Here is a 111,670-nt window from a genome sequence, read left to right on the forward strand (position 1 = left end):
AACTTCAGCGCCTCGTCGAGGCCGCCGCGCTTCTCCAGCGCCGCATTGAGCAGCACGCCCGCGGCGATGCGGGCCTCCACGCCGGGATCAGTGGCGAGTGGCGAGTGGTGAGTGGCGAGTGGTCGCTTGTCCCCACGCGGGCGCGACGAGGCCCCCGGTCGTGCGGCCCGTTGCCCGCCTCCCGCCTTTCCTCGCCACTGATCACTCGCCACTCGTCACTCCTGTCAGACCGACACCTGCGTCCCGAGCTCGACGACGCGGCCGGGCGGGATGCGGAAGAAGTCGGTGGGGTTGGCGGCGTTGCGCATCAGGAAGATGAACAGCCGGTCCTGCCACAGGGGCATGCCCTGCTGCGCCGAGGCCACCACCGAGCGGCGGCCGAGGAAGAAGCTGGTGGCCATGATGTCGAACTTCAGCCCCTGCTTGCGGCACAGGCCGAGCGCGCGCGGCACGTTGGGCGTCTCCATGAAGCCGTAGGAGATGGTCAGGCGCTTGAAGTCCTCGTTGATCGGCTCGATCACCACCCGCTCGCCCTCGCGCACGCGCGGCTGGTCGAGGGTGCGCACCGTCAGGATCACGTTCTTCTCGTGCAGCACCTTGTTGTGCTTGAGATTGTGCATCAGGGCGACCGGGGCGACGTCCGGATCCGAGGTCAGGAAGATGGCCGTGCCCGGGGCCCGGTGCGGCGGCCGCGCCCGCAGCATCTCGATCAGGTCGGTCAGCGGCAGGCTGTCCTTGCGGGTCTTGTCGGTGAGGATCTGGGTGCCGCGCACCCAGGTCCACATCAGCAGCAGCAGGCCGATGCCGAGCACCAGCGGGAACCACGCCCCCTGCGGGATCTTCAGCAGGTTCGAGGTCATGAACACCAGGTCGATGATGACGAACGGGGTCATGGCCAGGATGGCGACCGGCGTCTTCCACTTCCACAGGTGGCGGATGACGAACCAGGCCAGCAGGCTGTCGACGAACATCGCGCCCGTGACGGCGATGCCGTAGGCGGCGGCGAGGTTCGAGGAGGTCTGGAACAGGGCCAGCAGGAACAGCACCCCGACCAGCAGGGCCGAGTTGACCGCCGGGACATAGATCTGGCCGGCCTGGCTCTCGGAGGTGTTGCGGATGTCGAGGCGCGGCAGCAGGCCCAGCTGCACCGCCTGCTGGGTCACCGAGAAGGCGCCGGTGATCACGGCCTGCGAGGCGATCACCGTGGCCAGGGTGGCGAGGATCAGCACCGGCCAGTAGGCGATCTCGGGGATCATCTCCCAGAACGGATTGAGGCGGGTCTCGGGCTGGTCCAGCACCATGGCGCCCTGGCCGAAGTAGTTCAGCGTCAGGCAGGGCAGGACGATGAACAGCCAGCCGGCGCGGATCGGCGCCTTTCCGAAGTGGCCCATGTCGGCATAGAGGGCCTCGGCCCCGGTGACGGCGAGGAAGACGCTGCCGAGGATGACGAAGCCGAGGAAGCCGTTGTCGATCAGGAAGGCGATCCCGTACCAGGGCGACAGGGCCCGGAGGATCGAGAGATCGTCGAAGATGTGGTAGAGCCCCAGCGCCGCCAGGGTCAGGAACCACAGGGTGGTCAGGGGCCCGAACAGCCGGGCCATGCTGCCGGTGCCGCGGGCCTGGACGAGGAACAGGCCGATCAGGATCCCGGCCGCGATCGGCAGGATGAAGGGATCCACCGCCGGGCCGACGCCGGGCGCCTTGCCCAGTCCCTCGATGGCCGAGAGCACCGACACGGCCGGGGTGATGATGCCGTCGCCGTAGAACAGGGCCGCGCCGCAGACGCCGAGCAGGAAGATCACCGCCGAGCGTCGGCCGGTGGCGTGCTGGGCCAGGGCCATCAGCGCCAGGGTGCCGCCCTCGCCCTTGTTGTCGGCGCGCATCAGGAAGGTGACGTACTTGATCGTCACCACCAGGATCAGGGCCCAGAACACCAGCGAAACCACGCCCAGCACCGCCAGCTCGGCCGTGCCGCCGGAGCGGGAGTGGGCCAGGGCCTCGCGCATGGCGTAGAGGGGGCTGGTGCCGATATCGCCGAAGACGACGCCGATGGCGCCGATCATCAGCGCCCAGAAACCGCTGCGGCCGTGCCCGCCGTCGCCGGCGGCGGCGGGGTGGGGACGCTCGGGCGCGATCTCGGGACCGGCCCGCGGATCGGGTTGAGACGAGGCGGCGGCGCTGCTCTGGCCGTCGCGGGGGGGAGCCCCGACCATGCACTTCCTCCGGGCCCGGGGGAGGCAGGGGCCCAAAACAGCGGCGAGCCTTTAGGCGCTTTCCCCGGGCGCTTCAATCGCGCCCGCGCCGAATCCGTCGCCTCCGATTTGGCGGCGGCGCGCGGGACGCCTATGTTTCCGCATACATTATGTCCGACAGCCAGAGATTTCCCGTCGCCGCCCACGCCCTGGCCTATCTGGCCCACAAGGGCGCCTTTGCGCCTGCGGCGGCGGTGCCCAGCGCGGTGCTGGCGGCCTCGGTGCCGACCAATCCGGTGGTGATCCGCCGCGTCACCGCCATGCTGGCCCGCGCCGGGCTGATCGGCACCCGCGCCGGGGCCAGCGGCGGGGCCTGGCTGCTGCGCGACGCCGCCGACATCCGGCTCGACGAAGTGCTGCGCGCGGTCAACGGCTGCGCCCATCTGGGCTCGCCCCCGGCGGGGGCGGCCGGCTGCCCGGTCGGCCAGCACATCCCGCGTCAGGTGGCGAAGGCGCTGGTCGCCGCCGACGCCGCCGCCGCCGAGGCCCTGTCGCGCATCAGCGTCGCCGACCTGCTGGCGGACGATGCGGAGTCCCTGCGCGGGATCCCCCTGCCCCGACCGCTGCCTGTGGTCGCGTGAGCGCCGCGCCGCGCCGGCTGGCGCTGGTCACCGGGGCTTCGGCCGGGCTGGGGGCGGCCTTCGCCCGCGCCCTCGCCGCCCGCGGCCATGATCTGGTGCTGACCGCCCGCCGTCGCGAGCGCCTGACGGCCCTGGCGGCGGAGCTGGCCAGTCCGGCGGTCACCGTCCATGTGCTGCCGGCGGATCTCGGCGCGCCGGACGGGGTCGCCACCCTGCTGCACGGGCTGGAGGGGCGGGGCCTGTCGCCCGACCTGCTGGTCAACAACGCGGGCTACAGCCGCACCGCCGGGTTCCTCGAGTCCGACTGGCCGGCGCTGGCGGCCGAGCTGGAGGTGCTGGTGCAGGCGCCGCTGCGGCTGGCCCACGCCCTCGCCCCGGCCATGGTCCGGCGCGGCCACGGCCGCATCGTCAATGTCGCTTCGGTGGCGGGCCTGCTGCCGGCGACGGGCGGCGACACCCTCTACGGCCCGGCCAAGGGCTTTCTGATCCAGCAGAGCCGCGGCCTGCACCTGCAGCTGAAGGGGACCGGGGTCCACGTCAGCGCCCTGTGCCCCGGCTACACCCTGACTGAGTTCCACGACGCCAACGGCACCCGCGCGGCGGTCAGCACGGCCTATCCCCGCGCGATGTGGATGACGGCCGGGGCGGTGGTGGAGGCGGGGCTGTCCGGGGTCGAGGCCAACCGCCCCGTGGTGATCCCGGGCGCGCTCAACCGGGTCCTCGCCCTCGTCGCCCGCCTGACGCCGCCCGGCCTGGCCCTGCGCGCGGTGGCCGGCCATGCCCGCAAGCTGGATGTCGCCAATCCCTAGATGTGCGGATCCATTGCCGCGGCCGGCCGTCGCCGCCGCAGCATGTTGAGGCTCTCGACGAGGGCCGAGAAGGCCATGGCGGCGTAGATGTAGCCCTTGGGCACATGCACGCCGAAGCCGTCGGCGATCAGCACCATGCCGATCATCAGCAGGAAGCCGAGGGCCAGCATCACCACGCTCGGGTTCTTCGCGATGAAGTTGGCCAGGGGATCGGCGGCCAGCAGCATCACGGTGACCGCCACGATCACGGCGATGACCATGATCGGCAGGTGGGTGGTCATGCCGATCGCCGTCAGGATCGAGTCGATCGAGAACACCAGGTCCAGAAGGATGATCTGGACGATCGCGGCGCCGGCGTTGCTGATCACCACGCTCTTCTTGTCGAGCAGGTCGTGGCTGGGGGTCGGATCCACCGCGTGGTGGATCTCCTTGGTCGCCTTCCAGACGAGAAACAGGCCGCCGGCGATGAGGATCAGGTCCTTCCAGCTGAAGGCCGTCTCGAACGCCGGCGCGCCATGCTCGCCGATGGCCCCGGTGACGCCGAGATCGAAGACGGTTGCGGTCAGGCCGACCAGCCAGGCGATGATCGACAGCAGGGCGAGGCGCATGACCAGGGCCAGGCCGATGCCGATGCGGCGCACGCGCTGGCGCTGATGCTCCGGCAGCTTGTTCGACAGGATCGAGATGAAGATCAGGTTGTCCACCCCCAGCACCACCTCCATCACTACGAGGGTGACGAGGGCGGCCCAGGCGGCGGGGTCGGTGAGCAGGGCGGCGATGGCGTCCATGGCGGATCCGTAGGGCTGGGGGCTGTGCAGGTCGCGAAACGCGCGAGCGGCGATCAGGCGCCGTCGGCGGCGACGTCGACGACGACGGGATAGTGGTCCGAGATCACCTTGCCGCCGATCGTGTCGGTGAGAACAGCCGAGCGGATCGGCTGCAGGCCGGGGCCGGTGAAGATGTGGTCGATCGGCGCGAGCCCGGGGCCCCGGGTCGCATCGAAGCCGTTGAAGGTCCCCTCGGGGCCGAAGCGGACCGGGGCCGCCTGGCGGGCGTCGCTCAGCCCGGCGGCGATGAGGGTGCGGTAGGGATCGCTGTCCGGGCCGGTGTTCAGATCGCCCATGACGATCCGCAGGGCCGGTCGTCCGTCGACCACCGCGGCCGGCTGCGCGGCGATCCATGCGGCGCAGCGGGCGCGCGCCTCGACCCCGACGTGGTCGAAGTGGGCATTGCGCACATCCAGCACGGTCCGGCTGCGCCGGTCGCGCAGAACCACCCGGGTGACGGTGCGCGGCAGGGCGGCGTCCCAGCCCGGGGAGGGCCGGTCCGGGGTCGGCGAGCACCAGGCCGTCTCGCGCGCCAGCACCTCGAAGCGGTCGCGGCGCCAGAAGATCGTCGTGGTCTCGCCGGCGCCGGCCCCGTCGTCGCGCCCGACGCCGTAGTGGTCATGGCCGCCCCAGGCGGCGGCGAGGGTCGCCACCATGGGCGGCAGGGCCTCCTGCAGGCCGATGACGTCCGCGTCGAGGAAGGCGGTCTGGGCGGCCAGATGCGGGGCCCGCACCGGCCAGGGCGGGTCGTCCGCCGGATTGTCGTAGCGGATGTTGTAGCTGACGAGGCGGAAGGTCGGGGGCGCGTCGGCCACGGCCAGGGCGGGTGGCGGATCGCCCGCGGCGGCCGACAGGGCGATGCCGAGTGAGAGCGCGAGGGCGCACATGAGGGCGGGGGAGGGGCGCATGGGGGCTCCGGGACAGCGGCGGCCACCCCTTATCCTCCCCGTGCGACACTGCGTCGAGGCCGGGGCAGGCCCCGGGGGCCGGGCCGTGTTGCGGGGGGCGGGTACAAGTGCTATCAGGCGCCCGGCTTGCAAGGGCGGGGCTGAAAGGCCGCGCCCCCGGCGTGCTTTCTTCAAGCATAATCAAGCCTTTGGCTGGAGCGAGGGGACTCGCCCCCGGCCTCGTCGCAAACGCATTGGCGGAATGGATCAGGTGGCGGACGAGTTCAGGACGAGCGAAGTCGGCGAACGGTACGCCCGGGCGCTGTTCGATCTGGCGCTGGAGACCGGCGCCCTGGAGGCCGTCCGGGCCGACCTGACGTCGCTGGCGGCGGCGTACCGCGACAGCGCCGACCTGCGTCGTCTGCTGGCCTCGCCGCTGCTGGCCTCGGCCGACCAGGCCCGCGGCCTGACCGCGGTCGCCAAGGCGGCGAAGTTTCACGCCACCACCTGCAACTTCCTCGGCCTGATGGCCCAGGGCGGCCGCGCCCGGGACATCACTGCCGCGATCGCCGCCTTCAACGCCCTCTACGCCCGCCACACCGGCGTCGTCGCCGCCGAGGTGGTGTCCGCCGCGCCGCTGGCCCCCGCCCAGCTGAAGGCGGTCAAGGCCGGCCTGCGCGAGGCGCTGGGCAAGGACCCCGAGCTGACCGCCCGCGTCGACCCGTCCCTGCTGGGCGGGCTGAAGGTGAAGGTCGGTTCGCGGCTGTTCGACGCCTCGCTGAAGACCCGCCTCGACCAGATGAAGTTCGCCCTCAAGCGGGCCTGACCCGCACCCGACCCCGACTGCCGCGCGCCCCGGCGGCGCGACCCGAAGACGAAGAAACAGAGAGCCCGACATGGACATCCGCGCCGCTGAAATCTCGGCCATCCTGAAGTCGCAGATCGCCAACTTCGGCGTTGAGGCCGACGTCTCGGACGTCGGCACCGTGCTGTCGGTCGGCGACGGCATCGCCCGCATCCACGGTCTGGACAAGGTCCAGGCCGGCGAGATGATCGAATTCCCCAAGGCCGGGGTGAAGGGCATGGCCCTGAACCTCGAGCGCGACAACGTCGGCGCGGTGATCTTCGGCGCCGACGCCGCCATCGCCGAGGGCGATGAGGTCCGCCGTCTCGGCGAGATCGTGGACGTGCCGGTCGGCAAGGGCCTGCTGGGCCGCGTCGTCAACCCGCTGGGCGAGCCGATCGACGGCAAGGGCCCGATCCAGTTCACCGAGCGTCGCCGCGTCGACGTCAAGGCCCCGGGCATCATCCCCCGCAAGTCGGTGCACGAGCCGATGCAGACCGGCCTGAAGGCGATCGACACCCTGATCCCGATCGGCCGCGGCCAGCGCGAGCTGATCATCGGCGACCGTCAGGTCGGCAAGACCGCCGTGGCCGTCGACGCCATCCTGAACCAGAAGTCGGTCAACGCGACCGGCGACGAGTCGGCCAAGCTGTACTGCATCTACGTCGCCATCGGTCAGAAGCGCTCGACCGTGGCCCAGATCGTCAAGACCCTCGAGGAGTCGGGCGCGCTGGAATACACCATCGTCGTCGCCGCGACCGCCTCGGAGCCGGCCCCGCTGCAGTTCCTGGCCCCGTTCGCCGGCTGCGCCATGGGCGAGTGGTTCCGCGACAACGGCATGCACGGCCTGATCATCTATGACGACCTGTCGAAGCAGGCCGTGGCCTACCGCCAGATGTCGCTGCTGCTGCGCCGTCCGCCGGGCCGCGAAGCCTATCCGGGCGACGTCTTCTACCTGCACTCGCGCCTGCTGGAGCGCGCCGCCAAGCTGAACGGCGACTACGGCTCGGGCTCGCTGACCGCCCTGCCGATCATCGAGACCCAGGCCAACGACGTGTCGGCCTACATCCCGACCAACGTGATCTCGATCACCGACGGCCAGATCTTCCTCGAGTCCGACCTGTTCTACCAGGGCATCCGCCCGGCGGTGAACGTCGGCATCTCGGTGTCGCGCGTGGGCTCCTCGGCCCAGACCAAGGCGATGAAGAAGGTGGCCGGCACCATCAAGGGCGAGCTGGCCCAGTACCGGGAGATGGCGGCCTTCGCCAAGTTCGGCTCGGACCTGGACGCCACCACCCAGAAGCTGCTGGCCCGCGGCGAGCGCCTGACCGAGCTGCTGAAGCAGCCGCAGTACGCCCCGCTGGCGATGGAAGAGCAGGTCGTGTCGGTCTACGCCGGCACCCGCGGCTACCTCGACGCCATCCCGGTCTCGGCCGTCGGCCGCTTCGAGCGCGAGCTGCTGGCCCGTATCAAGTCCACCAAGGCCGCGCTGCTGGACGGCATCCGCGCCAAGAAGGACCTGACGCCGGAGCTGGAAGCCGAGCTCAAGGCCGTGCTCGACGACTTCGCCAAGACCTTCGCCTGATGATGTCTGTTCACCCCGTCATGGCCGGGCTTGTCCCGGCCACCCATAAGCCCGAGCGGTCGGCGTTCGTCCTCGACCGTCGGCGCGTATGGGTCCCCGGCACAGGGCCGGGGATGACGATCTTCATTTCTGACCTCGGAGCCTGACCCTTGGCCAGCCTCAAGGAAATGCGCAATCGGATCGGAAGCGTGAAAGCCACGCAGAAGATCACGAAGGCCATGCAGATGGTCGCCGCGGCCAAGCTGCGGCGGGCCCAGGACCAGGCCCTGGCCGCGCGCCCGTACGCCGAGCGCATGGCCGCGGTCATCGCCAACCTGGCCGCCGGCGTCTCGGGCGCCGACGCCCCGAAGCTGCTCGCCGGCACGGGCGCGGACAAGAAGCACCTGATCGTGGTGGCCACGGCGGACAAGGGTCTGGCCGGCGGCTTCTCGACCAACGTCGTCCGCGCCGCGCGCGAGCGCATCAACAGCCTGATCGCCAACGGCAAGGACGTCCGCATCGTCGCGGTCGGCCGCAAGTCGCGCGACCAGCTGAAGCGCTTCTACGGCGAGCGGGTGATCCACACCTTCGAGCTGAGCGCGCACAAGACCATCGGCCTGCACGCCGCCCAGCCGATCGCCGAGATGATCGCCGACGAGTTCGAGAGCGGGCGGGCGGATGTCGTCACCCTGTTCTACAGCCGCTTCAAGTCGGTCATCAGCCAGGTGCCGACGCCGAAGCAGCTGGCCCCGACCGCGGTCGAGGCGGACGCCGCCCCGATCGACCTGAACGGCGCGGTCTATGAGTATGAGCCCTCGGAAGAGGCCATCCTCGAGACCCTGCTGCCGCGCAACCTGACGACCCAGGTGCTGGCTGCCCTGTACGAGAACCAGGCTGGCTTCTTCGGCTCGCAGATGGCGGCGATGGACAACGCCACGCGCAACGCCGGCGAACTGATCAACGCCCTGACGCTGCAGTACAACCGCTCCCGCCAGGCCCAGATCACCAAGGAGCTGATCGAGATCATCTCCGGCGCCGAAGCCCTCTGATCCGACCTTACGCCCGACACGATTTTCCGAACGGAAGACCCCGATGACCGACACCGTCGCCCCGAAGAAGACCCCGACCCGCAAGCCCGCCGCCAGGAAGGCCGCGCCCGCCGCCGCCGCGAAGACGACCGCCCCGGCGGCCGCCGTCGCCAACGGCCGCATCGCCCAGGTCATCGGCGCCGTCGTCGACGTCGAGTTCGAGGGCCACCTGCCGGCCATCCTCAACGCGCTCGAGACCGAGAACGTCGACCAGCGCACCGGCCAGCCCTTCCGTCTGGTGCTCGAGGTCGCCCAGCACCTCGGCGAGAACATGGTCCGCACCATCGCCATGGACACCACCGAAGGCCTGGTGCGCGGCCAGCCGGTGACCGACACCGGCAAGTCGATCCTGGCGCCGGTCGGCCCGGGCACGCTCGGCCGCATCATGAACGTGGTCGGCGACCCGATCGACGAGGCCGGCCCGATCCAGACCTCGCTGTTCCGCCCGATCCACAAGGAAGCCCCGAGCTTCGAGGAGCAGTCGACCTCGGCCGAGATCCTCGTCACCGGCATCAAGGTCATCGACCTGATGTGCCCCTACACCAAGGGCGGCAAGATCGGCCTGTTCGGCGGCGCCGGCGTGGGCAAGACCGTGACCATGCAGGAGCTCATCAACAACATCGCCAAGGCCTACGGCGGCTACTCCGTGCTGGCCGGCGTCGGTGAGCGCACCCGTGAGGGCAACGACCTCTATCACGAGATGATCGAGTCCAACGTGAACGTGGACCCGGCCAAGAACAACGGCTCGACCGAGGGCTCCAAGTGCGCCCTGGTGTACGGCCAGATGAACGAGCCGCCGGGCGCCCGCGCCCGCGTCGCCCTGACCGGCCTGTCGATCGCGGAATACTTCCGTGACGAGGAAGGCAAGGACGTGCTGCTGTTCGTCGACAACATCTTCCGCTTCACCCAGGCCGGCTCGGAAGTGTCGGCGCTGCTGGGCCGCATCCCGTCGGCGGTGGGCTATCAGCCGACCCTGGCCACCGAGATGGGCAACCTGCAGGAGCGGATCACCTCGACCAAGAAGGGCTCGATCACCTCGGTGCAGGCCATCTACGTGCCCGCCGACGACCTGACCGACCCGGCCCCGGCCACCTCCTTCGCCCACCTCGACGCCACCACCGTGCTGTCGCGGGACATCGCCGCCCAGGCCATCTTCCCGGCCGTGGACCCGCTGGACTCGACCAGCCGGATCATGGACCCGCTGGTGATCGGCGAGGAGCACTACGCCGTGGCCCGCCGCGTGCAGGAGATCCTGCAGCAGTACAAGGCGCTGAAGGACATCATCGCCATCCTCGGCATGGATGAGCTGTCGGAAGACGACAAGCTGGTCGTGGCCCGCGCCCGCAAGATCCAGCGCTTCCTGTCGCAGCCCTTCTTCGTGGCCGAGCAGTTCACCAACCAGCCCGGCAAGTTCGTCGAGCTGAAGGACACCATCCGCTCGTTCAAGGCCATCTGCGACGGCGAGTACGACCACCTGCCGGAAGCGGCCTTCTACATGGTCGGCGCCATCGAGGAAGCGGTCGAGAAGGCCCAGAAGCTGGCCGAGGCGGCGTAAGTGGCCGGCAAGCTCTCCTTCTCCCTGGTCGCCCCGGAACGCGAGGTCTTCGCCGGCCTCGTGGACCAGGTCGACGCGCCCGGCGTCGAGGGCGACTTCGGCGTCCTGCCGGCCCATGCGCCCTTCATGACCGCCCTGCGCGAGGGCGCGGTCACCGTGTTCGACGGCGGCAAGCGCCGGGTGTTCGAGGTCAAGGGCGGTTTCGCCGACGTCAACGCCCAGGGGCTGACCATCCTGGCCGAGGAGGCGACCGAGGTCAGCGCGTAAGGCGCGGCTTCGGCGGACAGATCAGGGCGCGGGCTGCGGAAACGCGGTCCGCGCCTTTTCTGCGTTTGGGGATGGTCTTCAAGAGATCACAGCGAGCACAGCGGCGTGGCGGCGCTGTAGCGGCTTTGGCTTGATGGAGACGACTCTCCTCCCCCTCGCAGAGGGGGAGGGGGACCACGCGCAGCGTGGTGGAGGGGGCGAGGGACAGAGCGCGAGTTCAAGGGGCCGTCGCGCCGACCCAAAGCCCTCCCCCTCGAGGGGGGAGGGTTGGGGTGGGGGTGAACCTACGGCGCGTCAGGATGTGCACTGGAGGCGGGACCGCCTCAGGCGCACGATCCCGTACAGGCGGCGCACTCACCCCCATCCCCGGCCCTTCCCCCCTCGAGGGGGAAGGGAGAGATGAGCTTAGGCCCGACGCCGTCCGCCCTCAGGCCAGGGCCTTGAGGGCGTCCACCAGGTCGGTGCGTTCCCAGCTGAAGCCGCCGTCGGCGTCGGGGGCGCGGCCGAAGTGGCCGTAGGCGGTGGTGCGGGCGTAGATCGGCTTGTTGAGGCCCAGGTGCTTGCGGATGGCGCGCGGGGTGGCGCCGCCGATCAGCTTCGGCAGCTCGACCTCGAGCACCGCCTCGTCGATCTTGCCGGTGCCGTGCAGGTCGACGTGCACCGACTGGGGTTCCGCCACGCCGATAGCGTAGCTGAGCTGGATGGTGCAGCGGTCGGCGAGGCCGGCGGCGACGACGTTCTTGGCCAGGTAGCGGGCGGCGTAGGCGGCCGAGCGGTCGACCTTGGTCGGGTCCTTGCCGGAGAAGGCGCCGCCGCCATGCGGGGCGGCCCCGCCGTAGGTGTCGACGATGATCTTGCGGCCGGTCAGGCCGGAGTCGCCGTCCGGGCCGCCGATCTCGAACACGCCGGTCGGGTTGATGTGCCAGACGGTCTCGTCGGTGATGAAGCCCGGCGGCAGCACGCGCTCGACCACCGGCATGACCACCGCCGCGACCTGGCGCTGGGTCGCGCCCTTCGCGTGCTGGGTCGAGACCACGATCGAGGTGGCCCGCACCGGCCGGCCGTGCTCATAGGCCAGCGACACCTGGCTCTTGGCGTCCGGCTCGAGGATCGAGCCGCCGGCGTGGCGCAGGGCGGCGAGCTCCTTCAGGATGTTGTGGCTGTACTGCAGGGTGGCCGGCATCAGCTCCGGCGTCTCGTTCGAGGCGTAGCCGAACATGATGCCCTGGTCGCCGGCGCCCTCGTCCTTGGTCTCGGTGGCGTCGACGCCGACGGCGATGTCCGCTGACTGGCCGTGCAGGAAGTTGGAGAAGGCGAAGGTCTCCCAGTGGAAGCCGTCCTGCTCGTAGCCGATGTCCTTCACGGCGGCGCGGACGAGGCGCTCGATCTCGGCCTCCACGCCCGGGGCCCAGCCGTCATTCTCCCAGATGCCCTTGCCGCGGATCTCGCCGGCCAGCACCACCCGGTTGGTGGTGGTCAGGGTCTCGCACGCCACCCGCGCCTCGGGATCGCGGCCGAGGAAGAAGTCCACCACCGTGTCGGAGATGCGGTCGGCGACCTTGTCGGGGTGCCCCTCGGACACGCTCTCGGAGGTGAAGACGAAGGAGGAACGGCTCACGGATAGCTCCAGCGCTGCGATGGCGACCGCCATGTGTGGTCCGGACATATAAAGATATACTTATATGTTCAAGCGAGCAGGGGCGGCGCGGGCCCGATGAGGGGCGCCGGCAGGGTCGCGGGCAGGTGGCGGCCGGAGGCGGCGACCAGCGCCTGCACCACCGCCCGGGCCTGCGCCGGGGCGTCGCCGAGGGCGGCCAGGGCCTCGGCCCGGCGGCGCTGACGCTGCGTCTCGTCGAAGGCCGCGGCCGGATTCTTGGCGTAGCTGCGGAACAGGGGCCCGGCGACCACGGCGGCGATGTCGGCGGGGTCCAGCGGCAGGCCGAACAGGGCCGCGGCGGCGGTCAGGGCCCCGGCCGGATCGGCGAACAGGGTGTCGGCGTCGAGGCTGCGGCGCGGGCCGCCCGCCGCCAGCAGCCGGGCGTAGACGCGCATCTGGCCCAGCCACAGCCAGGCGGCGCGGCTGACCGGATCGGGGGCGGGCAGGGGGCCGGCCTCGGCGGTCAGGGGGCCGGCCAGCTCCTGCGTCACCGCCGTCACCCAGCCGCGATGGTTGTCGCTCCGCAGCACGGCGGCCAGATAGGCCTCCAGCGGGAAGTAGAGGCAGATCACCGGCGCCTGCGGCTGGCCGGCCAGCAGGGCCTCGGCGGCGAAGTTGACCGGCACATTGGCCTTGACCACCGTCGGCGCGGCGGGGGCATAGCGGCGGCCCAGGGTCAGGGCCGCCAGCCGCAGGGGCTCGATCTGGCCCGCCGCCGCCGCCACCGCCGCCTGGCGCAGGGCCAGCGGCTCGCGGATCACCAGCGGGGCGCTCGCCGCCCCCGGCGTCGGCCCCTCCAGACCGCGCGCCAGCAGGGTCGAGCCGCAGTGGGCCACGTGCAGGATCCAGGCGCAGGGGGTCGGGGCGTGGCCGGCGGTGGCCGCCGCCAGCGGGCCGAGCGGGACCGTCCGCGCCTCGCGGCTGCGCGGCTGGATGCGGCCGTCGCAGAAGATCGAGCGGGCGTAGGCGGCCCGGTCCATCGGCAGGAACACCGCCCGGTCCGCCTCGAAGGCGAACAGCAGGTGATCGGGCGAGCGCAGCAGGTCGGCGAGGGCGAGCGCGGGCGCGGGCGTTGGGGCGGCGGCCATGGGGCGATGTTGGCACGCCCGCGGCGCCGCCGCTATGGTGCCCGCCACGACCGGAGGACAGACGTTTGACCACCCTTCTGGCGCCGGCGCCGGACCGGCCCTGGGCGCAGCTCGAGGCCGCTCCGGGCGAGACGGTCGACGGGCTCGACGACGCGGCGCTGATGACGACCTATCGCGCCCACGGGGCCGTGCTGCTGCGCGGCTTCGACGTCGACCTCCCCGCCTTCGGGCGGCTGGTGCAGCGGCTGTGCAGCGGCTCGGTGTTCAACGAGAGCCCGGACCGGCAGCTGCTCGACCCGGCGGCCAACATCCAGTCGGTCAACGGCGGCGCCGACGCCTTTCCGCTGCACCCGGAGCTGTCGCGCGAGCCGTGGAAGCCGGACCTCTGCGCCTTCGGCTGTCTGCAGGCCCCGGTCGAGGGCGGCGAGACCACGGTCTGCGACGGCGTCGCCCTGGCCGCGGCCTTGCCGGCCGAGGTGCGCGCGGGCCTCGCCCGGGAGCGGCTGCTGTATGTCCAGCCGGCCACGCCGGAGGCGCTGCGCTTCTGGCTGGGGACGGAGACCCCCACGGACGCCCAGCTGGCCCGGCCGCCGGCGGGCTGTCCCTACCGCTTCGTGCGCGCCGGGGCGCGGATCATGCGCGCCTTCACCCGGCCGGCCCTGCACCGGCCGATGTTCCATGAGGGCCCGGCCTTCGGCAATTTCCTGCTGTTCGCGCGCGACTATCTGGGGCGGCAGGGCTTCCCCGCCCTGTCGACCGGCAAGCCCGTGCCGGAGGCCTGGCTGGACGCGGTGCGCGCCGCGGCCGAGCCCCTGACCGTGCCGGTGGCCTGGCGCCGCGGCGACCTGCTGCTGCTCGACAACACCCGCTTCATGCACGGCCGCCGCGCCATCGCCGACGTTCACGGCCGGCTGATCGCCTCCTTCTTCGGCTATCTGAGGGACGCCCTGCCGGACCCGGAAGAGCCCGCCGCCGCGCCCTGGCGCACCGGCCGCTTCATCCCGCCGCATCGGGCGGCCGCGGACGGCGGACGGAGCGCGCCGGACGTGTGAGGGGGGCGCTGATCTGCGCCGAGCTGGGCGCGCCCCCGTTCGCGCTCTTCTTCGATGGAGCGGGGCTCTCCCCCCGGGCGCGGGGTAAGCAGGGGCCAGGTCGCCTCACCATCGGCCCGTTCCGGGATGTTGAACCGCTGCAGCCTGCCCAAAGGCCCGGCTACGATCCGCGCTTTGGTGTGTTGGCGGTCCCGTCAGTCGGAAAATGTTCCCGGCGGTGCGAGTTCCAGCACCTGGGCGATTGGGCCCGACAGGGCCTCCCGTGTCGGGTTGGGTGCGCCCGTCGCGGTTTCGACAGCAGCGATCGCCACGGCAAGCCGGGCGTCCGCGGTCTTGACGGCATGGTGTTTCAGGACGTCAGTCTGCGCCCGGATGGACCGCAGGGCCTGATGCGGATCGCTGTCGAACTGCTTCAGGGATGACGCCAGAATGCGCATCGCCTGATCCCGCACCATGGCTGGTGTGGTTCGGGCCGAGACGTCGGATCGGCGCTTAAGCGGGCCTGAGTAGGCATCCGCGTTGAAGCGGCGCCGATCCGGGCCGATGTAACCCACCGCCTCGATCCAGTCCCGATTTCGGGTTGCGACCATCTCGATGCGCTTCAGCACATCTCCCGAGCTGAAGGGCTTGCGGACAAACTCGTGGACACCCGCATCTCGCGCGCCCGTGATGGCGCTCGCCGTCGCCTCTCCGGTCGCCATTATGATCGGAGCGCGCCGACACTCCAGATTGGACCGCCGCAGCCGACGCGTGAATGATTCTCCGCTCAACCGCGGTCCGGCGTGCTCCACAAAAATGAGGCCGGGTTCAAGGTCGAAGCAGACTTCCAGCGCCCGCTTCTCGTCGGGCTCGACCACGATCTCCTTGCCGCCCAGGCCACGCAGGAGGTCGACAATCAGCCGGGCAGAGGCGGCATTCGGATCAACGACGAGCGCCCTGCGCACCATTGCCGCGATCTTCGCCGCGCTCTTCAACGCACTTCCAGACGCCATATCCCTCCACCCCTGCCGCATCCCCCGACGGGCGGCGCGCAGATGTCCAAAAGCCGTCATTACGTCAAGGGGGCGGTGACGCTGCTCTTGGGGGTGTGACAGCGACGCATGAGGGGCTGACGAAGACTCAGCCAGGCGCGTCCATAAGGCGCTTCGATAAGAAGTATAAGTCGCCCTGATGATGGGCGGAATCATGGCAACCGAAGCACGCGGAGCGGGAAGGGGGCGATTTTCTGGCGCAGCCAGAATTAGAAACGACTAAATGTCTGACCTTTCGTGGCGCGACATCTTGCCTTTTGCTGGGCGGCTGGCGGCAAACTCGTGGCTCAACGTGTCAAAGCACGGTCTTCACGAAGTCTGGCAACGGCTGATTAACCGGCTCTCGCCTACGCGTAACGCTGTTTCGGAGAAGGCGAATATGTTTGGAAAGCCGAGCAGGGACTGCGCTGCCACTCTGGAGGCGCTGGAGCGTTCCCTCGCCGTCATCGAGTTCGACCCGAGCGGCAAAATCCTGCGGGCCAACGCCAACTTCTGCGAGGCCATGGGCTACCGGATCGAGGAGATCGTCGGACGGCGCCATCGCATGTTCGTCGATCCTCAGGAGGCTTCCGGCCCAGACTACGCCGATTTCTGGGCCAGGCTCGGCCGCGGGGAGTTCGATCGGCGGGAGTACAAACGGCTCGCAAAGGACGGTTCAGTCGTGTGGATCGAGGCGTCCTACAATCCCGTCCTCGGAACGCACGCACGGGTGAAGAAGGTCGTCAAGGTCGCGACCGTCCGGACAGCTGAAAAGGAACGCGAACTCGAAACCGCGGCGCGCATGGCGGCCATTGATCGGGTCCAGGCTGTCATCGAGTTCACGCCCGACGGCCGCATCCTCGGGGCGAATCATAACTTCCTCAGCGTCATGGGCTATCGGCTGGACGAGATCGTCGGCCAGCACCACAGCATGTTTGTCGAGCCCGAGTTCGTCAGGTCGGCCGAATATGGGGCTTTCTGGCAGAGACTGGCGGCCGGAGAGTTCTTTGCCGCCGAGTTCCAGCGGCGGGGCAAGGGTGGGAAGCTGGTCGAGATCCAGGCGTCCTACAATCCGATCTTCGACTCGGCGGGCAAGGTCGTAAAGGTCGTCAAGTTCGCGACCGAAACCGGCCGCATGCGGGCGGCGCGGCAAATCGCGGACGGCCTGTCGAAGCTCGCCTCCAAGGAGTTGACGGTCCGCATCGATGGCGAAATCGACCCCTCATTCGAGCAGGTCCGGAACGACTTCAACGCCGCCCTGACCACGCTTGAAACGACCCTTGCCGCGATCCGGTCGTCTGCAGGCCAGGTTGAGGGGGCGTCGGCGGAGATCGCCAGAGCCGCCGAGGACCTCGGTCGGCGTACCGAGCAGCAGGCCGCGAGCCTTGAGCAGAGCGCGGCCGCCCTCGATGAGATCACCGCCACGGTGCAACGCTCGGCTGAAGGGGCTTCCCAAGCGGCCAATGCGGCTTCCGAGGCCAGAAAGAAGGCCGAGGTCTCCGGGCAGGTCATGCGCAACGCCGTGGCTGCGATGTCGGAAATCCAGGCGTCGTCGGCGAAGATCGGCGACATCATCGGGGTGATCGACGAGATCGCCTTCCAGACCAACCTGCTGGCGCTCAATGCCGGGGTCGAGGCGGCTCGGGCGGGCGAGGCGGGTCGCGGCTTCGCCGTGGTGGCCTCCGAGGTGCGCGCGTTGGCCCAACGCTCGGCAGAGGCGGCCAAGGAGATCAAGACGCTCATCACCACGTCGGGTGATCAGGTGAAGAGAGGTTCGCATCTGGTCAGCGAGACCGGCGAGGCCCTGGGCGCAATCGTCGCCGCCATCGCCCACATCGATACGCTGGTGGGGGAGATCGCGGCGTCGACCAAGGAACAGGCCAGCGGCATGTCCGAGGTCAATGCCGCCGTGAATCAGATGGATCAGGTCACTCAGCAGAACGCAGCCATGGTGGAGCAGGCGACCGCCGCCGCCGCGAACCTGAGAATGGAGGCGGCCAACGTATCGAGCCTGGTGGCGCAGTTCGCGCTGCGGGAAGCCGCCGCCAGTATGCCGCGCGGGATGCCGGACGCCGCCAGCCCATCAGAAAGCCGCGCCGCGAATCCTGTCCATCGCGCACAGGCTCGCGTGGCCGCCTACGCCCAGGGCGGTGGTCGCTCGGCAGCCCCGCAGTGGGAAGAGTTCTGACCGGGTTCCACGTCAGAGGCTGTCGAAGCTGTCCTTCCACGCGCCCGGCGACGACGGCGAGCCTTTCAGGCGGCCCCGGCGAACATCTGAATTTTCCTGGAAAAATGGTGCCGCTTGCGTGACTCGAACACGCGACCCCCTCATTACGAATGAGGTGCTCTACCGGCTGAGCTAAAGCGGCCCGGTGGGAAGGCCGGTTCCCTACACCGGCGGGGCGGGCTTGCCAAGCGCGCCGCGCAGGGCGTCTCCCAGCGCGGTCCGCAGCGCCGCCGCGTCCGGGCGGGCGGCGACGGCGAGAACCTCGCCGGGCCAGACGGCGGCGACGGCGGGGGACAGGGCCACGGCCGGGGGCGGGGCGAGGCCGGCGGCCTGAAGCGCCTCGGCGGCGGCGCGGGCCCCGCGCGGCGAGTGCAGCAGGACGGCGGCGATGTCTCCTGCGGCGACGGCGGCGAGGGCGGCGTCCGGCGTGCGCGGCTGGGCGGCGTAGACGATCACAGGGCGGACCTCGACCCGGCCGGGGGCGAGGGCGAAGGCGAGGGCGGCCAGGTCGGCGGCGACCTCGCGCCCGCGCGGCCACAGCACCGGCCAGGGGGCGCGGTCGCCGGGGGCGGCGCGGACGAGGCGGGCGGCGAGGGCCCGGGCGTCGCCCCCGCCGGCGTCCTTGTCGGTTTCGTCGCCGGCGTCGACCTCTTCGAAGCCGGCGGCGCGGGCGGCGGCGGCGGTGGCGGCGCCGACGGCGAACAGCGGCCGGTCGCGGCGCGGGGTCAGGGCGGCGAGGGCGCGCACGGCGGCGGCGCTGGTCACGGCGAGGGCGGCCACGGGCTCCAGATCGAGCGCGGCCGGGACCGGGACGATCTCCAGCACCGGATCGATCAGGGGGTCATGGCCGAGGGCCTGAAGGGCGGCGGCGTCGGCCTCGGCCCCGGGCCGGCTGCGCGTCAGCCAGATCCGGCCGGGCCCGGCCATGTCAGACCGCGATCGCCTGGTCGCCGGCGGCGGCGCGCACCTGCTCGCCCAGCGCCGCGCCGAATGCGTCAGGGTCGGCGCCCGGGACGAGGTCCATGGTCCCCTGCCGGCGCCAGCGGGCCGAGCCGTCGGGGGCGAGGATCTCGGCGGTCAGGGTCAGGCGGCTGTCGGTCAGGACGGCGTGGGCCCCGACGGCGGTGCGGCAGGAGCCCTCCAGCGCCCGCATGGCGCCGCGCTCGGCGGCCACGGCGACGGCGGTGTCGGGGTGGTTCAGGGCTTGGGCCCAGTCGGCGCCGACGTCGCCCGCGCGGGTCTGCAGGGCCAGGGCGCCCTGGCCGGGGGCGGGCAGGAAGGCGTCGGTGTCGAGGCGTTCGCTGATCCGCGCGCTGAAGCCCAGCCGGTTGAGGCCGGACACGGCCAGCAGGATGGCGTCGAAGTCGCCGGCGTCGAGCCGGCCCAGCCGGGTGTCGACATTGCCGCGCAGCATCTCGACCGTCAGGTCCGGGCGCAGGGCCAGGGCCTGGGCCTGACGGCGCAGGCTGGCGGTGCCCAGCCGGGCGCCCTGCGGCAGGGCGTCGAAGCCGGCGGCGCCGCGGCTGAGGAAGGCGTCGCGCGGGTCCTCGCGCTGCGGGATGGCGGCGATGGCCAAGCCGGGCGGCATCTCGGCCGGCACGTCCTTCATCGAATGCACCGCCAGATCGACCTCGCCGGCCAGCAGGGCCGCCTCGATCTCCTTGGTGAACAGGGCCTTGCCCCCGACCTCGAGCAGGCGGCGGTCCTGGATGCGGTCGCCGGTGGTGACGATCTCGACCAGCGGGATCTCGTGGACGATGTCGGCCTCGGGCACGCCGAGGGCGCGGCCGATGGCGCGCTGCATCATGCCGGACTGGGCCAGGGCCAGACGGGAGCGGCGGGTTCCAAGGCGGAGAAGCGGCATGGGCGGCGGGAACCGGGCTGGAGCGGGAGGGGGTCGGGCGGGGGCCGCCGCGATTGCGCCGGACCGCGACGGGGGCTACCTGACGCCCCATGAGTTCGCACGCGGACTATCGCACGGCCGGGCCCGCGGCAACCACGGGCGACCTCGTCGTCCTGGGGATCGAGACGAGCTGCGACGAGACCGCCGCGGCGGTGGTGCGGCTCGACGCGGCCGGAGCGGCCACGGTGCTGTCCTCGGTGGTGCACAGCCAGACCGACGACCACGCCCCCTATGGCGGGGTGGTGCCCGAGATCGCGGCCCGCAGCCATGTGGAGACCATCGCCCCGACGGTGCAGCGGGCGCTGGCCGAGGCCGGGGTCGACTGGGACGGGCTGACCGGGGTGGCGGCCACCGCCGGACCGGGCCTGGTCGGCGGGGTCATGGTGGGGCTGAGCTTCGGCAAGGCGGCGGCGCTGGCGCGCGGCCTGCCGCTGATCGCGGTCAACCATCTTGAGGGCCATGCGGTGTCGGCGCGGCTGGGGGCCGAGGCGCCCTATCCGTTCCTGCTGCTGCTGGTGTCCGGCGGCCACTGCCAGCTGCTGGAGGTGCGCGGCGTGGGCGAGGTGGCGCGGCTGGGGGCGACCATCGACGACGCGGCCGGCGAGGCCTTCGACAAGATCGCCAAGGCGCTGGGCCTCGGCTACCCGGGCGGGCCGGCGCTGGAGCGGCTGGCGGCAAGCGGGGACGGGGCGCGCTTCGCCCTGCCGCGGGCGCGGGTGGGCGAGAAGGACTGCGACTTCTCCTTCTCGGGGCTGAAGACCGCCGCCTTCCGTCAGGCCCAGGCCTGCGAGACCGATCAGGACCGGGCCGATCTGGCCGAGGCGGTGCAGACCGCCATCGCCCGCCAGCTGGCCGAGCGCTCGGAACGCGCCATGCAGGCCTGGCCGCACGACAGCCGGCTGTTCGTGGTCGCCGGCGGGGTGGCCGCCAACCGCACGGTGCGGGCGCGGCTGGAAGAGGCCGCGGCGCGCCACGGCTTCCGCTTCGTCGCGCCGCCGCTGGCCTATTGCACCGACAACGCCGCCATGATCGCCCTGGCCGGGGCCGAGCGGCTGGCGCGCGGCGAGCGCTCGGACATCGACGCCGTCGCCCGCCCGCGCTGGCCACTGGACGAGGCCGCGGCGCTGGCCCGGCCCAGCTCGGGCGCGGGGCGCAAGGGGGCCAAGGCATGAGCCTCGCCGGGGAGGGACGATGAGCGACATTCAAGGCACGTGGCGGAGCGCCGGGGTGATCGGCGCCGGGGCCTGGGGCACGGCCCTGGCCCAGGTGTGCGCCGCCGCCGGGCTGGACGTGGTGCTGCAGGCGCGCGAGCCGGAGGTGGTGGAGTCGATCACGGCGCGGCGGGTCAATGACGCCTTCCTGCCCGACGTGCCGCTGAGCGCGCGCATCCGGCCGACCGGGGACCTGGCCGATCTGGCCGGGTGCGACCTGATCCTGGCGGTGCCGCCGGCGCAGCACCTGCGCGCCAGCCTGACCGCCTTCGCCCCTCACGCCCGCCCGGGTGCGCCGGTGGTGCTGTGCTCCAAGGGCATCGAGCGCGGCTCGCTGAAGCTGATGACCGAGGTGCTGGCCGAGACCCTGCCGGCGGCGCCGGCGGCGGTGCTGTCGGGGCCCAGCTTCGCCGGCGAGGTGGCGCGCGGCCTGCCCGGGGCCGTGACCCTGGCCTGCGCCGACGAGGCCCTGGGCCAGACCCTGATGGAGACCCTCTCGGCCCCCGGCTTCCGGCCCTATCTGGTCGACGACCTGATCGGGGCCGAGGCCGGCGGGGCGGTCAAGAATGTGCTGGCCATCGCCTGCGGCATCGTCGAGGGCCGGAAGCTGGGGCGCAGCGCCCATGCCGCCCTGATCACCCGCGGCTTCGCCGAGATGACCCGGCTGGGGGTGGCGCTGGGCGGCCGGGCCGAGACCATCGCCGGCCTGTGCGGCCTCGGCGATCTGGTGCTGACCTGCTCCAGCCCGCAGTCGCGCAACATGAGCCTGGGCCTGGCGCTGGGGCAGGGGCAGACGGTGGCCGAGGCCCTGGCCGGCAAGCGCTCGGTGGCCGAGGGCTACGAGAGCGCCCCGGCGGTGCGCGACCTGGCGGCGCGGCTGGGGGTCGACATGCCGATCTGCCAGATGGTGGCCGCGGTGCTGGCGGGCGAGACCACGGTCGACGCCGGCATCGAGGCCCTGCTCAACCGGCCGCTCAAGAGCGAGCGGGCATGAGCGAGGCGATCCCCGCCGACCGGCCGCGGGTGTGGAGCACCCCGGCCGGGGTGCGGCTGTGCGCCGAGACCGATCTGGCTGACCCCGGCGCGCGCGGCTTCGTGCTGCAGATCGGCGACAAGTGGTTCCACGGCTTCGTGGTGCGCAAGGACGGGGCGGTGGCCGGCTGGGTCGATCGCTGTCCGCACGCCGGCCTGCCGCTGGCCATGGAGCTGGACCGCTATCTGACCGCCGACGGGGCGCTGATCCTGTGCGGCTGGCACGGGGCGGCGTTCGAGCCGATCAGCGGGGCCTGCGTCGCCGGACCCTGCGCCGGCGGGCGGCTGACGCCCTGGCCGGTCGAGGTGCGCGACGGGGCGATCCGCACGGCCTGAAGCCGTCAGGGCAGGTCGGCGAGGAAGGCGAAGATGGCGGCGCGGGGCTCGGGCTCGTCCAGCATGGGGGCGTGGCCGACGCCGGGGACCTCGACATAGCCCATCTTCGGCGCAGCCCGGCGCATGCGCGCGGCGATGTCGGCGCTCAGCAGGTCCGAGGTGGCGCCGCGCACCAGCAGGGTCGGCCGCCCGCGGGCCAGCCGCCGGAAGAACGGCCACAGCTTCGGGACCAGCGCCTTTTTCCCGGCGGCGCGGATCGGCACGGCGATGTCCGGGTCATAGTCCAGCACCGGCGCTCCGTCCGGCCCCTCGCGGAAGGTGCGGCGGGCGAAGGCGTCCCACTGCGCCTGATCGTAGTGGGGGAAGGCGACGCCGTTGATCTCGCGCATGTAGGCGGCGGCGGCGGCCCAGTCCGGCGTGTCGACCGGCTTGCCGGAATAGGCGGCGATGCGCGCGAGGCCCTCGCGCGCCACCTCCGGGCCGATGTCGTTGAGGATGGCCGCGGCCACGGCGCGCGAGCGCACGGCGGTCAGGGCCATGGTGATCAGCCCGCCCATGGAGGTGCCGAGGAAGACGGCGCGCTCGATGCCGGTCTGCTGCATCAGGGCCAGCACGTCGCGGGCGTAGACCGGCGGCTGGTAGGTCATGGGGTCGGGGGCCCGGTCCGAGCGGCCGCGGCCGCGCACATCGACGGCCAGCACGCGCCGGCCGCTCTGGGCGATCAGGGGGGCGATGGCCTCGAAGTCGGCGCTGTTGCGGGTCAGGCCGTGGATGGCGATGACCGGCAGCCGCGCCGGGCCGGGCCCGGGGGCGTAGTCGCGGGCGTACAGGCTCAGGCCGTCCGGCGAGGTCCAGCTACGATCGGCGAAGGTCATGGGCGTCTCCGGGGGCGGGCCCCCATGGCGGGTGGCGGGCGAAAAGCCACAGTAATTCAGCAGGCGGGGAATTCCAGCGTGGCCGCGCCGGATACGCAAGCCCTTGCCAAAGCCTTCGCAAACGCGTCACAGTTCGCACCCGCAACATCATGCCGCCGGGAGCGGCCCAGGGGGATTGGACATGCGGGGATCGACACAGGCGGGCCGTAGTCTGGCACGCGCCGTGCCGTTGGGGGTGCTGGCGGCCATGATGACGGGGGTCGCTCATGCTGCGGCGCCCGCAGCCGCGCCGGCGCTGCTGGCCCATCAGGCGGCGCTGGAGCTGGACCCGGCCGCCTCGGCCTGGATCCTGACCTCGACCGCCCTGGTGCTGCTGATGACCGTGCCGGGGCTGGCGCTGTTCTACGGCGGCATGGTGCGCAAGAAGAATGTGCTGGCCACCCTCGCCCAGGCGCTGGCGGCGGCGCTGCTGGTGACCATCCTGTGGTTCGTGGCCGGCTATTCGCTGGCGTTCGGGACCAATGCCGACCCGGGCCTGAACCGCTTCATCGGCTCGTTCGATTCCCTGTTCCTCAACGGCGTGGGGGCCAACACCGCCTGGGCCGGGGCGCCGGGCCTGCCGGAGACCCTGTGGGTCGCCTACCAGCTGACCTTCGCCATCATCACCCCGGCCCTGATCGCCGGGGCCTTCGCCGAACGCATCAAGTTCTCGGGCTTCCTGCTGTTCATCGGCCTGTGGCACCTGATCGTCTATGCCCCGGTCTGCCACTGGGTGTGGTCGGGCGGCTTCCTCGGCGGCATGGGGGTGCTGGACTTCGCCGGCGGGGCGGTGGTGCACGTCAACTCCGGCGTGGCCGGTCTGGTGGCGGCCCTGTTCCTGGGGCGGCGCGTCGGCCTCGGCCGGGACAACATGGCCCCGCACAACCTGACCCTGACGATGATCGGCGCCTCGCTGCTGTGGGTCGGCTGGATCGGCTTCAACGCCGGCTCGGCCTGGGCCCCGGACGCCATCGCCGCCCAGGCCCTGCTGGGCACCATCGTCGCCACCGCCGGGGCGGGCGCCGCCTGGGCCGCCGCCGAATGGATCGAGCGGCGCAAGCCGACCCTGCTGGGCATGGTCTCGGGCGCGGTCTCCGGCCTGGTGGCGATCACCCCGGCGGCGGGCTTCGTCAACAGCCAGGGGGCCTTCTTCATCGGCGTCGCCGGCGGTCTGGTGTGCTGGTTCGCGGTGGTCTGGGTGAAGCGCTGGCTGCGCTATGACGACACCCTCGACGTGTTCGGCATCCACGGCGTCGGCGGTCTGGTCGGCGCCCTGCTGACCGGCGTCTTCGCCGACGCGGCGGTCAATGGCGTGGGCGAGGGCGCGACGGTCTGGAACCAGGCCCTCGGCCTCGTCGCCGTCATCGCCTGGTCGGGCGTCGCCACCTGGGGCATCCTGTGGATCTGCAAGCTGACGACGGGCCTGCGCGTGAGCGAGGAAGAGGAACGCCAGGGCCTCGACCTGACCCAGCACGGCGAGGCGGTCCACGACGCGTAGGGCGTAGTCCTCCCCCGCAGGGGGAGGGGGACCACGCGCAGCGTGGTGGAGGGGGGCTGTCCGCAACCGCGCCGTCTCTCCTCCCTCCGTCTCGCCGGCTCCGCCGGCGATCCACCTCCCCCTGTGGGGGAGGAATGCGAGGTCAAGGGCGGCGCAAGCGGTCGCCCCTCCACCGCCCGCCGGTCGCCCTGGCGACCGGGCCCCTCCACCGCTTCGCGGTCCCCCTCCCCACTCCGTGGGGAGGAAAAGCGCCTCTCCTCCCCATGCAATGGGGAGGTGGCCGGGCGCGAAGCGACCGGACGGAGGGGCCGGGCCCCCGCCGTCACCCCCCCAGCAGTTCGCGGGTGAAGACGTCGAGGTTCTGGCCCTCGAACAGGAAGCCGGGGATGCCGGCGCGGCGGGCGGCCTCGAGGTCGCTGGCGCGGTCGCCGATCAGGAAGGAGCGCGACAGGGCGATGTCGTGCTCGGCGGCGGCGCGCAGGATCATGCCGGGATTGGGCTTCCGGTCGGGGTGATCCGGGTGGTGATAAGCCGGGTTGCGGGCCTCGTCGTGGAACGGGCAGGCATAGACGGCGGCGATGCGCGCCCCGCGGGCGGCGAGGGTGCGCACCATCAGGGCGTTGAAGTCGTGCATGCGCTGTTCGCTGAACATCCCGCGGGCCACGCCGGACTGGTTGGTGACGACGATGGCGAGGAAGCCGGCCTTGTTCAGCCGCGCCACCGCCTCGGCCGCGCCGGGCACGAACACCAGATGCTCGTCGAGGTGCGGATAGCCGCAGTCCTCGATCAGGACTCCGTCCCGGTCCAGAAACACCGCCGGAAACCGGCCTTCGGTCGACTCAGTCACGCGCTACACCCCCGAGGCTCCGGGCATATGGGGCGGCGCGGATCGTTGCAACTCGCAACGCGAAGTGACGGCGAAGTGAAGGGCCCGGTTTGGCGCCGGTCGCCGCGATTTGCTAGACGCGCGGCTCATCCTCGGGGGCCCCTGCGCCCCGCCGTGCGGACCACCCTCCATGACCGCTGCCGCCTCTCCGGCCGTTCCCATGCTGCCCTTCATCGACCTGCAGGCCCAGCGTCGCCGCCTCGGCGGGGCGATCGAGGCTGCGGTGATGGCCGCCGTCGAGGGCGGCGCCTGGGTGATGGGCCCGCAGGTGCGCGAGTTCGAGGCGAGCCTCGCCGCCTTCGGCCGGGCGAAGCACGCCCTGGGCTGCGCCAACGGCACCGACGCCCTGATCCTGCCGCTGATCGCCTGGGGCCTCCGGCCCGGCGACGCGGTGTTCGTGCCCAGCTTCACCTTCACCGCCACCGCCGAGATCGTGCCCTGGCTGGGGGCGGCGCCGGTGTTCGTCGACATCGACCCGGTCACCTTCAACATGGATCCGGCGCGGCTCGAGGCGGCCATCGAGGGCGTCAAGGCCGAGGGCCGGCTGACCCCCAGGGTGGTCATCGCCGTCGACCTGTTCGGCCAGCCGGCCGACTATCCGGCGATCCGCGCCATCTGCGACCGCCACGGGCTGAAGCTGATCGCCGACTCGGCCCAGGGCTTCGGCTGCACCCTGAACGGCGAGCATCCGATCCGCTGGGCCGATGTGACCACCACCAGCTTCTTCCCGGCCAAGCCGCTGGGCTGCTACGGCGACGGCGGGGCGGTGCTGACCGACGACGCCGACCTGGCCCAGGAGATGGACTCCCTGCGGGTGCACGGGAAGGTCGTGGCCAAGGACCTGAAGGACGGGGCCAGCTTCGCCCACGATCCCAAGTACCTGGCCATGCGCATCGGCATGAACAGCCGGCTCGACACGATCCAGGCCGCGGTGCTGATCGAGAAGCTGAAGGTGTTCGGCGACGAGATCGCCTGGCGCAACCGCATCGCCGCCCGCTACAATGACCTGCTGGCGCCGCATGTGACGGCCGTGCCGGGCGTGATCGCCGGCGGCGTCTCGACCTGGGCCCAGTACACCATCACCCACCCCGAACGGGACCGGCTGGCGGCGCATCTGCGCGACCAGGGCGTGCCCACGGCGGTCTACTATCCGGTGCCCATGCACCTGCAGCCGGCCTATGCCCGCTTCCCGCAGGGGGCCGGCGGCCTGCCGGTCACCGAACGGGTCAAGGACGAGGTGCTGAGCCTGCCGATGCACGCCGATCTGGACGAGGCCACCCAGGACCGCATTGTCGCGGCGGTGGCCAGCTTCGCGGGAGCCGGGGCATGACCGTGGCGCAGCCGGGCCTGAAGATCGGCGTCGCCGGCGTCGGCGTGATGGGGCGCAACCACGCCCGCGTGCTGGCCGAGATGCGCGACGTGGAGCTGACCCACATCCTCGACGCCGACCCGGTGGTCGCCGAGGGGGTGGCGGGGCTGTATGGCGCCACGGGCGTCTCCAGCGTCGAGGCCTTCGTCGAGGCCGGGCTGGACGCGGCGATCGTGGCCACGCCGAACCGCACCCACGGCGACCTGGCCGTGGCCCTGCTGGAGCGGGGCGCGCATGTGCTGGTGGAGAAGCCGATCGCCGCGACGGTGGAGGACGCCCGCCGCATCATCGACGCCGCGAAGGCCAACGACCGGGTGCTGATGGTCGGCCAGGTCGAGCGCTTCAACCCGGCGATCGAGACGGTGCGCCGCGCCATCGCCGAGGAGAAGGTGATCTCCATCCAGATCACCCGCGTCGGCCCCTTCCCGCCGCGCATGGGCGAGGTCGGGGTGGTGATCGATCTGGCGGTGCACGATATCGACATCATCCGCCACCTGACCGGCTCGGAGATCGTCGAGGTGCAGCCGCAGCTGGCCCGCACCCGCGCCGAGCGCGAGGACACGGCGCTGCTGCAGTTCCGCACCGAGAGCGGGGTGATCGCCCACATCACCACCAACTGGGTGACGCCCTACAAGACCCGCACCCTGCAGGTGGCGACCGAGGGCAAGTTCGTGGTGGCCGACCTGATCACCCGCCAGGTGACGGAATACTTCGGCCAGCAGGCCGACGGCAGCTACCAGACCCGGGCGCTGAACAGCTGGCCGGCCGAGCCCCTGCGCAAGGAGCTGGAGGCCTTCGTCCACGCCATCCGCACCGGCGAGACCCCGGCGGTGACCGGCGAGGACGGCCTCAAGAACCTCGAGGTCGCCCTGCGCTGCCTGGGGGAGTGACGGCCCTATTGGGCCGCCCTTCCTGATTTTCGACGGCGCTACTGCGCCGTCCTTGTCCGGTTTTGACGGCCCTATTGGGCCGTCATGCCGCCGTCGATCTTGAACTCGGAGCCGGTGACGAACTTCGACTCGTCCGAGGCCAGATAGATCACCAGATAGGCCACGTCGTCCGGCTCGCCGATGCGCTTCAGCGGGATGCCGCGGGCCAGCTTTTCGTGGGCCAGGGCCTCGTCGCCGCCCGCCCTGGCCACGAACGGGTCGAGGATCGGCGTCTTGATGAACACCGGGTGCACCGAATTGGCGCGCACGGCGCCGCCGGCCTTGGCCCCCTCCAGCGCCACCGTCTTGGTGTAGAGCCAGACGGCCGCCTTGGTGGCGTTGTAGGCGCCCATGCCCGGGGCCGCCGACAGGCCGGCGATCGACGAGATGTTGATGATCGAGCCGGCCCCCGAGGCGCGCAGGTGCGGCATGGCGTGCTTGCAGCCCAGCATGACCGACTCGAGGTTGACCGCCTGGACCTTGCGCCAGTTCTCCAGCGTGTCCTGCTCGGCGAAGACCATCTCGCCGCCGATGCCGGCGTTGTTGACCAGCACCGACAGGCCGCCCATGGCGGCGACCGCCGCGGCCACGACGCGCTCCCAGTCGGCCTCGTCGGTGACGTCGTGGCGGAAGGCGAAGGCCTGGCCGGGATGGTCGGCGTTGATCGCCGCGGCCAGGGCCTCGGCGCCGGCGAGGTCGAGGTCGGTGACCGCCACCTTCGCCCCCTCGCGCGCCAGCATGCGCGCCATGGCCTGGCCCAGCCCGCCGGCGGCGCCGGTGATCAGCGCCGTCTTGCCCGCAACCCGTCCGCTCATGCCGTCGCTCCCGTCGTGTCGGCCGCGTCATCGATGAAGCGCGCCAGGGTCAGATCCTTGTCGGTCAGGCCGCCCGCATCGTGGGTGGTCAGCACGACGGTGACGCGGTTGTAGACGTTGGACCACTCCGGATGATGGTCCAGCTTGTCGGCCATCAGGGCGACCCGGGTCATGAAGCCGAAGGCGGCGTTGAAGTCGGCGAAGCGCAGCTCGCGCACGATGGCCGGCCGCGGATCGTCGGCGGCGCGCCAGCGGGGCAGGGCGGCCAGCACATCGGCTGGCGGCAGAACGGCGGCCATGGCCACTTCCTCCGTTGTTGATTGCAACGGGCCTATCGCGCGGGCCGGGCGCGGGCAAGCGCCCGGACGACGCGGCGGGGCATGGGGAGAGGGGCTGTGTCTCCTCCCCCATAGCGGAGCGTATGGGGGAGGAGAGAAAGGGTCGCTTCGGGGCCGGGAGGCGATCTGGCCGGGGACCATGATCGAACATCTGAACCGGCCGGATGGCGAGAGCCTCGCGTTCAGGCGTGTCGCCGGGGCTCGGCGGAACCTTGGCCGTGTCGCCGGCGTTGCGAGCGTGGCCGTGCGGCCGCGACGACCTGAGGAGGGTGAGATGGACAATCTGTGGCTCCGGCAACTGCCGTCCGGCGACCGCGCCCGGCTGTCGCGCGCCGCCGAGCTGCGCCCCTTCGCGCGGGGCGAGGTGCTGTGCGAGGCCGGCGAGAGCGCCGACGCCGTCTGGCTGCCGCTGGAGGGGGTGGTCGGACTGGCCGTGGTGCTGGACGACGGCCGCACCGTCGATAGCGCCCTGATCGGCCGCGAGGGGCTGGTCGGAGTGACCTGCGGCCCGATGAACGGGCGCGCCGCCAGCCGGGCGGTGGCCCGCGCCGACGGGGCGGCCGCCTGCATTCCGGCTGCGGCCTTCGGCGAGGCGCTGGAGCGGAGCGTGCGCCTGCGCGAGGCCCTGGCCCGGTTCACCGAGGGCCTGTTCGCCCAGGTGCAGCAGACCGCCGCCTGCAACGCCCAGCACAGTCTGGAGGCGCGGCTGGCGCGGCGGATTCTCGAGCTTCAGGACCGGGTCGAGGCCGACCGGCTGGAGCTGGCCCAGCACGATCTGGCGACCATGCTCGGGGTGCGCCGCTCCGGCGTCAGCGAGGCGGCCGCCCTGATCGAGCGACGTGGCCTGATCCGGCGCGGCCGGGGCTGGGTCGCCGTGGCTGACCGCAAGGGACTCGAGGGCCTGGCCTGCGGCTGCTACGCCATGCTGCGGCGGGTCGAGGGCGAGCTCGGCTTTGCCGCCTGAGGCGTGCTTCCGGCCCGCGGCGCTTGCGGCGGATCGCCGGGTGACGCGGGCCCCGCGAGCCGCTAGACCGGCCCCATGACCGAGGCCGCCTCCTCCTCCGCATCGGGCGCCACGTCGCCCTTCGGTTTCCGCGACGTCGACGCGACCGAGAAGGTCCGTCTGGTGCGCGGCGTGTTCGACAGCGTGGCCTCGCGCTACGACCTGATGAACGACCTGATGAGCGCGGGCGTGCACCGGCTGTGGAAGGACGCGGCGGCGGCCCGGCTGAACCCGCGGCCGGGCGAGACCATCCTCGACGTGGCCGGCGGCACCGGCGACATGGCGCGGCGCTACGCTCGCATGGCGCGCCGGGCGCAGGAGCGGCTGGGCGGCGCCGACGCCCGGGTCATCGTGCTGGACTACAACGCCGAGATGATCGCCGCCGGGGTCGAGAAGGGCGGCGAGCCGGAGATGGTCTGGACCGTCGGCGACGCCATGGCCCTGCCCCTGCCGGACGCCAGCGTCGACGCCTATTCGATCAGCTTCGGCATCCGCAATGTGCGCGACGTGCAGGCGGCGCTGGTCGAGGCGCGCCGGGTGCTGAAGCCGGGCGGTCGGTTCCTGTGCCTGGAGTTCTCGCGGCCGGTCGCGGCGCCCCTGCGCGCCGCCTATGACGCCTGGTCGTTCCACGCCATCCCGCGCATCGGCGACTGGGTCGCCGGCGATCGCGACAGCTACCAGTATCTGGTCGAGTCGATCCGGCGCTTCCCGGACCAGCAGACCTTCCGGGGCATGATCGAGCGGGCCGGCTTCCGCAGCGTGACGGTGACCAACCTGACCGGCGGCGTCGCGGCCCTGCACCACGGGTGGGCGATCTGATCCCGCCCCGCTTCCGCGTCGGCCCGCCGGAGTCGCCGCGCCCGCAGCCGGTGCGCGACCCGGTCGGGGCCAGCCTGCGCCTGATCGGCTGGGGCTGGGTGCTGCTGCGCCATGACGCCCTGGTGCCGCGCGAGCTGGAGCCGTGGCTGCCGGGCTGGGCCCGGGTCGTGGCCCGCATCCTGCGGCTGGCGGCCAGCCGCGCCGGCCGCGAGGGCCGTCCCGGCGAGCGCGTCGGCCGGGCCTTCGAGCATCTGGGGCCGGTGGCGGTGAAGCTGGGCCAGGTGCTGGCCACCCGCGCGGACATCTTCGGCCTGCAGTTCGCCCGCGACCTCGGCCGGCTCAAGGACAAGCTGCCGCCCTTCCCCACGGCCCTGGCCCGGGCCGAGGTCGAGCGTTCGGTCGGGCGGCCGGTCGAGGCCCTGTTCACCGACTTCGGCGACGCGGTCGGGGCCGCTTCGATCGCCCAGGCCCACCCGGCGCACCTGCCCGACGGGCGCAAGGTGGCGGTCAAGGTGCTGCGCCCGGGCGTCGAGCGGCGCGTGGCCCACGGCCTCGACGCCCTCAGGCTGGCGGCCGGGCTGGCCCAGCGGCTGGTCCCGCCGGCGCGGCGGCTGGAGCCGGAGGCCTTCGTCGAGACCCTGGCCCGCTCGCTGGAGCTGGAGCTGGACATGCGGCTGGAGGCGGCGGCCGCCTCGGAGCTGGGCCAGATCATGGACGACGGGGGGCACATGCGCGCCCCGACGGTGATCTGGGACGGGGTCGGCAAGCGGGTGCTGACCCTGACCTGGGCCGACGGCCTGCCGATGACCGACCCGGCCGCGGCGGAGCAGCCCGGGCTGGACAGGAACGCCCTGGCCGACAATGTCGTGCGCGCCTTCCTGACCCAGGCGCTGGACCACGGCGCGTTCCACGCCGACCTGCACGAGGGCAACCTGTTCTGCCGCGCCCCGGCCGAGCTGACGGCCATCGACTTCGGCATCGTCGGCCGGCTGGGCAAGGGCGAGCGGCGGTACTTGGCCGAGATCCTGTGGGGCTTCCTGACCCGCGACTATGACCGCATCGCCCGGGTGCATTTCGAGGCCGGCTATGTGCCGCCGCACCATTCGGTCGACGCCTTCGCCCAGGCCCTGCGTGCGGTCGGCGAGCCGGTCATCGGCAAACAGGCCAGCCAGGTGTCGATGGGCCGGCTGCTGGGCCAGCTGTTCGAGATCACCGACCTGTTCGACATGCACCTGCGGCCCGAGCTGATCCTGCTGCAGAAGACCATGGTCTCGGTCGAGGGGGTGGCCCGGCGGCTCAATCCCGACCACGACCTGTGGGCCGCGGCCAAGCCGGTGGTCGAGCGCTGGATCCGCCGCGAGCTTGGGCCCCAGGCGCAGGTGCGGGACGCGCTGGAGGAGACGGTGGAGACGCTGCGGGCCCTGTCGCGCCTGATCCAGTCGCCGCCGGTGTCCGAGCCGGTGGTGGCCGAGCTGCGCCTGCCGGTCTGGCTGCAGGCGTGGATCGCCGTCGTCACCCTGGCCAGCGCCGCCGCCCTTGTTCTGTCGCTTTGGGGCGCGATGGTCCCTGTCTGACCTTCCGCCGGAGACTGCCCCGTGACCCGTCTGACCGCCCGCTGCGCCCTCGTCCTCGGCCTTCTGGCCCTGCCGGCCGCCGCCCTCGCCCAGGCTGCGCCGCAGGAGCCGGCCGCCGCGGCGCGCCTGCCCGACGCTTTCAGCGACGAGACGCCGCCGGCGGTGCTCGAGGCCGAACAGGCCCGCATCGCCCGCGCCGAGACCGCGCTGCGCGCCCAGATCGCCGCCCTGCAGGCCGGGACCCCGGCCTATGACGGCATGACGCCGGGGCTCGCCGAGGCGGTGCGGCCGCAAGAGGCGCAGGTGGTGCAGATCATCGCCGGCCTCGGCGCCCTGCAGTCGATCCAGCACGCCGGCGTCGAGAACGGGGCCGAGCTGTTTCTCGTCACCTTTGCGGCGGCGCCGACCCAGTGGATCATCGGCCTCGACGAGGAGGGCCGCGTCGGCGCCCTGCTGTTCCGCCCGGCCGCGTGACCCGACCCCCTGACCCGGCCCCTTGGCGGCGGTGATTGCGTCCCGGCGCCGGGGCTGTAGAAGGGGGCCATGCAAGCGCCCCCGCCCCGCCTGATCGACCTGCGCCTCGGCGTGCTGCTGGCCATCATCGTGGTCGCGGCCCTGACCCGGCTGATCCCGCATCCGCCGAACTTCACCCCGATCGCGGCCATCGGCCTGTTCGGCGGGGCCTATCTGACGCGGCGCTGGATGGCCTTCGCGGCGCCGCTGGCGGCCCTGTTCCTCAGCGACCTGGTCCTCGGCCTGCACAGCGGCATGTGGGTGGTCTATGGGGCCATGGCGATCGCCGTCGGCCTCGGCTTCCTGCTGCGCGAGAACCGCTCCGCCGGGCGCGTGCTGGGCGCGACCCTCGCCGGCACCTTCAGCTTCTTCGTCCTGACCAATCTGGCGGTCTGGGCCTTCAGCGGCATGTATCCGCGCAGCCTCGAGGGGCTGGTCGCCTGCTATGTCGCGGCCCTGCCATTCCTGCAGAACTCGCTGGCCGGCGACCTGACCTTCGCGCTCGCCCTGTTCGGCGGCTTCCATCTGGCGCAGCAGCGCTTCGCCTGGCTGCGCGCCCCGGTTCCCGCCGCCGCCTGAGTCACGGCCGGGCCGGCTCAGGCCCCGGCGAACAGGGCCGCGCGGGCCGCGGGAATGTCGAACAGCTGCGCCGCGCGACCGGCGTCCAGCTCGTCCCCCGCGATCTCGCCGACGATCCGCCCGGCGCGCAGCAGCGCCACCCGGTCGGCATAGGCCCGGGCCAGCCGCAGGTCGTGCAGCACGGCGATGACGCCGCCGCCCTCGCCGGCGAAGCGGCGCGCGGCCTCCAGCGCCGTCAGCTGGTGCGCCGGGTCCAGCGAGGCGGTCGGCTCGTCCAGCAGCAGGAAGCGCGAGGCTCCGTCGGCGGGCGCATCCCACACCTGGGCCAGGGCGCGGGCCAGATGGGCGCGCTGGCGCTCGCCCCCCGACAGGGTGGTGACGTCGCGCTCGGCCAGATGGCCGATGTCGAAGCGGGCGAGGGCCTGGTCGATGATCCAGCCGTCGCGCGTCCCCTCAGCCCCGCCGTGAGGGGCGCGGCCCAGGGCCACGATCTCGTGCACGCGGAAGGGAAAGGCGATGTGCACGCTCTGCAGCATCAGGGCGCGGCGTCGGGCCAGGGCCTGAGGCGACAGGGCCGACAGCGGCGCCCCGTCCAGCCGCACCTGACCGCTGTCCGGCGCGATCAGGCCGGCGAGGGCGTGCAGCAGGGTCGACTTGCCGGCGCCGTTGGGGCCGACGATGGCCAGCACCTCGCCCGGTCGGGCGGTCAGGCTGACATGATCCAGCAACGGCCGCCGACCGCGGATGACCACCAGATCGCGAGCCTCAAGAACGGCGGTGCTCACGTCAGGCGCCTCATGCCAGGCTCCGGCGCTTGTCGCGCAGCAGCAGCCAGAAGAAGAACGGCCCGCCGATCAGGGCGGTGACGACGCCGAGCGGCAGCTCGGTCGGGGCGACCACGACCCGGGCGAGGGTGTCGGCGGCGACCAGCAGCCCGCCCCCCAGCAGGGCCGAGGCGGGCAGCAGCACGCGGTGGTCGGGGCCCAGCACCAGCCGCACCAGATGCGGGGCGACGAGGCCGACGAAGCCGATGATGCCGCAGGCGGCGGTGGCGGCGGCCACGGCGAGGGCGGCGAAGGCGGCGGTGGTCCGCGTCACCCGGGTCGGGTCGACGCCCAGCGCCCGCGCCTCGGTCTCGCCAAGGGCCATGGCGTTGAGCGCCGGGCCGAGGCGGACGAGGGCGGCCACGCTGAGACCGGTCAGGGCGAGGGTCGGCAGGGCCGTCAGCCAGGTGGCCGAGCCGGCGCTGCCGAGGGTCCAGAAGGCCAGCATGCGCAGCTGCTGCTCGTCGGACAGGAAGGTCAGCCAGCCGATGCCGGCCCCGGCGAGGGCGCCCGTGGCGACCCCGGTCAGCAGCATGGTCGAGAGCACCAGCCGGCCCTCGCTGCGGGCGGCCAGATAGACGATGGCGGTGGCGGCGAGGCCGCCGAGGAAGGCGGCGACGGGCAGGGCGGCGGCGCGGATCGCCGGCGACAGCTCGCCGAACAGCTGCGGCCCCAGCACGATCACGGCCACGGCGGCGAGGGCCGCGCCGGAGGAGACGCCGATCAGGCCCGGATCGGCCAGCGGGTTGCGGAACACGCCCTGCGCCGCCGCGCCGCTGACCGCGAGGGCGGCCCCGGCGGCGAAGGCCAGCATGACGCGCGGGGCGCGCACCTGTTCGAACACGGCCTGGGCCAGGGGGTCGGCCGCCACCGGCAGGCCCAGCCGCTTCAGCAGCAGGGCGCCGATCTCCAGCGGCGGGATGGCGACCGCCCCCTGGCCGAGGGCCAGGACCAGCACCACGAGCACGGCGAGGCCCAGCCCCGCCAGCACCCGGCGCACGCGCCGGCGATGGCGGGTGACGAGGACGCCGGTCTCGAGGGCGGCGCTGGTCACGCCGGCGTCCGGATCAGCTGCGCCAGCTCGCGGGCGGCCTGCGGGAGGCGCGGGCCGAAGCCGAGATGCAGCAGCGGGTCGACGCCGATGATGCGGCCCTCCCGGCCCGCCGGAGTCAGGGCGATCGCCGGAAGGGCCGCCACCCGCGCCGCCCCCCCGGCGGCGTCGAGGGCGTGGGACATCATGAGAATGACCTCGGGCGCGCCGGCGACGAGGGCCTCGGTCGAGATCGGCTTGTAGCCCTCATGGTCCGCCCCGGTATTGGCCCCGCCGGCGAGGCCGATGATGGCGTCGGCGGCGGTGTCGCGCCCGCCGGCCATCGGGCTGCCGGCCCCGGCGGTGAGCAGGAACAGGACGCGCGGCCGGCCCGGCAGGGCCGTGACCTCGGCTTGCGCCGCCGCCCAGTCGCGCTCCAGCGTGGCCACGGCGGCCTCGGCCTCGGTCTGGCGGCCGAAGGCCTCGCCGACCTGGCGCAGGTTGGCGGCGACGTCGGCGACGCCGCGCGCCGGCGGCACGGTGACGACGCGCACGCCCGCCTGTTCGATCTGGGTCAGGGCCGCGGCCGGGCCGGCGTCGCCGCCGGCGACCAGCGTGGTCGGGCCGAGGGACAGGATGCCTTCGGCGGCCAGCTGGCGGAAGTAGCCGACGTGGGGCAGGGCCTCCGCCGCCGCCGGGTAGCTGCTGGTGTCATCCACCGCGATCAGCTGCGGCCCGAGACCGAGGGCGTAGACGATTTCCGTGACGTCGCCGCTGACGGCGATGATCCGCTCCCCGGACGCCGCCTCGGGCCGGGGGCTGCAGGCGGCGGCGAGCAGGCCCGCCCCGGCCGACAGTAGAAGGCCCCGCCGGCCGATCACGCGAGCGTCTCCAGCTCGGCGCACAGGGCGCGCCAGGTTTCCAGCTCGGCCTGCTTCGGCTTGCGCTCGCCGAACACCATGGCGAAGTTCCGCCCCTCGGCGTCGAACAGCTCCAGCGAGGTGACCCAGCCGTCGCGGGTCGGCTTGCGCACGACCCAGCTGGCGGCGATGGCGTCCTCGCGCAGATGCAGGTTGAAGCCCTTGTCGAGCACGTTCAGCCACGGGCCCATGACCTTGATGGTCTCGACCGGGCCGGTGTGGATCTGGATGCAGCCGCGGTTGCCGACGAACACCATGATCGGCAGGGCGCGTTCGGCGGCCCGCTCCAGCAGGACGCGCATGGCGGTGTTCGAAACCGTCTGCGCGAAGGGCTCGCCGACGAGGCGGAAGGCCTGCTGCCGGCCGACGTGGAAGTCCTTGAGCAGGCCGAAGAAGTCGTGGGTGTCCTGCAGCGCCTCCCAGTTGGCGCGCAGGCCGGCGACGTCGATCTCGGCGTCGGGCCGGTCCACGGGGGCGTCAGGATAGGCGGTCGGGGTGAAGCCGTCGGTCTGGTCCGCCGCGGTGAAGGCGGCGACGAGCGCGTCCCAGGCGGCGAGGTCTGTGGTCTCGCGGGCGAACACCTTGTGCACCGCCTCGCCCTCGCCGTCGAAGACCTGCAGGCTGCGCCGCACGGCGCCGTCGGCGAGGGTGTCCTTGACGGCGAAGGCGTGCCGCCAGTGCTGCATGAACAGGCGCAGGTCGATGTCGTGGTTCAGCACCATGCCGGCGCCGGGAAAGATCTCGACGTGGTCGAAGCGGCCGACCTTCTCGTGAACGCAGGACTCGTTGCGGGTCAGCACCATGACCTCGCCCACGGCCGGCAGGCCGCGGACCAGGTCGGCGAGGTCGCCGTCCAGACGGACAGCGTCCTCGCCCACGCGGCTGGCGATCAGGGCCGCTTCCGACACGCCGAGCTGGCGGGCGGCGTCGCGAGCCCGCAGGCCGGGCTGGTCATGCCGCGCCCGGGCCCAGCGGGCGCGGAGGTCGGCGGCGGGATCGGAAACCACGTGAGCGAGGGTCATGGATATCTCTTGAGAACGAGTCTGCGACGTAGTCGCATTCTTAGATCGAAATACCTAGTAGCGGAACACCAGCGAGGCGCTGAAATTCCGGCCCGGCTGGGTCCAGGCGTCGAGCACGGTCGAGCTGGCGCCGAGGCCGCGCACGTCGCTCCACCAGGCGTAGGTCTCGTCGGTCAGGTTGAAGGCGCCGACGCGCAGGGTCGCCTGCCCGGTCAGGTCGATCCAGGCGGTGGCGTCCAGCACGGTGAAGGCGTCCGGGCGCCAGCAGGCCGCGCGGGTCCCGCCCGGGGTGCAGGTTCCGCCCACGTCGCGGGCGTCCTTCTGCGCCGAATGGGTGGCCGACAGCTGGCCGCCGAACCGGCCCGACGGGGCGCGGTAGCGCAGGCCGGCGACCAGCTTGGGCGGATCAACGCTGTCCAGCGGCAGGCTGACGCCGTTGCGCACCTGCTCGCCCTCGGCGCTCGACACGGCGGCGGTGAAACCGAGACCGCTGTCCCAGTCGGCGTCGATGCGGCCCTCGAAGCCGCGGATCTCGACCTCGGCGAGGTTCACATACTGGAAGCACAGGGCGAAGGTCCCGCAGGCGGTCGGGAAGGGCCGGCTGAGCATCACCTGCTCGATGAAGTTCTCGTACTCGCCCGAAAAGACCGTGGCGCTGCCGCGGACCCGGGCGCCGCCCAGCTGCAGGTCGCGCAGACGGACCCCGGCCTCCCAGGTCCGGCTGGTCTCCGGCTCGAGGTTCGGGTTGGAGACCGAGATGTAGCCCGAGGAGGGGTTGGAGAAGCCGTTGTTGACCTCCGACGGGGCCGGCGCGCGGAAGCCTTCGCCATAGTTGGCGAACAGGCCCAGCACCGGGGTGGCCCAGTACACCGCGCCGATGCGCGGGGTCAGGCGGCTGTCGCGGGTGGACTCGGTGGCCCCGACATAGAGGGCGTCCGCCTTCGGCTCGACCTCGAAGGCGTCGTAGCGCAGGGCTGGATAGAGGGTCAGGCGGCCGTCGAGCAGACGGATCTCGTCCTGGATGAAGACCCCCGCGAGGCGGTAGTCGGTGAGCGGGAAGGGCCGGCCGGGGAAGGTCTCGCCGAACGGCGGCACGGTCCCGTCGCGGATGCCCTCCTGGGTCGTCTCGGAGGCGTCGACCCCGATGGTGATGCGGTGGCGCACGCCCAGCGCGTCGAAGCCCAGGCGGGCCTGGCCGCTGAAGCCCACGACCTCGCTGTGGAAGGTGTTCAGCCGGGTGCGGTCGGCGGCGCCGTTGCGGTCCTCGGCGGCGAACTGCACCACCTCGGCGTCCTGGTGATAGACGGTCAGATGGGTCTCCTCGACCGGGCCCGAAGCCGGGCGCCACTGGTGGTCGAGGGCGAGGCGGGTGCGTTCGGTGGTGTCGCGGGCGTCGAGGTCGATCACCGCCGTGGTCGGCAACACCGCCGGGGCGGCGACCGGGGCGGCGCGGCCGCTGAACACCTCGGTGAGAACCTCGCGGTCCTGCTGTTCGGCGGTGAGGCGGAAGCGGTGGGCGGCGCTGGGCTGGAACACCAGCTTGCCCAGCCAGCTGTCGGCGCTGACCGCCTGCGGGTTGGCGGCGGTGCGGCGGGCGTCCTCCGACTCGTCGGTCCCTTGCGTCTCCTGCTCCGAGCCATCGCGGCCGGTCCAGGCCAGCATGGCCGACCAGGCGCCGGCGCGGCCGGCCAGGGTCAGGCCGGTGGAGGTGCTCTCGTCGGCCGAGGCGTAGCCGACCCGGGCGCGGGCCCCGATGGCCTGGTCGCCGCTCAACAGGTCGGCCGGGTCCTGGGTGATGAAGCTGACCGCGCCGGCGACGCCGTCGCTGCCGTACAGGGCCGAGGCCGGGCCGCGCAGGATCTCCACCGACTTCAGCAGGCCGAGGTCGACATAGTCGCCGCGGCCCACGGCCTGGGGCCCGAACAGGAAGGCGTCAGGCAGGCGCACCCCGTCGACCTGGATCAGCACCCGGTTGCCCTCGAGGCCGCGGATGTTGAAGCCGGCGTTGCCGTCGCGGCCGGTCGAGCCCGAGGCGGCGCCGAAGCGCGCCGGCGAGCTGCGCACCGAGACGCCCGGCTCGTAACGGACCAGATCCTTGATGTCGGTGAACAGCCCGTCCTCGATCTCCTGCTGCGTCGTCACGCTGACCGTCGCCGGCGCCTCGATCGGGTCCTGCGCGGTGCGGGTGGCGGTGACCACCACCTCGCGCACCGTGACCGGGTCCGACGCGGACGGGTCAACGCCCGGCTCGCCGGCGAAGGCCATGCCAGGCAGGGCGAGGGCGGGCAGGACGAGAGCGGACGCGGCGACGGCGCCGAGGCGGAGGTGACGCATGGGGATCCCCTGACTGACTGAGGTGGCCGCTTATATGCGAACGACTCGCAGAGTCAATCGCGATAAAGGGCCGGCGTCACCGTTCCGGGGCAGAGGGGCTCAGTAGGGGACGGGGTCGCTCTTGCGGGCCGCGGCGGCGGCGCGGCACCACCATTCGAACTCGTCGGCGAAGCGGGGGAAGCTCTTGTCCAGCGCCGCGCCGCCCTCGCCCTGCGGCTGGCCGTCGGCGTCGAGGGCGCCGGCGATGCCGCCGACGGTCACGGCGCTCGGGGCGGTGACCATGCCCATCTCGTTGAGGATGCCGCGCCAGGCGAGGTTGGCGCGGGCCCCGCCCAGCCGGCCGGCGGAGTAGCTGAGCACGCCGGCGGGTCGCCAGAACCACTCCTCGAGAAAGTGGTCGGTCAGGTTCTTCAGGCCCGGCTGGACGCCCCAGTTGTACTCCCCGACCACGAACAGGAAGCCGTCCGCGGTGCGCAGGGTTTCGGCCAGGGCCTCCATCGCCGGCGGGGCCTCGCCCGGGGCGTGCTCCTTGTACATGCGGTCGAGCATGGGCAGGCCGACCGCGCGGGCGTCGATCAGTTCGCTGTCATGGCCGCGCGCCCGCATCTGGCGGACGGTGTAGTCGGCCAGGCGGATGCCGAGGCGGTCGCGGCGGTAGGAGCCGTAGAAGACGGGCAGGCGCAGGGTCATGGCGGGTCTCCGGGACAGGGGAAGTCCGGAGACTAACGCACGGCGCGGGCGGTCAGTCGCGCGGCGTCTCCGGCCAGCGGTAGTCGACCTGGGCCCAGCGGCCGGCGGCGGTCAGCTCATTGCCGCGGCGCCAGTCGAAGAAGGTGGCGTTCTCCCAGTGGGAGCCCTGGCCCCAGCGGGTGCTGCAGCCGGTCGAGACCCAGGCCGGCTCCCAGTAGACGACCCCCACGCCGCCGGCGTCGATGACCAGCTGGGTGATGTCGGTCATGTAGCGCAGCTGGCCCTCCTCCGTGGCCGGATACTCCGGCAGCAGGGTGTCCTCGCCGAGCAGGTTCAGGGCGGCGTCGGCGCTGTCGGTGGTGAAGGGATAGGAGGTCTCGACCACGATCACCTCGGCCTCGTAGGCGGCGTCGAGGCGGCGCAGGGTGGCCTCCAGCCCGGCGAGATCCTGGCTCGACCACTTGCGGTAATAGCTGATGCCGATCAGGTCGAAGTCGGTCAGGCCGGCCTCGGCCGCCGCGGCGAACCAGGGCTCGACGTTCTCCGGCTGGGCGATGTGCAGCATGATGCGGGGGTTGATGGCGCTGGCCGCGCCGGCCTCGCGCACGGCCCGGATGCCGGCGTTGAGCAGGGCGGCGTTGCGGGCCCAGTCGATGCCGCCGCGGGTTTCCTTCCAGTCCAGCTCGCCCATGACCTCGAGATTGGTCTCGTTGCCGACCTGGACCATCTCGGGCATCAGCCCCTCGGCCTCGAGCTCGGCCAGCACGGCGCGGGTGTAGTCGTAGACGGCCTGCGACAGGGCCGGGACGTCGTCGCGGAGGTGACGCCAGGCCCTGGGCACGATCTGCTTGTCGCCGTCGGCCCACTCGTCGGAATAGTGGAAGTCGAGCAGCACCTGCATGCCCGCCGCCCGGGCCCGGCGGATCGTCGCCTTGACGTCGGGCAGGTCGGAGTAGTCCGTCCACTCCGCGTCGTGCCACAGCCGCACACGGACCAGATTGTGGCCCGTCTCTGCGAAGATCTCGTAGGGGTCGCGCGCCTGGCCGTTCAGCCGGTAGCCGGCCCCGCAGGCCTCCATCTCGTTCACGTAAGACAGGTCCGCGCCGAAGTAGAAGCGCGGGACCTCCTGCGCCTGGCCGGGGGTCGCGACGAGCAGGGCGGCGGTGAGGGCGGCGGCGGTCAGGGAACGGAGCATCGTCAGGTCTCGGCGGTGGACTGCAGGGTGAGGCGGCCGGGGCGCAGGCCCGGGGCCGTGGCGACCACGCGGATCGGGCCCGCATCGGTTGTGGTCTGGAGGATGGCCTGGCACAGGCCGTTGAAGGTCAGGCGCCGGCTGGCGCGGTCGGGCTCGTGGCTGGTCGGATCGCCGTTGCCGACGCCGAGGATGCGGCCGGGACCCTCGACCTCGAAGGTGACGGGGACGGCGGCGCGCGGGACCGGGCGGCCGCGGGCGTCGAACACCTCGACCTTGAGCATGGCCAGGTCGCGGCGATCGGCGGTCAGGCGGGTGCGGTCGGCGGTGAGGGCCAGCCGCGCCGCCGGCCCGGCGGTCTCGCGCCGCACCGGCGGCAGGGCGCGGCCGTTCAGCGTGCCGCGCGCCTCGATCACGCCGGGCTCCCAGACCACGTCCCAGGCCAGATGGCGGTTGCGCACCACGTCCTTCGCCCCGAGGGAGCGGCCGTTCAGGAACAGCTCGACCCGGTCGACATTGGCGTGGACCCAGACCGGGATAGTCTCGCCGGCGCGGTCCTCCCAGTTCCAGTGCGGGAACAGGTGCACCAGCGGCTCGGGCCGCCACCAGGCGCGGTAGTACCAGTAGTTGTCCTTGGGAAAGCCGCAGGAATCCATGGCGCCGAAGTAGGAGGCGACGCTGGGCCAGCGGTTGAACGGCGTCGGCTCGCCCCGGTAGTCGAAGCCGGTCCAGATGAAGCCGCCGGCGATGTAGGGGCGCTCGGCCGCGAGGGTCCACCAGGCCTCCGCGGTGGAGGCCCACCAGGGGTGCTCCGTGTCATAGGCCGGCACGATGTGGCGGGCGTCGTCGCGGATGTACTCGCCGCGGGTCTGCACCGTGCTGCCGGTCTCGCTGCCGTAGATCGGCTGGGTCGGGACCCGGGCGTGATAGCCCTCCATCAGATGGGTGCGGTAGTTGAAGCCCAGCAGGTCGACCACGGGGGAGACGCCGTCGCCGAAGCTCTGGTCCAGCGCCGCCGTGGTCGGCCGGGTCGGGTCAAGGCGGCGCACCAGACGCACCATGGTACGGGCGATGCGGGCCCCGCGGGCGTTGCCCTGGATGGCCTGCTCCTCGTTGCCGATCGACCAGGCGATGACCGAGGGGTGGTTGCGGTCGCGCCGCACCAGGGTCTCCAGCTCGGCGAGGGCCGCGCGGTCCGAGGACATGCGCCGGGTCTCGTCGATGACGAGGATGCCCATGGCGTCGCAGGCGTCGAGCAGCTCCGGCGTCGGCGGATTGTGGGAGGCCCGATAGGCGTTGCAGCCCATCTCCTTGAGCTGCTCCAGCCGCCAGACCTGCAGCCGGTCGGGGATGGCGGCGCCGACCCCGGCGTGGTCCTGGTGGCAGCAGGCCCCGAGCAGCTTCAGCGGCTGGCCGTTGAGGAAGAAGCCGCGGGCCGCGTCGAACACGGCGGTGCGCACCCCGAAGGGCTGTTCGTAGCGGTCCGTCAGCCGGTCGCCGACGCGCACCTCGGCCACCAGCCGGTAGAGGTGCGGCGCGGTGGTCGACCACAGGCGGGCGCGGTCCCAGGCGAGGGTGGCGGCGACCGTCGCCTCGCCCCAGCCGGGCAGGCGCGTCGCGACCTCGCCCGCGGCCACCGTGGCCCCGTCTGCGTCGATCACCGACAGGGCGACGCGGCCGTCAACGTCAGGGTCGGCCTGGTTGGCGAGGGTCACCTCGACCGGGGCGCGGGCTCCCTCGCCCTCGGGGGCGGCGCGCACCACCACCCCCCACTGCGGGATGTGCACCGGGTCGGTGGCTGTCAGCCAGACGTGGCGATAGAGGCCGGCGCCCTCGTAGAACCAGCCCTCGCCGAGGCTGGCGTCGACCCGCACGGTCAGGACGTTGGGGCCCGGCTGGGCGACATCGGTGATGTCGACGCGGAAGGGGGTGTAGCCGCCCTCGTGCTCGTGGACGATGAAGCCGTTGAGCAGCACCACCACGTCGCGGAAGGCGCCGTCGAACTCCAGCGACAGGCGGCGGCCGGCGAGGGCCTCGGGCAGGTCGAGGGTGCGGCGGTACCAGCCGACGCTGGTGGCCGGATGCTCGCGGCCCAGCGGCTTGAACCCGTGCGCCGCCTTGGGGTCGTCCTCGCCGGGGGGCGGGGGCGCCGGATTGGGCACGAACGGCAGGTCGATGGCCCAGTCGTGCGGCAGCTGCACGGCGGTCCAGCCGCTGTCGTCGAAGTCGGCGGCGGCGGCCGTCGCCACTCGCATCCCGGCCTTGGCGTAGGTGCGCTGGTCGGCGCCGAAGTCGAAGTCACGGGCCGGGTCCTGGGCGTGGCCGAGGGCGAAGCGCCAGCCGGCGTCGAGCCGGGCGCGCAGGCGCGGGGCGGGGCCCGCCGTCTCCGCCGCGACGGCGGCGGCGGGCAGGGCCGACAGGGCGGCCCCGGCGGCGGACAGGCGGAACAGGCCGCGGCGCGACGGCCTCATGAGCGGCGCTCCCGTCGGGCGTTCCCTGGCATCTTCGGCTCCCTGTGACGCGTCCCGGCGGTCGGCCGCCGGAGGCTGGCCGTCTGTCGCTGCGGCCCTGGGTCAAGGAGGCCCGCGCCGCCCCCGAGAGTCAAGCGCGCCCTTGCAATAGATAAAAGAGATTTCACTTATGAACCGTCCGTGGCGGGGCGTCCGGCTCAGTGGAAGTCCCGCGATCCGGGCAGGATGCGCAGGTTGCGCGGGTGCTGCGGCTTGACGAATTCGTCGGCTCCCGAGAGCTGGATCACCGGGGCGTGGGCCTCGGACAGGCGGGCCAGCTCGGCGGTGCGGTCCTCCAGCCGGTCGGCCATCAGGTGCACCACCCCTTCGGGACTCTTCTCCACCACCCCCTCGACCCCCAGCAGCCGGGCGGCCATGACCTCGCGGCGCCAGGCCTCGAAGGTGCGCACCCACAGGACCAGGTTGGTGACCCCGGTCTCGTCCTCGAGGGTGACGAAGATGGCGTTGCCGTTCCCGGGGCGCTGGCGCACCAGCACCACTCCGGCGGTGCGCACCCGGGCGCCGGAGCGGCGCGCCTCGACCTCGGCGCAGGTCAGCCGGCCCTCGGCCCGGAACAGGGGGCGCAGCAGGGCCATGGGGTGGGCCTTCAGCGACAGCCGGGTGGTCTGGTAGTCGGCCGCCACATGCTCGCCCAGCCCCATGCGCGGCAGCTCGGCGTCGGGCTCCTCGCCCAGCTCGCGGGCGCGGGCGGCGGCGAACAGCGGCAGGGGGTCGTCGTCGGGCAGGCGGCGCACCGCCCACAGGGCCTCGCGCCGGTCCAGCCCCAGCGAGCGGAAGGCGTCGGCGTCGGCCAGCTTGCGCAGGGCCGCCACCGGCAGCTGCGCGCGGCGCCTCAGGCCCTCGACCGAGCCGAACGGCGCCGCCCCGCGGGCCGCGACCAGGGCCTCGGCCCAGTCCTGACGGAAGCCGTCGATCTGGCGCAGGCCCAGCCGCAGGGCCGGGGCGGCGCCGGGGCCTTCCAGCGTATTGTCCCAGGCCGAGGCGCCGACATCGATCGGCCGCACCTCGACCCCGTGGTCGCGGGCGTCGCGGACGATCTGGGCCGGGGCGTAGAAGCCCATCGGCTGGCTGTTGAGCAGGGCGCAGGCGAAGGCCGCCGGGTGGCGACACTTGATGTAGCTGGAGACATAGACCAGCCGGGCGAAGCTGGCGGCGTGGCTCTCGGGGAAGCCATAGGAGCCGAAACCCTTGATCTGGTCGAAGCAGCGGCGGGCGAAGTCCGGGTCGTAGCCGCGGGCGATCATGCGCCCGACCATGCGGTCCTCGTAGGTGTGCAGGGCGCCGTCGCCGCGGAAGGTGCCCATGGCCTTGCGCAGGCCGTTGGCCTCCTTCTCGCTGAACTCGGCGGCGACCATGGCCACCTTCATGGCCTGCTCCTGGAACAGGGGCACGCCGAGGGTGCGCGACAGCACCTTCTTCAGCTCGTCCGGGTCGTGCGGCGGGCCGGGGGCGGCGTAGACGACGGGCTCCTTGCCGCCGCGCCGGCGCAGATAGGGGTGGACCATGTCGCCCTGGATCGGCCCGGGGCGGACGATCGCCACCTGGATCACCAGGTCGTAGAACTCGCGCGGGCGCAGCCGCGGCAGCATGTTGATCTGGGCCCGGCTCTCGACCTGGAAGACGCCCAGCGAGTCGCCCCGGCACAGCATGTCATAGACGTCGGGCTGCTCGGCCGGGACGGTATGCAGCTCAAGGTCGACGCCCTGGTGATCCCGCATCAGGTCCAGAGCCTTGCGGATGCAGGTCAGCATGCCGAGCGCGAGGATATCGACCTTCATCAGGCCGAGTTCGTCGATGTCGTCCTTGTCCCACTCGATGAAGGTGCGGTCCGGCATGGCGGCGTTGCCGATGGGGACCAGCTCGTCCAGCCGGCCGCGGGTCAGGATGAAGCCGCCGACGTGCTGTGACAGGTGGCGCGGAAAGCCGAGCAGGCGCGAGGCCATGTCGAGGGCGCGGCGGATCACCGGATTGGCCGGGTCCATGCCGGCCTGCTCGACCAGGCTGTCCGGCAGGGCCGAGCCCCAGCTGCCCCACTGGGTCGAGGCCAGCCGGGCGGTGACGTCCTCGGTCAGGCCCAGCGCCTTGCCGACCTCGCGGATGGCGCTGCGCGGGCGGTAGCGGATCACGGTGGCGGCGATGCCGGCCCGGTTGCGGCCGTAGCGGCCGTAGATGTACTGGATGATCTCCTCGCGCCGCTCGTGCTCGAAGTCGACGTCGATGTCCGGCGGCTCGTTGCGGTCGGCCGACAGGAAGCGCTCGAACAGCAGGTCGTGCGACGCCGGGTCGACGCTGGTGATGCCCAGCACGTAGCAGACCGCCGAATTGGCCGCCGAGCCGCGCCCCTGACACAGGATGCCGCGGTTGTCGGCTTCGCGCACGATGTCGTGGATGGTCAGGAAATAGGGCGCCAGCGCCCGCTCGCCGATGAAGGCCAGCTCCTTCTGCAGGATCGTCGCCACCTTGTCCGGAACCCCGTCCGGATAGCGACGCGCGGCGTGGCGCGCGACCAGGGTCTCCAGCCAGCCCTGCGGCGTCTGGCCGGGCGGGACCGGCTCGTCCGGATAGGCGTAGCGCAGCTCGCCCAGGTCGAAGCGGGCGCGGGCCAGCAGGCTCTGCGTCTCGGCCAGGGCGTCCGGCGCATCGGCGAACAGGCGCGCCATCTCCGCCGGGGCCTTGAGGTGGCGCTCGGCGTTGACCAGCAGCCGGCGGCCGGCGGTCTCGATCGTCACCCCCTCGCGGATGCAGGTCAGCACATCCTGCAGGTCGCGCTCGGCCGGGTCGTGATAGAGGGCGTCGTTCATGGCCAGCAGGGGCGCGCCGGTCGCCTGCGCCAGCCCGGCCAGCCGGTCGAGCCGGCGCCGGTCGTCGCCGCGGCGGTGCATGGCGGCGCCCAGCCAGACCGCCCCGGGCCGCACCGCCTGCAGCCGGTCGAGCGTGGCCTCCAGCCCCTCCGGTCGCCGCGGCGGCACAACGATCAGCAGCAGGTCGTCGGCGTGGGCCTCGAGATCGGCGAGGGTGAGATGGCACTCGCCCTTGCGGGCCCGGCGCGAGCCCAGGGTCAGCAGCCGCGTCAGCCGGCCCCAGCCGGCCCGGTCCTCGGCATAGGCCACGACGTCGGGTGTCTGGTCCGCGAACACCAGCCGCGCCCCGGTCAGCAGACGGAAGCGTTCGGCCCGCTGCTGCACCAGGGCGCTGAGGGCGGCGTCGTTGATCGGGTCCTCGCGCCAGGCGATCTCGCCCGGGCCGCCGCCGATCCGCAGCGCTTCGGGCGGGGTCCAGCCGTCGGCGCGCAGGGCCTTCAGCGCGCTCCAGGCGCGCACCACCCCGGCCACGGTGTTGCGGTCCGCCAGCCCCAGGCCGGTATGGCCGCGCAGCAGGGCGGTCAGCACCATCCGGCCCGGCGAGGAGGCCCCGCGCAGGAAGGAGAAGTGACTGGCCGCCACCAGCTCGGCATAGGCAGGGGGCTCAGGGGGAGGGGGCTGGCCGCCGTTCATGCGAACAGGCCGTGCACATACCAGCGCGGCGGCGGGGTGCCGCCATAGGCCCCGGCCCGGAACAGCCAGAAGCGGCGGCCCTCCTCGTCCTCGACGCGGTAGTAGTCGCGCGCCCGGGCCCGCGGCGTGCGCCACCACTCGGGGGCGATGCGCTCCGGCCCCTCGGCGCGGACGATGCGATGGGTCACCCGGCGCCAGCGGAAGGCGGCCGGCGGGCCGTCAGGGGCCAGGGCGGTGGCCTCGACCGGCTGGGGCGGGTCGAACAGCTGCAGCGGCCGGCCGGGCGGATTCTCGGGCGCGTCGTCCCCCTCTTCGTCCTCCGCGGCCGGGTCGGCCGCAGGGCCGGCGGGGGCCAGGGCCGGACGCAGCCGCACCGCCCGCTCGGGCAGATGGGCCGACACCGGCTCCAGCCGCAGCACCGCCCCGGGCCCCAGCCGGGCGCTGAGCCGGTCGACGAGGGCGGCGAGGGCGGCCGGGTCGGCGGCCGGCGCCTCGAGGCCCAGTCCGGCCTCGGCCTGGGTCGGCGCCAGCGGCGCGGTCGCCTCCGCCGCGAGGCTCAGCTGCTCGAAGCCGAAACCGGCCTCCAGCGGCGTGGCCAGGGCCGCCAGCCGCTCGCGGAACAGGCGCAGCAGGGCGGTCGGGTCGCGCCCGGGCCGGGCCGTGGCCAGCCGCACCGTGCGGGTCGCGCCGTCGACCCGGTAGAGGGTCAGGGCGACCCGCCGCGCCCCCTCGCCGCGGGCCTCCAGCGCCCGGGCCGCGTCGCCCAGCAGGTCGGCCAGCACCGCCAGCACCTGGTCCTCGCCGGTGATCGGTTCGGCCAGCACCCGGTCGACCCGCACCGGCGGCGGCGGCCGGTGCGGCGTCAGGCGCACGTCAATGCGGCCGGCCAGCTGGTCCAGGCGTACCGGCAGGCCGGGGCCGAAGCGGGCGGCGAGGGCGGCGCGCGGGCGCCGGTCGACGGCGCCGACGGTGGTCAGGCCGGCGCGGCGCAGGGCCTGCAGGTCGCGCGGGTCCAGCTCCAGCGCCGCCGCCGGCAGGGCGGCGACCGCGGCGGCGTCCCCGCCCGGGGCGACGATGCCGCCGGGGCCGAAGCGGGCCAGGGCGCGGGCGGTCTGCGGCGTGCGGGCCAGGGCGGTGCGCGCGGTCAGCCGCCAGCGCGCGCTGCGCGCGGCCACGGCGGCGACCAGCCCCGCCTCGCCGCCGAACAGATGGGCGCAGCCGGTCACGTCCAGCGCCAGGCCGTGCGGCGGGTCGAGGGCGACCATCGGGCTGAAGCGGCCGAAGTCGGCGAGGATCCGGTCGAGGGCGGCGGCGTCGCCGGCCGGGTCATGGTCGGCGACGCGCAGGCCGGGGGCGCGGGCCCGGGCGTCGGCCAGGGTCAGGCCGGGGGTCAGGCCCTGGGCCAGGGTCTCGGCGGTCACCGCCGCCAGCCGCAGGGCCCCGCCGACCCGGGCGACCAGCGCCTCGGGCGGGGTCTCCGGCGCCGTTTCAGGCGACGCGGCGACGCTCCGGGCCCCGCTCCGGACGACGGGCCAGGCCTGCCGGTCGGTCGGCAGGAAGGGAAACCAGACCGCCAGATGGCGTCGGGGCGACGAAGGCGCGCGCGGCACGATCCCACTCCATGATCCATTCCGCCGGGGCGACGCCGGCGCGGCTGCGAAACAGGGCCGCGCGGAAGGCGGGGCGGCCCGGGACCCGCTCGGCCAGCCCCAGCGGCGGGGGCGGGCCCGGGGTTGGCGGGGCGGTCGAGGGCGCGGGCCGGAGGCGCCAGCGGCTCTCGGCGGCGCTGGTCCCGTCGGGGGCGTCCGCCGCCAGCCCGGCCCGCACCAGCAGGCCGGCGCTTCCGCCCGCCGCCGCCGCCAGCGCCAGCCGTCGGCTGGCGGTCAGGCTGAAGGCGCGGCTGTCGCCCCAGGCCGTCATCAGCACCGCCCCGGCCGCGCCGCTGCGCAGCGCCTCCTCCCCGGCGGCGAGCAGGGCCTCGGGCCGGGGCGCCCGCACCAGCAGGACCTCGGCCGGGTCCAGCCCCCAGGCCTGCAGCCCGGGGCCGTACAAGGCCCCGATCTCGGCCTCGGCCCGGGTCTCCAGCACCCAGACCAGCGGCCCGGGCGTGTGTCCCCGCGCCAGACAGGCCAGCCCCAGGCCGAAGCCGGCCGCCGCCACCGCATGGCGCGGCTCGGCCGCCCGCACCTCGTGCAGGGCGTCGCGCCGCAGCCGGCCCAGCCGCGGGTCCAGCCCCGGCCAGGCCGGGCCGAAGCCGTCGCCGGGCGACTGCGCCCGCGGCTCCAGCCCCGCCAGCCGGGCGCGCAGTCCGGCCAGATCCGGGGCGGGGACCGGCGTCGGGGCGTCCGGGGCGGGGACGAGGAACGGGGCGGGGGCGGGCACAGCGGGTCCTTGTGTTCATCTTTTGTTCTCATATATGCCGCCGGGGAGACGGCGGGAGTCAAGCGGAGTCTCCGCCGCGGGCGCCGCGCACGTCCGCGGCTGACGTCGCCGGCGCCCCCGGTCGTGGACCTCCAGTCCCGGAGCAAGCTGTTGGAAGGGCCGGAGAAAGTGGAATCTTGACGGCGAAGTAATCCACCTGTCCGGCTTGTAACTGGCCTGCGGCGTCGGAGCCCGTCACCTGTCCCGCCCAGGAGAGGGAGACGCCTGATGCCGCCACGTTCGTCCACGAGGACCGTCCTGTTCGCCAGCGTGGCCGTCGTGGGCCTGCTGGCCGCCGCGGCAGGCCCCGCCCTGGCCCAGGAGGCGACCCCCGTCGCCGCGACCGACGCCGGCCAGGGCGTGCTGGTCTTCACCCCGGACTTCTTCGCCGCCCAGCAACCGAACACCGCCCTGGACATGGTCGAGCGCATCCCCGGCTTCTCGGTGGAGGACGGCGACGGCAGTCGCGGTTTCGAGGGCGCGGTCGGCAATGTGCTGGTCAACGGCGCCCGCCCGGCCTCCAAGAACGACAGCGGCTCGGCGGTGCTGAACCGCACCCTGGCCCGTCAGGTCGAGCGCATCGAGCTGATCCGCGGCGGCGCCCCGGGCATCGACATGCAGGGCTATGCGGTGGTGGTGAACGTCGTCCTCCGGGACGAGGCCAGCCGCCAGCATGTGCTCGAGGTCACCCCCTTCCTGTTCGAGGGCGAGGCCCGGGACATGGTGGCGGCGCGCTACCAGTTCACGGCGCGCAACGGCGAGCGCAGCTGGGGCGTGACCCTGTCCGACGGGGTCAGCACCAGCGACGCCAATGGCGCGGGCGTCTCGACCCGGCGCAATGCCGCGGGCGCGGTGCTGCGCCGGGAAGCCGTCTGGAACGACGAGTACGGCGGCGGAACCTCGGTGCGCGGCAACTACGCCGGGCCGCTGCTGGGCGGGCGCATCGACCTGACCGCCCGCCTCGGCGTCAACGACTACCACGAGGAGACCCGGCTGACCGGGGACGACGTCCTGCGCGCCAGCCGCTTCGACTGGGAGGGCGACTCCGGCGAGATCGGCGCCGTCTACACCCGGGACCTGCGGCCGGGCCTGACCAGCGAGACCCGCTTCATCCACGAGTTCGGGACGTCCGAGAGCGTCGCCATCGGGACCAGCCGCGTGGCGGGGGTGGCGGGCCCGGAGCAGCGCTTTGCCGCCACGGACGAGTCCGGCGAGACCATCCTGCGCTCGCTGCTGCAGATCGAGCGCAGCCCGACCCTCAGCTACGAGACCGGGGCCGAGGTCGCCTACAACATGCTGGAGGTCGACCAGGCCTTCACCGTCGGCGGGGTGGCGGTGCCCCTGCCGTCGGACCAGATCAAGGTCGAGGAAACCCGCGGCGAGGTGTTCGCCCGCGCCACCTGGCGGCCGCGCACGGACCTGACGCTGGAGGGCGGGCTGCGGCTGGAAGCCTCGACCATCCGCCAGTCTGGCGACGCCGACGCCGAGAAGACCCTCTACTACGCCAAGCCCCGGGTGCTGGCGACCTGGACGCCCATGGCCCGCACCCAGGTGCGGCTGCGGCTGGAGCGCGAGGTCGGCCAGCTGGACTTCGACGACTTCGCCGCCTCGGCCGAGCTGGAGGACGACACCGTGTTCGGCGGCAATGTCGACCTCGAGCCGGAGCAGCGCTGGGTGGCCGAGCTGGCGCTGGAGCGGCGCTTCCTCGAGGACGGCATCGTCGCCATCACCCTGCGGCGGGACGAGATCCGTGACGTCATCGACGGCCTGCCGCTGGACGGCGGCCTGTCGGCGGTGGGCAACATCGGCGACGGGACCCTCGACCAGCTGACCGTCAACCTGGTCGTGCCGCTGGACCGGATCGGCTTCAGCGGCGGCCAGTTCGGCTTCCGCAACACCTGGAACCACTCGGAGGTCACCGACCCGACCACGGGGGAGATCCGGCCGATCTCGGGCCTGCGCCGCAGCCAGGCGGTGATCTCGGTGCAGCAGGACATCGAGCGCTGGCGGCTGCAGTGGGGCGCCGCCTGGATCCCGCTGCTGGGCAACACCTCGTACGACCCGGACCAGACCTCGGGCTTCCGCGGCCGCGACTATGTCGAGCTGTGGGCCGAGTACAAGCCGGCGGCGGCCTGGGCGATCCGGGCCCAGCTGAACCTGTGGGACGACTTCGTCACCTTCCGCGAGGTCTATGCCGACCGCACCTCGCGCCGGATCGACTTCGTCGAGACCCGCGAGATCGACCCGCGCACCTTCGTGCAGGTGCGGGTGCGTCGGACCTTCTGACGGCGGAGGGGGGGGGAGGCAGGGGCTGCGTCAACCCGGAGAACCGCAGCCCCGCCCGGACGCCGCCCGGACCGGGGTCGGGGCGGCGTGGCGGTCAGCCCTCTACAGGGCGTTCATGACAGGCGCGCCACAGCCGGGTGAGACCGGCCGGGCGCGCCCGCTTCCAGATGTAGCGACCTCAGATGTAGCGACGGAGCGAGCGGGCCAGCTCGGAGCCGCCGTCCTTGCCCTTGCGGGCCTGCGGTTGATAGGCGACCCGCGCGTGCTCGACGCAGTAGACGCCCTCGGCGGCGCGCCGGCCGCAGAAGCTGAAGCCGTCCGAGCCCGGGTCGCCGATCGGCCACTTGCACATGTGGGCGCCGAGGGTCAGCACCGTGGCGGTGCCGGGCAGGTCGGGCGCGACCACCGGGGTCGGCTGGACCGGGGCCGCCACGCGCGGCTGGGCCGCCTCGATGCGACGGGGCGCGCTGGGCTGGACCGTCGGCTGGGGCCGCGGGCGCGGGGCGCGGAAGGTGGTGCGGACCGGCTGCGACGGGGCCGCGCGGCCCGACAGGCCGAGGCGGTGCACCTTGCCGATCACGGCGTTGCGCGTCACGCCGCCGCCGAGCGCCTTGGCGATCTGGCTCGCCGACTGCCCTTCGAGCCAGAGCTTCTTCAGCGCTCCGACCCGCTCCTCGGTCCATCCTTGAGACATGCCGCCCTCCGCCGCAGGGATTCAAGATATTGATGTTCTCGGACGGCGCCGCCGCCCTGAGCCACAACTAATCGTAAACCAGACGTAAACGGGCGCAACATGTGGCGCCAGTCCTGTCCACAGAAACCAGATGTAGACGGCGCTTTGGCGGGCGCCGGCTCGGACCGCCCCCCGGCGCCTTGCGCCCCCGCCCTTGCGCCCGCGCGCGCCAGGGCGCATCTGCGCGGCCATGACCGACCTCGCCTCGCTCAAGGATCAGGGCCCGCCGCAGCCGCGGACCTACACCGGCGTCAACTGGATCGGGGTGCGCACCCTGTACCTGCGCGAGGTGCGGCGCTTCTGGAAGGTCGGGGCCCAGACCGTCGCCGCGCCGGTCGTGACGACCCTGCTCTACATGATGGTCTTCGTGGTCGCCCTGCAGGGGGCGCGGCCGCCGCTGCACGGCACGCCCTTCGCCGAGTTCGTGGCCCCCGGCCTGATCATGATGGCCATGCTCAACAACGCCTTCGCCAACGCCTCGTCCAGCCTGATCCAGGCCAAGATCATGGGCACGGCGACCGACTTTCTGACGCCGCCGCTGAGCCCGCTGGAGCTGGCCGTCGGCTTCTCGCTGGGCGCCGCCACGCGCGGGCTGGTGGTCGGGCTGGTGACGGCGGTGTGCGTGCTGCCCTTCGCCCGGCTGGGCGTCGCCAATGTGGCGGCCCTCGTCTACTTCGCCGTCATCGCCTCGCTGCTGATGGGGCTGATCGGCGTGGTGGCCGGCCTGTGGTCGGAGAAGTTCGACCACCTGGCGGCGGTGCAGAACTTCGTGGTCATGCCCATGACCTTCCTGTCCGGGGCCTTCTACCTGGTCGAGAACCTGCCCGAGCCGTTCGCCACCATCAGCCACTTCAACCCGATGTTCTACCTGATCGACGGCTTCCGCTACGGCTTCATCGGCCAGGCCGAGGGTAGCCTCGCGGTCGGGGTGGCGCTGAGCCTCGGGCTGACGGTGGTCATGGCCGGCGTCTGCTGGACCCTGTTCCGCACTGGCTGGCGTCTGAAGAGCTGACGGCGGGGTGGGGCGCGTTCGCCCCTCCACCGCCCGCCGGTCGCCCTGGCGACCGGGCCCCTCCACCGCTTCGCGGTCCCCCTCCCCACTCACGTGGGGAGGAAAGGCGCCTCTCCTCCCCATGCAATGGGGAGGTGGCCGGGCGCGCAGCGACCGGACGGAGGGGCCTTCAGGCGGACGCCCGCTTGACGGCGGGGCGCCGTCCGCCCGACATGCGGCCTCCGGAGGAGGACCCCATGACCCGTACCCTGTTCGGCGCCGCGCTCGCCGTCGCCCTGCTGGCCGCCACGCCGAGCCTGGCGCAATCGCCCGTCGGCGACCCGGCCGCGCTGGAGACCGCCGCGGCCGCCTGGGTGCAGCCGTCCAATGCCGCGCGCTTCGAGGTGCTGACCGCCCAGCTGACCGCCGCGGGCCTGCCGTTCGAGGTCCAGACCTTCGACGGCGGCACGGCCCGCACCGGGCCGATGGCCGGGCGCAACGTCATCGTCACCCTCGGCGCGGGGCCGCGCGACATCGTCCTGACCGCCCACTATGACGCCGTACCGCTGAACGGCGGGGCCTTCTCCCAGGGCATCGTCGACAACGCCGGCGGGGTGCTGGCCATGATCACGGCGGCCGGGGCGCTGCAGGAGGGGCTGGCCGGCCAGCCGACCTCGCACCGCTTCGTCTTCGTCCTGACCGACCAGGAGGAGCTGGGCCTGATCGGCGCGCGCAAGTGGCTGGAGGCCGCCGACCGGTCGCGCATCGCCGCGGTCATCAACGCCGACGTCGCCGCCTATGGCGAGACCATCATGTACGGCGAGAACAACGGGCCGCAGTCGACCGGCGTGCTGCGCGCCCTGCGGCTGCAGTGCGCCGAGCGGGCCGTGACCTGCGTCGGCTTCCCGGTCTATCCGCCCAGCGACGACCGGGTCTTCTCGGCCGCCGGCCTGCCGGTGCTGTCGCTGGGGACCCAGGACGCCGTCGGGGCCCACCAGATGTGGCTGGCGTTCAACGGCGGCGAGACGCCGGGCCTGCGCGAGGGCTTCGTGCCGCCGGTGTTCCAGCGCATCCACTCGCCCGGCGACGACCTCGCCCTGTTCGACGGCGAGGCGGTGCAGCGCTTCGGCGGCTTCATCGCCGATCTGGCCTTGCGCATCGCCCGCGAGGAGTGACGCCGGGCGGTGTTGACTAAGACCGGGCGCGGTTCGACAACGCCAGGCCTCTGACGCGCCCCTTCCGGGCGCGCGCCCCTGCCACGAGGAGCCTGCCGTGTCCGGTCACATCATGGGTGTCTACAATCGCGCGCCGCTGGAGGTGGAGCGCGGCGAGGGCGCCCGCCTCTACGCCACGGACGGCACGGCCTATCTCGACTGCGTGGCGGGCATCGCCACCAACGCCCTGGGCCACGCCCATCCGCGGCTGGTCGAGGCGGTCAAGGCCCAGGCCGAGAAGCTGTGGCACGTGTCCAACATCTTCCGCATCCCCGGGCAGGAGGAGCTGGCCGACCGGCTGTGCGCCGACAGCTTCGCCGACGCGGTGTTCTTCACCAACTCGGGCACCGAGGCGGTCGAGTGCGCCCTGAAGACGGCGCGCAAGTATCACACCGCCAACGGTCAGCCGGAGCGGGTCGAGATCTACGGCTTCGACGGCTCGTTCCACGGCCGGTCGTATGCGGCGATCAACGCCGCCGGGAACCCGGGCTATGTCGAGGGCTTCGGCCCGCGCCTGCCGGGCTACACCCAGCTGACCTTCGGCGACCATGACGCCCTCAAGGCGGCCATCGCCACCCCGACCACGGCGGCGATCATCGTCGAGCCGGTGCAGGGCGAGGGCGGGGCCCGGGCCATCCCCGAGAGCTGCCTGCGGGGCCTGCGCGAGCTGTGCGACCAGCACGGCGTGCTGATCATCTTCGACGAGGTTCAGTGCGGCATGGGCCGCACCGGCAAGCTGTGGGCCCATGAGTGGGCCGGCATGGCGCCGGACATCATGGCCGTGGCCAAGGCCCTGGGCGGCGGCTTCCCCGTCGGGGCCTGCCTCGCCAGCGCCGAGGCGGCCAAGGGCATGACGGTCGGGGTGCACGGCTCGACCTTCGGCGGAAATCCGCTGGCCATGGCCGTCGGGCTGGCCGCCTATGACGAGATCTCCAAGCCGGAGACCCTGGCCCACGTCAACGAGGTGGCGGGCTATCTCAAGCAGCAGCTGCACGGGCTGAAGGAACGCTTCCCGGACATCATCGTCGACATCCGCGGCAAGGGGCTGCTGATCGGGGTCAAGCTGGTCCCGAACAATCGCGAGTTCATGGCCTGGGCCCGCGACGGGCAGCAGCTGCTGGTCGCCGGCGGCGGCGACAACTGCGTGCGCCTGCTGCCGCCCCTGACCCTGACGCTGGACGAGGCCCGCGAGGTCATCAGCAAGCTGGAACGCACCTGCGAGGCGGCCCGGACCAAGGCGGCGGCTTAGCGCCCTTCAAGGGGCAGGTTCATCACAGAGAGCACCGAGGGATGCACGGAGAACACGGAGGTCGTGAGCCGCTTCCCGAGGAGACAGACCGGCTTGGCAGGGCGGCGATCGATGCCGCGTTCGCCGTGCATACCGCGCTGGGACCGGGGCTTCTGGAATCCGTCTATGAAGCCTGCCTGTTCGAAGAGCTAACGGCGCGAGGCATGGCGGCGGAGCGCCAGGTCGGGATCCCGCTGAGTTATCGCAACGCCCGGCTCGACGTCGGCTTTCGCCTGGATTTGCTCGTCGAACGCGCCGTGATCATCGAAATCAAGGCGATCGACGCCCTGGCGTCGATCCATACGGCTCAGGTCCTGACCTATCTCAGGTTCAGCGGCCTGAGGCTCGGCTATCTGGTGAACTTCAATGTGAGCCGACTGAAGGATGGCCTGCGGCGCCTGGTGTTGTGACGGCGCGCGTCCGCGCTCTCGACAACCTCCGTGTCCTCTGTGACATCTCCGTGCTCTCCGTGATGAACCCTCTTTCTTGTGAGCCGCGCCCCCAGATGACCCGCCACTTCCTCGACATTCATCGGCTCGACGGGTCGGAGCTCCGCGCCATTCTGGATGACGCCCATGCGCGCAAGGCGGCGCGGAAGGGCTGGCCGAAGGGGCGGCCGGACGCGGATGCGCCGGCGCGGGACCATGTGCTGGCGATGATCTTCGAGAAGAACTCGACCCGCACCCGCTTCAGCTTCGACGCCGCCATCCGCCAGCTGGGCGGGGCCTCGATCATCGCCACCGCCTCGGACATGCAGCTGGGCCGCGGCGAGCCGGTCGAGGATACGGCGCGGGTGCTGTCGCGTATGGTCGATGCGGTGATGATCCGCGCCAACCGGCACGAGGACGTGGAGAACTTCGCCCGCATCTCGACCGTGCCGGTGATCAACGGCCTGACCGACCGCAGCCACCCGTGCCAGATCCTCGCCGACCTGCAGACCATCGAGGAGCATCGCGGGCCGGTGGCCGGCAAGACCATCGCCTGGGTCGGCGACGGCAACAATGTCTGCGCCAGCTTCATCCATGCGGCGCCGAAGTTCGGCTTCACCCTGAACGTCGCCTGCCCGGCCGAATACCATCCGGACCTGTTCGACCTGCAGAAGGGCGGGGCGGCGGTGCACCTGACCGGCGACCCGCGCGAGGCCGTGGCCGGCGCCGATGTGGTGGTCACTGACACCTGGGTGTCGATGGGCGACCAGGACTATGAAGAGCGGCTGGAGGCGTTCGAGGGCTACACCGTCGACGACGCCCTGATGGACCTGGCCGCGCCGGACGCCCTGTTCCTGCACTGCCTGCCCGCCCACCGCGGCGAGGAGGTCACCGACGCGGTCATCGACGGCCCGCGCTCGGTGGTCTGGGACGAGGCCGAGAACCGCATCCACGCCCAGAAGGCCGTGCTGGCCTGGTGCCTGGCGGGGGGGTGACGGTCGCGCCAGGGCTGGCGGATCGTCCGACTCCCTTCCCCCTCGAGGGGGGAAGGGTCGGGGATGGGGGTGCGCGCGCTGCGCTCGACGGAAGAAGCGCGGGCGGCGGTCCCGCCTCCCGGGCCAGCCAGGAGGCGTCGCGAACTCACCCCCACCCAACCCTCCCCCCTTGAGGGGGAGGGCTTTCATCTGATCCCTTGACCGGCCCCTCCGTCTTCCCCGGGCCTGAACCGGTTCGTCATCCTCGGGCTTGACCCGAGGATCGCGCCGACCGTCGCACATCGCCGGCCAGGCTCGCGCCGCCCCGACCCCCGATCTTCGGATCGGGTCCGAGGATGACGGCGGTAGAGGGGGCGAGTTCAGGCGCAGCGCTTACGGTCGCCCCCTCCCCCATACGCTTTGCTATGGGGGAGGAGAGAGACTCAGTGCGCGGCGGCGCCGGGCAGATGCTCCTTGTCGTGGCGGCCGGTGCGGGTGACGAGGGTCTGCGCTGCCGCATTCATGCCGCGCACGGCGACCTTCGCCCCCTGCCGGCGATAGCGGAACACCACCTTGTCGACGGCGGCGACGCCGGTGACGTCCCACAGGTGGGCGTCGGACATGTCGATCTCGACGTGGGTCGGGTGGCCGTGATGCTCGAAGCTGGCGGCGAAGACGTCGGCCGAGGCGAAGAACAGATTGCCCGACACCCGGTAGCGCAGATGACCGGGCTCCGGCGTTTCGACGCTCTCCACCACGATGGTCTTGCCGACCTTGCGCATGAAGAAGATCGCCGAGAGCAGCACCCCCAGCACAACCCCCTTGGACAGGTCGTGGGTCAGCACCACGGTGACGGTGGTGGCGATCATGACGATGGCGGACTGCGGCGGCGTGGATCGCAGTTTCAGCACCGAGCCCCAGTCGAAGGTGCCGATCGAGACCATGATCATCACGGCCACCAGCGCCGCCATGGGGATCTGCGCCACCCAGGTCTGCAGGCCGAGGATCAGGATCAGCAGCAGCACCCCGGCCCACAGGGTCGACAGACGCCCGCGCGCGCCGGAGGTGACGTTGATGATCGACTGGCCGATCATGGCGCAGCCGGCCATGCCGCCGAAGAAGCCCGCGGCGATGTTGGCGATGCCCTGGCCGCGGGTTTCGCGGTCCTTGTCCGAGGGGGTGTCGGTGATGTCGTCCAGCAGGTTGGCGGTGAGCAGGCTCTCCAGCAGGCCGACGAACGCCAGGGTCGCCGCCACCGGGGCGATGATGGCGAGGGTCTCCCAGGTCAGGGGCACCATGGGAATGTGGAACATCGGCAGGGTGGTGGGCAGTTCGCCCATGTCGCCGACGGTGCGCACGTCCAGCCCGGTCCAGATGACCAGGGCGCTGATGGCGATGATGGCGACCAGGGCCGAGGGCACGGCCTTCGTCAGGCGCGGCAGGCCGTAGATGATGGCCAGGCCGCCGGCGACGAGGGCGTAAGTGGTCCAGCCGGCCCCGACCAGCTCGGGCAGCTGGGCCAGGAAGATCAGGATGGCCAGCGAGTTGACGAAGCCGGTCATCACCGACTTCGAGACAAAGCGGATGTAGCGGCCGAGCTTCAGCAGGCCGACGCCGATCTGGAACACCCCGGTCAGGATCGAGGCGGCGAACAGGTATTCCAGCCCGTGGTCGCGCACGAGGGTGACCATCAGCAGGGCCATGGCCCCGGTGGCGGCGGAGATCATCGCCGGCCGGCCGCCGGTGAAGGCGATGGTCACGGCGATGATGACGCTGGCGTAGAGGCCGACGGCGGGATCGACCCCGGCGATGATGGAGAAGGCGATCGCCTCGGGGATCAGGGCGAGCGCCACGACGGTCCCGGCCAGCAGGTCGCGGCGCGGATGGGCCAGCCACTGCTGGCGGGCGGACTGAAGAACGGACATGAAGGGGTCCACACAGGGCGCGCGCGACCCTGGCTCCCGGCGGGGCGGGGCGTCAGCGGATCGGGCGTGTCAGTTTCCCGGGGGATCGGCGCCCGGGGTAGCCACCCGGTCGCGGCCGGGTCCAGGTTGCAACCCCGTTGTGCGGTGCGGCGCCCGGAAAGGCAAGGCCGGTCAGGATTTGCCGGTGCTCTCCCACTCGGCCTCGGCGGCCTTGCGGACGTATTGCTCGGCGACCATCCAGCCCTTGAGCGGGGGCAGGACGGCGAGGCAGGCGACGATCAGCAGGGGGAAGGTCACCACCATGTGCACCCAGATCGGCGGCTGCACGGTGAACTCGAAGGCCATGAAGGCGATCATGCCGAACAGGCCGACGAGGCTCATGCCGAAGAAGGCCGGGCCGTCGGCCGGGTCGGCGAAACTGTAGTCCAGCCCGCACGCCGGGCAGGCCTCGCGCACCTTGAGGAAGCCGCGCAGCACCGGGCCCTTGCCGCAGCGCGGGCAGCGGCAGCGCAGGCCGGTGACGAGGGTGTTCAGGGGCGGGGCGGCGGGCGCAGGCGTCTCGGACATGCGCCCGAGGTGCGCCCGATCCCGCCCCAGCGCAAGATTCAGTGCCGGAAAACCCGCACGCCGGTGAAGGCCATGGCCACGCCCTTCTCGTCGGCGGCGGCGATGACCTCGGCGTCGCGGATCGACCCGCCCGGCTGGATCACCGCCGTGGCCCCGGCGGCGACCGCCTCCAGCAGGCCGTCGGCGAACGGGAAGAAGGCCTCCGACGCGCAGGCCGAGCCCTCGGCCAGCGAGCGGCCCAGCCCGGCGGCCTCGCCCGCCTCGGCGGCGCGCAGGGCGGCGATGCGGGCGGAGTCGCGGCGGTTCATCTGGCCGGCGCCGATGCCCGCCGTCTGGCCGTTGCGGGCGTAGACGATGGCGTTCGACTTGACGTGCTTGGCCACCACGAAGGCGAACAGCATGTCCTGGATCTCGGTCGGGGTCGGCTGGCGCTTCGTGACGATCTTCAGGTCCGCGGCGGTGATGCGGGCGGTGTCGCGCGCCTGCACCAGCAGGCCGCCGCCGACGGAGCGGAACACCTCGCCGGGGGCCAGCGGATCGGGCAGGCCGTCGGTCAGCAGCAGGCGCAGGTTCTTCTTCGCCGCGAACACCTCGCGCGCGCCGGCGTCGGCTCCGGGGGCGATCACCACCTCGGTGAAGATGTCGGTGATGGCGCGGGCGTCGGCGGCGGTCAGGGGCCGGTTGACGGCGATGACGCCGCCGAAGGCCGAGACCGGATCGCAGGCGAGGGCGCGGGCGTAGGCCTCGCCGAGGTCGGCGCCGAGGGCCACGCCGCACGGGTTGGCGTGCTTGACGATGACGCAGGCCGGGCGGTCGAACTCGGCCACCAGCTCCCAGGCCGCGTCGGCGTCGGCGATGTTGTTGTAGCCCAGCTCCTTGCCCTGGATCTGTTCGGCCGAGGCCACGCCGGGGCGACGCTCCCCGGTGCGGTAGAAGGCGCCGGTCTGGTGCGGGTTCTCGCCGTAGCGCAGGGTCTGGGCGAGGCTGCCGGCGAGGGTCTTGCGGGCGGGGGCGGCGTCGCCGATCTGGCCGGCGAACCAGCCGGACACGGCGGCGTCATAGGCGGCGGTGCGGGCGAAGGCGCGGGCCGCCAGCTGCTTGCGCAGGGCCAGCGAGGTGGCGCCGTCGGCCGCCAGCGCGGCGAGAATGCGGTCCATGCCCTCGGCGTCGACGGCGACGGCGACATAGCCGTGGTTCTTGGAGCCCGAGCGGATCATGGCCGGGCCGCCGATGTCGATGTTCTCGATGGCCGCCTCGAAGCCGCCGCCGGCGGCCACGGTCTGCTCGAACGGATAGAGGTCGATCCAGACGATATCGATGGCGCCGATGCCGTGGGCCTCCATCGCCGCCTTGTGCTCCGCGGCGTCGCGCACGCCCAGAAGGCCGCCGTGGACGACGGGGTGCAGGGTCTTGACCCGGCCGTCCATCATCTCCGGGAAGCCGGTCAGCTCGGCCACGTCCTTCACCGGCAGGCCGAAGCCGGCGATCGCCGCCCGGGTGCCGCCGGTCGAGACCAGCTCCACGCCGCGGGCGTGCAGGGCGCGGGCCGCCGCCTCGAGGCCGCTCTTGTCGGACAGGGAGATCAGCGCCCGGCGCGGGGCGATGTGATCGGGAGCGGGCGGAAAGTCGGGCGCGGCGGGCATGAGGGGTCGGTCCGTCGGAGGGGGGGGGGGACGGGCGCCGCTCTAGACCATTTTCGTCCGGGATCGAACCCTTGGCCGGATCAGTTGGCCGCGCGCCAGGCGGAAACGAAGGCGGCGGCGCGTTCCCCGACCTCGGCGGCGCTGCGGCCGGGGGTGAACAGGGCCGAGCCCAGCCCCGCGCCCGAGGCGCCGGCGGCGCGCCAGGCGGGGATGGTCTCCGGGCTCACCCCGCCGACGGCATAGACCCGGGTTCCCGCGGGCAGCACCGCGCGCAGGGCCTTCAGCCCCGCCGGCCCGGCGATCTCGGCCGGGAACAGCTTGAGCGCGTCGGCCCCGGCGGCGAGGGCGGCGAAGGCCTCGGTGGCGGTGAACACCCCGGGCAGGGCCAGCATGTTGCGGTCCCGCGCCGCGGCGATGACGGCGGCGTCGGTATTGGGCGAGACCATCAGCCGGCCGCCGGCGTCGGCCACCGCATGGGCCTCGGCCGGGGTCAGCACCGTGCCGGCCCCGACGATGGCCCGGTCGCCCAGGGCCTCGGCCAGGCGGGCGATACTCTCCAGCGGCCGCGGCGAGTTGAGCGGCACCTCCAGCGTGCGGAAGCCGGCGGCGACCAGAGCCTCGCCGACCTCGACCGCCTCCTCCGGGACCAGCCGGCGCAGGATCGCCACCAGCGGCAGCTCGTCCAGAATCCCGATCATGCGGTCTCCGCCTCGTGAATGCGCCACAGGCCGCGCGCGGCGGCGGCCTGCCCGTCCACCGCCGTCACATCGCTGAAGCCGGCGATGCCCAGGGCGGTGGTGTAGGCCGCGACCAGCGGGCCGGCCCCGACGAGGGTGACGGGGGTGGCCAGGTCGCCGCGCGCCGCCGCCGCCTCGGCCCCGATCAGCAGGCCGGACAGGAAGTCGGCGGCGCCGCGCAGCTCGAGCCGGCCGGCCAGCTGCTCGACGCGCAGGGCGAACAGGGCGGCGGTCAGGTCGGGCTCGTCGAGGGCCCGGCGCACCCCGGCGGCGAAGGCGTCGGCGTCGACCCCCGGATCGCCGAGGCCGGCCCCCAGCACGGCGCCCCAGCGCACCGCCTGGAACAGCTCGCCGGTGACGAAGGTGCGCAGGTTCAGGATGCGGCCGTCCTCGACGGTGATCCACTTGCCGTGGGTGCCGGGGGCGACGACGCGGCGACGGCCGGGCGGCAGGTCGAGGCCCAGCACCTGGGTCTCCTCGCCGCGCATCACATCGGCCAGCTTGCCGTCGCGCCAGACCGAGACGCCGGGGACCAGCCGGGCCGCATCGAGCCCGGGCGCGGGGGAGGGCGCGACGAGGGCGGCGGCGAGCTCGGCGGCCCCCGCCGGGGCGACGGCGTAAGGGGCCTCGGTCCAGCCGCCGCGGGCCCCGGCCATGCCGCAGATGCGCACCGGCAGGTCGCCTTCCAGCCAGTCCCCGGCGAGCTCCCGCAGGGTCGGGGCGAAGGCCTCGGGGGCCCGGCCGGCGGCCCCGCGGGCGTCCTCGCGCACGGCGAGGATGTCGCCGCCGGGCGCGATGCGGAAGACGCGCAGATTGCTGCCGCCCCAGTCGACCCCGATCAGGGCGGCCCCGTCCGTCATCTCACCACCAGAGGGCATAGACGCCGATCAGGAAGGCGATGACCCCGGCCGCGGCGAGGTTGAACGCCGCCGAGGTGCGGTAGCTGATGCCGTCGAAGGCGATGCGCAGCGAGCCCTCGCGCGGCGGGACCAGCAGCGACACGATCACCGCCGCCAGCAGCGAGACGACGAAGACGATGCTGACCCGGTTCATGAAGGGCAGCAGGAACTGCCCCGTGCTCTGCAGCCACCAGAAGCCGGCTGACAGCAGGACCGACAGGATGGCCGCGGTCAGGGCGCCGGCCTCCGACGCCCGCTTCCAGAACAGGCCGAGCAGGAAGATGACGACGATGCCCGGGGTGAAGAAGCCGGTGAACTCCTGGATGAACTGGAAGGCCTGATCGAAGGCCCCGAGCAGCGGCTGGGCCGTCAGGGCGCCGACGGTCATGGCCACGACGGCGGCCAGCCGGCCGACGAACACCAGATGCTTCTGGTCCTGGTTCGGCCGCACCTTGGCGTAGAGGTCGAGGGTGAAGATGGTCGAGATCGAGTTCACCAGCGAGCCGAGGGTGCCGATGATGGCGGCCACGAGGGCGGCGAAGACGAGGCCCTTCAGACCGGCCGGCAGCAGGGCCATCATGGTCGGATAGGCCTGGTCGGGCCGGGCCAGATCGGGGGCCAGCACCAGCGCCGCCAGACCCGGCAGCACCACGATCAGCGGCATCAGCAGCTTGAGCCAGGCGGCGAAGGCGATGCCCTTCTGCGCCTCGTCGAGGCTGGTCGCCGCCAGCGCCCGCTGGATGATGTACTGGTTGAAGCCCCAGTAGCTGAGGTTCATCACCCACAGGCCGCCGACCAGCACGGCGATCCCCGGCAGGGCCGCGTAGTGCGGGCTGTCGGGCGACAGGATCATGTCGAACTTTTCGGGGAACTCGGTGACCAGCCGGGTGAAGCCGCCGGTCACCCCGGCGTCGCCGCCGATCTGGCCGAGCATGACCCAGGCGATGATCAGGCCGCCGACCACGAGGATCGTCACCTGCACCGCGTCGGTCAGGGCCACGGCCTTGAGCCCGCCCCACAGCTGGTAGGCCAGGCCGAACACGGCCAGGGCGATCAGGGCGAGGGTCTGGTCGACGCCCGAGACGGTGGTGATGGCCAGGGCCCCGAGCCACAGGATCGAGGTGATGTTCACGAAGACGTAGAGCACCAGCCAGAACACGGCCATGACCGAGCGGATGCGCGGGCCGTACCGCTGCTCCAGGAACTGGGGCATGGTGACGATCTGGTTGCGCAGGAAGATCGGCAGGAAGAACTTGCCGACGATCAGCAGGGTCAGGGCCGCCATCCATTCGTAGGAGGCGATGGCCAGGCCGATGACATAGCCCGAGCCGGACATGCCGATGATCTGTTCGGCCGAGATGTTGGCGGCGATCAGCGAGGCGCCGATGGCCCACCACGGCAGGCTCTTGGACGCGAGGAAATAGTCGGTGGTGGTCTTGGCGTGACCGGGCCGTTCGCGCGACACCCACTGGGCCAGCGCGAAGATCGATACGGCGTAGACGCCGAGGATCGCCAGATCCAGCGGTTCGAGCGACATGGGACCTCCCCTCCCGACAGCCCCTGTTCCGGGGCCTGGCGCGACGCTAGGCGCTGGCGGCGGCCCCCGCAACGTCTATTTCATGGGCGCTGGGCGATTTCACTGGCGGCAACTCGGCGGACTGCCTAGGCTGCCCCTGCAGGAGGATGGCTGATGAGCGAAGACCACCTTGAGGCCGAGCGCAAGTACCGCGCCCCGGCGCTTGAGAAGGGGCTGGATGTTCTGGAGCTGCTGGCGGCGCGCGGCGAGCCCATGACGCCCTCGCAGATGTCCGTCGCGCTCGGCCGTTCGGTCAGCGAGCTGTTCCGCATGATCCAGGTGCTGGAGTTCCGCGGCTACATCGAACAGTCCGGCGGGACCTACAGCCTGAGCAACCGGCTGTTCACCCTGGGCCTGGCGCGGGCTCCGACCCGCAACCTGACGGAGCTGGCGCTGCCCCAGATGAAGGCGCTGGCGGAGGACGTCACCCAGTCCTGCCATCTGGTGGTGCCCACAGACGACCAGATCGTGGTCATCGCCCGGGTCGAGGCGCCCGGCGACCTCGGCTACTCGGTCCGGGTCGGCTACCGCCGCAATCTCATCGAGGCGACCTCGGGCCTGCTGTTCTATGGCCTCGCCGGACCGGTCGCCCGCGCGGCGCTGCATGCGCGGCTCGAGGCGGCTTTCGGCGTTCAGCGGGTCCGCCGGTTCGTGGCCGCGGCCTCTGCGGCCGGCGCGGCCGGGCATGCGGTGCGCCCGAGCGATTTCGTGCGCGGGGTGACCGATCTGGCCGCGCCGATCCTCGGTCCTGACGGCATCGAGGCCACCCTGATCATCCCCTACATCGACCGGACCCCGCCGACGCCGCCGGCCGAGGCGGTGCTGCAGCGGATGCTGGAGGTGACCGCCGCCCTGTCGGACGACCTCGGCGCCCCGCCGGTCGCGCCGCGCCCCCGGAGCCAGCCCGCATGAGCGCCATCTATTCCGATCTGAATGATCGCACCGTGCTGGTCACCGGCGGGGCCGGGGGCATCGGCGAGGCCATCGCCCGCGCCTTCCACGCCCAGGGCTGCCGCGTCGGGGTGCTGGACCTCGACGTCGCCCGCGGCGAGGCCCTGGCCGCCGAGCTGGGGCCGCGGCTGACCTTCGTCGCCTGCGACCTGACCGATGTGCCGGCGCTCAAGGCGGCGGTCGCCGCGGTGCGCGCGGCGCAGGGGCCGATCCAGGTGCTGGTCAACAACGCCGCCCATGACGAGCGCCACGCCACGCTGGAGGTCACCGAGGCCTACTGGGACCAGCGGGTGGCGGTGAACCTCAAGCACCAGTTCTTCGCCGCCCAGGCGGTGCTGCCGGACATGATCGCCGGCGGCGGCGGGGCCATCGTCAATCTCGGCTCGACCTCGTGGATGATCGGCCAGGGCGGCATGGCGGCCTACACCGCCTGCAAGTCGGCGGTGCTGGGCCTGACCCGGTCGCTGGCCCGCGACTTCGGCGAGCACGGGGTGCGGGTCAACGCCGTCGCCCCGGGCTGGATCATGACCGAGCGCCAGCTGGCCCTGTGGGTCACGCCCGAGACCGAGCAGGAGATCTACCGCAACCAGTGCCTGAAGCGCCGGCTGGTCCCGGACGACGTGGCCCGGGTGGTGGTCTTCCTCGCCTCGGAAGCGGCCGGGGCGATCACCAACCAGCACTATGTGGTGGACGGCGGCTGGACCTGAGCCCGCCGCCGTCCGGTCCATGCCTCAGAGGGCGGCGGCGATGCCGCCGAGGGTCTCGCCCAGCGCCGTCAGACGCCGCTGCGCCGCCGCGTCGCCGCTCGCCGGCAGGCGGCCGGCCAGGGCCCGCAGCTCGCCGGCCACGGCGGCGTCGCGCCCGCCTGCCTGCATCCGCGCCTCGGCCCGGGCCAGGGCCGCGGTCAGCTCGCCGGCCAGGGCCGCGTCGAGGCTGGAAGTGCGGGCCAGCTGGTCCATGTAGGCGCGGGCGATGACCGGGTGGGCCGGCCAGCGCACCGGGAACTGCTGCTGCGGGTTGAAGGTCCCGCCCTGGTCGGCCATGGCCGCCGCGGCGATCTCGTTGGCGGTGAGGTGTTCGCTGGGCGTCAGCTCCAGCACGTCGAGGCCGCGCACGATCTCGGTGCCGTAGATGCGGCCGTCATACCAGTAGGTCGACCAGTAGCCGCCGACGATGGAGTGGCGGGCGTCGATCGGACCGCGGTCGAAGAAGGCGATCTCGAAGGGGTTGGTGGAGTCGGTGAAGTCCAGCACCGAGACGCCGCCCTGGTACCAGGCCTGGACGAACACGTCGCGGCCCGGCACCGGCACGATCGAGCCGTTGTGGGCGACGCAGTTCTCCACGTCCGATTGCGGAGCCGGGATCTTGTAGTAGCCGCGGCGTTCCAGCTTGCCGTCGACGATGTCGTAGATGGCGTTGGCGCCCCAGGTCACCGGGTCCTGCACGCGGCAGCGCGGCCGCACCCCGCCGCCCCACTCGTCGGTGAAGATCACCTTGGTCCCGTCGTTGCTGAAGGTGGCCGAGTGCCAGTAGGCGAAGCCGGGGTCGTTCACCGCATCGATCCGGCGCGGGGCGCGCGGGTCGGAGATGTCGAGGATGATGCCGTTGCCCGAGCAGGCGCCGGCCGCGAGGTTGGCGCTCGGGAAGACGGTGATGTCGTGGCACTGGTCGGTGCGGCTGGTGGTCTGGGTGCCCTCGCCGTGGTCGCCGCCCTGCCACAGGCCGGAGATGCGGCCGGTGGCGTCATCGGCGAAGACGCGCGGGCTGTCGACGATGCGCGCGGCGGCCGGGTTGGCCACTGGGATCTCGATCACGTCGATGCTGAACAGGGCGGTGCGGTCGTCGCCGAGCAGGGCCCCGACGCAGCCGGGCAGCTCGCGTTCGTCGCGCACCCCGGCGGTGCCGGAGTTGTAGACGACGATGCTGCGTTCATCGGCCGAGACCACCGAGTGGGTGTGCGAGCCGCGGCAGGTCTGGACCTGGCCGACCTGGGCCGGGGCGACCGGGTTGGAGATGTCGAAGATGCGCAGGCCGCGGAAGCGCTCGGGGCTGACCCGCTCGGTCACGCCCTGGCGGCCGCAGTCGACCCGGCCGCTGGTCTGTTCGACCGACATGATCAGCAGGTCGCCGACGATGGAGACGTCGCCCTGGCCGCCGGGACAGACCACCGAGCTGACCAGCGCCGGGGCCTGGCCGTCGGCCAGACGGTACAGGCTGAAGCCGTGGTAGTTGCCGACCGCCATCAGGTTGCCGGAGAAGGCCAGGTCGGTGTTGGCGAAGTTGAGGAACGGCCCGCGCTGGCCGAAGCGGCCCTCGCCCGGGTCATTGCTGCCGCGGGCGTCGCCGCCGCGGGCTTCCTCGGCCGGAATGGCCGGCGGCAGGCCGGCCGGGTTGGTGGCGTCGTAGAAGCCGACCGGCTTGGGCAGGGTGTGGGCCAGACGCAGGTTCGAGGCCGCCTCGCCGGCGTCGCGGAAGCCCGCCGCCAGGGTCGAGCGCGGATCGTCGGACAGGCCCCGCAGCAGGGTGGTCATGCGCCGGATCTCGGCCTGCTGCTCGTTGGTGATGTCGTTGGCGAAGTCGTACAGCACCGGGTCGTAGGCCGAGCCGGACCGCGAGAACAGGTCGGAGACCATCTCCACCGCCCCCTCGTGGTGGGCGATCATCAGGCGCAGGAACAGGCGGTCGAAGGCGACGCCCTCGGCGGCGGCCAGCTCGGCCATCTGCGCCGGGGTGGCCATGCCGGCCATGGCCATCACGGCCGGCGCGCCATGGCTCGCGTGACCGGCATGGTCCGCATGGCCGGCGTGGGCGTCATGACCGCCGTGAGCCGCGTGGGCGCCGTGATCCGCGGTCGGATCGGGGGCGTGCTCGCCGCGCTCGGTCAGCCAGCTGCGCATGAAGGCGATCTCGTCGCCCTGCGAGGCGTCGATGCGGCCGGCGATGTCGACCAGCTCCGGCCGGTTGGTGCGGCCGCGCACCAGCGCCGCCATCTCCACCGCCTGCTGGTGGTGGTGGATCATGCCCTGCATGAAGGCCACGTCGTCGGCCGAGTAGCGGTTGTCGGCGATGCGCGTCGCCTCCTCCGCCGTGATCGCCCGCACCGGCTGGCCGGGGGCCCCGGGCTGGACGATCGGGGCCTGCTGGGCCGAGGCCGAGCCTGCGGCGGCGGTCAGGCTGAGCAGCGAGACCCCGAGGACAAGACGAAGACGGGCGGCGGCGGAACGGGCCATGCGTGAACTCCCCATACGTTGGCGGGCCGGACCGTAGCACGGTGAGGCCCGGCGCCTAGCGGGCCGGGGGCGACGCGTCGCCACCCCCCTTTGCCTCCCTCCCGGGGTCTGCGAAGACAGGCGCATGAGCTTCAAGCCGCTGTTTTCCCGCGCCCTCGCCCTCAACCCCGGCCGGCTGCACTTCGCCGCGCACAGCCACCATCTGTGGCCCGACGCCAGCTTCGAGGGACAGATGCAGGCGTGGGAGGACGCCAACCGTCACGCCGACCGCAAGTGGGACCTGCTGTTCGGCGAGGTCTGGCCGGAGGCCCAGGCGCATGTGGCGCGCGAGCTGGCCCTGCCGGACCCCTCGACCGTGGCCTTCGCCGGATCGACCCACGACTTTCTGGTGCGGCTGGTGTCCGGTCTGGACCGGCGCCCGGCGCGCATCCTCACCACCGACGGCGAGTTCCACGCCTTCCGGCGCCAGGCCGCGCGCTGGGAGGAGGCGGGCGAGGCGGTGGTCACCCGCGTGCCGACCGCGCCGGTCGAGACCCTGGCCGAACGCTTTCTCGCCGCGGCGCGCGACGGCGCCTTCGACCTGATCGTGGTCAGCCAGGTGTTCTTCCGCAGCGGCTGGAGCTTCGACGGGATCGCCGGGCTGGCGGACCTCGCCCGGCCGGAGGGGCCGTGGGTGGTGGTCGACGGCTATCACGGTTTCATGGCCGTCCCCACCGACCTGTCGGCGGTGGCGGACCGCATCTTCTACGTCTCCGGCGGCTACAAATACGCCATGAGCGGCGAGGGGGCCGGGCTGCTGCACGCGCCGCCGGGCTTCTGCGAGCGTCCGGTGATCACCGGCTGGTTCGCGGAGTTCGGCAATCTGCAGGGTCCGCCGGACGGGGTGCAGTACCGCGCCGACGCCGGGCGTTTCCTCGGCGCCACCTATGACTTCACGCCCCTGTACCGCTTCAACTTCGTGCGGCGGAGGCTGGACGCCGAGGGGCTGACCACGGCGGCGATCAGCGAGCACGCCCTGGCGCTGCAGACGCGCTTCCAGGCGGCCATCGCCGCGGGCGCGGCCGGCCGGCTGGCCGGGGCGGAGATCGTCAATCCGGTGGTCGGGGACGGGCCGCGCGCGCGCTTCCTCGCCGTCCGCCATCCGGAGGCCCAGGCCTGGCGCGCGAAGCTGCTGGAGGCCAATGTCGTCACCGACGTGCGCGAGGACATCCTGCGCTTCGGCTTCGGCGTCTACCAGGACCCGGAGGATGTCGACCGGCTGGTCGAGGTCTGCGCCCGGGTGCTGTGACTCAGATCATCTGACCGGCGGCGCGGGCGAGGATCAGGCCCGCGGCGGTGACGATCGCCGCCGCGGTCGCGATCGTCACGAGGGTCCGGGAAGACAGCCGCCCCTCGCGCCAGCCCTGCCGGAAGCCCCGGGCGAGGGCCTTCATGGCGTCGATGGCTTTCGATGTCATGCGGGGGCCTCTCAGAAGAACGTCGTCTCGGCGTCCTGGCGCGCCTCGGGCGGGGCCGGGGCGGGGGTCGTGCCCTCGGGCGGCGGGCTGGCCTCGGCCGGCAGCTCGGGCAGGGGCCCGGTCAGTTCGGGATAGGGCGGGGTCGCGGCCGCGGCGTCCGTCGGGCCGATGTCCGGCAGGTCGGCGGGCGGGACCGTCTCGCGCACCGCGTCCGGCGCGCCGAGATCATCGCGGATGAAGACCCAGGAGCGGCTGTCGGCGCAGGCGCAGGCCTTGAGGAAGCCCTCCCGGTCGCGCCACAGCACGATCGGATAGCCGGACGGCACGCCGTTGTCCTGCAGCAGGGCGCCCAGCCGGTCGACGAACTCGCGCCCGGCCAGCACCACCGCCGAGCGTGCGAGGTTGCCGTCGGCGGCGGGCACGCCCGTAGCGGTCCAGTCGCGCGACGGGGTGGCGGTCCAGCGGGCGTAGAGGTCCCAGTCGCGGCTCAGCCACAGCTCGGCCACGGTGGCGCGCTCGGCGGCGGTCGACTGGGCCAGGCCCTCGCGGTCGGCGCGGGCGAAGACGATCACGCGCGGCTCGGCCCCGGCGGCGCGCAGCTTGGGGAATTCCTCGGCCTCGTAGCGCTGGCCGGCGGTGTTGTCGCGGAAGGTGATGACGTACAGCGGCTCGCCGCCGCCGCCCGGCGACAGCCACGAGGCCTCGTCGAGCAGGCGCTGGATCTCGGCCTGGCCACGGGTGATCGTGACCGGCTGGAAGCGGGCATGGAAGTTCCAGTAAGCCCAGTAGCCGCCGACGGCGAGGACCAGGCCGACCAGCGCGGCCAGGGCGGACCAGACGAGGAAACGGCGCAAAACGGCTCTCCAGCTTGACGCTATCCGTTAACGCCTACCACCGAATTGCGCTGCCTCGAAGACAGCGGGCCCGTCGTCGGCGTCGAAGACCTCAGAGCATGGCCGGAATGACGCGGTCCGGCGGGCGGTGCCCGTTCTGGAAGGTCATGAGGTTGAGGATGACCCGGTCGCCCATGTCCTGGCGCGCTTCCTGGGTGGCCGAGCCGAGGTGGGGCAGCAGCACCACATTGGCCCGGTCGCGCAGGCCGGGATGGACCTCCGGCTCATGCTCGAACACGTCCAGCCCGACCCCCGACAGCCGCCCGGCGGCGACCGCCTCCGCCAGCGCCGCCTCGTCGATCAGCTCGCCGCGGGCGGTGTTGATGAGGATCGCATGCGGCTGCAGCCGGGCCAGCCGCGCCGCCGACATCAGGTGGTGGGTCTCGCGCGTCGCCGGGCAGTTCAGCGAGATGACGTCCATGCGCGACAGCATCTGGTCGAGATCGTCCCACCAGGTGGCCGACAGCTCCTCCTCGACCGCCGCCGAGACGCGCTTGCGGTTGTGGTAGTGAACCTGCAGCCCGAAGGCGCGGGCGCGCCGGGCGAGGGCCTGGCCGATGCGGCCCATGCCGACGATGCCCAGCCGCTTGCCCCACAGCTTGCGGCCGCACATCCAGGTCGGGGTCCAGCCCTGGAACTCGCCGCGGGCCATCACCGCCGCGCCCTCGACGATGCGCCGGCTGACGGCGAGGATCAGGCTCATGGCCAGATCGGCGGTGTCCTCGGTCAGGACGCCGGGGGTGTTGGTGACGATCAGGCCGCGGCCGACGGCGGCCTCGACGTCGATGTGATCCACCCCGGCGCCGAAGTTGGCGATCATCTTCAGCTGGTCGCCGGCCCCGGCGATGAGGTCCGCGTCGAGGCGGTCGGTGATGGTCGGCACCAGCACCTCGGCCCGCTGCAGGGCGTCGGCCAGGGCGGCGCGGTCGAACGGCCGGTCGGCGAGGTTCAGCTCGGCGTCGAACAGCTCGCGCATGCGGGTCTCGACCGCGTCGGGCAGGCGGCGGGTTAAGACGACCTTAAGCTTGCGGGCGGACATCTGGGCTGTTCCCTCGAGGCCCGCGCTCACGGCGGGTTACAGGGTCTCTAGCAAAGCCGCCGCCGCCGTCCAAAGCCCGATGCGTCGCTTCCTCATCCTGTTGCCGCTCGCGCCCCTCGTCCTCGGCCTCGCCGGGGCCGCGACCATGCCCGACGGCCGGCCCACGCCCACCGGCCTGCCGGTGCCGCGCTGGCTCAGCCTCAAGTCGGACGAGGTGCGGGCCCGCGCCGGCCCGGGGCTGGATCACCGTATCCTGTGGGAGTACCGCGCCGCCCGCCTGCCGGTGCAGGTGGTGGCCGAGACCCGCGAATGGCGCAAGATCTGCGACCCTGACGGGGCCGTCGCCTGGGTCCACCGCAGCGTCGTCTCCAGCCGGCGCAGCGCCTTCAATCCGGCGATGCGGCCCGTCGACCTGCATGCCCGCCCGGACAGCGAAACGCGGGTCGTGGCCCGGCTGTCGGCGCGGGCCCTGATCGCCATGGATGACTGCGAGGACGGCTGGTGCCGGGTCGCCGCAGGTCGCCTGAAGGGCTGGATTCCGCAGGACGCGGTGTGGGGCGCGGCGGAGCCGGCCCTGTGCGACGCCCTGGCCCCGGTCGGACCTCCGGGCACTCCGAGGCGTTGAGCCGGCGGCCTGCGTCGTATAGGCACGGCCCCAGACGACTGGAGGCCGATGCGTGATCACTTCCCCCTATCCCGGCGCGTTTGACCGCGACGCCCTGCTGGCTTCGGGCCGCGGCGAGCTGTTCGGCGCGGGCAACGCCCAGCTGCCGGCCCCGCCGATGCTGATGTTCGACCGCATCACCACCATCACCGGCGACGGCGGCGAGCACGGCAAGGGCTATGTCGAGGCCGAGCTGGATATCCATCCGGACCTCTGGTTCTTCCAGTGCCACTTCATCAACGACCCGGTGATGCCGGGCTGCCTTGGCCTGGACGCCATGTGGCAGCTGGTCGGCTTCTTCCTCGGCTGGACCGGGGCCCCGGGCCGCGGCCGGGCGCTGGGCGTCGGCGAGGTCAAGTTCACCGGCCAGGTGACGCCGGACATCCGCAAGGTGGTCTACAAGGTCCACCTCAAGCGCGTCATCAACCGTCGCCTCGTCATGGGCATCGCCGACGGCGTGCTCGAGGCCGACGGCGAGGTCATCTACACCTGCCAGGACATGCGCGTCGGCCTGTTCCAGGCGAAAGACGGCGACGACGCGTCCGCCGGCTGAGTTGACTTGAGGGGCGGCGCCAGATCGCCCATCTGCAAGATCTGATAGGGAAGGTTCATCCGCATGCGGCGTGTCGTCGTCACCGGTCTCGGCATCGTCTCCTCCATCGGCGGTAACGCCCGCGAGGTGACCGATAGCCTGCGCCAGGCGCGCTCGGGCGTGGTCGCCGCGCCGGAGTACGCCGAGCTAGGTTTCCGCTGCCAGGTGCACGCCCCGCCGGCCATCGGCGACTGGAGCGAGAAGGTCGACCGCCGCGCCGCCCGCTTCCTCGCCGCCGGCACCGCCTGGGCCCACATCGCCTTCGAGGAGGCGCTGGCCTCGTCCGGCCTGACGCCGGAGGAGATCAAGGATCCGCGCATCGGCCTGATCGTCGGCGAGGGCGGCCCCTCGACCCGCGTCATCCTCGAGGCGGCCCAGATCACCCGCGAGAAGGGCCCCAAGCGCATCGGCCCGTTCGCCGTGCCCAAGGCCATGGCCTCGGGCCCCTCGGCGGTGCTGGCGACCTGGTTCGAGCTCAAGGGCGTGAACTATTCGATCAGCTCGGCCTGCGCCACCAGCGCCCACTGCATCGGCGCCGCCGCCGACCAGATCGCCTGGGGCCGCCAGGACGTGGTCTTCGCCGGGGGCTGCGAGGACCTCGACTGGTCCATGTCCAACCTGTTCGACGCCATGGGCGCCATGTCGTCGAAGTTCAACGACACCCCGGCCGTGGCCAGCCGCGCCTATGACGTCGACCGCGACGGCTTCGTCATCGCCGGCGGCGCCGGCATCGTCGTGCTGGAAGAGTACGAGCGCGCGAAGGCGCGCGGCGCCAGCATCATCGCCGAGGTGGTCGGCCACGCCGCCAACTCGGACGGCTACGACATGGTCGCCCCGTCGGGTGAGGGCGCCGAGCGCTGCATGCGGCTGGCCATGGAGATGGCCGGCAACCGGCGCATCGACTACCTCAACCCGCACGGCACCTCGACCCCGGTGGGCGACAGCAAGGAGATGGGCGCGGTGCGCAACGTCTTCGGCGACGCCGCGCCGATGATCTCCTCGACCAAGTCCCTGACCGGCCACAGCCTCGGCGCCGCCGGGGCCCAGGAGGCGATCTACAGCCTGCTGATGCTGCAGAACGGCTTCGCCGCCGAGAGCGCCCACATCCAGACCCTCGACCCCGAGTTCGACGGCATGCCGATCCTGCGCGCCCGCCACGACGGCGAGCTGACCACGGTGATGTCCAACAGCTTCGGCTTCGGCGGCACCAACGCGACGCTGATCCTGTCGAAGGCGGACCTCTAGGGTGTTCGAGGCCGGGGCCCTGACGCCGGACCCCTACATCCTGTTCCTGCTCGGGCTGGGCGCGCTGGTGATCCTGGTCAGCTGGGGGCCTGCGGGTCTGAAGCGTCTGCCCGTGTCGCTGGCGATCCTCTGCGTGGCCATCGGCTACGGCGTGTTCAGCCTCGGCTGGCTGGCGTTCAACCCGGACCCGCGCACCTTCGACACCGTGACCGAGCGGATGGCCGAGCTGGTGGTCATCGTCTCGCTGATGGGGGCGGGGCTGAAGCTGGACCGGCGGCTGGGCTGGAAGGCCTGGGGCGCGACCTGGCGACTTCTGGCCATCGCCATGCCGCTCACCATCGCTCTGGTCGCCTGGCTGGGCGTGGGCGCGCTGGGCTTCAGCCTGCCGATGGCGCTGCTGCTCGGGGCGTCGCTGGCCCCGACCGATCCGGTGCTGGCCGCCGATGTCCAGACGGGCCCGCCGGGCTCGGGCGAGAACAGCGAGGTGCGCTTTCACCTGACCGCCGAGGCCGGACTGAATGACGCCCTGGCCTTTCCCTTCGTCAACCTGGCCATCGTCGCGGCGGCGGGCGGCCTCGCCCTCGGCCCGCAGCTGGCGGAATGGGCCCTCGTCGACGTGGTCTGGAAGCTGGCGGCCGGGCTCGGCATGGGGGTTCTGGTCGGCCGGGGGCTCGGCTGGCTGATGTTCAGCGGCCGGCCGAACGCCCTGGCGGGCGTCGCCGACGGTCTGGTGGCGCTGGGCGCCACCCTGCTGGCCTATGCCCTGACCGAGGTGGTGCACGGCTACGGCTTCCTCGCCGTGTTCGTCGCCGCCCTGACCATCCGCAACGCCGAGCGGGAGCATGACTATCACCGGGAGCTCCACGACTTCGCCGAACAGGTCGAGAAGCTGCTCATGCTGTTGCTGCTGGTGCTGTTCGGCGGGGCCATCGCCAACGGCCTGTTCGACGCCCTGACCTGGACCGACGGGCTCGTGGCCCTGGCCATCCTGCTGCTGGTGCGGCCCCTGGCGGGCTACGCCTCCCTGTTCGGCACCGGGCTGAAGCGGCGCGAGAAGGCGGCCATCGCCTTCTTCGGCATCCGCGGCATCGGCACGGTCTACTACGTCGCCTATGGGCTGAACCACGGCGACTTCGGCTCCAGCGAGCGGCTCTGGGCGGTGGTCGGGCTGGTCATCCTCGGCTCGATCGTGCTGCACGGGGTCTCGTCCACCCCCCTGCTGCGGCTGGCCGAACGCCGCTGAGCGCCTTGGCAGGGCGCGTCCGCCCCTGCTAACCCTCGCCGCCTCATTGCGAAGGGAGATCCCCATGGCCGAGTCCGGCTGGAACATGCCCAAGGGCGAGCTGATGAAGGGCAAGAAGGGCCTGGTGCTCGGGGTGGCCAACGCCAACTCGATCGCCTGGGGCATCGCCTCGCAGCTGGCCGCCCAGGGCGCCGAGCTGGCCTTCACCTACCTCGGCGAGGGGCTGGAGCGCCGGGTGCGCCCGCTGGCCGAGAGCGTCGGGGCGAAGCTGATCCTGCCCGCCGACGTCACCGACGACGCCTCGATGGACGCCCTGTTCGCCGAGGTCGAGAAGACCTTCGGCAAGCTCGACTTCGTGGTCCATTCGGTGGCCTTCGCCAACAAGAACGAGCTGCAGGGCAGCTTCGTCGACAACACCACCCGCGACAGCTTCCTGCTGGCCATGAACATCTCGGTGTTCAGCTTCGTCGATGTGGCCAAGCGGGCGGCGAAGCTGATGCCGGATGGCGGGTCGATGATCACCCTGACCTACCTCGGGTCCGAGCGCGCCATCCCCAACTACAACACCATGGGCGTGGCCAAGGCCGGGCTGGAAGCCGCCACCCGCTACATCGCCCGCGACCTCGGGCCGAAGAACATCCGCGTCAACGCCATCTCGGCCGGGGCCATGCGCACCCTGTCGCTGGCGGGCATCTCCGGCGGTCGCGGCATGCTGTCGAAGGGCCGCGAGATGTCGGCGATGAAGCAGGACACCTCGATGGAAGGCGTGGCCGGCTGCGCCCTGTGGCTGCTGTCCGACCTCGGCCTGTCGACCACCGGCGAGGTCGTCCACGTCGACGCCGGCTTCCACATGATGGGCCTGTCCGACGGGGACGAGTGACCGTCACGCCCTCGTGACTGGCCCCTTCAGGGGGGGGTGTCATGCTGCCTCCGGTTGCAAGCGGAGGCGAAACAGATGAGCGACGTGACGACGGTCGAGGGCATCACGGTGGTCGGCCAGCGCCGGGTCGCCAGCGGTCTGGGCTTCCCCATCCGCCCCAGCGGCGGTGGCGGCGGCGGCGGCGGGACAAGCGGCGGCGAGGAAGAGAACACCCTTCCGGACGACCCGAACTGGGGCCAGCCCGAGCTGCTGGTTCAGGACCCCTGCGCCAACCCGGCCTCGGCGCTGGCGTGGAACGCGGATGCGGCCGGGGCTGGTGCTGTTGCGAAGTTTCTTCTTAAGGCGGCAGAGATCGGATTCGCGGACGCTCCCAATGGCGTCCCAACCTTGCTGAATCGCGAGTTCGGGAGCTTCCTTGTCAGGGGCTCCGGGCACTCTGTGGGTACAAATCAGGTCACGCCAGGAGAGCCCCGCGACCAAACAAATCCGAACTGGGTCTCGACGATCACGATCGATCCTGCTGGCGTAACGACGGCGAATTATCAAGGGTGGGTTCACAGTCATCCCAATGGGAATGAGTTGCCGAGCGAGGCAGACTGGGGCGGCTTCATGAGGAACAATCGTTTAGCGCGCGAGAGTGGCCGTTCGGACGAGACGTTCTACATGTACATAATCGCTGTTGATCAGGATGGCGGCCCTCCGACGATCCGTGTCTATCAAGACGGCCCTCGGGCCGCGAACAGTCCGGATCCAGTGAGGCCGATCGAAGAAGGGGCCGAGGTGAACCCAGATGCTCAACCTTGTTCGCAGTAGCGGAACGCGTCGACTGTACGCGAGCGCCGGTCTGGCCTTCTTCCTGTCCAGCTGTGCGAGCTCAAATGCTGCCAGTATAGCCCGCACTCAGGATGCCGACCCGGACCCTTGGCCCTTCATGGAGCTGGTCGCCGAGAATTCACTGGGCCATCGGTTGGAGATCGCTACCGAGGCAGGTGTTCCCAACCATGCCACCGCGACGCTGATTATCGGCCGCCAGACCTGGCGCGTCAGCGATCAGGATTGCCCCCGGTTTCGGGCGGCGCTGGACGTCTTTCAGACCCTTCCGCCCCTCCGGCCGGGACCCGCCCTGCTGCAGCCGGGAGCTGCCCGCGAGCGCCCAATGCCGCCATTCCGGCCTCATGGGGAGCTCTGGACGATCAGGACCCAGGTTTACGCCCCCGACTGGTCATCCATGGATGTGGAACTGCGCGGCAGCCAGGGGCCATATGCCTTCTGGCTGACAGATACCGTAGCCGCCATTCAACGCTGCAACCCCCCGGTCGCTCCGGCGGCGCCGCTCCCATAGGGCCTGATGCTGGTGCCGTCGCCTCGTCCGCAACAGGCATCTACCCCGTCCCCGACCGGGGCCGCATTCATGACCTCCGGGTCCGGTCGGATCGTCAGTCATGAGGCGTTAGACCCGGAGGGCGTCGCGGCGTGCTAGCCGGCGGTATTTCGCGGCGCAAGGTCTTCCTGCTGGGGACGCCTGACCGTCACGCTCTCGTGACTCGCCCCGTCAGGGGGCGTGTCATGCTGCCTCCGGTTGCAACCGGAGGCGAAGATCATGAGCGACGTGACGACGGTCGAGGGCATCACGGTGGTCGGCCAGCGCCGGGTCGCCAGCGGTCTGGGCTTCCCCATCCGCCCCAGCGGCGGTGGCGGTGGCGGCGGCGGCGGCGGCGGCGAGGAAGAGAACACCCTCCCGGACGACCCGAACTGGGGCCAGCCCGAGTTGCTGGTTCAGGACCCCTGCGCCAGCCCGGCCTCGGCGCTGGCGTGGAACGCGGATGCGGCGGCGGCGAAAACGACGCGCGACATCGAAGCGTTTGCCACGTCGAACTTTCCATCAGAACAGGGAATTAATGATAGAGAATACGGTGCCGCGTTATGGGAAATGCCGGACGGCTCTATAATTGCAGGGGCTGTCAGAGCTTCCGAGTTCACCTTTTTCGAGGCCGCTCAAATCCTCAGAGAGGATCAGAATGCTCGGGTAAGCGTCGAGCTTGATTGGAGTCCGCCAAGCCCGGGGGCTGTTCATTGGGGTACGATTCATACACACAACATGGACGCGTTTCTCCCATCTGGAAACTCGTACAGTGATGGGGACCAAGGTGTTTTGACCTACAGCCAGAATCTTCGAGAGGCGCAGAAACCCGGCGCTGGCTCGCAAGCATCTCTCTATGTTGTGGCAAGGAAGCCGGGGTCTTATGAAGCCTTGGGGCCCACAAAGATCGTGCACTATGATCAACGGAATCGTGACGACGCGATATCCGGCCAAGAGGGATCAGAAGTTAACCCCGAGGCCCAGACATGTCCGTGAGAACCCTTACGACGATAGCGGTCGGTACCTTGTCGTGGCTCGGCGCCGTGTCACTGTCCGTCGCGCAGGACGTCGAGGACAGCTCCCGCCATGTGGGGGGGCGTGGCCACTTTCTCGTTGGATATGAAACGCAGGGCCGCGGTAACCGGGTCGTCGAAATCTATTCTCCCGCCAGACATGATCCCGGCGCGGAACCGACGCTGGCCGCGGTCAGATCGCTGCGCACTTCAAGCGGCCGAGAGCGGGCGATCTGGATCGACGCGTTGAGCTGTTCGGCGCTGCCGAACGTCGCGCAATTGCTTGACGATCTCAACATGCCGCAGCTGCGGCTTCGGCCGGGCATGCCGGCTGGGCCTGCCCCAGCTCCGCCTCGATTTGATGGTCCCAACTACCTTGTGTGGGGTCGGGCGCAGCAACCGGACGGCGCCTTCGCGGAAGTTCGGCTGTCGGCGAACGCGGGCGAGCTGGCTGAGCGCATAGGTGCCGCCGACGATGCGTTGCGCCCGTGCTGGGCGGATGCGGCTGCGTCTGGGGCGTCTCGGCAGTGAACTCGCGAGGCGCAATGCCAAGGTTAGCCAGCCTTGTCCTGACCGCCGCCCTGCTGGCGGCCGGGGGCGTTGCGGCGCAGGCTCCGCCGACGCGGGACGCGGCCCCGGTGGCGGGCGGCCATCTCATCCCCGCCATGGTCAGGGGAGAGCAGCTGAAGCCGCCTGGCAGCTTCTATGTCGGCGGCTACGCGAGCGCACACGGCGGCGTCGCCGCCACGGTGCATCTGTACGAGCACCGGCAAGGCGCGGAAACGGAGGTCCCGGTCTGGCGCCCCTGGGCGTTGCGCGAGGTCGGGCGGGGGACCGCGCTGCGGGTCGAGTGGGCCGACGGAGACACCTGTCCGGCGGTCCATGGCGTCCGGCAGATGCTGGCCGACCGCTTCGCGCCGCGCTTCCGTCCGTCGCGCTCCGCCGGGCAGCTGCCTGCCGGAGGCCGCACCCCGCCGGGGCCGCCGATCGTCCTCGACGGGGGTTCAACCGTGGCGGTGTGGGGATATGCGGTGCATCCGGACGGGGCCATGGGGGCCATGATCTTCACCGGGCGCGAGGGCGCGCTGCTGGACTGGGCGGCTTTCGCCAATGCTCAGCTGGACGGGTGCTGGTCGGCGACGCCCCCGCCCTTCGTCCAGCCCGTCGCGGCGGCTGGTGCGTCGAACGGGGACGAGTGACGGCGATTTAACTTGCCCGGCGCGGCGGGCCCGATCAGCTTCCGGTTGTCGTTGCGCCCGCGGGGGCGCGCTGTCGGGGAGCCCGCCGCATGGCCCTGCGTCCGTCCGTCGTCGCCGCCGCCCTCGCCCTGACCCTCGCGTGCGGCGGCGCCGGCATCGCCGCCGCCCAGACACCGGGCCAGACACCGGGCCAGACACCGGACCAGACGCCCGCGGCGACGCCCGATCCCGCGGAGGCCGTCACCACGGTCGACGAGATCATCGTCGAGGCGCGGCTGTCCGGGGCGCCGATCTGGGAGATCTCCGACGGCGCCGCGACCCTGATCCTCGTCGGCGACCTGCGCGCCCCGCCGGAGGAGACGCCGTGGGATCCGGCGCCGCTGCAGGCGGCGGTGGGGCGTGTCGATGCGGTGCTGTTCGGCACCCGGGTGCAGGGCTCCTTCTCCGACATCCTGCGCCTGATGTGGCGCATCCGCACCCTGACCCGCCTGCCGGAGGGACGGACCACGGCGGACTATCTGTCGCCGGAGATGCAGGCGCGACTGGACGCCCTGGAGGCGCAGTATCGCCAGAATTACGACCGCGACGGCCTGCTGGTGACCGGCATCGACCTGCTGCGCGACCGGCTCCGCTTCGATCGTGACGCGGGGCCGAGCGCCGGGACGGTTGTCGAGCGCACCGCCCGGCGGGCGCGCATCCCGGTGCGGCCGGTCATCGCCGGGCGCGGCGACGAGCTGGTCGACAACCTGCTGACCTCGCCGCCCGAGACCCACCGCCCCTGTCTGGAGGCGGCCATCGCCGCCACCGAGGCCGGCCGCGAGGGGATGATCCAGCGCGGTCGCGACTGGACCCGGCTGCGCGTGCCGGAGGTGCGGCAGAGCGCGCTGGAGCAGGCGCTGGAGCAGTGCTGGCCGTGGGGCGACCCGCGCACCGGGGCCGAGTTCCGCGCCGCCTGGCTGGCCGAGATCGAGGCCGCCCTGACCGGCGAGGCGGTGGTCATGGGGGTCGGGCCGCTGGGCCTGCTGGCCGAGCCCGACGGCCTGCTCGACCGGCTGGAGGCCCGCGGCTACGTCATCGACGGCCCGATGTGGCGGGAGTGACGGCCGGCTTGACCGTGGGGCGCCCGCGGACAAGTCTGGCCTGGCCGGCCGCGAGGGCCGGACGGGGAGGCCGCCATGGCGCACAGGTTCGAAGTCTACAAGGACAAGGCCGGGGAGTTCCGCGTCCGCTTCAAGTACAATGCCGAGATCATCTTCTCGACCGAGGGCTATTCGGACCGGTCGGGGGCGAAGCGGGCGATCGAGTCGATCCGCAAGCATGTGGGCGACGCCGAGGTGGTCGACCTCGACTGAACCGGCTCGCGCCGGGCGGCTCAGCCCTCGCCCGGTTCGGGGTCGCCGATCTCCGCCGGGCGCAGGGCGCGCAGCCAGCCGTCGACGACACGGACCTCCGGGACGGCGTCGCGGGTGAAGGGCAGATACCAGGTGGCGCCGCCGCTTGCCGGGGCGATCTCCAGCATGTCCGAGGCGCCGAAGTTCTGCACCGCCTTGACCCGGCCCAGCACGAGGTCGTCGGCGTCGCGCGCCTCCAGCCCGATCAGGTCGGTGAGGTAGAATTCGTCCTCGTCCTCGACGGCCGGCAGCCGGTCGCGCGGGACGTACAGCTTCAGCCCGCGCAGGGCGTCGGCCTGTTCCTTCGTGGTGATCTCCTTCACCCGGGCGACGACGCCCGCCTTGTCCGGCCGGGCGGAGACCAGGGTCAGCCCGACCGAGCCGTCGGCCCGCAGCAGCGGGCTGTAGCCGAGCAGGGCCATGGGGTCGGCGGTATGGGCGGTGATCCGCACCTCGCCCCGGACCCCGAACGCCCCGCCCACCTGGGCCACGAAGATGAGTTTGGACATCCTGCTCTCTCCCTCGGGGACGCCGGCGCCGGGGCCGGGGCGGCAGGTCCTCCCCCACAGGGGGAGGTGGCTCGCCGCGTAGCGGCGAGACGGAGGGGGGCGGGCGGCGCCGTCGAGGACATCCCCCTCCACCCTCCTTCGCCCTGCGAGCTCCGGACGGTCCCCCTCCCCCTGCGGGGGAGGAATGGGCGCGCGGCCGCCGCATGACACCTTCTCCCGCAAGGGGAGAAGGGTCATCGTTGGGCGGTCAGCCTCAGCCTTCGGCCTTTTCTTCGGTCGCGTCTTCAGCGGCCGGAGCCTCTTCAGCGGCCGGAGCTTCCTCGGCGGCCGGGGCTTCCGGCTCAGGCGCCGGGGCGGCGGCGGCGGCCGCAGCGGCTTCGGCTTCCGCCTTGGCGGCGGCTTCGGCGTCAGCCTTGGCCTGGGCCTCGGCTTCCAGACGGTCGGCCTCGCGCTGGGCGCGCTCGGCGGCGCGCTCCTGGGCCTTCTTGCCCGGCGCGCCCTTGTTCGGGTTGTTGCCCTGGGTCCACTTGACCTTCTGGCCGAGGGTCTCGTCCTGGCTCAGGAAGCGGGCCACGCGGTCGGTCGGCTGGGCGCCCTTGCCGAGCCACTCGGCGATGCGCTCGACCTTCAGGGCGACGCGCGGGGTGGCGCCGTCCTTGGGCAGCATCGGGTTGTAGCTGCCGACCTTCTCGATGAACTTGCCGTCGCGCGGGGCGTGCGAGTCGGCGACGACGATGTGGTAGTAGGGGCGCTTCTTGGCGCCGCCGCGGGCCAGACGGATCTTCAGCATTTTCAGTCTCTTCTCAGGTTAGGTCTTCTTGGTGGGCAGGCCGGGCAGGCCCGGAAGGCCTCCCGGAATGGAACCGCCGCCGAGGCCGGCGAGCCGGTCCTGCAGGGCTTTCATCTCGTCGCCGGAGGGCTCGGGCAGCTTGCCGCCGCCCATCGCCTTCAGCCGGGCCATGTCGGCGCCGCCGGGGCCGCCCATGCCGGGCAGACCCATGGCCTGGGCCATGCGGGCGAGGTTCTTGCCCCCGCCCTTCGTCATCATCTTCACCGCGTCCTGCATCTGCCGGTGCTGCTTGAGCAGGCGGTTGATGTCCTGCACCTCCACCCCGGCCCCGGCGGCGATGCGCCGCTTGCGGCTGGCGTTGAGCAGGTCGGGCTTCTTGCGCTCGGCCTTGGTCATCGAGCGGATGATCGCCTGCTGGCGATTGATCATCCGGTCGTCGACGCCGGTCTCGGCCATCTGCGCCTTCATCTTGGCCACGCCGGGCAGCAGGCCCATGATGCCCTGCAGCCCGCCCATGCGCTTCATCTGCTCGAGCTGGCCGGCGAGGTCGTCGAGGTCAAACTGGCCCTTGGCCAGCTTGCGCGCCATCTTCTCGGCCTTGGCCTGGTCCAGCTCCTGGCTGGCCTTCTCCACCAGGGCCACGATGTCGCCCTGGCCGAGGATGCGGCCGGCGACGCGGCGGGCGTCGAACACGTCCAGCGCATCGACCTTCTCGCCGGCGCCGAGGAACTTGATCGGCAGGCCGGTGACGGCCCGCATCGACAGCATGGCGCCGCCGCGGCCGTCGCCGTCGGCCCGGGTCAGCACCAGGCCGGTGAGGGGCAGGCGCTCGTGGAAGGCGCGGGCGGTGCGCACGGCGTCCTGGCCGGTCAGGCTGTCGGCCACCAGCAGGGTCTCGACCGGCCTGGCGATGGCGGCGACCTCGGCCACCTCGGCCATCAGCGCCTCGTCGAGGGTGATGCGGCCGGCGGTGTCGAGGATCAGGACGTCGAAGCCCTGCAGCCGCGCCGAGGACAGGGCCCGGCGGGTGATGTCGACGGCGGTCTCCCCGGCCACGATCGGCAGGGTGGCGACCTCGATCTGCTTGCCGAGGGTGGCCAGCTGCTCCATCGCCGCCGGGCGGCGGGTGTCGAGCGAGGCCATCATGACCTTCTTGCGCTCGAACTTCGTCAGGCGCAGCGCCAGCTTGGCCGAGGTGGTCGTCTTGCCCGAGCCCTGCAGGCCGGCCATCAGGAAGACCGCCGGCGGCGTGGCGTTCAGGTTGAGCGGGACCGGCTCCTCGCCGCCCAGCATCTCGACCAGGCCGTCGTAGACGATCTTGATCACCTGGTCGGCGGGCTTGACCGAGCGGATCACCTCCTCGCCGGTGGCGCGCTCGGTGGCGAAGGCGATGAAGTCCTTGACCACGGGCAGGGCGACGTCGGCCTCGAGCAGGGCCACGCGCACCTCGCGCATCGCCTCCTGAACGTCCTTTTCGGACAGGGCGCCGCGACCGGTGATCCGGTCGAAAACCCCTGTCAGCCGCTCGTTCAGAGCCTCGAACATCAACTACCTCATGTGCGCAGGTGAGGCGGCTCCATACGACAACGGCCTCTGGCGACGATCACGTCGGCAGAGGGTTCTCGCCTGCCTCGTCCGCTCGAAAACGGGGTCGTGCAGGTGGAGACGCGAGGTTCACTTGCGTCGGAAGCCGCGGCTTATGGCCGAAAACCCGCGCGCAGGCAAGGCGAGGGGGCGGGCTCTCCTCCCCCATGGCGCAGCGTATGGGGGAGGGGGACCATGCGCAGCATGGTGGAGGGGGCGGGCTCAGGCGCATCGCTGGCGGTCGCCCCCACCACCGCCTTCGGCGGTCCCCCTCCCCCGCACGCGGGGGAGGAGACGTGTGGACCTGCCCGGCGCCAGCCCGCGCCCACCGGGTTTCGAGAGGCGTCCCCGCCCGGGCTCAGGCGGCTGTGCGGAGCAGGCGCTCGGGGGCGTCGGCCCCGGTTGCGGAGGCGCCGGCTTCGGCGGCGAGCGGCTGCACCCGGCGCGGCATCACGGCGGCGGCGAGGAAGTAGCCGACGATGGCGCTGCCGCCATAGGCGACGAGGGGCGTCGGATAGTTCCCGAGAACGGCGGAGGCGATGACCGACCCCCACATGGCGACGAAGGCGGCATGTCCGGCGCGGTTCGCCGGATCCCGGACCAGACCGACGAGGCCGGGAACCAGCAGCAGCGCGGCGCCCGTCCACACGGCGACCCCGGCGACGGGATGGGTGGCGAAGGCGGTCAGGAAGACGCGGTCGACGAACGGCGTCGCCGGCAGCAGGTCCGGCTGGGCGAAGGCGGCGAGCGTCGCCGCCGCGCTGGCCAGCAGCGCCAGAAGAACGGGACGTTCCCGATGGACGACGGCGATCGCGGCCACGCTCGCGGTCAGGGCGGCGGCCATGGCGCGGTCGGGCTGAAGGGCCAGCGCAAGGCCGGCGATCGCCACACCCGTGGCGGCCAGCGGCGTCCGCGCGCCCGCGAACAGCAGCACCATGACCGGCAGGACGATCAGGCTGGGCTGAAAGGCGACCCCGGCGAGCACGAGCCAGCGCGCGGCCCCGTCCGCCGCTGTGCCTCCGGCGGCGACAAGGGCGAGGATGATGGCGAGCCCGGCCACGATCGCGCCGCGCCCCCTCAGGCCGATGTCGCCGTCGATCCGGCTGGCGAGCGCGGTGGCGAGCAGACCCAGCGCCAGGGCGCCCGCGTTCATCAGCAGGAGGCGCGGCGGCGCACCCGCGAGGGTCAGATACAGGAAGCCGAGCGCCGTGGCGGCGACGCCGCACAGCAAGGCGAGGAGGCGAGGGCTGAGGGCGGCGGGCATGGGAAGATCCTCGGAGGGGTCATTGGCGGGGGAGGTGAGGCCGGTGACGGCGCGGGCGAGCCGGCCGAGGCCGTCGACCGCTGTGGTCCGCAGCGCCCCGACAAGACAGCCGGCGGCGAAGGCCATGGCAGCGCTGTCGTCGAGCGCCTCAACCTCCTGCCGCATGGCGCGGCCCCAGTCGGCCAGGCGCGGCGGCAGGCACAGGGCGGCGAGGGCCGTGAGCCGCCGCGCCATTGACCGGGTGAGGCGGCTCATGTCGCCGCGCGCCCGGGGAGCATGTTCGGGGCGCCCGCGGGCTCCTGCGCCGCCAGCGCCTGCCGGCGGCCTTCGGCGGTCAGCCGGTAGACGTGTCGGGGCGGTCGGCCCGGCTCCGGCGAGGGGCGCCACTCGGCCGTGAGCCAGCCCTGGGCCTCCCAGCGGATCAGCAGCGGATACAGGGTGCCGGACTTGATGCCGGCGCGGCGGCACAGGTCGTAGCCGTGCACGGCATCGCCCTGCTCGAGCAGGGCCGCGAGCACAGCGCGAGCGACCGGGGACAGGGCGCGAAAGCGAGGCATGCAACAAGTCTACATATGTAGAGTTATTGGTCAACACTCGCCCCCGCGCACATTGCGTTTCGCTGTTCGCCGGGGCGGTAGGCAGGGCGGCGGGGGCGCTCTAGGGTCGGTGTCCTGCCTCCCCGCAGCGAGACGCTTCCATGATCCAGGCCGCCGAGCCCCTGTCCGACGACCACCTGCGCGAGGAGGTGCGCGCCCTCGGCGCCCTGCTCGGCGAGGTCATCCGCGCCGAGAGCGGCGAGGCCCTGTACGACCGCATCGAGGCGGTGCGGCAGGCCTCGGTGGCCTATCACCGCCACCCCGGGGCCAATGGCGCGGCGCGGCTGGAGGCGCTGCTCAGCGACCTGCCGCTCGACCAGGCGGTCGGGCTGGCGCATGGCTTCGCCGCCTTCTCCCTGCTGGCCAACATCGCCGAGGACCGGTCGGGCAAGCGCCACGCCCGCGACCGCGGCGCCGCCGGCGAGCGGCCGGACACGCCCGAGGGCGCCCTGCGCCGGCTGGCCGACGAGGGCCGCGGCCCGGCCGAGGCGCGCGACCTGCTGGCCGGCGGCCTGATCTCGCCGGTGCTGACGGCGCACCCGTCCGAGGTGCGGCGCAAGAGCGTGATCGACCGGCTGGCGGCGATCTCGGACCTGATCGACCGGTCCGGCGAGACGCTGCAGGTGACGCCGGAGCTGCGCCGCCAGATCATCATCCTGTGGTGCACCCGGCTGGTGCGCGCCTCGGGCCTGGTGGTGCAGGACGAGATCGACACCGTCACCTCCTTCCTCGAGCGGGTGTTCATGCGCGCGGCGCCGGACCGGCTGCTGGAGTGGCGGCGGCGGCTCGACGCCCCTGACCTGCCCGCCTTCCTGCGCGTCGGCAGCTGGGTCGGCGGCGACCGCGACGGCAACCCCAACGTCGACGCCGGCACCCTGAGGGCCGCCTTCGCCACCCAGGCCCGCGCCGCCCTGCGCTTCTATCTGGAGGCGGTGCACGGCCTCGGGGCCGAGCTCAGCCTGTCCTCCAGCCTCGCCGGGGTGTCGCCCCAGCTGGCGGCGCTGGCGGAGTCCTCCGGCGATCCCTCGCCGCACCGGGCGCTGGAGCCCTACCGCAAGGCCCTGACCCACATCTACGCCCGGCTGGCGGCGACCCATCTGGCGCTCGGCGGCGAGCCGGCCCCGCGGGCGCCGGGCTTCGCCGCCCCCGCCTATGAGACCCCCGAGGCCTTCCACGCCGATCTCGGCGTGCTGCAGGACAGTCTCGTGACCCACCACGGTGCGGTCTTCTCCGAGGGGCCCCTGCCGACCCTGATCGCGGCGGTGGAGGTGTTCGGCTTCCACCTCGCCACCCTCGACCTGCGCCAGAACTCCGACGTGCACGAGCGGGTGGTGGCCGAGCTGCTGCGCGTCGCCGGGGTCTGCCCCGACTACAGCGCGCTGGACGAGGCCGGCCGGCTGGCGGTGCTGGAGGCCGAGCTGGCCTCCCCCCGTCCCCTGTTCAGCCCCTATGCGACCTATGGCGCCGAGACGCTGAAGGAGCGGGCCATCCTGCAGGCGGCGGCGGAAGCCGTGGCGCGCTTCGGCCCGCACGCCATCCGCACCCACATCGTCTCCAAGACCGACGCAGCCTCGGACCTGCTGGAGGTCTATCTGCTGCTCAAGGAGGTCGGGCTGTTCCGGCCGGAGGATCCGGGCGCCTGTCCGATCCAGGCCGCGCCCCTGTTCGAGACCATCGACGACCTGCGCGCCGCCCGCGCCACCCTGGAACGGCTGCTGGCCAGCCCGGCCGCCGCGGCGGTGGCCCGCGCCCGCGGCGTGCAGGAGGTGATGATCGGCTATTCCGACTCCAACAAGGACGGCTCCTACCTGACCTCGGGCTGGGAGCTGAACGAGGCCTCGCGCGGCCTGCTGGAGGTGGCCGCCGGGTTCGGCGTGCGGCTGCAGCTGTTCCACGGCCGCGGGGGCGCGGTCGGGCGCGGCGGCGGCTCCAGCTTCGCCGGGGTGGTGGCCCAGCCGCGCGGCACGGTGCAGGGCCGCATCCGCGTCACCGAACAGGGCGAGGTCATCGCCAACAAGTACGGCGACCCGGACATCGCCCGGCGCAACCTCGACGCCCTGACCTGCGGCGTTCTGCTCAGCTCGCTGCGGCCCGAGGGCGACGACACGTTCGGCGCCCGCCATGGCGCGACCATGGGCCGGCTGTCCGACGCCTCGATGCAGGCCTACCGGGCGCTGGTCTACGAAACCGAGGGCTTCGTCGACTACTTCCGCGCCGCCACCCCGATCGCCGAGATCGCCGACCTGAAGATCGGCTCGCGCCCGGCCTCGCGCACCGCCTCCTCGCGCATCGAGGACCTGCGCGCCATTCCCTGGGTATTCAGCTGGTCGCAGAGCCGGGTGATGCTGCCGGGCTGGTTCGGCTTCGGCTCGGCGGTGCGCGACACGGGGGCAGACCTCGACGAGCTGCGCGCCATGGCCCGCGACTGGCCCTTCTTCACCACCCTGCTGCAGAACATGGAGATGGTCATGGCCAAGGCCGACATGACCATCGCCCGCCGCTACGCCGCCCTCGTGCCCGACCAGACGCTGGCGGCCCGCATCCACGGGGCGCTGCAGGCCGAGTACGACCTGACCCGTCAGACCCTGCTCGACATCACCGGCCAGGACGAGCTGCTCGCGCGCCAGCCCGGGCTGGACCGGCTGATCCGGCTGCGTATGCCCTATGTGGAGCCGCTGAACCATGTGCAGATCGAGCTGATCCGTCGCCGCCGCGCGGGGGACGACGATCCGCGCGTGCGCGCCGGCATCCTGCTGGCCATCAACGGCATCGCCGCCGGCCTGCGCAACAGCGGCTGACGAGGTCAGGAAGGCGGCGAGACGAATACTGGATTACAGAGTATTCATGAATCCAGAGTCATGATGTCGATTTAATTCAGGGCCATAACTACGCCATCGGGTCTGACTATAGCTGTCTGGCGGTCGCGATCAACCTGCGGCTGCCGCCCCACAGGGGTGAAACAGCTGTCAGGAGAGGCCCCATGAAGACCGTTTACGTCGCCGTCGCGGCGGTCGCCGCCCTCGCCGCCGCCGTCCCGGCGGCCGCCCAGGATCACCGCGTCGCCTATGGCGACCTGACCCTGTCCAACCCCGCCCATGCCGCCGAGTTCGAGTCCCGGGTCCGGCGCGAGGCCCGCCGCGCCTGCGTGGGCGGCACTCCGGTCCAGCAGCTCGACTGCACGGTGCGTTTCCGCGCCGCGGCCGTCGCCCAGCTCCCCGCATCCGCCCGTCAGGCCTATGCGGCCGCGCGCGACGAGGGCCCGGTGATTCTGGCCCGCGCCCCCGCCGGCTTCGGCGGACTCTGACGCCCCCGGATCTGGAGGTCCGGCGCGACGTTCGCGCCGGACCCGTCCGGACCGGGAGGATCGGCCATCAAGCCGCCACACGAGCGGCGGGGTGTGGTCATGCAGATTTCGTTCGGGAGTCGCAAAAGTTCGGTCTTCCTGTCGACGAAGCGGGGCAGAAAGCGCCCCGTCGCCTCCCCGCGACGTCGCCAAAAGGATCGACCCCATGCGTGCTTTCGTGACCGCGCTCACCGCCGCCCTTCTGGTCGCCGCCGGCGCCCAGACCTCCGCCGAGGCCCAGGATCGTGATTACCGGATCGTCATCGGCGATCTGTCCCTGTCCAACCCGACCGACGCCGCCGCCTTTGACGCCCGCGTCCGCCGCGAAGCCCGCCGCGCCTGCCCCGGCGGCACGCCGGTGGAGCAAGGCGTCTGCCGCGACCGTTTCCGCGCTGAAGCCGTCGCCCGCCTGCCCGCGCCGGCCCGTCAGGCCTATGCCGAAGCGCGCGGCGAGCGTCCGGTGATCATGGCCCGCGCCGCCGACGTCGCCGGCATGGTCTGAGCCGGCGTCATCCGGACACAGAGAAAAGGGCCGGAGGGGTCGCCCCCTCCGGCCCTTGCCGTTTCAGGATGTCGCCGGTCTCAGCTGACCGGGAAGCCGCGCACGCGCAGCAGGGCGGCCACATCCGGGTCGCGGCCGCGGAAGCGGCGGTAGGCCTCGGCCCGGTCGGACGAATTGCCCTCGGCCAGGATGATGGCCTTGTAGCGGGCGCCGATGTCCGGATTGAAGACGTCCCCGGACTCCTCGAAGTAGGCCCAGGTGTCCGCGTCCATCACCTCGGACCACAGGTAGCTGTAGTAGCCGGCCGAGTAGGCGTCCGAGGTGAAGAGGTGATTGAACTGCGGCAGGCGGTGCCGCATCACGATCTCCCGCGGCATGCCGTAGCGCGCCAGGCTCTCGCGCTCGAAGGCGTCGATGTCGGTCGGCGGCGTCGCCCGGGTGTGCAGGTCCATGTCGACCAGGGCCGAGGACAGGTAGCTGACCGTGGCATAGCCCTGGTTGAAGGTGGCCGCCGCCTCGATCTTGTCGACCAGGGCCTGGGGCATGGGCTCGCCGGTCTCGTAGTGGCGCATGAAGCCGTCGAGGATCGGCCGGCTCAGCACCCAGTGCTCGTGGACCTGCGACGGGTACTCGACGTAGTCGCGCGGCGTGCCGCCCAGCGCCGGGTAGGTGTAGTTGGCCAGCAGCGAGTGCAGGGCGTGGCCGAACTCGTGGAACAGGGTCTCGGCGTCGTCCAGCGAGATCAGCAGCGGCTGGCCCTCGGGGGCCTTGATGAAGTTGTTGTTGTTCGACGACAGCACGTTCTTGACGCCGTCGTAGGTCGAGTAGCTGCGGTAGGTCGTGGCCCAGGCGCCCGAGCGCTTGCCGGTGCGCGCGAAGTCGTCCGAGTAGAAGACGCCGACGTGGCGGCCGCTGGCCTTGTCCTTGACCTCGAACACCTCGACGTCCGGGTGGAACACAGGGACCGTGCCGGCGGCGAGGGGCGTGAATTCCAGCCCGTACAGGCGCTCGGCCATGTAGAAGGCGCCGCGCTTGACCGCGTTGAGGTCGAAGTAGGCCTTCATCTCGTTCTGGTCGAGGTCGTACTTCGCCTTCCGCACCTTCTCGGCGTAGTAGAGGTAGTCCCACGGCTCGATGTCGTGGCCGGCGAGGGCGCGCATGTCGGCAACCTCCTCGACCACCCGGGCCTTGGCCGGGGCCCAGACCCGCTCCATCAGCGCCATCGCCGCCGCCGGCGTCTTCGCCATGGTGTCCTGCATGCGCCACTCGGCGTGGTTGGCGAAGCCGAGCAGCTGCGCCCGCTCGTGCCGCAGCCGGACGATCTCGGCGATCACCGCATTGGTGTCATTGGCGTCGCCGTTGTCGCCGCGGTTGACGAACTTGCGCCACACCACCTCGCGCATGGCCCGGTCGTCGCCGAAGCTCAGGAACGGATCGACGCTGGAGCGGGTGTTGACGATGGCCCAGCCGGTCAGGCCGCGGGCGCTGGCGGCGGCCGCCGCGGCGGCCTTGTTTGAGTCCGGCAGGCCGGCGACCCCGGCCTCGGTCGGGATGTGGGTCCAGGTCTTTTCGTCCTCGACCACCTTCTGGCCGAAGCTGGTGAAGGCGCGCGACAGGGCGGTGTTGATGCGGCCCAGCTCGGCCTTCTGGGCCTCGTTCAGCGCGGCGCCGTTGCGGATGAAGGAGTCGCGGCTGCGCTCGACCAGACGGGTCTGTTCGGCGGTCAGGCCGCGCGCCGCGGCGGTGTCGGCCACGGTGCGGATGCGCTCGAACAGGCGGGTGTTGAAGGTGATCTCGTCTCCCGCCGCCGACAGCAGTGGCGACACCTCGCGCTGCACTGCCTGGTAGTCGGCCGAGCCGATATTGGAGGTCATCACGCCGAACAGGGACAGCGCCCGGCCCAGCGGCTCGCCGGCCATCTGCAGCGCCACCGAGGTGTTGGCGAAGCTGGCCGGCTCGGGGTTGTTGGCGATGGCCTCGATCTCGGCGCGGCGCAGGGCGATGCCCTCGATGATGGCCTCGCGCAGCTTGTCGGCGGTGACGCGATCCCACGGCGGCACCCCCTCGAACGGGCCGGTCCAGGGCTGCAGCAGCTCGGCGCGCGGCGCGGTCGTCGGCAGCACGGCGCGGGCGATGCGGGCGTCCGCCTCGAGGCTGGCGGCGGCGGCCGGCGTCAGCGCGGCGCCGGCCGGGCCCGAGGCGCAGCCGGCCACGGCGAACAGGCTGGCGCCGCCGATAAGAAGGTGTCGTCTGTGCATGGGGACTCCCTGAACGTCACTTTTTCGGTTGGCGGCACCCTAGAGCCGTGACAGCCGGGTGTCACGGGCTGGACGACACGGGCCGGACCACACGGGGTTGGACGCGACGCCCGGTCGCAGCTAGAGCGGGGGCCATGGCCATCGGCGTCTTCGATTCCGGGGTGGGCGGCCTCACCGTCCACCGTGAACTGACCACGCGCTTCGCGGCGTGCGACCTCGTCTATCTGGCCGATCAGGCCCACGCCCCCTACGGCGGGCGCGGCGGCGAGGACATCGTCGAGCTGACCCGCGACGGCTGCGCCCGGCTGTTCGACGCCGGCGCCTCGGTGGTCGTGCTGGCCTGCAACACCGCCAGCGCCATCGCCCTGCGCCGGCTGCAGCAGACCTGGCTGCCGCAGGAGCGCGCGCGCCGCGGCCGGCCGGTCAATGTGCTGGGCATCATCGTGCCGACCATCGAGGCCGCCACCGGCCAGCCGTGGAGCCACGAGATCGATCCCCTGGCCGAGCGCAAGTCGGCCATCGACGTGCTGGGCGTGTTCTGCACCGCCGCCACGGCCATGAGCCGGGTCTACGAGATCGAGATCGACAAGCGCAGCGAGGACCTGGCGGTCTTCTCCGAGGCCTGCCCCGGCCTGGCCGGGCTGATCGAGCTGGGCGCGCCGGAGGAGGAGCTGCGGGTCGTGGTGCGTGACCACGTCGACGCCCTGCGCCGCCGCATCGGCCGCCATCCCGACCGCGCCGTGCTGGGCTGCACCCACTACGAGATCATCGCCGACCTGTTCGCCGAGGCCCTGCCGCCGGGCACGCCGGTGATCCACCAGCCGCAGGCGGTGGCCGATGCGCTGGAGCGCTATTTCGCCCGCCACCCCGAGTTCGACCTCGGCCAGTCCGGACGGCGCGACTTCCTCACCACCGGCCAGCCCGGGCCCCAGTCCGCCCTGATCGCCCGCTTCTGGGGCGCGCCCCTGACCTTCACGGCGGCTTGACCCCGGAGCCCGGGCGCGGCTCGATAGCGCGGGCTGCGGAGGGCGAAGGGATGCGCAGGGTCGGCAGGATGGCGTTCGGACGTGGGGTGGCGGGCCTTGTCCTCGCGGGCGGGCTTGCGGGAACCCCGGCGGCGGCCGAGGTGGTCGAGCGCCGCGATGACGGCTTCGTACTGGCTTTCCAGACGACGACCCGGGCGACCCCGGAGACGATCCTCGACACCTTTGGCCGGCCCGCCGACTGGTGGAGTCCCGATCACACCTGGTCCGGCTCGGCCGCCAACCTGCGGCTCGATCTTCGTCCCGGCGGCTGCTGGTGCGAGGACCTGCCCGGCGGCGGCGGGGTCCGACACGGCGAGGTGGTGATGGTCTGGCCCGAACGCGGCATCGTGCGTCTGGAAGCGCCGCTCGGGCCCCTGCAGACCCTGGGCGTCGCCGCGGTGCTGACGGTCAGCTGGGCCCCGGAATCCGATGGTCCCGGGGGAAGCCGCTCCCTGAGCTGGAACTTCCGGGTCAACGGGCCCGGAGCAGGGGCCTTGGCGGACCCGGTGCACGGGGTCATGCAGATGCAGTTCGAGCGGCTGGCCGCGCGGCTCGAGGTCGTGTCCACCCAATAAGATTCATCTATTGGTCAGGGACATTTGATAGGGCATATCTTTCAAATGCTTCCGACCCTGCGCCAGCTGCAGTATCTGAAACTGCTCGCCGAGCACGGCTCCTTCAGCCGGGCGGCCGAGGCCGCGCACGTCAGTCAGCCGGCCCTGTCGTCCGGGGTGCAGGAACTCGAGAAGATCCTTGGCGGGCCGGTGGTCGAGCGCACCCGCGGCCAGGTGCAGCTGACGCCGATCGGCCAGGAGGCGGTGCGCCGCGCCGAGGATGTGCTGGCCCGGGCCGAGGATCTGGTCGAGGCGGCGCGCAACGCCGGCCGGCCTTTGAGCGGCCGCTTCCGGCTGGGCGTCATTCCGACCGTCGCCCCCTTCCTGCTGCCGGCGCGGCTGCCCGGGCTGCAGGCGACCCACCCGGCCCTGCGCCTGTTCATCCGCGAGGACCTGACCTCGCGGCTGGTGGCCGAGCTCAAGGTCGGGCGCCTCGACGCCGTGGTCATCGCCCTGCCCTACGCCACCTCCGGCCTCGAGCATGCGGTGATCGGCGATGACGAGATCCTCGCCGTGGCCCCCGAGGGGCACCCTCTGGCGGCGCCCGGCGCCCTGCCGGTCGGGGCCCTGTCCGCCGACGACCTGATCCTGCTTGAGGACGGCCACTGCCTGCGCGACCAGGCCCTGGCCGCGCTCGATCTCGAAGCCCCGCGCGGCGAGGACGTGTTCGCCGCCACCAGCCTGCCGACCCTGGTGCAGATGATCGGCGCCGGTCTGGGCGTGTCCTTCCTGCCGGCCATGGCCATCAAGGCCGGGCTGGCGGACCGGCCCGGCGTGGTGGTGCGCAGCCTGGCCGAGCCGGGGCGCCCGGGGCCGCGCCGCGAGATCGTGGTGGCCTGGCGGGCCGGCTCCAGCCGGGCCGAGGAGGCGCGGCTTCTGGCCCGGGCCCTGCGGCTGGACTGAGGCCGCGTCTCAGAGGCCGTCGTCGGGGATGCACAGCACCTCGCCGCAGGCCTTGCAGTGCACCGCGTCGAGATCGTGCCGGCGCAGGCCGCAGGTCGGGCAGGGGTGGAACACCTTGTGCGGCCGGCTCAGGCTCTGGATCAGGTTGAAAAACAGGCCGACCCCGCCGAGCATGATCAGGATCGACAGGGTGCGGCCCCACAGCCCCGGCAGGGTGATGTCGCCGAAACCCGTCGTCGTCAGGCTGGTGATGGTGAAATAGAGGGCGTCGACATAGCCCAGGATGCCGTCATGGCGGCCGATGAAGCTGGTGTAGACGAAGCCGGTGGCGATGAAGACAAAGACCACGAGGGCGACCGCCGAGCGCGTCACCTCCTCGACCCGGGTGTCGTCGAAGCGATGGCCAACGGTCTTCCAGAAGAACTCGCTGTTCACGAGGGTCCACAGCCGCAGGACCCGCAGGAAGCCGAGGTTGTAGAGCCAGGCCGGGAACAGCAGGGTGGCGAGGATGAACAGGTCGACCCAGACGATCGGCTTCTTCAGCCAGTCGCGCAGGTTGGTGTGGGCGAGGGCCCTTGCGGCAAGATCGGTCGCGAGCACCGCGGCGATGGCGTAGTCCAGCAGATAGAAGACCCAGCCGCCGCTCTTCAGGAACGGGGCGGCGATGAAGAAGGCGACGATCAGCAGGTCTACCGCCAGCACGGTGATGCGGAACCGCACGGCCGTGGGCGAGGTGCCGTGATACAGGGCGCGGAGCCGCGCCCGCAGTCGCCAGCGGGTCAGAAGGTCGGTCTTCGCGGGCGGGTCGGGATGCGTCGGGCTGTCAGCCATGGCCCAGCCATAGGCCACACCCTGCCGCGGGCCAAGCGGACGGGCTATATGCAGCCGTATGAGCGCTTCCCTCCCGGCCGCCGGCCTCGCCTTCGTGAAGATGAACGGCCTCGGCAACGACTTCGCCGTGGTCCGGGCCCCGCTCGACTGGAGCCCGGCCGAGGCGCAGGTGCGCGCCTGGGGCGACCGTCAGGCCGGGATCGGCTTCGACCAGCTGGTGGTCCTGTCCGAGAGCGGCGAGGGCCCGTGGGTGCGCTTCTGGAACCAGGACGGGGGCGAGGTGTCGGCCTGCGGCAACGGCTCGCGCGCCGTGGCCTGGCTGATGATGGAGGCGGCCGGGGCCGATGCGGCGCGCTTCCGCACCCGGGCCGGGCCGCTGGCCGCCGCCCGCGCCGGGGATCACCGGGTCACCGTCGACATGGGCCCGCCGCGCCTGCGCTGGGACGAGATCCCGCTCGCCGAGGAGATGGACACCCGGGGCATCGAGCTGCAGGTCGGGCCGATCGATGCGCCGCTGGTGCATACGCCCGGCGCCGTCTCCATGGGCAATCCGCATGTGGTCTTCTTCACTGACCGCCAGGACGACGCCTTCGTGCGGGGCACGGGCTCGCTGATCGAGCATCACCCGCTGTTCCCCGAGGGGGTCAATGTCGGCTTCGCCAATGTGCTGGCGCCGGACCGTATCCGGCTGAGGGTGTGGGAGCGCGGCGCCGGGCTGACCAAGGCCTGCGGCACCGGCGCCTGCGCCGCCCTGGTCGCCGCCCATCGTCGCGGCCTGACCGGGCGCGCGGCGACGCTGGAGCTGGACGGCGGCGAACTGCAGATCGTCTGGGACGCCGACACCGATCATGTGCACATGACCGGCGCCGTGGCGGTGGAGGGGACCGGGGTGCTGCCGGCGTGAGCCTTGAGGTCGTCACCTTCGGCTGCCGGCTCAATGCGCTGGAGAGCGAGGCCATGCGCGACGCCGCCGGGGCGGCGGGGCTTGAGGACGCCGTGCTGGTCAACACCTGCGCCGTCACCGCCGAGGCGGTGCGTCAGGCGCGTCAGGCCATCCGCCGCGCGGCGCGGGACCGGCCCGGCCGGCCCATCGTCGTGTCCGGCTGCGCCGCCCAGATCGACCCGGACGCCTTTCGCGACCTGCCGGGCGTGGTGCGCGTCGTCGGCAATGGCGAGAAGGGCCAGGCCGCCGCCTACGCCGGTCCGGGCCGGCCCGTGCCGGACATCTTCGCCGCCGCCCCGGCCCCCGTCGCCGCCCGGCCCCTGAGTGACCGGGTGCGGGCCCATCTGGCGGTGCAGACCGGCTGTGATCACCGCTGCACCTTCTGCATCATTCCGTACGGCCGCGGGGCCAGCCGCTCGGTCCCGGCGGGGGAGGTGGTGCGCCAGGTGCAGAGCCTCGTCGCCGCCGGGGTGCAGGAGGTGGTGCTGACCGGCGTCGACCTGACCAGCTGGGGGCAGGACCTGCCGGGAACGCCGCCGCTGGGCCGGCTGGTGCGCCGCATCCTGAAGGGCGCGCCTGAGCTGCCGCGCCTGCGCCTGTCCTCGATCGACGCGGCCGAGATCGACCCCGAGCTGCTGGCCGTCTTCGCCGACGAGCCCCGCCTGATGCCCTGGCTGCACCTGTCACTGCAGCACGGCGACGACCTGATCCTCAAGCGGATGAAGCGCCGCCACCGCCGCGCCGACGCCGAGGCGCTGGTGGCCCAGGTGCGGGCGGTGCGGCCGGACGTGGCCTTCGGGGCCGATCTGATCGCCGGCTTTCCGACCGAGAGCGAGGCCGCCTTCGCCACCCTGCTGGACCATGTCGCGGCGCTGGACCTCGCCGTCGTCCACGCCTTCCCCTTCAGCCCGCGCCCGGGCACGCCGGCGGCGCGCATGCCGCAGGTCACGGGCGAGGTGATCCGGGCCCGCGCCGCCGCCCTGCGCGCCGCCGGGGACCGCGCCCGCGTCCGCCATCTGGAGCGCCAGACTGGCCGCACCGTCATGGCCCTGGTCGAGCACGGCGGCCGGGCCCGCGCGCCGGACCATACGGAGATCCACTGGGACGGCGCGCCGGGGACGCTGGTCGCCCTGACCCTGACCGGCCACGACGGCTGCCGGGCCCATGCGGTCGCGGCCAACGCGAACCGGCTTGCGGTTCCTTAAGGGACGCCGCAGTAGTCAGGCATCATGCCCGACCAGACCGACAAGCAGACCTTCTCCGACGACGAGGCCCTCGAGTTCCACCGGCGGCCGACGCCGGGCAAGATCTCCATGGCCCCGACCAAGCCGATGGCGACCCAGCGCGACCTGTCGCTGGCCTATTCGCCGGGCGTGGCCGTGCCCGTCCGGGCCATCGCCGCGGACCCGGACCTGGCCTACGAATATACGTCGAAGGGCAATCTGGTCGCCGTCATCTCCAACGGCTCGGCCATCCTCGGCCTCGGCGCGCTGGGGCACATGGCCTCCAAGCCGGTGATGGAGGGCAAGTCGGTCCTGTTCAAGCGCTTCGCCGACATCGACAGCTTCGACGTCGAGGTGAAGACCACCGATCCGGACGAGTTCATCACCGTCGTCAAGAACATCGGCGACACCTGGGGCGGCATCAATCTGGAGGACATCAAGTCCCCGGAATGCTTCATCATCGAGAGCCAGCTGCAGGACGAGCTGGACATCCCGGTGTTCCACGACGACCAGCACGGCACGGCGATCATCTCGACCGCCGCCCTGATCAACGCCTGCGAGATCACCGGTCGCCGCATCGAGGACGTCAAGCTGGTGCTGGTCGGCGCCGGCGCCGCCGGCCTGTCCTCGATCGGCCTGATGAAGGCCATGGGGGTGAAGGCCGAGAACACCACCGTCGTCGACCTCGCCGGGGTGGTCTGGCGCGGCCGGCCCAATGACATGGACCAGTGGAAGGCCGTCCACGCCACCGACACCGACAAGCGCACCCTGAAGGAGGCCATGGTCGGCGCCGATGTGGTGCTGGGCCTGTCGGCCAAGGGCGCCATCACCGCGGAGATGGTCGCCTCCATGGCGCCGCGGCCGATCATCTTCGCCATGGCCAATCCGGACCCGGAGATCACGCCGGAAGAGGTCCACGCGGTGCGCCCGGACGCCATCGTCGCCACTGGCCGGTCGGACTATCCGAACCAGGTCAACAATGTGCTGGGCTTCCCCTACATCTTCCGCGGCGCCCTCGACGTGCGCGCCCGGCGGGTCAATCACGAGATGAAGATCGCCGCCGCCCGGGCCCTGGCCGCCCTGGCGCGCGAGGACGTGCCGGACGAGGTGGCCATGGCCTACCGCGGCCGCCGGCTGAAGTTCGGCCCGGACTACATCATCCCGACCCCGTTCGACCCGCGCCTGATCTGGTACGTGCCGCCGTTCGTGGCCCAGGCGGCCATGGACACGGGCGTGGCCCGCACCCCGATCGAGGACATGGACGCCTATCGCGCTCGCCTGCGCCAGCGGCTCGATCCGTCCGCCGCCCTGATGCAGAAGATCGCCTCGGCTGTCCGCGCCGCGCCGAACAAGCGCATCGTCTTCGCCGAGGGCGAGGAGCCGGCGGTGATCCGCGCCGCCTGGGCCTTCAAGCAGTCCGAGCTGGGCACGCCCGTGCTGGTCGGGCGCGAGGACCTGATCCGCCAGAACGCCGTCGAGGCCGGCCTGCGCTTCGAGGAGCTGGGCATCGAGATCGTCAACGCCCGCGTCTCGCCGAACAATACGACGTACACGGACAGCCTCTACGAGCGGCTGCAGCGGCGCGGCTATCTGCGCCGCGACGTGCAGCGCATGATCAACCAGGACCGCAACTACTTCGCCGCCGCCATGCTGGCGCACGGCCACGCCGACGCCATGGTCACCGGCGTGACCCGCAACTTCAACATGGTGCTGAAGGAGGTCCGCCGCGTCCTCGACGTGAAGGAGCGGCTGATCGGCCTGTCGGTGCTGCTGGCCAAGGGGCGGACCCTGTTCGTGGCCGACACCTCGATCCACGAGCTGCCGGACGCCGAGGAGCTGGCCGAGATCGCCATCCAGGCTGCGGCCACCGTGCGCAAGCTGGGCCGCAACCCGCGGGTGGCCTTCCTCAGCTACTCGACCTTCGGCAACCCGCCGGGCGACCGGGGCGAGAAGGTGCGCGAGGCCATCCGCATCCTCGACGCCCGCGGCGTCGACTTCGAGTACGAGGGCGAGATGCCGCCCGAGATCGCGCTCGATCCGGACGCCCGCGCCGCCTATCCCTTCATGCGCCTGTCGAAGGAAGCCAATGTGCTGGTCATGCCGGCCATCCATTCGGCCTCGATCTCGACCCGGCTGGTGCAGGCCCTCGGCGGCGCGACGGTGATCGGCCCGCTGCTGGTGGGGCTGGAGAAGTCGGTGCAGATCGTGTCGCTGGGCGCCTCGGTCAGCGAGATCCTGACCGCCGCCACCTTCGCCGCCTATGAGGAGGGCGCCCTCGACGACGAGGCGCCCGAGGCCGCCCCGACGCCGCCGCCCGCGCCGGTTCCCGAGCCGCCGGCGCGTCCGGCCACCGCGGTGCCGCCGACGGCGTGAGGGGTTAGCCGGCGGCGTCCGCCCGGGCCTGCGTCTCCGCCGTCTGGCGCCGCGCCACCATGAAGGCCAGCACCACGGCCGCCGTCCCGATCACCACCGAATAGGTGAAGAAGGCGGCGTAGCCGGCGCCAAGCGACACCGGGGTGACGCCGGCGATCTCGGCGCCCTTGGCCAGCGATCCCTCAGGCAGGCCGGCGAACATCGGCCGGAACACGGCGGTGAAGCCTCCGTCCTCGGCCAGCCGCGCCGAGCCCTCGATGATCCGGCCCGACTGCGAGGCGAAGATCTTGCCGATGATGGCGTAGAGCGAGCTGAACAGGGCGTACTGGGTCGCGGTGAAGCCCGACGCCGTCAGGCTCGACATGTAGACGATCAGCGCCGTACCGGCGATGCCGGTGGCGAAGTTGTCGATGGTGATGGCGGCATAGAGCGCCGGTACGCTGGCGCCCTGGGTGGCGAGCCAGATGAACACCAGGTTGGACACCGGGCTGGCGAACACGCCGACCACCATGGTGCGGATGATGCCGAGGCGGCTGACCAGCCAGGCGCCGGCGGCGATCCCGGCCATGGAGGCGACCACGCCATAGACTTTCCGCACCTCGGCGATCTGGGTCAGGGTAAAGCCCAGGTCCTGATAGAACGGGTTCATGATGTTCAGGACGAAGTCCGACAGGCGGTAGAGGCAGATCAGGGCCAGGATCAGCAGCCCGAGCTGTCCGCCGAAGCGGCCGAAGAAGTCGCCCAGCGGCGCGCCATAGGCCTGGCGCAGATAGGCCCCGGGGCGTGTGGGGGCGCCCGGCAGGGGCACGCAGGCGAGCGCCAGCAGGCCGAGGCCAGTCACCACCGCCGGGAACTGCAGGAAGATCCCGGTCTCGCGCGATTCCCAGATCGCCTTGAAGGCCTCGGCCTGGGCCGCGCTCTGGCCGAAGACGCCAGCCAGCAGGTTGAGGAAGGTGGCGTTGCTCGACAGGCCCGAGCCGGCCAGCAGGGCGCCGCCGAGGATCAGCAGGCCGCGCCCGGTCCACTCGATGACCTCCAGTGCCGGTCGGGCGACCATGCCCTCGGCGAAGCGCATCGGCGGGCGATTGTAACCCTCGCGCGGGGCCAGCACGGTGGCCCCGAGGGCGATCACCATACAGGCGGCCATTACGGCATAGGACAGGTTCCAGCCATAGGCGTCGGCCAGCACCAGCGGCAGGGCCCCGGCCACGATCATGGCGAGGCGGAAGCCCCACTGATAGGCGGCGGCCATGGTGCCGTAGAAGGTCTCGTCGACCACCTCGATGCGCCAGGCGTCGATGGCGATGTCCTGGGTCGCGCCGCAGAAGCCGACCAGCACGGCCAGCAGCGCCACCATGCCGAGGTTGGCGCCGGGGTCTGACGCCGAGATGGCCCAGAGGCCGAGCATGATCAGCCCCTGCATCAGGAACATCCATGACCGGCGCTGGCCCAGCAGCCCGTGGAGCCCCGGCAGCTTGAGCCGGTCCACCAGCGGGGCCCAGACGAACTTCAGCGAATAGGACAGGGTGGCCAGGGCGAAGGCGCTGATCGAGGTCAGCGACAGTTCGGATTCGCGCAGCCACGCCGACAGGGTGTCGAAGATCAGGAAATAGGGCAGGCCCGCGGCCAGCCCGAGCAACAGCATGACGGCGACGCGCCGGTCGCGCAGCGACTTGACGAATTCCCACGTCGTCAAGCGCTTGGCGTCTTCACTCATCGGCAGGCGTCCCTCGCGTGACGCCCCCCGGCGTCTATCCGGCGGCGACCTTGGCGCGGATGTCGCCGCTCGTCCAGCGGGCGAGGGCGGCGCGCAGGGCGTCGACGTCCAGCGGCTTGGCCAGATGGTCGTCCATGCCGGCCTCGAGGCAGGCCTTGCGGTCCTCGGCGAAGGCGTTGGCGGTCAGGGCCACGATCGGGGTGCGGTCGCCGCGCGCCCTGAGCGCCCGGGCCGCGGCCACCCCGTCCATGCCGGGCATGCGCATGTCCATCAGCACCAGATCGTAGCGGGCCTGGGACAGGGCCGAGAGCACCTCGTGGCCGGTGCCGGCGGTCTCGACCACGCAGCCCTCGCGGCGCAGCAGGGTCTTGGCCAGCAGGGCCCCGACCGGATTGTCCTCGGCCAGCAGCACGCGCAGGCCGCAGAAGCGCACCGGGGTGACGCGGTCGTCCTCGGCCGGGGGCGGCGGCGGCGGACCCGGGCGCATCGCGCCGGGGACGGCCCCGCGGGCGGCCAGCACCCGCTCGACCAGCGACTGCGGCCGCAGCGGCTTGATCAGATAGCCATGGTAGCCCAGCGCCCGGTAGCGGGGGATCAGGTCGCGGTCCTCGGGGCGCAGCAGGATCAGGCTGGGGGTGGTCCCGGCCCGGGGGCGCAGGCCGCCAGAGGGGCCGACCCCGTGCTCCACCAGCCGCACCTCGGCCTCGGGCCCGGTGCGGGCGCCCTCGCCGCGCACCATGGCCTCGGCGGCGGCGCGCAGCAGCGGATTGTCGCTCTCTACGGCGACGGTGATCCCGGCCAGCGGCTTCGACCGCTTGCCCGCGTCCGGGGCGGCGGCGAACGGCGCGGTGAAGCGGAAGCGCGAGCCGCCGGCGGGCACGCCGCGCTGGGTCGGCCGGGCCTCGACCGTGGCCTCGCCGTCCATGGCGAGGGCGAGGCGACGCACCACGGCGAGGCCGAGGCCGGCGCCGTCCTGGCGCACCGCGTCGCCGCCCTGGGCGTGGCCGAACTCCTCGAAGATGCGGGTGCGCGCCTCGGCCGGCACGCCGGGCCCGGTGTCGTCGACGAGGAAGGCCAGCTGCGGCTGCTCCGGCGACCCGCCGACGCGCTCGACATGCAGGCGCACGCCGCCCCGTTCGGTGAACTTGACCGCATTGCCCGCGAGGTTGAACAGCACCTGGCGCAACCGGCCCTCGTCGGCGAGGATCGGCGGCACGTCGGGGGCGACGGTCCAGACCAGCTCCAGCCCCTTCTCGTGGGCGCGCGGGGCCAGCAGCTCGGCCACCCCCTGCACGAGGGCGGGGACATCGACCCGGCACAGGTCGAACTCCAGCCGGCCGGCGTCGAGGCGGGCGTAGTCGAGCAGGTCGTTGACGAGGCCCAGCAGGTGCTCGGCCGAGCCGCGGGCGGCGTCGAGATAGGCGCGCTGGGCGCCGTCGAGGCGGGTGCGGGCCAGCAGGCCCAGCATGCCGATGACGCCGTTCAGGGGGGTGCGCATCTCGTGCGACATGAGCCGCAGGAACTGCTCCGGACCGTCGCCGGCCGGGCCCGCGCCCGTCTGCGCCGCCACCCGGGATTCGGGAGTCGCCGGGGGCATCTGCATCACCGCCGCCGTCCGTCCTCGCGCCATACGCCCCTCCTCAACCTGACCTGAGGTTAGGCGCAAAGGGTTAAGACCCGCTCAAGCGGGACGGCGGGCGGACTCCGCCGCCGCGGGCGTGGCCAGGGCGTTGCCCTCCGAGGCCATCATCCCGGCCCGGCGATAGATCAGGGCCTCGGCGATATGCCGGCGCAGCACCCCGTCGGCGCCGTCGAGGTCGGCGATGGTGCGCGCCAGCCGCAGGGTGCGGACCCAGCCGCGCGCGGTCAGGGCCCCGGCCTCCCCGGCCCGCATCAGCAGGGCCCGGCCCGCGGCGTCGGGGGCGGTGATCGCCTCCTGCGCCTCCCCGGTCAGGCGGGCGTTGAGGCTGTCGGGTTCCGACAGGCCGAAGGCGCGGCCGCGCTCGACCTGCATGGCGCGGGCGGCGGCCACCCGCGCGGCGGCCTCGGCCGTGCCCTCGGCCGGGGGCGGCAGGGCCATGTCGGCGGGCGTCACCGGCGGCGTCTCGACGGTCAGGTCGATGCGGTCGAACAGCGGGCCGGAGATGCGGTTCTGGTAGTCGCGCTGGCACCGCGGGGCCTTGCCGCAGGCCCCGCGCCCGGCCCCGCCGAGGCCGCAGCGGCACGGGTTCATCGCCGCCACCAGCTGGAACCGGGCCGGATAGCGGACGTGGGCGTTGGCCCGGGCCACCACCACCTCGCCGGTCTCGAGGGGTTGTCGAAGGGAGTCGAGCGCCTGGGGCGCGTATTCGGGCAGTTCGTCAAGGAAGAGCACGCCGTTGTGGGCCAGCGAGGCCTCGCCCGGCCGGGCCCGGTGGCCGCCGCCGGTCAGGGCCGCCATCGAGGCCGAGTGGTGGGGGCTGCGGAACGGCCGGTCGCGGGTCAGGGCCCCGCGCTCGATCAGCCCGGCCACCGACCAGACCATGGAGGTCTCCAGCAGCTCGGCCGGGGTCAGGGGCGGCAGCAGGCCCGGCAGCCGCTGGGCCAGCATCGACTTGCCGGACCCCGGAGGCCCCAGGAACAGGAGATTGTGGCCGCCGGCGGCGGCGATCTCCAGCGCCCGCTTGGCCCCCTCCTGGCCCTTGACCTCGCGCAGGTCGGGGCCGCCGTCACCACCCTGCATCGGCCCCGGCGCGGGCGGGGCCAGCACCTGCAGCCCCTTGAAGTGGTTGATCAGGCCGATCAGGGAGCGCGGGGCCAGCAGCCGCACCTCGCCGGCCCAGGCCGCCTCGGCCCCGTTGGCCTCGGGACAGATCAACCCCAGCCCCAGGGCCCCGGCCGCCACCGCCGCCGGCAGGCTCCCGCCGACCGGGGCGATGCGCCCGTCCAGCCCCAGCTCGCCGATCGCCGCCCAGCCGTCCAGCGCGTCCGGCCCGATCACCCCCATGGAGGCCAGCAGGGCCAGGGCGATCGGCAGGTCGAAATGGCTGCCCTCCTTGGGCAGGTCAGCCGGCTGCAGGTTGGCGATGATGCGCCGCGGCGGCAGGGACAGGCCGATGCCGGCGAAAGCCCCGCGCACCCGCTCGCGGCTCTCGGCCACGGCCTTGTCCGGCAGGCCGACGATGCCGAAGTGGCCCTCGCCGCCGCCGATCTGCTGCACCTGCACCTCGACGCGGCGCGCCTCGACTCCCTCGAACGCCACCGTCGCGATACTGGCCAGCATGACGCCCTCCGTTCCCGCGATCTGGAACAGAACACGAACATGACGGCTTGGCAAGCGCCGTTATGCGAACGCGGCGCGCTTCCGCTCGATCGCGTCCCACAGGGCGGCGGCGGCGTCGACGCCGCTGAACCGCTTCAGCTGCTGCGCCCCGGTCGGGCTGGTGACGTTGATCTCGGTCAGCCAGTCCCCGATCACATCGATGCCGACGAACATCAGGCCGCGGCGGCGCAGCTCCGGGCCGATGGCGGCGCAGATCTCGAGATCGCGGTCGGTCAGCTCGACCGGCTCGGCCACCCCGCCGACGCGCAGGTTGGAGCGCACCGCGCCCTTGGCCGGCACCCGGTTGATGGCCCCGACCGGCTCGCCCTCGACGAGGATGATGCGCTTGTCGCCGGCCTCGACCGCCGGCAGGAACTTCTGGATCACCAGCGGGTCGCGCGAGGCGGCGGCGTGGATCTCGATCAGGGCCCCGAGGTTGGGATCGCCGGCCTTGAGCCGCACCACGCCCGAGCCCGCCGCCCCGTGCAGGGGCTTCAGCACCACATCGCCGTGGCGGGCGTGGAAGTCGGCCAGGGCGACCGGATCGGACGAGATCAGGGTCGGCGGCTGCAGCCCGGCGAAGCGGGTCGCGAACAGCTTCTCCGGCGCCGAGCGCACCTCGCCCGGATCGTTCACCACCAGGGTCCGGGGATGCACCGTCTCCAGCAGATAGGTGGCGGTGACATAGGCCATGTCGAACGGCGGGTCCTGACGCATCAGGATGACATCGACGTCGGCGCCGAGGTCCAGCTTCGCCTCCGGCCCGAAGGTCACATGCGCGCCCTGCACCGGCGTCAGCGTCACCGGCCGGGCGCGGCAGGACAGGCGGCCGTCCTCCAGCGCCAGGGTCGCGACGTCATAGACCCACAGCGGATGGCCGCGCGCCTGGGCCTCCAGCATCAGCAGGAAGGTGGTGTCGGACTCGACGTTGACCGTCTCGATGGGGTCCATCTGGACCGCGACCTTCAGCATGGCGCTCCCTTTCGGCTCCGGCTTGAATGGCGACGCCGGGGGGCGGGCGCAAGGGCCGGCGCGCCGGTTCAGTCCCGTGCGTGCAGGCCGCGGAGGTGGCGCGGCCAGCGGCCCGGGGCCAGGGCCACCACGTCGAGCCGCAGCTCCAGCCCCGCCAGTCCCGGCCGACTGCGGGCCACGGCGCGCCCGGCGGCCAGCAGCCGCGCCTGCTGCGCCGGCTTGAGGGCGAGGAGGGCGGCGTCGAGGGTCGCGCGGCGCTTGACCTCGACCACCGCCAGCACCCGGCCGCGCCGGGCCAGCAGGTCGATCTCCCCGCCGCCCGCCTTCAGCCGGAAGGCGAGGATGCGATAGCCCCGGCTCATCAGGAACAGGGCCGCCAGCCACTCGGCGGCGCGGCCGTCGCGCCGGACGCGGGCCCCGAGGCCCACCCGCCAGGGGCGTGCGGGCCGGCCGGGCTTCATCCCGCCTTCAGCTCCAGCGCCCGGCGGTAGAGCGTCTTGCGCGACTGGCCCAGGGCCCGGGCCACCTCCGCCGCCGCCTCGCCGGGGGGCAGCCGCCCGAGGGCCTCGGTCAGGGCCCGGTCGACGTCGTCGGGGCTGGCCGCCTCAGCCTCCCCGGGGCCGATGACCACGACGATCTCGCCCTTGGGCGCGTCCAGCGCCGGGTCGGCCGCCAGCTCGGTCAGGGCGCCGCGCACGCAGGTCTCGTAGAGCTTGGTCAGCTCGCGCGCGACCGCGGCCGGGCGCGGCCCCAGCACCGCCGCCATGTCCTTCAGCGACTCGCGCAGGCGCGGCCCGGTCTCGAACAGCACGAGGGTGGCCTTCTCCGCCGCCAGCCCCTCCAGAAAGGTGCGCCGCGCGGCGGACTTCGGCGGGGCGAAGCCGGCGAACAGCACCCGGTCTGCGGGCAGGCCGGCGACGCTGAGGGCCGCCAGAAGGCTGGACGGGCCGGGGATGGGATGCACAGGCAGGCCGGCGGCGATCACCGCGCGCGCCACCACATAGCCGGGGTCGGACACCAGCGGGGTGCCGGCGTCGCTGACCAGCGCCACCACCTGGCCTGCGGCCACGGCCTCGACCGCCAGCTCAGCCGCCCGGCCGCCGGCGTGGTCGTCGGCGCGCTCGAGCTTCGCCTTCAGCCCGTAGGCGGTGAGCAGCCGGGCGGTGACGCGGGTGTCCTCGGCCAGCACCAGATCGGCGGCGCCCAGCACGTCGAGCGCCCTGAGGGTGATGTCGCGAAGGTTCCCGATCGGCGTCGCCACCAGATACAGGCCCGGCGCCACGGGCCGCGGCGGCGGCTCCACGCGGGGGCGGGCGGGGGCAGGGGCGGGGACGTCGCTCATGCCCTCAGGGTGACAGGCGCCGCCCCGCGCCTCAACCGGGGCGGCCCTTGCCCGCGCAGGCTCAGTCGAGGCGTACGTCGGCGCGGCCGCCGGTGTCCGGGAGCTCGCCCGTCACATTGGCTTTCAGCACCTCCAGCCCGAAGCGGATCGGTCCCTTGGCCGATAGCCAGACGCGGCCGTCCCCGCCGTCGAGCCGCAGCAGGGCCAGATGCGGGTCGTCCTGGCCGTCGGGGTACCAGGCGGCGACCACCGGGTTCCACCAGCGACGGATGCGCTCCGGATCGTTCTGCAGGGTCAGCCGTCCGTGGATCGAGGCCCACAGATCCTGGTCCTTCGAGGTGAAGGCGAAGATGGCGTCGGCGTCGCCCATGGCCACGGCCCGCGCCAGATCGGTGTCGTCCCGGGTGAAGAACCAGATCGAGCCCGTTTCCTCCTCGCGGAAGGCGGTCATGGGCTGGAGGTGCTCGCCGGGCCGGTCGAGGCCCAGCATGCCGGTGCTGGAGGACTTCAGATGACGCCAGAAGGCGCGTTCGGCCTCTTGCGGGCTCAGGGGATCGGACATGGGCTCCTCCGGGGACGGGGGTGAACGGGTCCGGGAAGGAGCGTCCGGGGAGGCGGGCGGTTCCGACCTGCGCTAGCGGACGGGCGCTCCGAACAGGGCGCCGAGATGGATCACGGCGAAGAAGACCACGGCGCCCGACACCAGCATGACGAAGCGCCACGGCACAATCCGCACGCCCCGCCTCGGGTCGGGCGGCAGGGCCCCGCGCCACCCGGCGAAGACCGCCAGGGCGAGGCTGGCGACCAGCAGGACGAGGGTGGCGGTCAGGGACATGCGGCAGGCCCGGCAGACTGGCGACGGGGCCGCATCTGGGGCGGTGCGCGTCTCCGGGCAAGGTTCTGTTAAGGATTAACCTGCCGTTAACCCTGTCCGGGCGATCTGGGTCGGCCGGTGCGAGGGCTGTCCACAGGAACATCGGTCGCCACCACATGTTGCGGTTAACCCTGCGTTTACACCCTTCATCTGGCCGCATAGCGTCTCAGGACGAGGTTGGGAGACGAATCAGGTGAGCGCAGCCGCGCCGTGGAGCGTGAAGGGGATCGACCCCAAGGCGCGCGAGATCGCCAAGGATCTGGCGCGGCGCTCCGGCATGACTCTCGGCGAGTGGCTCAACACCATGATCCTCGACGAGGAGGACGACGAGGGCGTGGTCCCGCTCGCCCGTCGCCCGCACGTCGCCGACATGTATGAGCGCCGCGGCCGGTCGCGCCGGCTGGACGACGCCTATCCGGGCGAGGACGACACCCTGCAGCGGGTCGCCGCCTCCGTGGAGGCCATCGCCGCCCGCCTTGAGGCCTCCGAGCGTCGCGCCACCATCGCCATCCAGGGTGTCGACCAGGCCGTGGCCGGACTGGTCCGCCGGCTGGACGCCCAGGACGGAAACCTGTCGACCCACGGCCGTCGCATCGACGACATCGCCGAGGAGCTGCGCGAGGGCCATCGCCGCCTGCGCCGCTTCGAGCAGGAGGTCGGACCGCAGACGGCGGAGTCGTTCAAGCGCACCGAGACCTCGGTCGCCGCCCTCGCCTCGCGCCTCTATGACATCGAGGAACGCCAGCGCACCGGCATGAACGAGCTGCGCGGGCAGCTCGAGGCGACCCAGGCGCGGCTGGAGCTGCGCGGGACCGGAACCATGGGCGCCGAAGAGGTGGAGCGCCTGCGCGCCCGCCTCGACCAGGCCCAGGAGAAGACCGGCGACGCCCTGCGCGCGCTGGAGGCGTCGTTCGCCCGGCTGGACCAGCGGCTCAGCGCCGCCGAGACCCGCGTCGAGCCCGAGGGCGCGCGCGAGGCGGCCCGCTTCGAGAAGCTGGCCGAGACCCTGTCGCGCCAGGTCGCCGACAGCCGCGAGGAGATGCTGCGCCGGCTGGAGACGGTCCAGCACGAGGGCCGGCTGGACCGCATCGAGCGCGCCGTCGAACAGGTCGGCGAACAGGCCCGGGCCGCCGAGGCGCGCAGCGCCGGGGCGGTCGAGGCGATGGGCCGCGAGCTGCTCAACATCGCCCGCAACCTCAACGGCCGCATGGAGCAGGTCGAGCGGACCGGCGGCGACGCGCTGAAATCCCTCCAGGCCGAGCTGGGCAGCCGTCTGGAGCGTGACAGCCGCCGTCTGGCCGAGACGCTCGAGCGTCGCCTGACCATCGCCGACGACCGCCACGCCCTGGCCATCGAGAAGCTGGGCGGCGAGATCAGCCGCATCTCGGAGCAGCTGTCCGAGCGCATCAGCGTGTCCGAGCGCCGCGCGGCCCAGTCGCTGGACGAGATCGGCGAGCGGCTGGCCCGCGCCACCGACAAGATCGAGCAGCGCTACGACCGCGCCTCGGGCGAGCTGGCCGAGCGCATGCGCCTGTCCGAGGAGCGCACCGCGCGTCTGCTGGCGGAGGCCAAACAGGCGATCGAGAGCCGTGACGAGGACCGTCGCGGCGACACCCCCGTCGCGCCGGTGCTGCTGTCGCCGGAATCGCTGGGGCCGCCGCCGATCCCGGCCGCCGCCGCGACGGCCCCGGACGGCGACTGGCGCGCCGCCGCCTTCCCCGAGACCTTCGAGGGCGAGGACAGCTGGGCCGCCGGGACCCAGCCCTTCCCCGCCGCGGCCGATCTCGCCGACGAGGCCCCGGCCGCGCCGGCGATGCGTCCGGTCAGCGGCTTCGGCCGCACCGACGAGGCGCCTCCGCCGGTGTTCGTGGCCCCGCCGTCGCCCGAGGCGGTCGAGGCGCCGGGCCTGCGCGACGAGGTTGTCGACGAGGCTCCGGTCGCGCCCGTGTTCGGCGGCTTCGGCGGCGCTGATGTGCGCGATGCGCTGGAGGCGACCGGCGCGGCGGTGCGCGATCCGGACAGTGACCCGGCCGAGCCCTTCGCCGCCGAGACCGAGTTCGTCGATCCGCGCCAGGTGCGCCGGGCCGGCAGCGCCCGCGAGGCGCTGGACGCCGCCCGCGCCGCCATGACCGCGGCCGACGCCAAACCGGCCCGCGCCGGCTTCGGCCTCAAGCGGGGCGGCAAGTCGCGGCTGCAGGAGCGGCTGGACAAGCAGGCCCGCAATGACGGCTCGACCGTGGGCAAGACCCTGATGGCCTCGGTCACGGCGGTGGCGGTCACCGGCAGCATCATCTGGGGCTACAACCATCTGAGCGGCCGGTTCGGCGCGCCCGTCCCGGCGGCGGACGGCGAGGAGGCCGCCCCGGTGGCCCTGACCCTGACGCCCGCCCCCGCGGTCCCGGC

General features: G+C 72.5%; 101 protein-coding genes, 1 tRNA gene and 1 other annotated feature (2 of these 103 running past the window's edge). Of the genes, 51 read left to right on the forward strand and 51 right to left on the reverse strand.

Annotated features, from left to right (window positions below; all coding sequences use genetic code 11):
* A protein-coding gene (locus tag VGN74_RS09190; RefSeq protein WP_327447368.1) for an RsmB/NOP family class I SAM-dependent RNA methyltransferase crosses the window boundary here: on the reverse strand, nt 1-80 show its 5' end (the start). The gene continues 1,186 nt to the left of window position 1, outside the view; the window shows 80 of its 1,266 coding nt (coding positions 1-80); it begins with the start codon at nt 78-80; the stop codon falls past the left edge of the window.
* 144 nt (nt 81-224) lie between these two features.
* A complete protein-coding gene (locus VGN74_RS09195; RefSeq protein ID WP_327447370.1) occupies nt 225-2,213 on the reverse strand; it encodes a potassium transporter Kup in 1,989 nt (662 codons plus the stop codon).
* 149 nt (nt 2,214-2,362) lie between these two features.
* Here VGN74_RS09195 and VGN74_RS09200 point away from each other — a divergent pair, with 149 nt between their 5' ends.
* Together VGN74_RS09200 and VGN74_RS09205 are read left to right on the forward strand one after the other, a co-directional pair.
* Nucleotides 2,363-2,833 carry an Rrf2 family transcriptional regulator gene (locus VGN74_RS09200; RefSeq protein ID WP_327447372.1) on the forward strand — a complete coding sequence of 157 codons (471 nt, stop codon included), beginning with the start codon at nt 2,363-2,365 and terminating at the stop codon, nt 2,831-2,833.
* A complete protein-coding gene (locus VGN74_RS09205; RefSeq protein ID WP_327447375.1) occupies nt 2,830-3,642 on the forward strand; it encodes an SDR family NAD(P)-dependent oxidoreductase in 813 nt (270 codons plus the stop codon). Before VGN74_RS09200 ends, VGN74_RS09205 begins: the two co-directional genes overlap by 4 nt.
* Here VGN74_RS09205 and VGN74_RS09210 read toward each other — a convergent pair.
* On the reverse strand, nt 3,639-4,430 hold the full coding sequence (locus tag VGN74_RS09210) for a TerC family protein (RefSeq protein ID WP_327447377.1): 792 nt from the start codon (nt 4,428-4,430) through the stop codon (nt 3,639-3,641). The genes VGN74_RS09205 and VGN74_RS09210 overlap by 4 nt on opposite strands.
* Before the next feature lie 53 nt (nt 4,431-4,483).
* Nucleotides 4,484-5,377 carry an endonuclease/exonuclease/phosphatase family protein gene (locus tag VGN74_RS09215; RefSeq protein ID WP_327447379.1) on the reverse strand — a complete coding sequence of 298 codons (894 nt, stop codon included), beginning with the start codon at nt 5,375-5,377 and terminating at the stop codon, nt 4,484-4,486.
* A 250-nt stretch (nt 5,378-5,627) separates the two neighbouring features.
* Between VGN74_RS09215 and VGN74_RS09220 the strand changes: the two genes are divergently transcribed.
* From VGN74_RS09220 to VGN74_RS09240, 5 genes are all read left to right on the forward strand, one after another.
* Nucleotides 5,628-6,182, forward strand: coding sequence for a F0F1 ATP synthase subunit delta (locus VGN74_RS09220; protein WP_327447720.1), 555 nt, complete (start codon nt 5,628-5,630; stop codon nt 6,180-6,182).
* A 70-nt stretch (nt 6,183-6,252) separates the two neighbouring features.
* Nucleotides 6,253-7,785 carry a F0F1 ATP synthase subunit alpha gene (gene atpA, locus VGN74_RS09225; RefSeq protein ID WP_327447381.1) on the forward strand — a complete coding sequence of 511 codons (1,533 nt, stop codon included), beginning with the start codon at nt 6,253-6,255 and terminating at the stop codon, nt 7,783-7,785.
* Between the two features lie 149 nt (nt 7,786-7,934).
* Nucleotides 7,935-8,813, forward strand: a complete 879-nt coding sequence (locus VGN74_RS09230; protein WP_327447383.1) for a F0F1 ATP synthase subunit gamma — start codon at nt 7,935-7,937, stop codon at nt 8,811-8,813.
* Between the two features lie 43 nt (nt 8,814-8,856).
* Entirely contained in the window at nt 8,857-10,407 is a 1,551-nt protein-coding gene (gene atpD / locus VGN74_RS09235) for a F0F1 ATP synthase subunit beta (RefSeq protein ID WP_327447386.1), read from the forward strand.
* Nucleotides 10,408-10,674 (forward strand): ATP synthase F1 subunit epsilon, encoded by a 267-nt coding sequence (locus VGN74_RS09240; RefSeq protein WP_327447388.1) that lies wholly within the window; start codon nt 10,408-10,410, stop codon nt 10,672-10,674.
* Between the two features lie 427 nt (nt 10,675-11,101).
* On the opposite strand, the gene metK is transcribed toward VGN74_RS09240, so the two are convergent.
* A complete protein-coding gene (gene metK / locus VGN74_RS09245; protein WP_327447390.1) occupies nt 11,102-12,292 on the reverse strand; it encodes a methionine adenosyltransferase in 1,191 nt (396 codons plus the stop codon).
* A gap of 68 nt (nt 12,293-12,360) precedes the next feature.
* Entirely contained in the window at nt 12,361-13,419 is a 1,059-nt protein-coding gene (locus VGN74_RS09250; RefSeq protein ID WP_327447392.1) for a hypothetical protein, read from the reverse strand.
* 65 nt (nt 13,420-13,484) lie between these two features.
* Between VGN74_RS09250 and VGN74_RS09255 the strand changes: the two genes are divergently transcribed.
* Nucleotides 13,485-14,471: a TauD/TfdA family dioxygenase gene (locus VGN74_RS09255; protein WP_327447394.1), complete on the forward strand. Its 987-nt coding sequence runs from the start codon at nt 13,485-13,487 to the stop codon at nt 14,469-14,471.
* Nucleotides 14,472-14,665: 194 nt separating this feature from the next.
* On the opposite strand, the gene VGN74_RS09260 is transcribed toward VGN74_RS09255, so the two are convergent.
* Nucleotides 14,666-15,445: a response regulator gene (locus VGN74_RS09260; RefSeq protein WP_327447396.1), complete on the reverse strand. Its 780-nt coding sequence runs from the start codon at nt 15,443-15,445 to the stop codon at nt 14,666-14,668.
* 280 nt (nt 15,446-15,725) lie between these two features.
* Here VGN74_RS09260 and VGN74_RS09265 point away from each other — a divergent pair, with 280 nt between their 5' ends.
* Nucleotides 15,726-17,669: a methyl-accepting chemotaxis protein gene (locus tag VGN74_RS09265; protein ID WP_327447398.1), complete on the forward strand. Its 1,944-nt coding sequence runs from the start codon at nt 15,726-15,728 to the stop codon at nt 17,667-17,669.
* Nucleotides 17,670-17,774: 105 nt separating this feature from the next.
* Here the strand turns inward: VGN74_RS09265 and VGN74_RS09270 are convergent.
* The 3 genes from VGN74_RS09270 to hemC all read right to left on the reverse strand — a co-directional run bounded on the left by VGN74_RS09270 (nt 17,775) and on the right by hemC (nt 19,572).
* Nucleotides 17,775-17,850: transfer RNA gene (locus VGN74_RS09270), tRNA-Thr, on the reverse strand.
* A 20-nt stretch (nt 17,851-17,870) separates the two neighbouring features.
* On the reverse strand, nt 17,871-18,635 hold the full coding sequence (locus tag VGN74_RS09275) for a uroporphyrinogen-III synthase (protein WP_327447400.1): 765 nt from the start codon (nt 18,633-18,635) through the stop codon (nt 17,871-17,873).
* Nucleotide 18,636: 1 nt separating this feature from the next.
* Nucleotides 18,637-19,572 carry a hydroxymethylbilane synthase gene (gene hemC / locus VGN74_RS09280; RefSeq protein WP_327447402.1) on the reverse strand — a complete coding sequence of 312 codons (936 nt, stop codon included), beginning with the start codon at nt 19,570-19,572 and terminating at the stop codon, nt 18,637-18,639.
* 89 nt (nt 19,573-19,661) lie between these two features.
* Here hemC and tsaD point away from each other — a divergent pair, with 89 nt between their 5' ends.
* From tsaD to VGN74_RS09295, 3 genes are read left to right on the forward strand one after another with little or no spacing between them, the layout of a single operon-like run.
* Nucleotides 19,662-20,783 (forward strand): tRNA (adenosine(37)-N6)-threonylcarbamoyltransferase complex transferase subunit TsaD, encoded by a 1,122-nt coding sequence (gene tsaD / locus VGN74_RS09285; protein ID WP_327447404.1) that lies wholly within the window; start codon nt 19,662-19,664, stop codon nt 20,781-20,783.
* 19 nt (nt 20,784-20,802) lie between these two features.
* Nucleotides 20,803-21,816, forward strand: a complete 1,014-nt coding sequence (locus tag VGN74_RS09290; protein WP_327447406.1) for an NAD(P)H-dependent glycerol-3-phosphate dehydrogenase — start codon at nt 20,803-20,805, stop codon at nt 21,814-21,816.
* The gene (locus tag VGN74_RS09295) at nt 21,813-22,190 is read left to right on the forward strand and encodes a Rieske (2Fe-2S) protein (RefSeq protein WP_327447408.1); all 378 of its coding nucleotides are present in this window, start codon (nt 21,813-21,815) and stop codon (nt 22,188-22,190) included. Before VGN74_RS09290 ends, VGN74_RS09295 begins: the two co-directional genes overlap by 4 nt.
* Nucleotides 22,191-22,195: 5 nt before the next feature.
* On the opposite strand, the gene VGN74_RS09300 is transcribed toward VGN74_RS09295, so the two are convergent.
* Nucleotides 22,196-23,065 (reverse strand): alpha/beta fold hydrolase, encoded by an 870-nt coding sequence (locus VGN74_RS09300; protein ID WP_327447410.1) that lies wholly within the window; start codon nt 23,063-23,065, stop codon nt 22,196-22,198.
* A 250-nt stretch (nt 23,066-23,315) separates the two neighbouring features.
* Here VGN74_RS09300 and VGN74_RS09305 point away from each other — a divergent pair, with 250 nt between their 5' ends.
* Nucleotides 23,316-24,602 (forward strand): ammonium transporter, encoded by a 1,287-nt coding sequence (locus VGN74_RS09305; RefSeq protein ID WP_327447722.1) that lies wholly within the window; start codon nt 23,316-23,318, stop codon nt 24,600-24,602.
* Nucleotides 24,603-24,924: 322 nt separating this feature from the next.
* Here VGN74_RS09305 and VGN74_RS09310 read toward each other — a convergent pair whose 3' ends face one another.
* Complete coding sequence (locus VGN74_RS09310) at nt 24,925-25,449, reverse strand: HAD family hydrolase (protein ID WP_327447412.1); 525 nt, start codon at nt 25,447-25,449, stop codon at nt 24,925-24,927.
* 169 nt (nt 25,450-25,618) lie between these two features.
* Between VGN74_RS09310 and VGN74_RS09315 the strand changes: the two genes are divergently transcribed.
* Both VGN74_RS09315 and VGN74_RS09320 read left to right on the forward strand, forming a co-directional pair.
* Nucleotides 25,619-26,818 carry a DegT/DnrJ/EryC1/StrS family aminotransferase gene (locus VGN74_RS09315; protein WP_327447414.1) on the forward strand — a complete coding sequence of 400 codons (1,200 nt, stop codon included), beginning with the start codon at nt 25,619-25,621 and terminating at the stop codon, nt 26,816-26,818.
* Nucleotides 26,815-27,747 carry a Gfo/Idh/MocA family oxidoreductase gene (locus VGN74_RS09320; protein ID WP_327447416.1) on the forward strand — a complete coding sequence of 311 codons (933 nt, stop codon included), beginning with the start codon at nt 26,815-26,817 and terminating at the stop codon, nt 27,745-27,747. Before VGN74_RS09315 ends, VGN74_RS09320 begins: the two co-directional genes overlap by 4 nt.
* Before the next feature lie 71 nt (nt 27,748-27,818).
* On the opposite strand, the gene VGN74_RS09325 is transcribed toward VGN74_RS09320, so the two are convergent.
* Both VGN74_RS09325 and VGN74_RS09330 read right to left on the reverse strand, forming a co-directional pair.
* Entirely contained in the window at nt 27,819-28,601 is a 783-nt protein-coding gene (locus tag VGN74_RS09325; protein WP_327447419.1) for an SDR family oxidoreductase, read from the reverse strand.
* Complete coding sequence (locus tag VGN74_RS09330; RefSeq protein WP_327447421.1) at nt 28,598-28,900, reverse strand: 4a-hydroxytetrahydrobiopterin dehydratase; 303 nt, start codon at nt 28,898-28,900, stop codon at nt 28,598-28,600. Before VGN74_RS09330 ends, VGN74_RS09325 begins: the two co-directional genes overlap by 4 nt.
* A 313-nt stretch (nt 28,901-29,213) precedes the next feature.
* Between VGN74_RS09330 and VGN74_RS09335 the strand changes: the two genes are divergently transcribed.
* The 5 genes from VGN74_RS09335 (at nt 29,214) to VGN74_RS09355 (ending at nt 33,427) form a co-directional block, all read left to right on the forward strand.
* Nucleotides 29,214-29,903, forward strand: a complete 690-nt coding sequence (locus VGN74_RS09335; RefSeq protein ID WP_327447423.1) for a Crp/Fnr family transcriptional regulator — start codon at nt 29,214-29,216, stop codon at nt 29,901-29,903.
* Nucleotides 29,904-29,978: 75 nt separating this feature from the next.
* Nucleotides 29,979-30,761, forward strand: coding sequence for a class I SAM-dependent methyltransferase (locus tag VGN74_RS09340; protein ID WP_327447425.1), 783 nt, complete (start codon nt 29,979-29,981; stop codon nt 30,759-30,761).
* A complete protein-coding gene (gene ubiB / locus VGN74_RS09345) occupies nt 30,749-32,335 on the forward strand; it encodes a 2-polyprenylphenol 6-hydroxylase (RefSeq protein WP_414643536.1) in 1,587 nt (528 codons plus the stop codon). Before VGN74_RS09340 ends, ubiB begins: the two co-directional genes overlap by 13 nt.
* Nucleotides 32,336-32,356: 21 nt before the next feature.
* Complete coding sequence (locus tag VGN74_RS09350; RefSeq protein WP_327447427.1) at nt 32,357-32,809, forward strand: hypothetical protein; 453 nt, start codon at nt 32,357-32,359, stop codon at nt 32,807-32,809.
* A 69-nt stretch (nt 32,810-32,878) separates the two neighbouring features.
* The gene (locus tag VGN74_RS09355; protein WP_327447429.1) at nt 32,879-33,427 is read left to right on the forward strand and encodes a DUF6580 family putative transport protein; all 549 of its coding nucleotides are present in this window, start codon (nt 32,879-32,881) and stop codon (nt 33,425-33,427) included.
* A gap of 17 nt (nt 33,428-33,444) precedes the next feature.
* Here the strand turns inward: VGN74_RS09355 and VGN74_RS09360 are convergent, their stop codons facing one another.
* The 11 genes from VGN74_RS09360 to VGN74_RS09410 all read right to left on the reverse strand — a co-directional run bounded on the left by VGN74_RS09360 (nt 33,445) and on the right by VGN74_RS09410 (nt 49,846).
* Nucleotides 33,445-34,212 (reverse strand): heme ABC transporter ATP-binding protein, encoded by a 768-nt coding sequence (locus tag VGN74_RS09360; protein ID WP_327447431.1) that lies wholly within the window; start codon nt 34,210-34,212, stop codon nt 33,445-33,447.
* Nucleotides 34,213-34,222: 10 nt separating this feature from the next.
* Nucleotides 34,223-35,305 (reverse strand): iron ABC transporter permease, encoded by a 1,083-nt coding sequence (locus tag VGN74_RS09365; RefSeq protein WP_327447433.1) that lies wholly within the window; start codon nt 35,303-35,305, stop codon nt 34,223-34,225.
* Nucleotides 35,302-36,162 (reverse strand): heme/hemin ABC transporter substrate-binding protein, encoded by an 861-nt coding sequence (locus VGN74_RS09370; protein ID WP_327447436.1) that lies wholly within the window; start codon nt 36,160-36,162, stop codon nt 35,302-35,304. The genes VGN74_RS09365 and VGN74_RS09370 overlap by 4 nt, the downstream gene beginning before the upstream one ends.
* Nucleotides 36,159-37,223, reverse strand: coding sequence for a hemin-degrading factor (locus tag VGN74_RS09375; RefSeq protein ID WP_327447438.1), 1,065 nt, complete (start codon nt 37,221-37,223; stop codon nt 36,159-36,161). Before VGN74_RS09375 ends, VGN74_RS09370 begins: the two co-directional genes overlap by 4 nt.
* Before the next feature lie 54 nt (nt 37,224-37,277).
* Nucleotides 37,278-39,557 (reverse strand): TonB-dependent hemoglobin/transferrin/lactoferrin family receptor, encoded by a 2,280-nt coding sequence (locus VGN74_RS09380; protein ID WP_327447440.1) that lies wholly within the window; start codon nt 39,555-39,557, stop codon nt 37,278-37,280.
* Nucleotides 39,558-39,656: 99 nt separating this feature from the next.
* The gene (locus VGN74_RS09385) at nt 39,657-40,247 is read right to left on the reverse strand and encodes an NADPH-dependent FMN reductase (RefSeq protein ID WP_327447442.1); all 591 of its coding nucleotides are present in this window, start codon (nt 40,245-40,247) and stop codon (nt 39,657-39,659) included.
* 52 nt (nt 40,248-40,299) lie between these two features.
* Nucleotides 40,300-41,442 carry a glycoside hydrolase family 53 protein gene (locus tag VGN74_RS09390; protein WP_327447444.1) on the reverse strand — a complete coding sequence of 381 codons (1,143 nt, stop codon included), beginning with the start codon at nt 41,440-41,442 and terminating at the stop codon, nt 40,300-40,302.
* A 2-nt stretch (nt 41,443-41,444) separates the two neighbouring features.
* On the reverse strand, nt 41,445-43,910 hold the full coding sequence (galA, locus tag VGN74_RS09395; RefSeq protein ID WP_327447446.1) for a beta-galactosidase GalA: 2,466 nt from the start codon (nt 43,908-43,910) through the stop codon (nt 41,445-41,447).
* A 197-nt stretch (nt 43,911-44,107) separates the two neighbouring features.
* Nucleotides 44,108-47,464 (reverse strand): error-prone DNA polymerase, encoded by a 3,357-nt coding sequence (locus VGN74_RS09400; protein WP_327447448.1) that lies wholly within the window; start codon nt 47,462-47,464, stop codon nt 44,108-44,110.
* Nucleotides 47,461-48,885 (reverse strand): Y-family DNA polymerase, encoded by a 1,425-nt coding sequence (locus VGN74_RS09405; protein WP_414643541.1) that lies wholly within the window; start codon nt 48,883-48,885, stop codon nt 47,461-47,463. Before VGN74_RS09405 ends, VGN74_RS09400 begins: the two co-directional genes overlap by 4 nt.
* 67 nt (nt 48,886-48,952) lie before the next feature.
* Nucleotides 48,953-49,846, reverse strand: a complete 894-nt coding sequence (locus tag VGN74_RS09410) for a hypothetical protein (RefSeq protein ID WP_327447450.1) — start codon at nt 49,844-49,846, stop codon at nt 48,953-48,955.
* Between the two features lie 267 nt (nt 49,847-50,113).
* On the opposite strand from VGN74_RS09410, the gene VGN74_RS09415 reads away from it, so the two are divergent.
* On the forward strand, nt 50,114-52,171 hold the full coding sequence (locus tag VGN74_RS09415) for a TonB-dependent receptor plug domain-containing protein (protein ID WP_327447452.1): 2,058 nt from the start codon (nt 50,114-50,116) through the stop codon (nt 52,169-52,171).
* Nucleotides 52,172-52,349: 178 nt separating this feature from the next.
* On the opposite strand, the gene VGN74_RS09420 is transcribed toward VGN74_RS09415, so the two are convergent.
* Nucleotides 52,350-52,865: a GcrA family cell cycle regulator gene (locus tag VGN74_RS09420; protein WP_327447455.1), complete on the reverse strand. Its 516-nt coding sequence runs from the start codon at nt 52,863-52,865 to the stop codon at nt 52,350-52,352.
* Nucleotides 52,866-53,094: 229 nt separating this feature from the next.
* Here VGN74_RS09420 and VGN74_RS09425 point away from each other — a divergent pair, with 229 nt between their 5' ends.
* The 5 genes from VGN74_RS09425 (at nt 53,095) to argF (ending at nt 57,820) form a co-directional block, all read left to right on the forward strand.
* The gene (locus tag VGN74_RS09425) at nt 53,095-53,916 is read left to right on the forward strand and encodes an ABC transporter permease (RefSeq protein ID WP_327447458.1); all 822 of its coding nucleotides are present in this window, start codon (nt 53,095-53,097) and stop codon (nt 53,914-53,916) included.
* 236 nt (nt 53,917-54,152) lie between these two features.
* Nucleotides 54,153-55,070 (forward strand): M28 family metallopeptidase, encoded by a 918-nt coding sequence (locus VGN74_RS09430; protein WP_327447460.1) that lies wholly within the window; start codon nt 54,153-54,155, stop codon nt 55,068-55,070.
* 112 nt (nt 55,071-55,182) lie between these two features.
* On the forward strand, nt 55,183-56,358 hold the full coding sequence (locus tag VGN74_RS09435) for an aspartate aminotransferase family protein (RefSeq protein WP_327447728.1): 1,176 nt from the start codon (nt 55,183-55,185) through the stop codon (nt 56,356-56,358).
* A gap of 41 nt (nt 56,359-56,399) precedes the next feature.
* Nucleotides 56,400-56,807 (forward strand): GxxExxY protein, encoded by a 408-nt coding sequence (locus tag VGN74_RS09440; RefSeq protein ID WP_327447462.1) that lies wholly within the window; start codon nt 56,400-56,402, stop codon nt 56,805-56,807.
* A 95-nt stretch (nt 56,808-56,902) separates the two neighbouring features.
* The gene (argF, locus tag VGN74_RS09445) at nt 56,903-57,820 is read left to right on the forward strand and encodes an ornithine carbamoyltransferase (protein WP_327447464.1); all 918 of its coding nucleotides are present in this window, start codon (nt 56,903-56,905) and stop codon (nt 57,818-57,820) included.
* 422 nt (nt 57,821-58,242) lie between these two features.
* Here the strand turns inward: argF and VGN74_RS09450 are convergent, their stop codons facing one another.
* From VGN74_RS09450 to VGN74_RS09475, 6 genes are all read right to left on the reverse strand, one after another.
* A complete protein-coding gene (locus VGN74_RS09450; RefSeq protein WP_327447466.1) occupies nt 58,243-59,724 on the reverse strand; it encodes a SulP family inorganic anion transporter in 1,482 nt (493 codons plus the stop codon).
* 71 nt (nt 59,725-59,795) lie between these two features.
* Nucleotides 59,796-59,850: a sequence feature (sul1 is cis-regulatory element that is thought to sense ions involved in sulfur or methionine metabolism; They are found in Alphaproteobacteria), on the reverse strand.
* 45 nt (nt 59,851-59,895) lie between these two features.
* Nucleotides 59,896-60,291 carry a DUF983 domain-containing protein gene (locus VGN74_RS09455; RefSeq protein ID WP_327447467.1) on the reverse strand — a complete coding sequence of 132 codons (396 nt, stop codon included), beginning with the start codon at nt 60,289-60,291 and terminating at the stop codon, nt 59,896-59,898.
* A 38-nt stretch (nt 60,292-60,329) separates the two neighbouring features.
* Nucleotides 60,330-61,934: a bifunctional phosphoribosylaminoimidazolecarboxamide formyltransferase/IMP cyclohydrolase gene (gene purH / locus VGN74_RS09460; protein ID WP_327447469.1), complete on the reverse strand. Its 1,605-nt coding sequence runs from the start codon at nt 61,932-61,934 to the stop codon at nt 60,330-60,332.
* Between the two features lie 80 nt (nt 61,935-62,014).
* Entirely contained in the window at nt 62,015-62,632 is a 618-nt protein-coding gene (locus VGN74_RS09465; RefSeq protein ID WP_327447471.1) for a 2-dehydro-3-deoxy-6-phosphogalactonate aldolase, read from the reverse strand.
* Nucleotides 62,629-63,531 carry a 2-dehydro-3-deoxygalactonokinase gene (locus VGN74_RS09470; RefSeq protein ID WP_327447473.1) on the reverse strand — a complete coding sequence of 301 codons (903 nt, stop codon included), beginning with the start codon at nt 63,529-63,531 and terminating at the stop codon, nt 62,629-62,631. Before VGN74_RS09470 ends, VGN74_RS09465 begins: the two co-directional genes overlap by 4 nt.
* 1 nt (nt 63,532) lies before the next feature.
* Complete coding sequence (locus VGN74_RS09475; protein WP_327447476.1) at nt 63,533-65,107, reverse strand: sodium/sugar symporter; 1,575 nt, start codon at nt 65,105-65,107, stop codon at nt 63,533-63,535.
* Nucleotides 65,108-65,260: 153 nt separating this feature from the next.
* Between VGN74_RS09475 and VGN74_RS09480 the strand changes: the two genes are divergently transcribed.
* Both VGN74_RS09480 and VGN74_RS09485 read left to right on the forward strand, forming a co-directional pair.
* Complete coding sequence (locus VGN74_RS09480; RefSeq protein ID WP_327447478.1) at nt 65,261-66,058, forward strand: IclR family transcriptional regulator; 798 nt, start codon at nt 65,261-65,263, stop codon at nt 66,056-66,058.
* Nucleotides 66,055-66,804 carry an SDR family oxidoreductase gene (locus VGN74_RS09485; protein ID WP_327447480.1) on the forward strand — a complete coding sequence of 250 codons (750 nt, stop codon included), beginning with the start codon at nt 66,055-66,057 and terminating at the stop codon, nt 66,802-66,804. Before VGN74_RS09480 ends, VGN74_RS09485 begins: the two co-directional genes overlap by 4 nt.
* A 24-nt stretch (nt 66,805-66,828) precedes the next feature.
* Here VGN74_RS09485 and VGN74_RS09490 read toward each other — a convergent pair whose 3' ends face one another.
* The gene (locus tag VGN74_RS09490) at nt 66,829-69,327 is read right to left on the reverse strand and encodes a DUF305 domain-containing protein (RefSeq protein WP_327447482.1); all 2,499 of its coding nucleotides are present in this window, start codon (nt 69,325-69,327) and stop codon (nt 66,829-66,831) included.
* Nucleotides 69,328-69,451: 124 nt separating this feature from the next.
* On the opposite strand from VGN74_RS09490, the gene VGN74_RS09495 reads away from it, so the two are divergent.
* Nucleotides 69,452-70,615 carry a class V aminotransferase gene (locus VGN74_RS09495; RefSeq protein ID WP_327447484.1) on the forward strand — a complete coding sequence of 388 codons (1,164 nt, stop codon included), beginning with the start codon at nt 69,452-69,454 and terminating at the stop codon, nt 70,613-70,615.
* Nucleotide 70,616: 1 nt separating this feature from the next.
* Here VGN74_RS09495 and VGN74_RS09500 read toward each other — a convergent pair whose 3' ends face one another.
* The 3 genes from VGN74_RS09500 to VGN74_RS09510 all read right to left on the reverse strand — a co-directional run bounded on the left by VGN74_RS09500 (nt 70,617) and on the right by VGN74_RS09510 (nt 72,716).
* Nucleotides 70,617-70,784: a hypothetical protein gene (locus tag VGN74_RS09500; RefSeq protein ID WP_327447486.1), complete on the reverse strand. Its 168-nt coding sequence runs from the start codon at nt 70,782-70,784 to the stop codon at nt 70,617-70,619.
* Nucleotides 70,785-70,795: 11 nt separating this feature from the next.
* Nucleotides 70,796-71,638, reverse strand: a complete 843-nt coding sequence (locus tag VGN74_RS09505) for a hypothetical protein (protein ID WP_327447487.1) — start codon at nt 71,636-71,638, stop codon at nt 70,796-70,798.
* 91 nt (nt 71,639-71,729) lie between these two features.
* A complete protein-coding gene (locus tag VGN74_RS09510) occupies nt 71,730-72,716 on the reverse strand; it encodes a D-glycerate dehydrogenase (protein WP_327447489.1) in 987 nt (328 codons plus the stop codon).
* A 79-nt stretch (nt 72,717-72,795) separates the two neighbouring features.
* On the opposite strand from VGN74_RS09510, the gene VGN74_RS09515 reads away from it, so the two are divergent.
* The 12 genes from VGN74_RS09515 to VGN74_RS09570 all read left to right on the forward strand — a co-directional run bounded on the left by VGN74_RS09515 (nt 72,796) and on the right by VGN74_RS09570 (nt 82,264).
* Nucleotides 72,796-73,341, forward strand: a complete 546-nt coding sequence (locus tag VGN74_RS09515) for an SH3 domain-containing protein (RefSeq protein ID WP_327447491.1) — start codon at nt 72,796-72,798, stop codon at nt 73,339-73,341.
* Between the two features lie 52 nt (nt 73,342-73,393).
* Nucleotides 73,394-73,933: a 3-hydroxyacyl-[acyl-carrier-protein] dehydratase FabA gene (fabA, locus tag VGN74_RS09520; RefSeq protein WP_327447493.1), complete on the forward strand. Its 540-nt coding sequence runs from the start codon at nt 73,394-73,396 to the stop codon at nt 73,931-73,933.
* Between the two features lie 63 nt (nt 73,934-73,996).
* A complete protein-coding gene (gene fabB, locus VGN74_RS09525; RefSeq protein WP_327447494.1) occupies nt 73,997-75,217 on the forward strand; it encodes a beta-ketoacyl-ACP synthase I in 1,221 nt (406 codons plus the stop codon).
* Between the two features lies 1 nt (nt 75,218).
* A complete protein-coding gene (locus tag VGN74_RS09530; protein ID WP_327447495.1) occupies nt 75,219-76,460 on the forward strand; it encodes a cation:proton antiporter in 1,242 nt (413 codons plus the stop codon).
* An 85-nt stretch (nt 76,461-76,545) separates the two neighbouring features.
* On the forward strand, nt 76,546-77,340 hold the full coding sequence (locus VGN74_RS09535) for an enoyl-ACP reductase FabI (protein WP_414643543.1): 795 nt from the start codon (nt 76,546-76,548) through the stop codon (nt 77,338-77,340).
* Nucleotides 77,341-77,415: 75 nt separating this feature from the next.
* Nucleotides 77,416-78,153, forward strand: coding sequence for a hypothetical protein (locus VGN74_RS09540; RefSeq protein WP_327447499.1), 738 nt, complete (start codon nt 77,416-77,418; stop codon nt 78,151-78,153).
* Nucleotides 78,154-78,271: 118 nt separating this feature from the next.
* On the forward strand, nt 78,272-78,682 hold the full coding sequence (locus VGN74_RS09545) for a hypothetical protein (RefSeq protein WP_327447501.1): 411 nt from the start codon (nt 78,272-78,274) through the stop codon (nt 78,680-78,682).
* A gap of 258 nt (nt 78,683-78,940) precedes the next feature.
* Complete coding sequence (locus VGN74_RS09550) at nt 78,941-79,696, forward strand: hypothetical protein (protein ID WP_327447503.1); 756 nt, start codon at nt 78,941-78,943, stop codon at nt 79,694-79,696.
* Entirely contained in the window at nt 79,687-80,244 is a 558-nt protein-coding gene (locus VGN74_RS09555) for a hypothetical protein (RefSeq protein ID WP_327447505.1), read from the forward strand. Before VGN74_RS09550 ends, VGN74_RS09555 begins: the two co-directional genes overlap by 10 nt.
* A gap of 14 nt (nt 80,245-80,258) precedes the next feature.
* The gene (locus tag VGN74_RS09560) at nt 80,259-80,912 is read left to right on the forward strand and encodes a hypothetical protein (RefSeq protein ID WP_327447507.1); all 654 of its coding nucleotides are present in this window, start codon (nt 80,259-80,261) and stop codon (nt 80,910-80,912) included.
* 89 nt (nt 80,913-81,001) lie between these two features.
* Complete coding sequence (locus VGN74_RS09565) at nt 81,002-82,012, forward strand: TraB/GumN family protein (protein WP_327447509.1); 1,011 nt, start codon at nt 81,002-81,004, stop codon at nt 82,010-82,012.
* A gap of 75 nt (nt 82,013-82,087) precedes the next feature.
* Nucleotides 82,088-82,264, forward strand: a complete 177-nt coding sequence (locus tag VGN74_RS09570; protein ID WP_327447511.1) for a YegP family protein — start codon at nt 82,088-82,090, stop codon at nt 82,262-82,264.
* 20 nt (nt 82,265-82,284) lie between these two features.
* On the opposite strand, the gene rimM is transcribed toward VGN74_RS09570, so the two are convergent.
* From rimM to VGN74_RS09595, 5 genes are all read right to left on the reverse strand, one after another.
* The gene (rimM, locus tag VGN74_RS09575) at nt 82,285-82,812 is read right to left on the reverse strand and encodes a ribosome maturation factor RimM (RefSeq protein ID WP_327447513.1); all 528 of its coding nucleotides are present in this window, start codon (nt 82,810-82,812) and stop codon (nt 82,285-82,287) included.
* A 253-nt stretch (nt 82,813-83,065) separates the two neighbouring features.
* Nucleotides 83,066-83,602, reverse strand: a complete 537-nt coding sequence (rpsP, locus tag VGN74_RS09580) for a 30S ribosomal protein S16 (protein WP_327447514.1) — start codon at nt 83,600-83,602, stop codon at nt 83,066-83,068.
* 18 nt (nt 83,603-83,620) lie between these two features.
* Nucleotides 83,621-85,147, reverse strand: coding sequence for a signal recognition particle protein (gene ffh / locus VGN74_RS09585; RefSeq protein ID WP_327447515.1), 1,527 nt, complete (start codon nt 85,145-85,147; stop codon nt 83,621-83,623).
* A gap of 397 nt (nt 85,148-85,544) precedes the next feature.
* On the reverse strand, nt 85,545-86,705 hold the full coding sequence (locus VGN74_RS09590) for a hypothetical protein (RefSeq protein WP_327447516.1): 1,161 nt from the start codon (nt 86,703-86,705) through the stop codon (nt 85,545-85,547).
* The gene (locus tag VGN74_RS09595) at nt 86,702-87,007 is read right to left on the reverse strand and encodes a PadR family transcriptional regulator (protein WP_327447517.1); all 306 of its coding nucleotides are present in this window, start codon (nt 87,005-87,007) and stop codon (nt 86,702-86,704) included. Before VGN74_RS09595 ends, VGN74_RS09590 begins: the two co-directional genes overlap by 4 nt.
* Nucleotides 87,008-87,147: 140 nt before the next feature.
* On the opposite strand from VGN74_RS09595, the gene ppc reads away from it, so the two are divergent.
* The 3 genes from ppc to VGN74_RS09610 all read left to right on the forward strand — a co-directional run bounded on the left by ppc (nt 87,148) and on the right by VGN74_RS09610 (nt 90,891).
* A complete protein-coding gene (ppc, locus tag VGN74_RS09600; RefSeq protein WP_327447518.1) occupies nt 87,148-89,844 on the forward strand; it encodes a phosphoenolpyruvate carboxylase in 2,697 nt (898 codons plus the stop codon).
* Between the two features lie 182 nt (nt 89,845-90,026).
* Complete coding sequence (locus VGN74_RS09605; RefSeq protein ID WP_327447519.1) at nt 90,027-90,350, forward strand: UrcA family protein; 324 nt, start codon at nt 90,027-90,029, stop codon at nt 90,348-90,350.
* 205 nt (nt 90,351-90,555) lie between these two features.
* Nucleotides 90,556-90,891 (forward strand): UrcA family protein, encoded by a 336-nt coding sequence (locus tag VGN74_RS09610; RefSeq protein ID WP_327447520.1) that lies wholly within the window; start codon nt 90,556-90,558, stop codon nt 90,889-90,891.
* Nucleotides 90,892-90,971: 80 nt separating this feature from the next.
* Here VGN74_RS09610 and VGN74_RS09615 read toward each other — a convergent pair whose 3' ends face one another.
* Nucleotides 90,972-93,149, reverse strand: a complete 2,178-nt coding sequence (locus VGN74_RS09615) for a M3 family metallopeptidase (RefSeq protein WP_327447521.1) — start codon at nt 93,147-93,149, stop codon at nt 90,972-90,974.
* A gap of 134 nt (nt 93,150-93,283) precedes the next feature.
* Between VGN74_RS09615 and VGN74_RS09620 the strand changes: the two genes are divergently transcribed.
* The 3 genes from VGN74_RS09620 (at nt 93,284) to VGN74_RS09630 (ending at nt 95,691) form a co-directional block, all read left to right on the forward strand.
* Nucleotides 93,284-94,135, forward strand: a complete 852-nt coding sequence (locus VGN74_RS09620) for a glutamate racemase (protein ID WP_327447523.1) — start codon at nt 93,284-93,286, stop codon at nt 94,133-94,135.
* A 68-nt stretch (nt 94,136-94,203) separates the two neighbouring features.
* Nucleotides 94,204-94,749 (forward strand): ATPase, encoded by a 546-nt coding sequence (locus VGN74_RS09625; protein ID WP_327447525.1) that lies wholly within the window; start codon nt 94,204-94,206, stop codon nt 94,747-94,749.
* Nucleotides 94,750-94,794: 45 nt separating this feature from the next.
* Nucleotides 94,795-95,691 (forward strand): hydrogen peroxide-inducible genes activator, encoded by an 897-nt coding sequence (locus VGN74_RS09630; protein ID WP_327447527.1) that lies wholly within the window; start codon nt 94,795-94,797, stop codon nt 95,689-95,691.
* Between the two features lie 9 nt (nt 95,692-95,700).
* Here the strand turns inward: VGN74_RS09630 and VGN74_RS09635 are convergent, their stop codons facing one another.
* The gene (locus VGN74_RS09635; RefSeq protein WP_327447529.1) at nt 95,701-96,522 is read right to left on the reverse strand and encodes an ion channel; all 822 of its coding nucleotides are present in this window, start codon (nt 96,520-96,522) and stop codon (nt 95,701-95,703) included.
* Between the two features lie 58 nt (nt 96,523-96,580).
* Between VGN74_RS09635 and dapF the strand changes: the two genes are divergently transcribed.
* The 3 genes from dapF to VGN74_RS09650 are packed head-to-tail and all read left to right on the forward strand — an operon-like array spanning nt 96,581 to nt 101,061.
* A complete protein-coding gene (dapF, locus tag VGN74_RS09640; RefSeq protein ID WP_327447531.1) occupies nt 96,581-97,426 on the forward strand; it encodes a diaminopimelate epimerase in 846 nt (281 codons plus the stop codon).
* The gene (mtaB, locus tag VGN74_RS09645; protein WP_327447533.1) at nt 97,423-98,670 is read left to right on the forward strand and encodes a tRNA (N(6)-L-threonylcarbamoyladenosine(37)-C(2))-methylthiotransferase MtaB; all 1,248 of its coding nucleotides are present in this window, start codon (nt 97,423-97,425) and stop codon (nt 98,668-98,670) included. The genes dapF and mtaB overlap by 4 nt, the downstream gene beginning before the upstream one ends.
* A gap of 24 nt (nt 98,671-98,694) precedes the next feature.
* Nucleotides 98,695-101,061: an NADP-dependent malic enzyme gene (locus VGN74_RS09650; protein ID WP_327447535.1), complete on the forward strand. Its 2,367-nt coding sequence runs from the start codon at nt 98,695-98,697 to the stop codon at nt 101,059-101,061.
* 4 nt (nt 101,062-101,065) lie between these two features.
* On the opposite strand, the gene VGN74_RS09655 is transcribed toward VGN74_RS09650, so the two are convergent.
* From VGN74_RS09655 to VGN74_RS09690, 8 genes are all read right to left on the reverse strand, one after another.
* Complete coding sequence (locus tag VGN74_RS09655; protein ID WP_327447537.1) at nt 101,066-102,778, reverse strand: AmpG family muropeptide MFS transporter; 1,713 nt, start codon at nt 102,776-102,778, stop codon at nt 101,066-101,068.
* 34 nt (nt 102,779-102,812) lie between these two features.
* Entirely contained in the window at nt 102,813-104,408 is a 1,596-nt protein-coding gene (locus tag VGN74_RS09660; RefSeq protein ID WP_327447540.1) for a response regulator, read from the reverse strand.
* Nucleotides 104,409-104,459: 51 nt separating this feature from the next.
* Nucleotides 104,460-106,040 carry a YifB family Mg chelatase-like AAA ATPase gene (locus VGN74_RS09665; protein ID WP_327447541.1) on the reverse strand — a complete coding sequence of 527 codons (1,581 nt, stop codon included), beginning with the start codon at nt 106,038-106,040 and terminating at the stop codon, nt 104,460-104,462.
* 60 nt (nt 106,041-106,100) lie between these two features.
* Nucleotides 106,101-107,051 carry a glutathione synthase gene (gene gshB / locus VGN74_RS09670; protein WP_327447543.1) on the reverse strand — a complete coding sequence of 317 codons (951 nt, stop codon included), beginning with the start codon at nt 107,049-107,051 and terminating at the stop codon, nt 106,101-106,103.
* Nucleotides 107,052-107,119: 68 nt separating this feature from the next.
* On the reverse strand, nt 107,120-107,512 hold the full coding sequence (locus VGN74_RS09675) for a YraN family protein (RefSeq protein ID WP_327447545.1): 393 nt from the start codon (nt 107,510-107,512) through the stop codon (nt 107,120-107,122).
* Nucleotides 107,509-108,393 (reverse strand): 16S rRNA (cytidine(1402)-2'-O)-methyltransferase, encoded by an 885-nt coding sequence (gene rsmI / locus VGN74_RS09680; protein ID WP_327447547.1) that lies wholly within the window; start codon nt 108,391-108,393, stop codon nt 107,509-107,511. Before rsmI ends, VGN74_RS09675 begins: the two co-directional genes overlap by 4 nt.
* A 61-nt stretch (nt 108,394-108,454) precedes the next feature.
* Nucleotides 108,455-108,955 (reverse strand): pyridoxamine 5'-phosphate oxidase family protein, encoded by a 501-nt coding sequence (locus VGN74_RS09685; RefSeq protein ID WP_327447549.1) that lies wholly within the window; start codon nt 108,953-108,955, stop codon nt 108,455-108,457.
* Between the two features lie 72 nt (nt 108,956-109,027).
* Nucleotides 109,028-109,228 (reverse strand): hypothetical protein, encoded by a 201-nt coding sequence (locus tag VGN74_RS09690; RefSeq protein ID WP_327447551.1) that lies wholly within the window; start codon nt 109,226-109,228, stop codon nt 109,028-109,030.
* 232 nt (nt 109,229-109,460) lie between these two features.
* Between VGN74_RS09690 and VGN74_RS09695 the strand changes: the two genes are divergently transcribed.
* Nucleotides 109,461-111,670 carry the 5' portion of a hypothetical protein gene (locus VGN74_RS09695; RefSeq protein WP_327447553.1) on the forward strand. The gene runs 550 nt beyond the window's last position, so 2,210 of the gene's 2,760 nt are visible here — the first part of the coding sequence; the start codon lies at nt 109,461-109,463; the stop codon falls past the right edge of the window.

The organism is Brevundimonas sp. (genome assembly GCF_035998205.1).
GTDB lineage: Bacteria > Pseudomonadota > Alphaproteobacteria > Caulobacterales > Caulobacteraceae > Brevundimonas.

What these genes read in the sequence shown, in the direction of transcription:
- VGN74_RS09195 (WP_327447370.1), bottom strand. Translation starts at nt 2,213, where the DNA reads ATGGTCGGGGCTCCCCCCCGCGACGGCCAGAGCAGCGCCGCCGCCTCG.
- VGN74_RS09200 (WP_327447372.1), top strand. Translation starts at nt 2,363, where the DNA reads ATGTCCGACAGCCAGAGATTTCCCGTCGCCGCCCACGCCCTGGCCTAT.
- VGN74_RS09210 (WP_327447377.1), bottom strand. Translation starts at nt 4,430, where the DNA reads ATGGACGCCATCGCCGCCCTGCTCACCGACCCCGCCGCCTGGGCCGCC.
- VGN74_RS09215 (WP_327447379.1), bottom strand. Translation starts at nt 5,377, where the DNA reads ATGCGCCCCTCCCCCGCCCTCATGTGCGCCCTCGCGCTCTCACTCGGC.
- atpA (WP_327447381.1), top strand. Translation starts at nt 6,253, where the DNA reads ATGGACATCCGCGCCGCTGAAATCTCGGCCATCCTGAAGTCGCAGATC.
- atpD (WP_327447386.1), top strand. Translation starts at nt 8,857, where the DNA reads ATGACCGACACCGTCGCCCCGAAGAAGACCCCGACCCGCAAGCCCGCC.
- VGN74_RS09250 (WP_327447392.1), bottom strand. Translation starts at nt 13,419, where the DNA reads ATGGCCGCCGCCCCAACGCCCGCGCCCGCGCTCGCCCTCGCCGACCTG.
- VGN74_RS09265 (WP_327447398.1), top strand. Translation starts at nt 15,726, where the DNA reads ATGTCTGACCTTTCGTGGCGCGACATCTTGCCTTTTGCTGGGCGGCTG.
- VGN74_RS09275 (WP_327447400.1), bottom strand. Translation starts at nt 18,635, where the DNA reads ATGGCCGGGCCCGGCCGGATCTGGCTGACGCGCAGCCGGCCCGGGGCC.
- hemC (WP_327447402.1), bottom strand. Translation starts at nt 19,572, where the DNA reads ATGCCGCTTCTCCGCCTTGGAACCCGCCGCTCCCGTCTGGCCCTGGCC.
- tsaD (WP_327447404.1), top strand. Translation starts at nt 19,662, where the DNA reads ATGAGTTCGCACGCGGACTATCGCACGGCCGGGCCCGCGGCAACCACG.
- VGN74_RS09290 (WP_327447406.1), top strand. Translation starts at nt 20,803, where the DNA reads ATGAGCGACATTCAAGGCACGTGGCGGAGCGCCGGGGTGATCGGCGCC.
- VGN74_RS09295 (WP_327447408.1), top strand. Translation starts at nt 21,813, where the DNA reads ATGAGCGAGGCGATCCCCGCCGACCGGCCGCGGGTGTGGAGCACCCCG.
- VGN74_RS09300 (WP_327447410.1), bottom strand. Translation starts at nt 23,065, where the DNA reads ATGACCTTCGCCGATCGTAGCTGGACCTCGCCGGACGGCCTGAGCCTG.
- VGN74_RS09305 (WP_327447722.1), top strand. Translation starts at nt 23,316, where the DNA reads ATGACGGGGGTCGCTCATGCTGCGGCGCCCGCAGCCGCGCCGGCGCTG.
- VGN74_RS09315 (WP_327447414.1), top strand. Translation starts at nt 25,619, where the DNA reads ATGACCGCTGCCGCCTCTCCGGCCGTTCCCATGCTGCCCTTCATCGAC.
- VGN74_RS09320 (WP_327447416.1), top strand. Translation starts at nt 26,815, where the DNA reads ATGACCGTGGCGCAGCCGGGCCTGAAGATCGGCGTCGCCGGCGTCGGC.
- VGN74_RS09325 (WP_327447419.1), bottom strand. Translation starts at nt 28,601, where the DNA reads ATGAGCGGACGGGTTGCGGGCAAGACGGCGCTGATCACCGGCGCCGCC.
- VGN74_RS09330 (WP_327447421.1), bottom strand. Translation starts at nt 28,900, where the DNA reads ATGGCCGCCGTTCTGCCGCCAGCCGATGTGCTGGCCGCCCTGCCCCGC.
- VGN74_RS09335 (WP_327447423.1), top strand. Translation starts at nt 29,214, where the DNA reads ATGGACAATCTGTGGCTCCGGCAACTGCCGTCCGGCGACCGCGCCCGG.
- VGN74_RS09340 (WP_327447425.1), top strand. Translation starts at nt 29,979, where the DNA reads ATGACCGAGGCCGCCTCCTCCTCCGCATCGGGCGCCACGTCGCCCTTC.
- VGN74_RS09355 (WP_327447429.1), top strand. Translation starts at nt 32,879, where the DNA reads ATGCAAGCGCCCCCGCCCCGCCTGATCGACCTGCGCCTCGGCGTGCTG.
- VGN74_RS09375 (WP_327447438.1), bottom strand. Translation starts at nt 37,223, where the DNA reads ATGACCCTCGCTCACGTGGTTTCCGATCCCGCCGCCGACCTCCGCGCC.
- VGN74_RS09380 (WP_327447440.1), bottom strand. Translation starts at nt 39,557, where the DNA reads ATGCGTCACCTCCGCCTCGGCGCCGTCGCCGCGTCCGCTCTCGTCCTG.
- VGN74_RS09385 (WP_327447442.1), bottom strand. Translation starts at nt 40,247, where the DNA reads ATGACCCTGCGCCTGCCCGTCTTCTACGGCTCCTACCGCCGCGACCGC.
- VGN74_RS09390 (WP_327447444.1), bottom strand. Translation starts at nt 41,442, where the DNA reads ATGCTCCGTTCCCTGACCGCCGCCGCCCTCACCGCCGCCCTGCTCGTC.
- galA (WP_327447446.1), bottom strand. Translation starts at nt 43,910, where the DNA reads ATGAGGCCGTCGCGCCGCGGCCTGTTCCGCCTGTCCGCCGCCGGGGCC.
- VGN74_RS09400 (WP_327447448.1), bottom strand. Translation starts at nt 47,464, where the DNA reads ATGAACGGCGGCCAGCCCCCTCCCCCTGAGCCCCCTGCCTATGCCGAG.
- VGN74_RS09415 (WP_327447452.1), top strand. Translation starts at nt 50,114, where the DNA reads ATGCCGCCACGTTCGTCCACGAGGACCGTCCTGTTCGCCAGCGTGGCC.
- VGN74_RS09420 (WP_327447455.1), bottom strand. Translation starts at nt 52,865, where the DNA reads ATGTCTCAAGGATGGACCGAGGAGCGGGTCGGAGCGCTGAAGAAGCTC.
- VGN74_RS09425 (WP_327447458.1), top strand. Translation starts at nt 53,095, where the DNA reads ATGACCGACCTCGCCTCGCTCAAGGATCAGGGCCCGCCGCAGCCGCGG.
- VGN74_RS09430 (WP_327447460.1), top strand. Translation starts at nt 54,153, where the DNA reads ATGACCCGTACCCTGTTCGGCGCCGCGCTCGCCGTCGCCCTGCTGGCC.
- VGN74_RS09435 (WP_327447728.1), top strand. Translation starts at nt 55,183, where the DNA reads ATGGGTGTCTACAATCGCGCGCCGCTGGAGGTGGAGCGCGGCGAGGGC.
- VGN74_RS09440 (WP_327447462.1), top strand. Translation starts at nt 56,400, where the DNA reads ATGCACGGAGAACACGGAGGTCGTGAGCCGCTTCCCGAGGAGACAGAC.
- argF (WP_327447464.1), top strand. Translation starts at nt 56,903, where the DNA reads ATGACCCGCCACTTCCTCGACATTCATCGGCTCGACGGGTCGGAGCTC.
- VGN74_RS09450 (WP_327447466.1), bottom strand. Translation starts at nt 59,724, where the DNA reads ATGTCCGTTCTTCAGTCCGCCCGCCAGCAGTGGCTGGCCCATCCGCGC.
- VGN74_RS09455 (WP_327447467.1), bottom strand. Translation starts at nt 60,291, where the DNA reads ATGTCCGAGACGCCTGCGCCCGCCGCCCCGCCCCTGAACACCCTCGTC.
- purH (WP_327447469.1), bottom strand. Translation starts at nt 61,934, where the DNA reads ATGCCCGCCGCGCCCGACTTTCCGCCCGCTCCCGATCACATCGCCCCG.
- VGN74_RS09465 (WP_327447471.1), bottom strand. Translation starts at nt 62,632, where the DNA reads ATGATCGGGATTCTGGACGAGCTGCCGCTGGTGGCGATCCTGCGCCGG.
- VGN74_RS09470 (WP_327447473.1), bottom strand. Translation starts at nt 63,531, where the DNA reads ATGACGGACGGGGCCGCCCTGATCGGGGTCGACTGGGGCGGCAGCAAT.
- VGN74_RS09475 (WP_327447476.1), bottom strand. Translation starts at nt 65,107, where the DNA reads ATGTCGCTCGAACCGCTGGATCTGGCGATCCTCGGCGTCTACGCCGTA.
- VGN74_RS09480 (WP_327447478.1), top strand. Translation starts at nt 65,261, where the DNA reads ATGAGCGAAGACCACCTTGAGGCCGAGCGCAAGTACCGCGCCCCGGCG.
- VGN74_RS09485 (WP_327447480.1), top strand. Translation starts at nt 66,055, where the DNA reads ATGAGCGCCATCTATTCCGATCTGAATGATCGCACCGTGCTGGTCACC.
- VGN74_RS09490 (WP_327447482.1), bottom strand. Translation starts at nt 69,327, where the DNA reads ATGGCCCGTTCCGCCGCCGCCCGTCTTCGTCTTGTCCTCGGGGTCTCG.
- VGN74_RS09495 (WP_327447484.1), top strand. Translation starts at nt 69,452, where the DNA reads ATGAGCTTCAAGCCGCTGTTTTCCCGCGCCCTCGCCCTCAACCCCGGC.
- VGN74_RS09500 (WP_327447486.1), bottom strand. Translation starts at nt 70,784, where the DNA reads ATGACATCGAAAGCCATCGACGCCATGAAGGCCCTCGCCCGGGGCTTC.
- VGN74_RS09510 (WP_327447489.1), bottom strand. Translation starts at nt 72,716, where the DNA reads ATGTCCGCCCGCAAGCTTAAGGTCGTCTTAACCCGCCGCCTGCCCGAC.
- VGN74_RS09515 (WP_327447491.1), top strand. Translation starts at nt 72,796, where the DNA reads ATGCGTCGCTTCCTCATCCTGTTGCCGCTCGCGCCCCTCGTCCTCGGC.
- fabB (WP_327447494.1), top strand. Translation starts at nt 73,997, where the DNA reads ATGCGGCGTGTCGTCGTCACCGGTCTCGGCATCGTCTCCTCCATCGGC.
- VGN74_RS09535 (WP_414643543.1), top strand. Translation starts at nt 76,546, where the DNA reads ATGCCCAAGGGCGAGCTGATGAAGGGCAAGAAGGGCCTGGTGCTCGGG.
- VGN74_RS09540 (WP_327447499.1), top strand. Translation starts at nt 77,416, where the DNA reads ATGAGCGACGTGACGACGGTCGAGGGCATCACGGTGGTCGGCCAGCGC.
- VGN74_RS09545 (WP_327447501.1), top strand. Translation starts at nt 78,272, where the DNA reads ATGGAGCTGGTCGCCGAGAATTCACTGGGCCATCGGTTGGAGATCGCT.
- VGN74_RS09550 (WP_327447503.1), top strand. Translation starts at nt 78,941, where the DNA reads ATGAGCGACGTGACGACGGTCGAGGGCATCACGGTGGTCGGCCAGCGC.
- VGN74_RS09555 (WP_327447505.1), top strand. Translation starts at nt 79,687, where the DNA reads ATGTCCGTGAGAACCCTTACGACGATAGCGGTCGGTACCTTGTCGTGG.
- VGN74_RS09560 (WP_327447507.1), top strand. Translation starts at nt 80,259, where the DNA reads ATGCCAAGGTTAGCCAGCCTTGTCCTGACCGCCGCCCTGCTGGCGGCC.
- VGN74_RS09565 (WP_327447509.1), top strand. Translation starts at nt 81,002, where the DNA reads ATGGCCCTGCGTCCGTCCGTCGTCGCCGCCGCCCTCGCCCTGACCCTC.
- VGN74_RS09570 (WP_327447511.1), top strand. Translation starts at nt 82,088, where the DNA reads ATGGCGCACAGGTTCGAAGTCTACAAGGACAAGGCCGGGGAGTTCCGC.
- rimM (WP_327447513.1), bottom strand. Translation starts at nt 82,812, where the DNA reads ATGTCCAAACTCATCTTCGTGGCCCAGGTGGGCGGGGCGTTCGGGGTC.
- rpsP (WP_327447514.1), bottom strand. Translation starts at nt 83,602, where the DNA reads ATGCTGAAGATCCGTCTGGCCCGCGGCGGCGCCAAGAAGCGCCCCTAC.
- ffh (WP_327447515.1), bottom strand. Translation starts at nt 85,147, where the DNA reads ATGTTCGAGGCTCTGAACGAGCGGCTGACAGGGGTTTTCGACCGGATC.
- VGN74_RS09590 (WP_327447516.1), bottom strand. Translation starts at nt 86,705, where the DNA reads ATGAGCCGCCTCACCCGGTCAATGGCGCGGCGGCTCACGGCCCTCGCC.
- VGN74_RS09595 (WP_327447517.1), bottom strand. Translation starts at nt 87,007, where the DNA reads ATGCCTCGCTTTCGCGCCCTGTCCCCGGTCGCTCGCGCTGTGCTCGCG.
- ppc (WP_327447518.1), top strand. Translation starts at nt 87,148, where the DNA reads ATGATCCAGGCCGCCGAGCCCCTGTCCGACGACCACCTGCGCGAGGAG.
- VGN74_RS09605 (WP_327447519.1), top strand. Translation starts at nt 90,027, where the DNA reads ATGAAGACCGTTTACGTCGCCGTCGCGGCGGTCGCCGCCCTCGCCGCC.
- VGN74_RS09610 (WP_327447520.1), top strand. Translation starts at nt 90,556, where the DNA reads ATGCGTGCTTTCGTGACCGCGCTCACCGCCGCCCTTCTGGTCGCCGCC.
- VGN74_RS09615 (WP_327447521.1), bottom strand. Translation starts at nt 93,149, where the DNA reads ATGCACAGACGACACCTTCTTATCGGCGGCGCCAGCCTGTTCGCCGTG.
- VGN74_RS09620 (WP_327447523.1), top strand. Translation starts at nt 93,284, where the DNA reads ATGGCCATCGGCGTCTTCGATTCCGGGGTGGGCGGCCTCACCGTCCAC.
- VGN74_RS09625 (WP_327447525.1), top strand. Translation starts at nt 94,204, where the DNA reads ATGGCGTTCGGACGTGGGGTGGCGGGCCTTGTCCTCGCGGGCGGGCTT.
- VGN74_RS09630 (WP_327447527.1), top strand. Translation starts at nt 94,795, where the DNA reads ATGCTTCCGACCCTGCGCCAGCTGCAGTATCTGAAACTGCTCGCCGAG.
- VGN74_RS09635 (WP_327447529.1), bottom strand. Translation starts at nt 96,522, where the DNA reads ATGGCTGACAGCCCGACGCATCCCGACCCGCCCGCGAAGACCGACCTT.
- dapF (WP_327447531.1), top strand. Translation starts at nt 96,581, where the DNA reads ATGAGCGCTTCCCTCCCGGCCGCCGGCCTCGCCTTCGTGAAGATGAAC.
- VGN74_RS09650 (WP_327447535.1), top strand. Translation starts at nt 98,695, where the DNA reads ATGCCCGACCAGACCGACAAGCAGACCTTCTCCGACGACGAGGCCCTC.
- VGN74_RS09655 (WP_327447537.1), bottom strand. Translation starts at nt 102,778, where the DNA reads ATGAGTGAAGACGCCAAGCGCTTGACGACGTGGGAATTCGTCAAGTCG.
- VGN74_RS09660 (WP_327447540.1), bottom strand. Translation starts at nt 104,408, where the DNA reads ATGGCGCGAGGACGGACGGCGGCGGTGATGCAGATGCCCCCGGCGACT.
- VGN74_RS09665 (WP_327447541.1), bottom strand. Translation starts at nt 106,040, where the DNA reads ATGCTGGCCAGTATCGCGACGGTGGCGTTCGAGGGAGTCGAGGCGCGC.
- gshB (WP_327447543.1), bottom strand. Translation starts at nt 107,051, where the DNA reads ATGCTGAAGGTCGCGGTCCAGATGGACCCCATCGAGACGGTCAACGTC.
- VGN74_RS09675 (WP_327447545.1), bottom strand. Translation starts at nt 107,512, where the DNA reads ATGAAGCCCGGCCGGCCCGCACGCCCCTGGCGGGTGGGCCTCGGGGCC.
- rsmI (WP_327447547.1), bottom strand. Translation starts at nt 108,393, where the DNA reads ATGAGCGACGTCCCCGCCCCTGCCCCCGCCCGCCCCCGCGTGGAGCCG.
- VGN74_RS09685 (WP_327447549.1), bottom strand. Translation starts at nt 108,955, where the DNA reads ATGTCCGATCCCCTGAGCCCGCAAGAGGCCGAACGCGCCTTCTGGCGT.
- VGN74_RS09690 (WP_327447551.1), bottom strand. Translation starts at nt 109,228, where the DNA reads ATGTCCCTGACCGCCACCCTCGTCCTGCTGGTCGCCAGCCTCGCCCTG.